Genomic DNA, 115,343 nt, shown 5'->3' with positions numbered 1-115,343 from the left:
TGGCGGGCGCGGAACCGGTGGTGCCCTCCAACTGGACGATGTTCACCGGGTCCGTGCTGTCCTTGTACTCCTCGACCAGCCACTGGCCGGCCTTGCGGCCCTCCTCCACGAAGTCGGAGCCGAGGAACGTCTTGTAGAGGCTGGTGTCCTGCGAGTCCACCGCGCGGTCGGTGAGGATGACCGGGATGTTCGCGTTCTTGGCCTCCTTCAGCACCGTGTCCCAGCCGGACTCGACGACCGGGGAGAACGCGATGACGTCGACCTTCTGCTGGATGTAGGAGCGGATCGCCTTGATCTGGTTCTCCTGCTTCTGCTGCGCGTCGGAGAACTTCAGCTCGATGCCCGCCTCCTGGGCGGACTCCTGGACCGACTTGGTGTTGGCCGTACGCCAGCCGCTCTCCGCGCCGACCTGGGAGAAGCCCATTACGATCTTGCCGTCGCTCGAGCCGCCCGAGCCACCTGAACCGCTCGAGCCGGCGGAGCCGTCGCTACTACCGCAGCCGGCCATGGTGAACGCGACCGCTCCGGCCAGTACCAGCGCCGAGATGCTCTTCAACGCTCTGATTCTTCGCAACACCGGGGTTTCCTTCCTGCTGTTAGCGTTAACCCGGAAGGCCGGGTGACGCCTCTTCCTCATGCGTTATTCATGTGTTCCGTACGGCTAGACGCCGAGCCCATCGACGGGCCCTGCGATAGGCCCCGCGATGGGCCCTGTGATGGGCTTGGTGCTCGCTCTGGCGACGAACCGAGGCGGCACGACGTGCCGCTCCCGCTCGTACGAATCGGCCGCGTCGCCCGCGTCGATCTGCCGGAGCAGCACCTCTATGCAGCGCCTGCCGACGGCCCCGAAGTCCTGTCTGATCGTGGTGAGCGGAGGGGAGAAGAACTCGGATTCCGGGATGTCGTCGAAGCCGACGACGCTGATCCGGCCCGGGATCTTCACCCCCTCCTCGGTGAAGGCGCGCAGTGCGCCGAGCGCCATCTGGTCGTTGGCCACGAAGATCGCGGTGACGTTCGTACCCGCTTCGACCATCGCGGCCAGGCGCTTACCGGCCTCGTAGCCCGATCGGGGGCTCCAGTCACCGGTCAGCACCTCGGGCACCGGCCGGCCGGCGGCGGTCAGGACCTCCCGCCAGCCTTCGACGCGCCCCTCGGCCTCCAGCCAGTCGGCGGGGCCGCTGATGTGCCAGACGGTCTCGTGTCCCAGGTCGAGCAGGTGCCGGGTCGCCAGGCGGGCGCCCTCGACCTGGTCGACGCAGACCACGGAGACATCGCCGGCGTGTCCGCCCTCGACGGCCACGGCGGGCATGCCGGTCGGCAGATCCTCCAGGGCCTGGGCGGCGGAGCGCTGGGGCGCGACCACCACGATGCCGTCCACGCCCTGCTCGGACAGGTAGCCGATCGCCTCGTGCACACCGGTCCTGTCGATGGTGCGCAGGCTCACGATGCTGACGAAGTAGCCCGCCTCCCTGGCGGCCTGCTCGATCCCGTAGACCGTGCTGGCCGGGCCGTACAACGTGGTGTCGAAGCTGACCACGCCGAGGGTGCGTGAATGCTTGGTCACCAGGGCGCGGGCGGTGAGGTTTCGGCGGTAGCCCAACTGGTCGATGGCCTGCAGGACCCGGATGCGGGTCTCGGCACGGACGTTGGGGTGGTCGTTGAGCACCCGCGAGACCGTCTGGTGCGACACACCCGCCACCTTGGCCACGTCGGCCATGACGGGTGGACGATGCCCGGGGTTCGGTCCCACCGACGGCTCCTCTCATATGGCTTGGCAAGACTGTGAGCGTTAACAATAGGTGCCGTCAAGCGGTTGGCCGGTCACGTTCCGATCACATCGAAAAGTTTCAGGGCCGGTATTGACGTCCGCGCCACGGGGCCCTTAACTGGTGCACGTTTCTCGAAAAACCGCCAGACCAGCCGTGCCGCCTCCGCGTGTTAGCGATAACAACCCCCTCGCCGAGGAGCCACCGATGAGACGAAAGACGTGGTCGTTCGCCCTGGCGACGGCCCTGGGCGCGAGCCTGCTCGCCGGCACGCCGCCCGCCCGGGCCACCGGCACTGCGACGGCCGTCGCCGCCGAAGTGCGTGAACGCAAGATTCGCCCCGGTCCGCGTAGGTGAGTCTTAAGTTGATCGAAGCCGGTTTCGGCCTCCCACCGCGCGTGGTAGCAGCGGGCCAGCTGCTCAGCGGTGGCATCGTCAGGGTCGAGGATGCTGGTGATCAACCGGATGGTTTCACCGCGCCGGTCGGGAACGGTGTAGTCCACGACGACTCGTACCACGACCGCCTCCTCCGGATCGAGGTCGTGTCCCGCCTGGGCGGCGGCGCGCAGGCGTGTCTTACATTCCTGACGTAATCGGGGTTTAGTAATGACGGCCAGCCAGGAGCCGTCTGCAAGATCGCTTGACCAGTCGAGGCGTACGCCCGCCTGCAGACGCCACAGCAGGTGAGCGGCGCTGCCTCGGGCCTGTCCCCAGGCTGCGAAGCTGTAAAAGCCACGATCGGCGGTCAGCAGCATGTCCTCGTTCAGGTGCTCATACAGGGAGAACGCGAGGGTCTGCTCCCCGGCCCAGCAGTCCGCGACGTCGGCGGCCACGATCGCATGACTGGCGCATTCGCTGATGGCGACCACTCTGGCCTGGGGGAAGGCGGTCTCATACCCGCCCGAGCTGTCCTTGCCGAACTCGGCGACGTTCGTTTCGGTGTCGGGGAGATCCAGGACGAAGCCGTCGATCGCCATCTCTCGCCATCGACCCAGCCATGCGCCGTGGTCGGTGTGGCCGCAGCCGGCCGGGCCACCCGCTGGAACACGTCCCGGACCACCTCAAACCCCAGGCGCTGACGCGCCTGCGTGATCGCCCCGCGGGTGGGAGCCTCCCCGCGTGCCCCCGGGACGGTGGCCAGCATGCCCGTCAGCTTTTCGGCGACTTCCTCGTAGTCGTCATCCGGGAACAGGCATAACGCCATCAGCAGGTAGATCATCACGTGCGCGGGGAGCTTACGCACGCTCTGTTCCCGGCATCCCTGTGCGGCGATCGCCTCATCCAGTACCTCGCGGGGCACCAGCGGTGTCAGAGCGCCCAACGTCACCAAGTCCGTCAAGCGTGATGAGCCGTCGATCTCGCCTCGCTGCGCCGTCGACCGAAAGTACCAGCAAGATCCCTATCTAAACGGCATTGGGGTCGGGAGAACTCCTGAATGGACACTCCAGACCGATCTCACACTCGAACCGCCACAGCCGGAAACCGCAGCCTTCAACCTCGATAAAAGGTGCCAGAAACCGCCGCCACTTCTATCAAAGATCGCCACGTAGCGAAACCTGCTAAAATTTCCTCGTCAGTAGATTCAGTAAAATCAGGAGGCGGCAGATCGCCACCTTCAATATTCCCTACCAGATAACGGGCAGCCCTCCCCTTGATGGCAAGTTCACCACCGATTTCAAATCCTGAAGTCAACGTCCATCCTTCACTTGAAATACAGGGCTCCCAACGTCCAACCATCCACGCCCATCGATGCCACGCAGGAACTCCCGACCATGCGATTTTCGCAACACGTTCGACTTGAATAAGCGCAGTGTTCCCCTCTGGGACGTCTATAGCCCCCCGCAAATCAAAGAGGAGCCACAGAAATGATCTAATCATATCCATCCGCACCTCTATTAACTGCGCTCCCGCTAAAGCCCCACGCACAGACAAGGCGTCTACCACAGGCGCAGGAGCCCTTACCTGCCAGCCATCACCTCGAACCAAATCTTCCATCAACATAAGATCACCCTATGATGCATCTAACTATTTCCAGTGCCATAAAGGATGGCTCTTTCCGATGGTTTTCCCCGTAAACGGATCCACCGTCTGGCCGCTCCTGTTCTGATAGTTAACGTACCCTTCAGGATATTGATGGCCTCCCGGAGTTGTTGTGGGATCCATTATTCGAACTCCACTGGTCTTATTACTCAGGCCATGACCACCATTTCCTCCCGTGAACCGGAACCCCTTCCCATTATCTACAGGCGCTGGACCCGTAGCCCCCTTCGGGACAATTATAGCCTCTCCGTTCGGCCTTACAACAAAGCTTGGACCACGAGATGATGGCCCCTTGACTCCGCCGACCAACGCTAATGCAGTATCGGGCCCCTCCGTCAAACCTTTAGCATGAGCGGCGGAATCTAGATCACAACCACACTGCCATCCACGACTTTTCTTTAAGGCTGCAATCTCACTCTGGCTGGCACCGGGATAAATAATCGAGTCGAGAATCCCAGAAAATTCAGCAAAGAATCGATCGATCGCAGCATCTCGCGAAGCTTTCGCTGCGGCGGCCGCTTCCCTCTTGCGCTTTGCCTCTGCTTCTGCCTTCGCCTTCGCGTTTGCAGCTTTTCGCTCGGCGATCATCTTGTCAAGCTTACGGCTCTTGACGTCCTTTTTGCATTTGGCATTGCAGTAACCGTGCTCGCGGCCTCTGGCGGACGGGGCGTAAGTTGGGTAGCGCTTTGCTTTTCGGTGTTGCTTGGCGGCGGCTTTCTCTTCTTCCCAGCCCTTGTTACCGCCATGTTGGCCCCAAGCGTAATCAAGAGGGATGAGCCCTGTGGGGTCGGATGCGCCGATGGGGTTGTTGCCGGCGTAGCCGTAGGGGTTGGCCCATTGGGGTTTGCGCAGGTCGAGAAGGGGATCGGTGGAGATGAATTTGGCGATGGCGGGGTCGTAGTAACGCGCGGACAGGTAGGTCAAACCGGTGGAGTCGTCTTCGGTCTTGCCGAGGAAGCCCAGGTCGGTGAAGGGCAGGTCGTCGGTGCCGCGGCGCTGGCCGAAGGGCAGGTAGCGTTCGCGGGAGACGGCGCCGGTGTTGTCGTTGACGGCGAGCTGGGTGGAGCCGTGCAGGCCGGAGGCGAGCCAGGTGACGCCGTCTCCGCCGATGCGCATGGCGATCGTGGCGCCGTCGGGGGTGGTGTAGTAGCGCTTGCCGGTGATGGCATCGCCGTTGACCTCGATCTCCATCGAGCCCAAGGACAGGGTGGTTTTGCCGCCGGGGTCGCGGCGGATGAGGCGTTCGCCGTCGGCGTCGTAGACCATCGTGGTGTCCTGGCCGTCGATGGTCGCCTTCTCCAGCTGGCCGAGCTCGTTCCAGGTGAAGGTGCCGTTCTTGCCAGCGACGGTGCGGGCGGTCAGATGGCCGGTTTTGTCGTAGGTGTAGGTGTCAGTGCCGCCCTGGCGGGTGATGGAGGTGACCGCGTTCGGCCGTACCGCGTTGGCGCCACCTTGGGGGTAGGTGTAGGTGGCGGTCTGTCCGCCGTCGGTGATACTGGTGATGTTGCCGACGCCGTCGTAGGCGTAGGACTGGGCGTAGGGGTCGATGCCCTGGTTGTCGGCCGAGCCGGTGCCCGGCCCGCACTGGGGTGTGGTGGTGGTCCAGGCCTGGGTCAGCCGGTGCAGGCCGTCGTAGGTGAAGCACTCCGACTGTCCCGGGCTGGTGCCGGCGGCGGTGGCGGCGTCCAGGATGCGGGTGATCTGGCCGGAGACGTCGTAGGTGTAGTGGTCGTCCTGGGTGGTCACCGGGTTGAGGGTGTCGGCCTTGGTCGTGGTGGTGACCGACTTCAGCCAGCCGGTCGAGTTGTCCCAGGCCAGGGTGCGTTTCATCTTTCCGCCCGCGCCGTAGGAGCGTTCGTTCAGCCGTGCGGTGGATGAGTAGGTGGTGGAGTGAACGTAAGTGAAGCCGCCACCGAAGCCGGAGGTCATGGCATGCGGCAGCCCGAGGTCGGTGTAGGTGGAGGTGACCGTCTCCGCCGGCAGATCGCCGGCGGCGGGCATGGTGTAGGTCGCGATATCTCCGGCGGTGTTGTAGGTCGTGGCGAAGGTGTAGGTCCCGGCCAGCAGCCCCTCAGAGGAGGGGACCGTCAGGGCGGAGCCGGTGGGGCGGCCCATGCTGTCGTAGCCGGTCACCGCGTCGACGTAGGCGTTGCCGCCGGCGTAGCGGGTGGCGGAGGTCAGCTGTCCCTTGCCTCCGGCGAGGGTGTCGTACGTCCATTCGGCGAGTTTGGTCCCGGCTCCGGGCTCGCCGGACCAGACGGCGGTTTTGCGGCCGAGGTCGTCATAGGTGTGGGAGACCTTCTGGCCCTTGCCGTTGGTGGACCACAGCATGCGCCCGGCGGCGTCATAGGCCTGCTCGGAGTCGCCTGCGTCGGGGTCATGGGCGGCGGTGCGGCGTCCGAGCAGATCGTAGGTGAAGGTGCGGACGTTGCCGTTCGCGTCGGTCTGCTTGATGAGCTGACCCTTGCGGTCGTATTCGTAGGCGGTGTCGTAATGGTCGGGCACGTCCACGGTCAGCTGCTGCCACGTGGTCCATTCGGAGGTGAAGCCGGCGTTGACCGCGCGGACCCGCCAGCGGATCTTCCACCCGTCCTGTAGTTTCCCAGCCGGGACGGCGGCGACGGCGTCGTTACCGGAGGCCACCCCGGTGACGGTGGTGGTCCAGATCTGACCGGTGCCTTGGCCGGCGGGCGCGGAGGGAGCATGCTCCAGCTCGAACTCCGCGCCGAGTTGCCCGCCCTGCGATGAGGTGACCGTGGCGAGCAGGGCAGGGGTCAGCGTGGGTGTGGTGGTGGTGCCGGAGGCGGGCTGCACCCGGGGGTTGGCGATCTCCGGGATCGGTGAGCCTTCGGTGACGCGCAGTTGCTGCCAAGCCGACCAGGCGGAGGTGCCGCCGCCGGTGATCGCGCGGGCGCGCCAGCGGACCTTCCACCCATCGGAAAGCTTCCCCTCAGGCACGGTGACCGCCGCCTGGGTCCCGGAGTCGACGTCATCGACAGCATCGGACCAGATCGAGCCCGTCCCGTGCTCAGTGTCGGCGGGGTCATGCTCAAGCTCGAATTCGGCCCGTACCTTGCCGCCTGCGGGGTCAGTGACCTGCGCCAGCAACTGCGGCATCAAGGTGGAGGCGACGGTGGCGCCGCCGATCACCTCCGACGGGACGACCTGCAGGGAGCCGAGGACGGGGTCGGGTTGATCCACGCGGAAGGTTTGCCACTCTGACCAGGCCGAGGCGGCCTCGCCGGCGATGGCGCGGGCCCGCCAGCGCACCAGCCAGCCCTCACTCAGCGTCTGCTCGGGGATGGTCACCGATGCCTGGGTCCCGGCGGGGATGTTGTCGGCGGCGCCGGTCCAGATCTGACCGGTTCCCTGTCCTGCCGGGGCGGCGGGGTCGTGTTCGAGTTCGAATTCGGCCCGCAGTGTGCCGCCGGCGGGGTCGGTGACCTGCGCCAGCAATTGCGGGGTCAGCGAACCGGTGACCGTGGTGCCGTCCACTGCCTGGGCGGGGGTGACCTGAAGTGCGGTCACCCCGGGGTTGGAGGGGATGGTGCCGGTGTTGACGGTGGCCACCTGCCAGTCCGACCATGGCGAGGCGACCTGTGTGGTGGTGTTGACCGCCCGGACGCGCCAGCGTACGCCCCAGCCGTCGGCGAGTTTCCCGGACGGAATGGTCACGGCGGCCTGGGCTCCGGACGCCACGTCATCGACGGCGCCGGTCCAGATTGGCCCGGTGCCGTGTGCGGTGTCGGCCGGGTCGTGTTCCAGTTCGAACTCCGCCCGCAGCGCCGCCCCGTAGGAGTCGGTCACGGTCGCCAGGAGTTGCGGGGTCAGCGAGGTGATCACCGTGGTGCCGTCGGCGGTCTGGGACGGGGTGACCTGCCGCTGGCCGACCGTGGCGGCTGGGACCTTCACCGTCAGGGCCTGCCACCCGCTCCAGGCCGAGGTGTTGGACCCGCCACCGACCGCGCGGGCGCGCCAGCGGACCTTCCACCCGTCGCCCAGTGCGCCGGATGGGACGGTGACCGTCGCTTGGGCGCCGGAGGCGACATCATCCACCCCTGTGACCCAGATCTGGCCAGTGCCGTGCGCGGTGTCGGCCGGGTCGTGCTCCAGTTCGAACTCCACCCGGGCGGTGGCGCCGTCGGGTGTGGTGACCCGGGCGGCGAAGGCCGGGGTGAGCGTGGAGGTGACCTGCACCCCCGACTCGTCCTGCGATGGGGTGGTCTGCAGCTGGTCCACCACCGGATCGGTCACGGTGACCGTGGCGGTCTGCCAGGCCGACCAGGCCGAGGAGGTGGAGGTTGCGGTGTTGGTGGCCCGGGCCCGCCAGCGGATGTGCCATCCGTCGGTCAGATTCCCGCCTGGTACGGCGGCCGGCGCGTTGCTGGCGGAGGCGACCGCAGCCGAACTGCCTGCCCAGATCACACCCGTGCCCTCGGCGGGGTAGGCCGGGTCGTGCTCGATCTCGTAGTCGGCCCGCAGGCTTCCCCCGGCCGGGTCGGCGACGGTCGCGTGCAGGGTCGGCGTCACCGAGGTGACCGTGGTGCCGGTCGACGGGGTGATCGAAAGATCGGCGGCCGAGGGCGAGGAGGCGACGGTGTAGGTGACTACAAGCTGCGGCGGGTGCGCCCCTCCGGTCTTCTCCGCGGAGTGGAACTCCATGTTGACGAAATCGAGAGTCTCATTGGCGGCGCGAACCTCCACACCGTAGTTCGCGGTGCCGGACGCCCATGCCTGCACGATCGACGTAACTGTCCAGGACAAGGCTTCGGCAACACCGTTATGGACGGCTGAAGCCGGGATTGAGGCTTGGCCGGACGTCGTGATGGAAGGCCGGCCTGCCCATGTCAACGTCGACTGGTTCCAGTCGCTGGTGATCCGCTGAACCTTAGGCCCACTCCCGTCGAATACGTTGTCTTCCTCCACGCCGGTTTTGTACAGCCGCAAGATGGCATCGCTGACCTGGACACCCGCGAGTGCGGAGGTGTCGAACTTGAGGTAAGCACGGGCGGCCACCCACCCAGCGGTAAGCAATAGGCTGGAGTCGGTGTAGAAGGAGTTCTCCATGCCGCAGCAGCTGCCGACCCATGTGTCCGCCTGCGGCGACAAAGTGATCGTCGGATCCACAACCACGGGGAACCTCACCGTGGGATCGGCGAGGAACGACGCGTCCGGAGTCAACTCCAGCACCTGGTTTCCACCGTCTCCGGTCAACCGGCTGACGATCCGGCCGATCCGCCTGCCCTTCCCGGTAGCCGCGCCGGAGGCACTATCCTTGCCGTCCTTCGTCGAGGAGCCGGACGCGGCGAACATAACAGGTTCCGCGACAGGCGTGACCAGCTTGCCGGCACCATCGGTAAGCCGCAGATGGCCCCTGGCGTCCTGCTCCAGCCGCCACCCCGCGGTCTTGATTCCGATCTTGAAATGCGGCTGTCCGGTAGGACGCTGACGAAGCACCACATCATGCCGCACTCCGCCGGGCAGCACGGTGACCACCAGGTCCGCGCCCGTGCCAGCGGCGTCGGCGTACCTCGCGACATTCCCGTCCACCATAGGGCGTGGCAACGACGTGGGCCAGGTCAGCTCGATCGAGTTGCCCGCCCCATCGGCCATCGTGGCGAACGGCCCGTCGCCTCCCATTGACACCTCGACCTCAGGACCGGCCTTCGGAACGAGGGAGCCGTTCTTCTCCACCAACGTGACATCGATAGACGTCCACTTACCGGCACGCTTGACCCTGGTCGGCTGCGTACTGATCGTCGTGGTGAACGATCCGTCCGGGTTGGCCACTGTGGAACTGACAGCCGAAGTCAACGCCGCTACATTGACCGGCCTGTCGGATCGCTTCGCCTCTGCCGAGGCCTGGGTGCGGGCGGTCTCCGTCTGGATGGTCAACTCCTCAGGGGTGACCCCTGCCTGTCCGGCGGCGCCACGCGGGGTGCTAGACGGAAGGGCGGGCGGCATCGGCCCCGCAGCAGTTGCCCGCTGTTGCCCGCTGTTGCCCGCTGAGGTTAACCATTCCTCGATCTTGGTGACCTGGTCGGCCGCATCGGTGTAGTAGACCGTCTTACCGCCCGTCGGTGGCGTCACCTCATACTTGTCCGCGCCCAGGTAGTTCGTCGTGGTACGGCGAAGCTCGCTTGATCCGGTCATGTCGAGCTGCGCCGTCGCGCGTCCCAAACCGTCATAAATCGGCTTGGACCATTGCGGCAGCGACGTCAGCACCGGGTTGAGCAGCCCCGAGCCCGGATCGGCGGTGTTATGGACCGGGGCGGAGGCCGCGGCGGTCAAGCCTCGTGCATCGTAGGTGGTGACCTGGACGATCCGACCGCCCGTCGGGGAGGCCGTCTGGGTCTCCCGGGCACGGCCCAGCCCGTCGATGTAGGTGTGTGTGGACACCCACTTGGCTGAGCTGCCGCTGCCCGACTGTAGCCGCGAAACGGTGGTCTTGGCCGGGCCGGTCACCGTGCCGTTGGCATCGGCCGGGATGGTGTAGGCGACCTTAGCTGCTGGCGTCCCTCCCGACTTGGGCGCCACCGGGGTCCACAACTGCAATGTCCGGCCGAGCACGTCGTAGTCGATGTTCACATCGTTGTTGTTCGCATCCCGCAGTCCGACAGGCAGGCCGTTGTACGGCGAGGACCAGGTGGTCACCGTATGCCCTAACGGGTTGGTCACCGTGACCCCGCCTGAGGGCCAGCCCACCGCCGGACTGTAGGCCGTGGTCGTCGTCTTGCCCAGCGGGTCGGTCGCAGTCAGCGGGCGGCCGTAGTCGTCGAACGTGCTCTTGGTCGCCGTGTAGTCGGCGGCCGTGGAGTAAGCGCGAGTTTCGGTCACGTTGCCCCTCGTCGGGGTGTTCGCGCTCGGGCTGGTCGCCCCGTCATACAGGGTGATCGTGCGGCCCAGCAGTGTCCCGGTCTCGCAGTCGTCCCCGGCGCGCCGCTCCTGGCTGGCCGGGTAGGAGATCATCCAGGCCCCGCCGGAGGTGTTGCGGGCGTAGGTGGTCGCGGTGCAGGTGTTGTCGGCGCCGTCGCCGCGCTCGCCGTAGTCGTTGACCGTGACCGGCAGCCCGTCGGCGTTGTAGGCGGTCTTGGTCTCGGTGTATCGCCAGCCGGAGGTGGTCTTCTCCCGGTTGACCTCGCGGGTCTGGTTGACCCGATGGGGGTCGTAGTCGATCGGTCCGCTGCCGGTGACCACGTTGGCGTACTCGTACCGGGTCGAGGCCTCCTCGCTGAAGGCATCGGGAACCGGCGTGGTGCCGGACACGCCGGTGACGCGCAGGGTCTGCTCCTGCAATGTCATGCCCGTTAGGGCACGGAGGTCGTCGTGGGTGGTGCCGTCGAAGTCGGTCACCGTGGTGTGCCGGGCGCTGCCGTCGGCGAGGGTGTCCTCGTACAACCCCCGGTAGAAGGTGGTGGAGGTGACGCTGTAGGCGGCCAGGTCCCCGCTCCCGCTGGGTGTTCCCTTGATCACCCGGACCGTCGGATAGCCGCGGAACTCCGTCCAGTTGCCCGCCCAGTCATAGCAGGTGGGCAGCCACGGGTAATACTCCTCCAGAATGGAGGAATCGCCCACGCACTCCCGGAAAATGGGCTCGGTATCCAGCAGCGGCACCGGCTTGGCCCACCCCGGACTGCCCAGGTACTCATACCGGGTCACCTGGTCGGGAGAGCCGGCCACCAGATCCCGCTCCATGGTCGTCATGACCAGCCACTTGTTGTAGATCGCGCCATGGCGATACAGCGACGACTCCCCCAGGGTGTAGTTGTACAGCTCCCAGCCGTAACAGTCCTGGCCGCTGTCGTCCCATCCCGTCATCCCGTGGTCATCACACGGGCTGGCCTGCCCATAGGTGATCTCGGTCACGCCACCCAGGCCGGTGGTCACCGCCGACATCCGCGGCAGCTGAAACCGTGGATGGTCGTCGCTGTAGTCGACATAATCAGCCCGGTTGTCCAGCAGCGTGGCGGTGAAGTCGATCGGCGGTGCGGCGATCTCCGGCCCACCCCCCGCCATGCCCACGGCCCGGATCCGGTCCAGCCACAGCACCGATGTGCCCATGCAGAAGGGAGTCCCATCAGGGCAGTCGGTCTCGATCCACCGATAGGTCAAATCCAGCCGCGTCACATCCTCCCAATCAGAGGAGGCGGCATTCCACGACTGGGAGGTGATCGCATCCAACCGCTTGCTCGTGAAGAACGTCGGCGTGCCGTTGTCGCAGTCCGAACCGCTGCTCAAACACAGCAGGTCGGTCGGCGTGTCATCGGACCAGTTACCGATCCCCGGCGGCGGCGTGCCCCGATCGGCGACGGTGAAGGTGATCCTGGCCGTCGGCGTCGACCCCGCCACGTTCAGGTTGTGGCCGTAACCGATCTCGGTCAGGTACCCGCCGCGGTCGTAATCCAGGGCGTATTCGGGGAGCCAGCCGCACTCATACCCACCCGCCCGGCAGTAGAAGTTGGTCTCCCGAGCCCAGGTGTAATCGATCACATTGCCCCTGGGGTCGACCTCCCGGTCCAGCTGCCACCGCCACGTCGCATCGCAGAACGCCGACGTCGTCGGATACGAGGTGCCCGACCCCAGGAACGCCGCGTGGCACGGCTCGTCCTCGTTATCGCCCAGCACCGGCACCTGCCAGGAGGAATTTCGGTGGTATCCGAACCGGTAGACCGTCCCATCCTGGGTGGTCACCTGCCAGTACGGCTGCCCGCTCTGGCTGCCCGAGGCGACATAGTCGATCTTCCAGCCGAAATCATCGACCGTCTTGTACTCCCCTGACAGATCGTCCTTCACGATCTTCGAGGAGCGGCCCCCAACCGACAGCGTCAACGCCGAACTTTCCGGATCGGAATCGGGAGACTCCCAGCACAGGTGCCCCTGCAGCCGGTCCTCCCACAACCCGCACGGCTGGAACTGCCGCTCGATGAACCCCGCGTTCAGCTCCCAGCCCATCCCCACCAGCGGCGCCTGGTTGTTGGTGTAGGAGGTCAGCGAGTCCACCGACGACGAGGAATACTCCAACGCCAGCGTGGGAGCCGACCCTGCCGGTGGCGGCACCGCCGGGACCGGGTAACTGTAGGAGAAGGCGCCGCCCGACAGCCCCACCTGCCAGGTCCCCGACGGCTTGAGATCGGTCGCCGCGAACGACCCGGCCGCATCCGAGCCCGTCGAAGCCGCCGAACTCGCCGGCACGTACACGAACGCATCCGCCGACGCCGGCGCCCCAGTTGGCGCCGTCCCATTCGCGGACGCCGGAGCGGCCTCCATGACCGCGGTCAGCCTGCCATGCACCACGTCGTTGACCACCGGCAGCGCCCGCGTCTCGGCCTTGGCCTGCTCCAGGCAGTCCCGCGACGGCTTTGCCTCCAGCATGCACACCGGCACCTTCAGCACCGTCAACCGGGACGCGAAACCCCCCGGATGGGCGTTACCGAAAGAGGAGTAATCCACCGTCACCTTCGCCGGCGCCACCTCCGCACCACCGTCATCGCGCGTCAGCCGTACCGCCAACCCGACCCCGCCCAACCGCCGGGCCACCGTGGTGTCGAACGTCTCCACCCGCACCGAAGACGGCGACCGCTGCGACAACGGAGGTGTGGAGGCCGCCGATCGTGACCGCGACGCCCTCGTGTCCCTGGCCTTGCCGCTCGGCGAGGCCGACGGCTTCACAGTGGGAGACGGTTTCGCGGTCGGTGACGGCGTGGCAGTAGGGGACGGCTTCGTAGTCGGAAGCACCACCGGAGCCACCGACACCGGCAACCCCGCAACCGCCACCGCTCCTGAACCCTTGGAAAGATCGGCATGGCCCGAACCCGCCTTCGGCCACCGAGGCGCCGCACGCCTGGCCGGCACAAGTTCGTCCTCAGCCCCCTTGGGTACCGGCTTCGCCGCGACCGCGCGGCCCTCGACGCTGCGCTCACCACCCGATGAAGACGAATCCGCAGCGGCATTCCGCACCAGCCCATCCGGAACGCCGATCCCGGCGACGAACACCGCCAAACCAACGACCGCGCCGGTCAAGGCATGCGCGAGCCTGCGACGTGACCACCCGAATCGTTCCACCCGAGCACGTGAAACCGGCACGCCGCACCCTCCCGCATCATCAGCGGGCGCACGGCCACGCTCTCAGACCGCCCGCCTCACAAGACCCGCATAAAGCCCAGATAAAGGAACGAAACGGATCATGCGCCGCTGACAGCGACCAGTCAAGATCAGAACTGCGGCGAAAACATTACTCTACGTAACTAGAATGGGCATATCTCACAGCTCACGCACCACCCTAATCCATATGTGTGACCTCCATCACACATACTGGTTCTGTATGGCGAAAGATTCTTACGAGGATTGGCGTGACCGCGGCTGGACGACGGACACGTCATTCGGGGCCCAGCAGGTGGCGGATGACGTCGGCGGCGCCGTACTCGCCGGAGGGGAAACCGTCCAGGAAGCCCTTCAGGAAGCTCACGTCCTGGCCGAGGGTCAGCAGCGGCGGCTCGGCGTAGCCGTCGCGGCGGTGCTGCCCGAGGCCGATGTCGGCGGTGAGCGCGTTGCACAGGCAGCGGCGGCCGACCGTTTCCTCCACGGTTCCGCCCTTGCGCACGTAGTCGTCGACCGGTTCGGCCGGGCAGCGGTAGCCCACCGCGCCGTCGGCCTTCAGGTACGGCGTGCGCAGATAGCCCAGGTCGCACAGGCGAGGCCGCTCAGCGTAGACCTCCTCCTCCGAGAGCGTCTCGGGCACCTTGGCGACCTTGAAAGGAAACCCCGTCGGGGACGCGTACGGGTCGTTGCGCACCTCCAGGCTGCCCTCGACCGCGTCGTCGAGCAGCTTTCGCCGCAGCTCGGGCGCCATGCCGGACTCGCGGCACAGTGCGAAAGCCGTACCGACCTGGATCCCGGCGGCCCCGACGGCACGGGCCGCCGCCAGCGCCTCCGGCGTCGCCTGGCCGCCGGCGAGCCAGAACGGCAGGCCGAGGGCGGCGACCTTGGCCGGGTCGGCGTGGTCGCGGGGGCCGTATACGGGTTCGCCGGCGTCGTCGAGACGTAGCCGCCCGCGCGGCGGGGCGCTGTGTCCCCCGGCCGACGGGGCCTCCACCACGAACCCGTCCGGCCGGGTGACCGGAGACCGGTTCAGGTAGAGGGCGAGCACGTCGGAGGAGACGATGGCGAGGAAGCGCGGCCTGCGCGGCGGGTCGGCGGCCGGATCGGCGACCAGCCCGGCCGGATCGAACTCGATGGCGTGCCGGTCCCCGGCCTCGGCCCCGGCGACCGTTATCGACAGCTCCACAGCGGCGGGTACGGCGAGCGCGTCCAGCAGCGCGGGGATCTCGCTGGGGATGCCGGCCCCCATCAGCACGTAGTCGACCCCGGCGAGCATCGCGCCGTACACGGCGGCCGGGGTGGCGAGCTGGATCTTCTCCAGGTAGTTGATGCCCACCAGGCCGTCGTGGCCCTCCTTGGCCAGCCACACCTCGACGAAGTTGCCCGCCACGGTCAGCTCGTCGCGCCACCGGTTCTGACGCAGGCCCAACCGCGGGACCGGCCGGAACGGGGTCCCCGGGGCTATCCCGCCGGGGACGAAGAACTTCTGCAGGATCCGTTCGACGATCTCCTGGTTCGGGAAATTCGCCAGTGCCCGGCGCACGTGCCCGTCGAGGTCGCCCAGTTGCAGACGGCGGGCCATCAGGGCGTCCTGGGCGACGCCGGACACGACCCCGAGCTGGCCGGTCATCGCCACCGTGCGCGCCAGCCGCCACCCCGAGATCCCGACGCCCATGCCGCCCTGGATGACGACCGGAAGGGCCGGCTCACGCTCAACCACGGCGACGTCCGTCCCCGGACGTCCCGGTGAATCCACGAACCATGAAGCGCCTCCCCGTCGGAACCGGTCCCGGCTTCAGAGCATGCCCGGCAGCCCGAACGAAAGGGTGGGGACTTTGGTCCCCAAAACCAGGCTCATAGTCCCTTCTGATCACGCAGCCGACCGGCCGGCGGCCGGACATCCGGGGTCACCCGTCCCGAATCGCCGGGACCATGGCCCCTAAACTGGACGTTCGAGTCGGGAGACACTCGACGCCGCCCGTTCGCCGTCATGCCGTGGAGCACTCCTTGGCCGACCAGATCATTCAGGTGCGTCGCGTCAGCCGACCGACCCGCGAGAAGCGCTTCGGCGCGCTGCGCCGGCTCTATCCCGGCTATTTCGCGCTCGTGATGGCGACGGGGATCGTGTCGTCGGGGCTGCGCGACATCGGCTGGTCGGCCATGTCGGCGCTGCTGCTGGTCATCGGCGCGATCTGCCTCGTCGTGCTGGCCGCGGCGACGGCGATCCGCGCCACGGTCTTCCCGCGCGAGGTGGCCGCGGACCTGTCGGCGCCCGATCGGGCGTACGCGTTCTTCACCTTCGTCGCCGCGTGCAACGTGATCGGCGCCCGGTCGGCCGGCGCGGCCTGGCCCTCCGTCGCCTGCGTGCTGGGCGTGATCGCCTTCCTGGCCTGGGCGGGCCTGAGTTACGGCATCCCGGTGCGGCTCATCCTCGGCCCGCGACCCCGACCGGTGCTCGCCGGCGTGAACGGCACCTGGTTCATCTGGGTCGTCGGCACCCAGTCGCTGGCCGTGACCGCCTCCGTGATCGGTACGGCGTACCGCGGGCATGCCGCGATCGTGGAGACCGCCGGGCTCGCCGCCGTGCTGATGTGGTCGGTCGGCGTGGTGCTGTACCTGATGGTCGCCACGCTCGTGCTGACCCGCCTGCTGCTGCTCGAGGTGCGTCCGGAGGACCTGACCCCGCCGTACTGGGTCACCATGGGCGCCACGGCGATCACCGTGCTGGCCGCGGCCGGGATCCTCGGCATGCCCTCGACCCCGGCGACCGACGCGGCCCGGCCCGTGCTCGCCGGTCTCGGCATCGTGCTGTGGGCGTTCGGGACCTGGCTGATCCCGATGCTCGTCCTGTTCGGCCTGTGGCGGCACGTGCTGCGCCGTACCCGGCTCGAATATCTGCCGCAGCTGTGGAGCATCGTGTTCCCGCTCGGCATGTACGCCACGGCGGGCATGGAACTCGGCCGGGTCGTCGGGCTGCCGATCATCGAGGAGATCGGGCGGGCGTGGGTCTGGGTGGCCTTCCCCGCCTGGGCGGTCACCTTCGTGGCGATGCTCGTCACGCTGCTCGTCCGGATCACCCCCCGGCTCACCCCCTGGCTGACTCGGCGGACGAAACCTCTCAGCTGATCAGGCCCACCGCCTTGAGGTCCTGCTCGTAGGGGAAGCTCCCGGGGGTGTAGGCGCACCAGGGATCGTCCGCCATGGGATCGCCCGTGAGGGCGTATGCCCGGGACCGCGAGCCCCCGCATACCGTACGGAACTCGCAGGCCCCGCATCTGCCGCCCAGGAGGTCCGGGTCGCGCAGCCGCTTGAACACCGACGAGGACCGGTAGATCTCGGTCAGCGGGTGATCGCGTACGTTGCCCGCCAGGAGGGGCAGGAAGCCCGAGGGGTAAACGTCGCCGGTGTGCGACACGAACACGAAACCCCTGGCCGCGTTGACGTCCAGCGGCGGGCGGCGTACCCGGGTGTCGCGCATGAGGCCGAAGCGCACCGCCTGCTTGCGCAGCGAACGGTAGAGACGGCCCAGCCCGAGCACCCGCGCGTGGTCGGCCCCGTGGCGCTCCAGGATCTTCCGCTGGATCATGACCCGGCGGAAGTGGTGCGCCTCGGTCGTCTTGACGGGGATCGCCGATCCGAGGTCGTAGGCGAAGTGCAGGACGTCCTCCGCCTCGCGCGCGGTCAGCCCGTCGAGGGTGCGCGCCCGGCCGGTCGGGACGAGGAAGAACAGGCTCCACAGGGACGCGCCGTGGTCGCGGACGAGCCGCGCCACCTGCGGCAGCTCGTCCAGGTTGTGCTTGGTGACGGTGGTGTTGATCTGCACCTTGAGGCCCGCCTGCTTGGCCGCCTGCCAGGCGTGGAAGGTCTGCCGGAACACCCCGTCGATGCCGCGGAATCCGTCGTGGGTCCGGGCGCTCGCCCCGTCCAGGCTGAGCGAGACGGCCCGCGCGCCCACCTCGTGCAGACGGCCGAGTGCCGCCGGAGTGACGGTGGGCGTGACCGACGGGGACACGGCGGGGGCCAGGCCGAGCCGTACGGCCTGCCGTACGAGATCGAACAGGTCGGGCCGCTGGAAGGGGTCGCCGCCGGTGATGACGAACAGCGGGGCGGGCCGGCCGAAGGCCACGACCTGGCGCATCAGCGCGTCGGCCTCCGCCGTGGTCAGCTCGGCGGGATTGCGGTGCGGCCTCGCCTCGGCCCGGCAGTGCAGGCAGGCCAGCGGGCAGGCCCGGGTCGCCTCCCAGATCACGATGAAGGGGGCGAGCGCGGCGTCGTGGCGGACCCGGCGCAGGGGAGGACGTGTGCGTACGGCGGCAGGCGCCGGTTCGTCGTTCATCACTGTTCCCGGCGATCAGGCGGACAACGGCCAGATGGAACGGGGACGGACGGTGCCGGCCGTGTCCCCCGCCTCGAAATCGCGGATCAGCGACAGGAGCCGGTCGCGGACCTCGCGGTGCCTGAAGATGTCGGTGAACTGCTCGGCGATCGGCACGGAAGACCTCCTGCGTCGGAGTCGGGAACCCGTCACCGATCCAAGCCGACGCAGGATGCCGCCTGTAGTGACCAAAGCCCCCCGAAGGCGGGCCACCGGTCACACTCTCGACAGATGGCGAGCCCCGCCGCGCGCGGGGCCGGGCTCACCCTTCGACCGATGCCTCCGCCAGAACCGGTGCGGGCGCCTCGGCCTGCCTTCCCCGGCGACTGAGCACCGCGTCCAGCGACCACGGACCCGCCCCGAGTATGAAGATCAGGAAGAATGACCAGCAGAACAGCACGGGAAGCTCCCCCCCGTTCTGCAGCGGCAGCAGTTCCCGCGGCTGGTGGACGACGAAATACGCGTACGCCATGGATCCGGAGGAGAGGAAGGCGCCGGCGCGGGCGAAGAGCCCGATGGCGATGAGCCCCCCGCAGACCACCTGGATGAGCGCCGCCCACCACCCGGGCCAGGTGCCGATCGGGATCGCCTGTCCCGACCCCTGGTTGCCGCCGAACACGTTGAAGATCGACGACAGTCCGTGGCAGAAGAACAGCAGTCCCGTCACGATGCGGAACAGCGAGAGCACGGGCCCGGAGTACCGGTCGAACTTCATGCAATCACCTCTTGATTCTCGCGGTGGCCGCCGTACCGGTTTCACGCATAGGAGCGAAGGCCACGGCGGCATTTTGGAAAATGCCCCAGTCAGGCGTCGGCTGAAAAACGTCGAACCGGCGCCCGTGGTGAAATCGGATATCAATCAACGTGGGAAAACGTGGAAGAGAACTGATCCACGACGATGTCACAACCGGTGCATGGTCCTCCCTCTGACCACCGATCCCGCCGTACCTCGACGAGATCCGAAACCGTGCGGGCGTACCACCACCGCCCGCACAGGCGCGAAAGGAGCGCAACCTGGTGACATTTTCGCTGGATACGATCGTTGTTACGATCGCGAACCGCGAGGATCGCCCGGGACGAATTCACCATCGAACAAGTCCCGAACGGCAACCACGAGAATACTTTCGGGGGTACCCATAGTCAACATTTCAACCGTGACCACGGTAAGCCCGCTTATGCGACCCCCCGCTCTTACCCGCCCCGCCCTTCTTTACCTGCCGCTTTCCGCGTAACCGGCATGCGACGGCGCCGCGCACCGACGAATATTCCGGTGAAAGTTTCTTTGTCAGACGGAAGGTGCCGGTGGACCGCTACACCACCCTGGAAGCACCCGCGACGGCACGGGCATCAAGATCATTCGGTGTGCGGCCGTGTGCGTAAACTGGGGCGGTGACTGCGAGCGATCAGCGCCAGGACGGGGAAGGACTCCATCGGCAGGGGCTGACCATTGCCAAGATCGCAAACCTCGCCGGCGTTTCAGCGCCGACCGTGTCCAGGGTGCTCAACGGCCAGGCGGGCGTGGCGCTCAGCACGCGCCAGCGGGTGGAGGACGTCCTGCGGGAGTACGGATACCGGCGGCGGGAGAGCGGTTCTGCCGCGATCTTGGAGCTGGTCTTCCACGCGCTGGAGAGCCTCTGGGCCCTTGAGATCATCCGGGGTGTCGAGCAGGTCGCGCGGAAACACGAACTCGCCGTGGTGCTCACCGAGATGCAGGGCCGGCTGACGCCCGGGAAGGCCTGGACGGAGCAGGTGCTGGCCCGGCGTCCGACCGGCGTCATCGCGGTCTTCTCCGAACTCACCGTCCAGCAGCAGTCGCAACTCGCCACCCGTTCGATCCCGCTCGTCGTGCTGGATCCGACCGGTGAACCGCTCCACGAGACGCCCTCGGTGGGGGCCACCAACTGGACCGGCGGGGTGACGGCCACCCGGCACCTGCTCGATCTTGGGCATCGGCGGATCGCCATGCTGAGCGGCCCGGTGCAGTGGCCGTGCTGCCGCGCCCGGCTCGACGGTTACCGGGCCGCGATGGACGCGGCAGGCGCCCCGGTGGACCCGGACCTCGTCCGGATAAGCACGCTCTATGTCGAGGGCGGGCTGCGTGACGGCGCCGAGTTGCTGCGGCTGCCCGATCCCCCGACCGCGATCTTCACGGCCAACGACCTGCAGGCCCTGGGCGTCTACGAGGCGGCCAGACAGGCCGGCCTGCGCATCCCCGAGGACCTCAGCGTCGTCGGGTTCGACGATCTGCCGTTCACCCAGTGGGCCGGCCCCGCCCTCACGACCGTACGGCAGCCGCTGGTCCAGATGGGCGCCGCAGCGGCGAAGATGGTCGTGGCGCTGGCCAACGGCGAGGAGCTCGAACAGCACCGCGTCGAGCTCGCCACGACGCTCACCCTCCGGCAGAGCACGGCCCCGCCACGCCGTTCCTGAACACACGGTCCCTGAACACACGGTCCCTGAACACACGGGTCCCGAACACACGGGTCCCGAACACGGTTTGCGAACGGGGCGCCCGGGTAGCTGCCCTGACCCCGGATCTCGCCATCCTCGGCTCACGCCATCCCTTCGGCGCCATCCCCGTTGGCACTATCCATAATCCCGATTGGTTAGGTAGGGTTATGAGGTGCATTTCGACTACAGCATGGCGATCGGCTCGTTCCTGGTCGCCGTCGTCGTCGGATTGACCGGCATGGGCGGTGGCGCACTCATGACGCCCATGCTCGTCACGTTCTTCGGCGTTCCCCCGCTCACCGCCGTCTCCAGCGACCTCGTGGCCGCCGCCGTGATGAAACCGGTCGGCGGCCTCGTTCATCTCCGGCACGGCACCGTCAACCTCAGACTCGTCGGCTGGCTGTGCGCCGGTTCGGTCCCGGCGGCGTTCTGCGGCGTCCTGATCGCGCGTGCGCTGGGAGACGGAGCCGACATTCAGCGCGTGATCCAGATCGGCATGGGCGTCGCGCTCCTGCTCGCGACCGGCGGGCTGGTCATGCGGGGCTGGCTCTCGCTGAAGGACCGGGCGCGGAGTCGTACGGCGAACGCCGACCCAGCCAACCCGGTCAAGCCTGCCGATCTGACCGGCCCTGCCGATCTGGCCGGATCGGCCGATGCGGCGGGTCCGGCCGAGCCCGCCGTTCAGGTGCGGCCGCTCCCGACCGCGTTGGTCGGCGCGGTCGGCGGGCTCGTGGTCGGCATCACCTCGGTCGGCTCCGGCTCGTTGATCATCGTGGCCCTGCTGGCCCTCTATCCCGTGCTCAAGGCCAACCAGCTCGTCGGCACGGACCTGGTGCAGGCCGTGCCGCTCGTCATCTCGGCCGCGCTCGGCCACCTGCTGTTCGGCGACTTCCGCCTCGAGGTCACCGTCGCGCTGCTGGCCGGCTCGATCCCCGGCGTCTATCTCGGCTCACGGATCTCCGCCCGGGCCCCCGGCGGACTGATCCGCCGGGCTCTGGCGTTCGTGCTGCTGGCGTCGGCGCTGAAGATGTTCGACGTCGGCAACGCCGCCACCGTGTGGGTCCTCATCGGCGTGGCGGTCGCCGCGCCGATCCTCTGGATGGCCCTGCGCGTGCGGTACGGCCTCCCGGCGCTGCCGTGGACCCGGACGCGGTGGGCCGGAGGTCATCCGCGGTGGGCCGTCGCCACGCCGGAGAATCCGACGAGCTCCCCGGACGTCGCGGCTTGACCGGACAGCGTCCGAGGTCAGAGCCGCCGGAGCGCGGGCAGCAGTTCCTTCTCCGACCAGTCGAAGAACTCCCGCTGGTGCTCGTGCCCGATCTGGACCAAGGCGACGTGGGTGAATCCCGCGTCGGTGAACCGCCGCACCGCCTCGACGACGGCGTCGGCGTCCGGACCGCACGGCACCTTCCCGGCGACGTCCTCGGGACGCACCGTTTCCGTGCCGGCGGCGAAGTTGACCGGCGCGGGCAGCTCCGACATCACCTTCCAGCCGGGCAGCGACCAGCGCCACAGCCGATGCGCCCGCTCCACGGCGGCTTCGCGATCCTGGTCGTAGCAGATCGCGAGCTGACCGTAGACCGGCTTGCCCTCACCTCCCGAGGCGGCGAACCCCTCGACCAGCCGGCCGTCCGGGTCGGTCGCCACGAGGGCGTCGCCGTACTCCGCAGCGATCCCCAGGGACTGGGCGCCCGAGGCCGCGACCGCCACGGGCACCGGCCGCTCCGGCAGGTCGTACAGCTTGGCCGAGTCGAGGTCGAAGAACTCACCCCGGAAGTTCCGGTAGTCGCCTTCGAACAGCATCTTGATGATCTCGATGGCCTCCCGGAACATCTCGTGCCGGATGTTGACGGGCGGCCAGCCCTGCCCGACCACGTGCTCGTTGAGGTTCTCCCCCGCCCCCAGGCCGAGCGTGAACCGGCCCTCGCTCAGCACGCCCATCGTGGCCGCCTTCTGCGCCACCACGGCGGGGTGATAGCGCATGATCGGGCAGGTCACATAGGTCATCAGCGGCAGCCGCTCGGTGGCCTGCGCCGTCGCGCCCAGCACCGACCACGCGTACGGCGAATGCCCCAGCTCCTCCAGCCACGGGAAGTAGTGGTCGGAGACGACCGCGTAGTCGAACCCGACCCGTTCCGCCGTGACCGCGTCGTCGACCAACTGCCTGGCCGGCGTCTGTTCGCACAGCATCGTGTAGCCGATCTCTGCCATGAATCGGCCCCTACCCACCGGTGCGGGATTCTCGCCGGTGCAAAGGCCTCTTTGCCGATGATCGGCCCACCTGCTCGGGGGCGTACTCGTGAGCGCACGGGCACACCGCGGGTAGGACCCCATGCTCTGGAGACACCGGTTCCCCAAGACCCGGAGAAGACCCGGAGACAAGACCCGGAGAGACGAGAGACGCCCGGAGGAAACCGCGATGGAAGATCGACTACGACACGGAGCCGCATCCGGAACCCCGCGTACGGCTGCGGCTCCGCCGGCGACGCGGCAGGTCGTGAAGCCGACGCCCGCCGACCTGATGGAGGACACCGGCACCGGTCTCAACTACGAGACGCGCCCCGACCGCATTCCCGGCTTCCTCACCCCCGTCGACCGCTTCTTCGTACGCAACCACGCGCCCACCCCCCGCATCGACCCGGCGGCCTGGTCGCTGCTGATCGAGGGCGACGGCGTGCGACGGTCCGTGTCCTACACCTATGACGACCTGTGGCGGCGCTTCCCGTTGGTCTCCGTGGTGCGCACGATAGAGTGCGCGGGGAACCGGCGACGCCTGTTCGGCGCGGAGCACGGCTGTGGTTTCGAGGGCGTCTCGTGGGAGCGCGGCGCGATCGGCACGGCCGAGTGGACCGGGGTTCGGCTGCGCGACCTGCTGGAGGCGGCCGGCGTCACCGACGACGCGTGCGAGGTCATGCCGGAGGGCCTCGACGAGGTGCGCGCCCGCCGCCCGATGCCGCTCGCCAAGGCGCTGGCGCCCGACACCCTGCTCGCGCTCGCCATGAACGGCGAGGTGCTGCCGGCCGATCACGGCCATCCGGCCCGCGTCGTGGTCTCCGGTTGGCTCGGTGCCGCGAGCATCAAGTGGGTGGGCCGGATCGAGGTGTCCACGAGGCGGCTCCGGGTCCCGTGGAACACCGACGACTACGTCCTCATCGCGGGCGACCCTCTCACCGGCCGTCCGGCGCCGGGCGTCCCGATCACCGGCATCCCGGTCGCGAGCCTGGTGGAGCTGCCCTGGCCCGCCCAGCTGTTCCCGGGGCGGAACATCGTGCGGGGGCGGGCGTTCGCCGGCGAGCACCTCGTCGACGCGGTGCACTACCGCGTCGACGACGGCCCCTGGCACGCCGCCGACGTCGACACCCGACGGGAGCCGGGTGTCTGGGTGCGCTGGCAGTTCCGCTGGGACGCCCAACCCGGTGATCACGTGATCCGGGTCCGGGCCACCGACGACCAGGGGCGCACCCAGCCGGAGCAGACCCCCTGGAACGCCCTCGGCTACTGCCATCACTCGGTGCTGGCCCATCCCGTACACGTGGCCGAGCCGCGTCCTCGGTCGTCGGCACGGGCCGGAACGGGAGCGAGAACGACTCATTCGGTCTGAAATCTCTTGATTGGCTGTCATCGGCCCATATGCTCGCGGTAGGAGGATCTCTCGATTCAGTGAGAGGAGACGGCGCTTGGCCGAGGACGCAGCGGTGCCCACGGGCATCGACTCGCACATCCCGAACGCCGCCCGCATGTACAACTACTTCCTTGGGGGCAAGGACAACTTTCCAACCGATCGGGAGGCCGCCGAGCGCGTTCTGACCATCGCACCCGAGGCCCGCGAGCTGGCGAGGCAGAACCGCGCGTTCCTGCGCAGAGCCGTCCGCTATCTGGTCGCCGAGGCCGGCATCCGGCAGTTCGTCGACATCGGCGCGGGCCTGCCCACCCAGGGCAACGTCCACGAGGTCGCGGCGGAGGTGGACCCCGGAACCCAGGTCGCCTACGTGGACAACGATCCCGTGGTGCTCAGCCACGCCAGGGCCCTGCTGTCCAGCACGACCAACACCATCGCCGTGCAGGGCGATCTGCGGGATCCGGAGGCCATCCTCGACGACCCCGAACTGAACTCACTGATCGACTTCACCGAGCCCGTCGCGATCCTGCTGGTCGCCGTGCTGCACTTCATCTCCGACAGCGACAAACCCGACGATCTCATCGGCAGGCTGCGCGATGCCGTACCACGCGGGAGCTATCTGGTGCTGTCGCACGTGACCGCGGAGGAGCGGCCCGACACCGCGCATCAGGCGGCCGAGGTCTACCGCGACGCCAACATGAGCGTGACGCTCAGAAGCCGGGAGCGGATCCTGGGGATGTTCGACGGGTTCGAGCTCGTCGAACCGGGTCTCGTACGGGAGGACGAGTGGCGCCCCGACCAGGAGCCCCTGGCCGGGTCCGCCGGACGGGCCACGCCGACCTGGTTCCTCTGCGGAGTCGGCCGCTCGATGTGAGCCGGCGCCGGTCCGTCAACGCCGCGCGCCGGCGCGATCGTCGGCCGCCCGGGAGCCGTCTGCTCGGGAACCGTCCGCCACCAGGCGGTCGGCGGTCGCGGGGCTCTCGGAAGCAGGGCGCGGCGCGTCCTCGGGGGCCGTCCTGATGTTCCGCAGCCGGCGTTCCAGATCGCGCTTCTCGGACTCCAGCCGGTTCAGCCGTTCGCGTTCCGATCGCCGTTCCTCACGCCGGCGGCGATGCCGAGCAGTGGTACGGCGCAAACCCGCGCCGACGAGGCCGAGACCGATCATGAAGACGATCCCCGCCGCCGCGCCCGCGGCGAACAGCTCGAACGGGGTCAGGTTGAACGTCCGGTCCAGGACGGTGATCGGGGTGGTGCCCCCGGTGCCGTCCATCCACACTCCGGCCATGGCCGCGACGGCGGCCAGGATGAGAAGAACGCCCAGGATGACCATTTCACCCCTCCTCCACGCTGTGATTGCGGTTCGTTGACACGGTCCGCCTGCCCACGGCAGAGCCGATCATGTCGGAGGGAAGAAGACCCTCACCTCCCCAACCACCCCCTCCCCGTGATCTTGCGTTTTCTCGCACACCCGCCCCGCCACCTCGGCGAACCCGGTTCGTGATCTTGCACTTTCTCGCACAACACCCGCTTGACCTGCGAGAACATCTTTAACGATCTTGCGATTTCGTCCGTACGGCCGGCCGTGCCGCGCGGCCGAGGACATCGGAGTGCATTTGACAATCATTTTCATTTGCGTCACGATTCGGCGGTAGCTTCCCTCAACTACACAAACTTCCTGAGGAGCCCGAGGTGTTATCGCTACTGTCCCGATCGTCGTCAGCGGTGCTCGCCATGCTCGCAGTGCTCCTCGTGACCGCCTGCGGCGGCTCCGAGAACTCCTCGGGGGCCACCGCCACGGGGAAGCTGAAGGTCGTGGCGACGACCACCGAGGTGGCCGACTTCGCCCGCAACGTCGGCGGTGACAGCGTGGAGCTCCACCAGATCCTCAAGCCGAACGTCGACCCGCACGACTACGAGCCGTCCCCGCTGGACATCCAGGCCATCGCCGAGGCCGACGTCATCGTGAAGAACGGCGTGGGCCTGGAGAAGTGGCTGGACCCGGTCATCGACGCGGCGGGGTTCAAAGGCACCGTGGTGGACGCCAGCCGGGACGTACGGATCCGCAAGGGAGACGACTCCGAGCACGCGGACGGCGACCCCCACATCTGGCACGACCCGCGGAACGCCGAGATCATGGCGGCCAACATCATGACGGGGTTCGCCGAGGCCGATCCCACCGACAGGCCGACCTACCAGCGCAATCTGTCCATCTACGCGGCCAAGCTCAAGGAGCTGGACGCGGAGATCGCCGAGAAGATCGAGTCGATCCCCGCCGATCGGCGCAAGCTGGTGACCAACCACGACGCCTTCGGCTACTACATCGATCGGTACAACCTGACCTTCGTCGGGTCGATCATCCCCAGCTTCGACACCTCCGCCGAGCTGTCCGCCAGGCAGATCTCCGACCTGGCCGCCAAGATCAAGGCCGCCGGCGTGACCGCCGTGTTCTCCGAGGCGTCGCTGCCGCCGAAGACGGCCGAGGCCATCGGACGGGAGACCGGGGTGAAGGTCGTGGCCGGAGAGGACTCGCTCTACGTCGACACGCTCGGCCCCGAGGGATCGGCCGGGGCCACCTACCTGCAGATGGAAAGGCACAACACCGACACCATCGTCAACGCCCTGAAGGAACCGGTGGAATGACCGAGGAAACCACTACCGGCCAGGTCACGTTGGAACAGCCGGGCCGTACGGCGGCGCTCGTGCTCGACCGGGCCTGCGTGGCCTACGGGGACGTCCCGGCGCTGGAGGAGCTGGACGGCGTCGTCCACCCGGGCGAGGCGGTCGCGCTGATCGGCCCGAACGGCGCGGGCAAGTCCACACTGATCAAGGCGATCCTCGGCCTCGTGCCCGTCGTGCGCGGCAGGATCGAGGTGCTCGGCACGACCCCCGCACGGGCGCGGCGCGAGGTGGCCTACGTGCCGCAGGCGGACACGCTCGACCCGGACTTCCCGGTGTCGGTCGAGCAGGTCGTGATGATGGGCCGGTATCGGAAGATCGGCTGGCTGCGCCGTCCCTCCGCCGGTGACCGGGCCGAGGTCGCCGCCGCCCTGGAACGGGTCGGGCTGGCCGGCCGGGCCCGCGACAGGTTCGGCACGTTGTCCGGCGGCCAGCGCCAGCGCGTGCTGCTCGCCCGGGCGATCGCCGCCCGCCCCCGGCTGCTGCTGCTCGACGAGCCGTTCAACGGCGTCGACGCGGTCAGCCAGCACGCCCTGCTGGAGGCGATGGCGGCGCTCAAGGAGCAGGGCACCGCCGTCGTCATCAGCACGCACGATCTGGCGATCGCGCACCTGGCCTGCGAAGAGGTGTGCCTGCTCAACCGGCATCAGTACGGCTTCGGCCCGACCGAGTCCGTGCTCACCCCCGAACGGCTGCGTGCGGCGTACGGCGGGCAGGCGCTGGAGCTGCGCGGCGACCGAGTGATCGTGACGCGTACATGAACATTCTGTTCGAGCCGTTCCAGCTGCCGTTCATGGCCCGGGCGCTGACCCAGCTGGTGATCCTCGGCGCGCTCGCCGGCACGGTCGGGGTGCTGGTCCTGCTCCGCCGCCTCGCGTTCGTCACCGACACCCTCACCCACACCGTGTTCCCCGGCGTGGTGATCGGCTACATCCTGGCCGGGGACGACGGCATCTTCTGGGGCGCGCTGGTCGCGGGGGCCGTCACGGCGGCCCTGCTCACGCTGTTCGCCCGCCGGGTGAGCGAGGACGCCGCGCTCGCCATGCTGCTCACCACGCTGTTCGCCGTCGGGGTGGCGCTGGTGTCACGGCGCAGCGGCTACGCCGCCGACCTCACCGCGTTCCTGTTCGGCCGGGTGCTCACCGTCACCGAGGAGCAGCTCGTACAGACCAGTGTGGTGACCGTGCTCGTCGTGGCCCTGCTGGCCGTGCTGCGGCGGCCGCTGATGCTGCGCATGTTCGACCCCGAGGGCGCCCGGGCGGCGGGCGTCCGCGTCGGCCTGCTCGACCTGGTCCTGAACGCCGCCATCGCGCTCGTGGTCGTGGCCTCGGTGCGCGCGGTCGGCACGGTCCTGGTGATCGCACTGCTGATCGTGCCGGCCGCCGCCGCCCGCGCCCTGTCCGATCGGCTGGCGGTCATCGTGCCGCTCGCCTGCCTCATCGGCGCGGCGGGCGGCTGGCTCGGGCTCGCCGTGAGCTACGAGGCCGCCGTCAGCCATGGCCTGCGGCTCGCCTCCGGCGGCACGGTCGTGCTGGTCCTCGTCGCGATGTACGTCCTGGCGTTCGCGGCCGGGATCCTGCGGCGCAGACTGGCCAGGAGCCGAGTGTCGAGAGCGGTCTCCGGGGAGGTCGAGCCCGCGTGATCTTGACTGATATGAGCTGGTTCGACTCGACGGTGCACCGGGCCATGACCGAGGCGGCGCTGGTCGGCGCGCTGGGCGGCCTGGTCGGGGTCCTCGTGATCGTACGGCGACTGCCGTTCTTCACCATGGCGCTGACCCACGCGACCTTCCCCGGGGTCGTCATCGCCACCCTGCTCGGCATCGACCTCTACCTCGGCGGCGGCCTGTTCGGCCTGCTGATCGTCCTCGCGATCGTCGCGTTCTCCCGGGCACGCGGGCAGGACCTCACCGCGGCGACCGGCATCGCGCTGTCCGGCGGATTCGCTCTCGGCGTCGTGCTCGTGTCCGCCCAGGACGGGTTCTCCAAGGATCTGACGCACTACACGGTCGGTGACATCCTGGCGGTGAGCACGGCCGACCTCACCTCGACGCTGGTCGTCGCCGTGGCGGTCGTGATCGTGCTGGCCGCGCTCGGGAAGGAGCTGCTGTTCTCCGCGTTCGACCCTGTCGGGGCGTCGGCCGCCGGGCTGCCCACGCTGGTGCTCGACTTCATCCTGCTCGCCGTCATCGAGGTGACGGTCGTGGTGACCGTGCCCGCTCTCGGCGCGATCCTGGCCGTGGCCCTGCTCGTCGGGCCGGCCGCCACCGCGCGGCTGCTCACCGACCGGCTGGCGCTGCTCTTCCCGATCTCGGCCGTGATCGGCGTCGGCTGCGGCCTGGCCGGGGTCTGGCTCTCCACGCGGTGGGACATCGCGGCCGGGGCCTCCATCGCGCTGTTCGTCGGATTCGTGTTCGGGCTGGCCTTCCTCGGCTCGGCCGTACGCGGCCGGCTGAGGTCCCCGGCCGAGACCACCCGCCGCCCGGTCGCCCTCGAAGCCGTCAACGACGCCGGCTCGTCCTGATCACGGCGCCGTCACGACTGTCACGACCTGTCACGGCAGCATCACGGCAGCATCACGGCAGCGGGCCCGCCCGGGCCACCGGTCGTCCGGCGGCGCGGGCCAGGTCGGCGAACGCGATCGCGTTCCGTACGGCCGCGCCGCCGGGATCGTTGTTGAAGTACACGTAGGCGTCCGGGACGTCGCCCAGCCGGTCGAGCCAGCTCCGCAGCGCGCGTGCCCCGTAGCTCGGCCACGGCCGGGCAGCCCCCTCGTGGAACCGCAGGTACGCCCAGTCGGCGGTGCGCCACAGTGGGCCGTCCGGCCGCCCGAGGTGATCGGCCCAGCACAGCGCGGCTCCGGCAGAGGCGAGCACATCGCGTACCTCATCGGTCCACCACGAGGCGTGCCGCGGCTCCACCGCGATCCGCACCCCGGCAGGGAAGCGGGCCAGGCAGCGCCCGAGGCGTTCCGCGTCGGCGTGCATCGTCGGCGGCAGCTGCAGCAGGACCGGGCCGAGCTTGCCGCCGAGCCCGGCGGCGACGCCCATCAGGCGCTCGACCGGCTCCTCCGGGTCCGCCAGCCGCTTGATGTGGGTGAGGAACCGACTGGCCTTGACCGCCATCACGAAGTCGTCGGGGGTGCGGTCGCGCCATGCCTCGAACGTCTCCTGCTTCGGCAACCGGTAGAACGCGTTGTTGTTCTCGACGGTCGCGAACACCTCGCCGTACCGCTCCAGCCAGCGCCGCTGCGCCACCCCGGGATAGAGCACGTCACGCCAGTCGGCGTACTGCCATCCGGAGGTCCCGACGAACAGCGGCATGCCGGTCCCCTACCCAGCGTGCCGCGGCGGAAAGTCGCCTCGGCTCAGGAGGCCTCGAACGCGTCGGCGACCGCGGTCCTGGTCTCGTCCATCGACGCCCCGCCGACCTCCCGGACGATCGAGGTCATCTCGACATCCGGCATTCCGCACGGGATCGCGAGGTCCCACGGGGTCAGGTCGCCGTCGACGTTGAGGGCGAAACCATGGCTGGTGACCGATCGGCTGGAGCGCATGCCGATGGAGACGATCTTCCGTCCGGTGCTCCGGGTCCAGACCCCGGTGAGCAGCTCCGATCCGGGCGGCGTGTCGCGGCGCTCGGCCGGCACGCCGAGCTTGCCCAGCGCCTCGACCAGGCGCGTCTCCACCTCGCGGATGTAGTCCACGACACCCTCGCCGACCCGCAGCTTCACGATCAGGTAGCCGACCAGCTGGCCGGGACCGTGATAGGTGAGCTGCCCGCCCCTGCCGGTGGACACGACGGGGATGCCGTGCGTCGGGTCGGGCAGATGCTCCGCCGGTGTGCGCTTGCCGATCGTGAAGACCGCCGGATGGCTGAGCAGCCACAGTGTGTCGGGCCGCTCGTCATCCTGCCGTTCCCGGACCAGCGTGGCCATGCGTTCCATGGCCTTTTCGTAGTCGACCAGGTCGTCCTGGATCAGCGCCAGGGGCCGTTCCCGCATAATCACGTCACCTCTCCGATGCGAGCATATGCCGCCCGCCGGGAGGCGTTCACCGATGGTCGTCAGTAGTAGCCGGGCCGCTCCGGCTCCTTCGGCACCAGGACCCACATGATGAGGTAGATCACGCACTGTGGTCCCGGCAGGATGCACGAGAGCAGGAAGAGCAGCCGCACCGTCGTCGGCCGCATGCCGAACCGCTCCGCGATGCCGCCGCACACGCCGGCGATCATCTTGTGCCGTCTCGATCGGTACATCACCGAACTCCCTTCGTCACCCGGTCAAACGGATTGCCGTGAGTTCCCGGTTCCACCGGAGACCCTGACGTAACCCCGAGAAAACCCTGAGTCCGCGCGACGAAATCCGCCGGTGATCTCCCGGTCGATTAGGGCATATAGGGGGAGACCGATCCGTCGATGGAGATTCACGTGGATATCTCGGCACTGCAGGGGCAGACCAGGCTGCTGCTGCGACAGAAGATCACCATGATGGTGAACCGGTACGTCGTCCATGTGGCCGGGCCCGGCGGCTCGGAAGGGCCGGTCGTGGCCTTCGCGGAACAGAAACGGATCGCGCTCAAAGAGCAGGTGACGCTCTACACCGACGAGTCCCGCGAGCGGGTGCTCGCCGGCTTCAAGGCCCGCAAGGTGATCGACCTGGCCAGCGGGTACGACGTGGTCGACGAGACCGGCACGCCCATCGGCATGTTCCGCAAGGATTTCGGCCGGTCGCTGCTGCGCTCCACCTGGCACCTCCAGCAGCCCGGCCTGCCCACGTACGTGGGGCACGAGCGCAACCTGCCGGTCGCGCTGCTGCGCCGGTTCACCGACTCGCTGTCGTGGCTGCCGTACCACTTCGACTTCAGCATCGGCGCCTCGATCGCGTTCTCCGTGGACCGCCGGTGGGGCCTGCGCGACCGCTACGCGATCGAGATCCACGATCCCCGGCTCGACCGTCGGCTGGTCATCGCCATGGCCGTGGCCCTGGACGCGCTGCAGGCCCGCTGACGGGAGCCGTCAGGTGCCGATCGGGTGCCAGACGGTCTTGGTCTCCAGGAAGGCGGCCATCCGCTCGATGCCCGGCTCTGCCATCCAGTCGATCGGGGCGGTCGGCGGACGCAGCACCCGCTTGAGGTTCTCGGCGGCCAGCTCCTCACAGGTCACCGCGAGCTCCGGGCCGGCGCCGGTGAGATCGATCGCGTTGACGTCCATGTGACCCGCCAGCCACGGGGCGATCTCCGCCTGGAACCCGGTCAGCACGTTGACCACGCCGCCCGGCAGGTCGGAGGTGGCCAGCACCTCGGCCAGCGTGATCGCGGGCAGCGGGGCGCGCTCGGAGGCCACCACCACGCACGTGTTGCCCGTCACGATCACCGGAGCGATCACGCTCACCAGCCCGAGCAGGGGCGCCGCCGGCGGCGCCAGGACCGCGACCACCCCGGTCGGCTCCGGGCTCGACAGGTTGAAGTACGGCCCGGCGACCGGGTTGGCCGAGCCGAGGACCGCGCCGATCTTGTCGGACCAGCCCGCGTACCACACCAGCCGGTCGACCGCGGCGTCCACCAGTTCGCCGGCCTTCTTCGCCGCGACCCCGTCGGCCTGCACGACCTCGGCGACGAACTGCGCGCGGCGCCCCTCCAGCATCTCGGCGACGCGGTAGAGGATCTGCCCCCGGTTGTAGGCGGTGGCGCCGGACCATCCGGGGAACGCCTTGCGCGCAGCGGCCACCGCGTCCCTGGCGTCCTTGCGCGAGGCCCGGGCCGCGTTCGCCAGGAAATCGCCCTTGGCCGAGGTCACGACATACGACCTTCCGCTCTCAGAACGCGGGAACGCACCGCCGACGAACAGCTTGTACGTCTTGCGCACGGCCAGCCGCTCACTCATGCCAGCTTCCAATCCAGGTAGGCCGCCAGCCCGTGACGGCCTCCCTCGCGGCCATAACCGGACTCCTTGTAGCCGCCGAACGGCGAGGCGGGGTCGAATCGGTTGAACGTGTTGGACCACACGACGCCGGCCCGGAGCCGGGAGGCCGTCCACAGCATGAGCGACCCCTTCTCCGTCCAGACGCCGGCGGACAGTCCGTACGGCGTGTTGTTGGCCTTCTCGACGGCCTCGGCCGGGGTACGGAACGTCAGCACCGACAGCACCGGGCCGAAGATCTCCTCCCTGGCGATGCGGTGCGACTGGGCCACGCCCGTGAAGACGGTCGGCGGGAACCAGAACCCGCGGTCCGGGAGCGGGCACGGCGGCGACCACCGCTCGGCGCCCTCTGACTCCCCTGCCGCCGACAGCTCCCGGATCTTGGCGAGCTGGGCCGCCGAGTTGATCGCGCCGATGTCGGTGTTCTTGTCGAGCGGGTCGCCGAGCCTGAGCGTGGCGAGCCGCCGCTTCAGCGCGTCCAGCAGCTCGCCCGCGATCGACTCCTGGACGAGCAGCCGCGACCCGGCGCAGCAGACGTGGCCCTGGTTGAAGAAGATGCCGTTGACGATGCCCTCGACCGCCTGGTCCAGCGCCGCGTCCTCGAACACGATGTTGGCGGCCTTGCCGCCCAGCTCCAGGGTCAGCTTCTTGCGCGTCCCGGCCAGGTTCCTGGCGATCTGCCGACCGACCTCGGTCGAGCCGGTGAAGGCCACCTTGTCGACGCCGGGGTGTGCGACCAGCGCGGCTCCCGTGGCGCCCGCACCGGTCACGATGTTGACCACGCCGGGCGGCAGATCCGCCTGCCGGCAGATCTCCGCGAACGCGAGCGCGGTCAGCGGGGTGGTCTCTGCGGGTTTGAGCACCACCGTGTTCCCGCAGGCCAGCGCAGGTGCGATCTTCCAGGCCAGCATGAGCAGCGGGAAGTTCCACGGGATGACCTGCCCGGCCACGCCGAGCGGCCTCGGGTCCGCCCCACTCTGCCCATTTGCCGGCCTCGGGCCGAACCCCGCGTACGCGAGCTTGTCGGCCCATCCGGCGTAGTAGAAGAAGTGCGCCGCGACCAGCGGCAGGTCCACATCACGCGATTCCCGGATCGGCTTGCCGTTGTCCAGCGACTCCAGCACGGCCAGTTCCCGCGCCCGTTCCTGGATGATCCTGGCGATCCGGAAGATGTACTTGGCCCGCTCGGCGCCCGGCAGCGCGGACCAGGTGGTGAACGCCTTGCGTGCGGCCTGGACGGCCCGGTCGACGTCGGCCTCGCTCGCCCAGCTGATCTCCGCGAGGGCCTCCTCGGTCGCCGGGTTGATCGTCTTGTGGCGCTCATCCCCCTGCGACTCGACCCATTCGCCGTTGATGAACAGGCCGTACGACGGCCTGATGTCGACGATGTCCCGCGACTCCGGTGCGGGTGCGTACTCGAACATCACGTCAGCCTCTAGTCGAGTGTGAAGTAGTCGGGGCCGGCGTATCGGCCGGTGGCCATCTTCTGGCGCTGCATCAGCAGATCGTTGAGCAGCGACGAAGCGCCGAGCCTGAACAGGTCGGGGGTGAGCCAGTCGGGGCCTGCCGTCTCGTTGACCAGCACCAGATATTTGATCGCGTCCTTCGTGGTGCGGATGCCGCCGGCGGGCTTGACGCCGATCTTCCGTCCGGTCCGCCGGGCGAAGTCGCGTACGGCCTCCAGCATGATCAACGTCACGGGCAGCGTCGCGGCCGGGGACACCTTGCCGGTCGAGGTCTTGATGAAGTCCCCACCCGCGATCATCGCGAGCCAGGACGCGCGCCGCACGTTGTCGTACGTCGCGAGTTCGCCGGTCTCCAGGATCACCTTCAGGTGGGCGCCGCCTTCGCCGTTCTCCCCCGCGCCTCCGCAGGCGGCCTTGACGGCGGCGATCTCCTCGAAGACCTTGAGGTAGTCACCGGCCAGGAAAGCACCGCGGTCGATCACCATGTCGACCTCGGCGGCCCCGGTCGCGACCGCGAGCCGGGTCTCGGCCACCTTCACCTCGAGCGACGAACGTCCGCTGGGGAACGCCGTCGCGACCGACGCCACCTTCACGTCGGTGCCCCGGAGGGCCTGTACGGCCGTCGCGACGAGATCGGGGTAGACGCAGACGGCGGCGGCGGACGGCACGGAGGGGTCGGCCGGGTCGGGTCGCACGGCCTTGGCGCACATCGCCCTGACCTTGCCCGGGGTGTCCGCGCCTTCGAGCGTGGTGAGGTCGACCATGCGGACGGCCAGATCGATGGCCTGCCGCTTGGCCGTGGTCTTGATCGATCGCGTGCCCAGCATCGCGGCCCGGGCATCCGCGCCCACCCGGTCGACCCCGGGCAATCCGTGCAGGAACGCACGCAACGACGCGTTGGAGGTCGCGACCTCCGCGAGCGGAGTAGTCATAGTCGGCACGCTCCCAGCATCCCCGACGGGTCCGACAGAGTCCAAACCCACCCGAGCCGAGATCCCACCGGGGATTTTGGCAGGTCTGGCCGTCCGGCATCACGTCGGCAGAAGTCGACCTTGATTCTCGGTCCGATGGCAGGCGGTCTCGGATCGACTTCGACGTCGTTGCGGGGGAGGGCGACGGCGCGTGGTTCGATGGGCCGCCTGCGGGTGATCTCCGAGCGGCCAGCGCGGTGAGCCGGCCGACCGGCGCGTCGACCCCGGAGGGCGGCTAGGCGACTTGCGGGGGACCGGCTACACTCGGGGGCACCCGAAGGGGAGTAGTCCGAAATCCACTGATCGACATACTGGCCCGGGCGTTCGCGCCCGTCGTGCCCGGTCGTGGAGCCCGTGTGGCGGACGAGACCTTCGGCCCGACAGTCATGTCCATCATGCTGCCGGGCCGAAGAACTGTCCCCTACTCCCATGGGTACGGAACAACGGCCCGGCCGCACCTTACGGAAAGGCGGCCGGTGCAAGCCTTCTGGATCTCCCTCGTGGTCATCTTCGTGGCCGAGCTCGGCGACAAGAGCCAGCTCATGGCCTTGACCTTCGCGACCAGGTTCAAACCGCTGCCGGTGCTGGCCGGCATCACGCTCGCGACGGCGGCCGTGCATCTCGCCAGCGTGGCCCTCGGCCGGGTGGTCGGCGACGCACTGCCGACCACGGCCATCTCGATCGTCGGCGGCCTGGCGTTCCTCGGCTTCGCCGCCTGGACGCTGCGCGGCGACGAGCTCACCGAGGAGGAGTCGGCCAAGGCGGCCAGAACCAGGCGGAACGCGTTCTTCGCCGTCACCGCCGCGTTCTTCCTCAGCGAGCTCGGCGACAAGACCATGCTCGCGACGATCACGCTGGCCACCCAGCACGGTTGGCTCGGCACGTGGATCGGCTCGACGATCGGCATGGTCGCCGCCGACGCGCTGGCCATCCTCGTCGGCCGCTGGCTCGGCGCCCATCTCCCCGAAAAGTGGATCAGGTACGGCGCGGCCGCGGCCTTCGCCGCCTTCGGCGTCCTTCTGCTGGCGGAACCCCTGCTCAGGTAGTTCAGCTCAGGAGGGACAGGCGGTGGGCGGCTGCCGCCGCCTCGGCCCGGGTGGAGACGCCCAGCTTCGGGAGGATGTTCGACACGTGGACGCTGACGGTCTTGGCGGAGATGAACAGCTCGGCCGCGATGTCGCGGTTGCTCCGCCCGGCCGCCACCAGCCGGAGCACCTCCAACTCGCGCCGCGTCAGCGCCGCCGGGGTGGCCGTCTGCGCGGCGGGGGCGGCCTGCCGTACGGGAGCTTCGCACAGAGGCGCGCCGACGCGGCGGGCGAGGGTCTCGATCCGGGTCACCAGCGGGGTGGCCCGCAGGGCCAGGGCGAGCGGATGCGCCTCGCGCAGCCGGGCCGCGGCCCCTTCGCGATCACCTGATGTGGCGGCTACGACCGCCGCCTGCAGCAGCGCCTCGGCCCGGACATACGGCCGCCCCATCCGCTGCCACGCCTGGGCGGCCGCGTCGAAGTCACCGTGGTAGACCAGACGGAAGGCCTCGCTCACCGGGCCGTTGCCTCCCATGACGGCCGCCAGCTCGTCGGTCCTGGCGCGCAGCGCCCCGGCCCGGCCGGCGTCGACGGGTTCGGCGGCATCGCAGACGAGCCGGATCAGGGCGAGCAGCCGCCAGCCCAGCATGGCCTTGCTCGACGGCGGCGGATCGGCCAGCGTGCTCACCGCGGCCTCCAGCGCGTTCAGCGGCTCACCGCGCATCAGGTGCCAGGCCAGCAGCAGGCGGGCGTTGTTCGTCCGCTCCTGGGCCCATTCGTCCCTCTGCGGGGTGAAGGCGCCGACCTCGGTGAGGAACTCCCGCGCGAGATCCCCCTCACCTCGGGCGATGGCGATCTCCGCGTGCACCCGCAGCAGATGCCAGCGATTACGCGGCGCCGAGCCCATCGTGACCGCGCCTTCGACGACCTGGATGGCCTCATCCCAGCGGCCGAGCGAGGCCAGCGCCTCCGCCCGGTTGTTGGCGATGAACACCCCCTGATGGCGGTAACGACCGTACCGCCGGGCGAGCTTCTCCCCTTCGACGGCGAGCGCGACCGCCTCCTCCGACCGGCCGAGGTTGTCGAGCGCGTCCACGTTGTTGGCCAGCGCGCGCAGCACGATGCGGGGGGCGTCCAGCCGCTTCCCGATGGCCAGGGCACGTTCGTTGAGCGTGAACGTCGTCTCCATGTCTCCGGCCATGGAGTGACCGAGCGCCAGGTTGATCAGCAGATCGGCCTCCTGGCATTCGTCGCCCATCTGTCGGGCGATGCGCAGCGCCTCGTGGGTGACGGCGGCCCCCTCGACTCGCTCGTCGGCCGCCATGAGCACCGTGCCCAGCCGGGTCAGCACGTTGACCCGCGCCTCGGTCGGCAGCGGGACCAGGCGCTCGGCATGGCGGAGGTCGTCGAGCGAGCCGGGCTTGCCCTTCTGGCTCTTGACGTTGGCCCGGCGCACCAGCAGCTCGGCCACCCGCTCGGGCGCCGTGTTCTCGTCGAGCTCGTGCAGCGCCGCCCGGACGAACTTCAGGGCACGGTCCATGTCGCCGCTGACGTGCGCCGCCTCGGAGGCACGTTCCAGGATCGTCACATGGTCGACGTGGATGCGCTCGGCGGCGTCCGGCACCTTGTCCCACAGGGTCAGCACGCGTTCGAGCAGCTGGATCTGCTCGGTGTACGCGAACGATCTGGCGGCCTCTCCCGCCGCCTCCCAGGCCGACATCAACGCCCACAGGTCGTTGCGCGCCGAGTACCAGTGATGGGCGATCTCGATGACGGCCCGGCCGGGCGGAACGAGCGACCGGTCCCGCTCGATCTCCTCGGCGTACCGCGCGTGCATCCGGGCATGCTCGCCCGGCAGCAGCTCGTCGTGCACGGCCTCACGGATGAGCGCGTGCCGGAACGCGTACGCTCCCCCGTCGGCCACCTGCAGGACGTTGGCCGCGATCGCGGGCCGCAGCGCGTCCTCGAGCTCGGTGTCGGACAGCACACTGACCGCGGCGAGCAGCGCGTGCCCCACCCGGACGCCCCCGGCGGCGGCCGTACGGAGCACCCGCTGGGTCTCCTCGGGCAGCCGCTCGATGGAGCCGAGGATCAGGTCGTGGAGCGAGTCAGGGACCGAGCAGTCGTCACCGGAGTCGAGCAGGGCCTCCACGAACAGCGGGATGCCGCCGCTGCGCTCGAACACCGTGTCCACCCGGGCGAGTTCCGGGGTGACGCCGAGGATTCCCGCCATCTGCGCGGCGACCTCGTCCTGGGTGAAGCGTGGCAGCTCGACGCGGATGACGCCGTCGACCCGGCCCAGCTCGGCGAGCACCGGTCTGAGGGGATGGGTGCGGTGCAGCTCGTCGGACCGGTAGGTCATGACCATGAGGACCGGCGAGGTCCTGAGGTTGCGGCTGAGGAACGCGATCAGGTCGCGGCTCGACCGGTCGGCCCAGTGGATGTCCTCGATGACGAGCACCACGGGCCGCCGCTCAGCGAGCCGTTCCAGCAGCATGAGGATCAGCTCGAAGAGCCTGGCGCGGGCCGTCTCCGTCTCGCCGTCCCCACTGGGCTCGCCGAACTCCGGCAGCAGCCGGGCCAGGTCGCGGCCCGCACCCTCCGGGAGGAGCGCGGCCACCTCGGCCGCACTCGTCTCCCTGACGAGCTGGCGCAGCGCCGCGGTGAACGGGGCGTAGGCGAGGCCCTCGGCGGACAGTTCCACGCAGCCCCCGACCAGCACGTGGGCGTCCGCCTGACCCGCCTGCTCGACGAAACGGCCGATCAGCCGGGTCTTCCCGACACCGGCCTCGCCACCGAGGAGCACCGCCGCCATGGCCTGCTTGCGTGCTTGGTCGAAGGCCTCCCTCAAGGCCTCCAGTTCCACTTCCCGGCCGACGAAAACGGGGCTCACTGCGCGGGACGTCATGGCTTCCAGCATGTCACGCCCTTCACGGCATTTCGCCCGTTTTTTTGGGGGTTCGCCCCGCGCTTAACGGCATGTCAGAGCCTATTCGAGCCCATTCAGGGGGCCGCCAAGCCCGGCCGGGAGGGAGGGTCCGGCCGGGCCTACGAACGCGGGTCATGACGTGGAGAGCTTGCCGAAGTCGGCACGCGAACGCCGCCGCGCGCCGCCCGACCGCTCGTCCTTCTTCTTCGCGGCCAGCGCCCGGCGCGCGAGACGCTGCCTGGCGGCCTCCTCCCTCAGCTCGGCGGAACGGCTCTTGATGAGCTCGTAGTGCAGTTCCGGACCCATCGTGGTCTCTCCTTGCGTGCGTATTCGTTTACACACTCAAGGTTCGGCCTAAGGCCCCTCCCGCCACATCGGGCGGACGCCTTATCTATCGGCCGTCTATCGCCCCTTCTTCGGGCGTAGGACTCCTAAGACACCGTCACGCCGACTTATCAGGTCTTATCCGGGCCTCTCGGGACCTCGGCTCCTCAGAGGGAGACCCCCACGAACACGGGTTCGTTCACGAGCAGCACCCCGAACTTCTCGTGCACGCCGTCACGGACCTCCCTGGCCAGGGCCAGCAGGTCGCGGGTGGACGCCGTGCCCGTGGGGTTGGTGAGGGCCAGCGTGTGCTTGGTCGAGATGCGCACCGCGCCCTTTTCGTACCCCTTGGGGAACCCCGCGTTCTCGATCAGCCAGGCGGCCGGCACCTTGACCGCGCCCGAGCCGTCCGGCATCTCCCATCGGGGATGGCCGGGGGCGCGCCGCCCCAGGTCGGCGGCCTGCGCCGCGGTGAGGATGGGGTTGGTGAAGAACGATCCGGCGCTGCGGGTGTCCGGATCGCCGGAATCGAGCACCATGCCCTTGCCCCGGCGCAGGTCGAGCACGGCGGCGCGGGCCTGCGCCAGCGGCACCCGGTCGCCCAGCTTCACGCCGAGCCGTACCGCCAGTTCCTTGTACGCGATCGGCCCCGACAGCTCCGACCGGTGCAGGGCATAGGTGACCGCCAGTACGACGTGCCGTCCCGGGTCGTCCTTGAACGCGCTGTGCCGGTAGGCGAAGCCGCACTCGGCGGGCGTCAGGTCACGTGTCCGCCCGGTCGTCCGGTCGTAGACGCGGACGCCGACGATCGTCTGAGCGACCTCCTGGCCGTACGCGCCGACGTTCTGGATCGGCGTGGAGCCCACCCGGCCCGGGATCCCCGACAGGCACTCGACCCCCGACCATCCCTCGTCGACGCATCGGGCGACCAGGGCGTCCCAGTCCTCCCCCGCCTGCACTGTGATCACGACCCGCTCGCCGTCCCCGGCGACGTCGATCCCCTCGCTGGACACGTGTACGGCGAGGCCGTCGAATCCGTCATCGGACACGACGAGGTTGCTGCCGCCGCCGAGGATCAGTACGGCCTCACCCTCGCGGTCGGCACCGGCCACGATGCCGACGATCTCATCCGGTGAACGGGCCTCCACGAAGGCCCGGGCGGGGCCGCCCAATCGCAACGTCGTGTACGGCGCGAGCCGTACCTCTGCCAACCGGTCGGCCATGCGTCCTCTCAGCGGCTCCTCATCGGGTTCTCTGGCACCGGCCGCACCGGCCGGACCCGCGTGACCAGGATATTGGCATCCTTCCCGGGAGCCGTACGCAACCTCAGCCCGAGCCGGATCCCGCGTCCGAGGCCGTGCCCCTGTCCGTGCCCCTGTCCGTGCCCCTGTCCGTGCCCCTGTCGAGGTCCGTAGCGGGGTCCGTGGCGGGGTCCGTGGCGGGGTCCACGTCCGGGTCCGCCGCCGCTTCCGCGATCGATCTGTCGATCCTCGACGTGGCCGAGCCGCCGTCCCAGAGGAGTTGCGAGGCGACCATCGACTCCGTCCCCGACGGCGTCAGCGCGGTCTCGATCGTGCCGCCGGGGGCGATGTCGCGTTTGGTCTCCGTGACCTCCCCCGGGCCGACGGCGTCCGTGGCAGCGCGGGCGGCCTCGGCCCGGGGCCGCGGCATCGCTCCGCCGATCGCGTCCCCGGTCCGGCCGGGCACCTGCTCCTCCTCGGCGACACCGGCGACGTCCGCGCTTTCCCGCTGCGAGACGACCGGATCGTCGATGCGCGTCCCCGCGTCATCCCGTCCGGGCCGACCGGGTGCAGGCCGGTCGTATTCGGGCCGGTCGTATTCGGGCCGATCGTGCTCGGGCCGGTCGGGGGTGCTGTTTCGCTCGTTCACGTCCCGACCGCTACCCACCATCACCCCACCCAATCGGGGGCATACGGGATGAATCAGGCGAGTTGTACGACGGCGCGTGCCCTGGACAGGACCCGGGAGCCGCCGGATCTCGCGGTGAGGACCACGATCACCCGGTTGTCCTCGAGCTTCTCCTCGATCCGGCCACTGACCGTGATGGTGGCGCCCTCGTCGTCGTCGGGGACCACGACCATCGACGAGAAACGGACGCCGTAGTCCACCACGGCGCCCGGGTCGCCCGTCCAGTCGGTGATGAAACGCCCGCCCTGGGCCATGGTGTACATGCCGTGGGCGATGACGTCGGGCAGTCCGACCGCCTTGGCGTGGCGCTCGTTCCAGTGGATGGGGTTGAAGTCGCCGGAGGCCCCCGCGTACCGCACGAGGTCCACCCGGCGCACCGGGTAGTCGGCGGCCGGGATCTCCTGGCCGACCTCCACCTCGTCGTACCTGACCTTCGCCGTCCCCGGCCTGGCCGTCGTGGTCATGCCGCTCCCCCTCGCTCGACGATGGTGTTGTAGGCCCGGCACACCAGGTCGCCCCCGCCCGTGGTGACCTCGCTGCACAGGGTCAGGAACTCGTTGCGGCCCACGCTGCGGATCTCGGTGATCGTGGTGGTGCAGTGCAGCTCGTCTCCCGCGTAGACGGGGCGCTCGTATTCGAACCGCTGCTCACCGTGGACGACCATGGTGAAGTCGAGCCCGAGGTCCGGGTCGCCGAACGCCTCGCCCGCCGCCGACATGGTGAACACGATGGGGAAGGTCGGCGGTGCGACCACGTCGGGGTGACCGGCCGCGACGGCGGCGTCCCTGTGGTGATAGATCGGATTCTGGTCACCGATCGCGGCGGCGAACTCCGCGATCTTCACCCGGGATACCTCGTAGGGGGAGGACGCCTTGTACGCCCGCCCGACGAACTCACGGTTCAACGCCATCAGGCCCGTGCTCCTTCACGCCGAAGAGCTGTCGAGGCGACGGTAGCAGCCGATCGGCGCCCGTCCCGCGTAAGGACCCACCGGCCGACGGTCACCGCTCGCCGGCGGAATCCACCCGAACCGTGAGGTGTGCGGGCACGCCGGCAGGCACCGGCCGTACGGCTCACAGTGGGACAGCGTGGCCGACCGCCCGCTCCGACCGGATGCGGAGCCGAACGAATGCGGACACGAAAACCGGCGTCCCGCACGGGAACGCCGGTTACGTCGGTCTGACTGGGCCGGAGCTGTCGGCGCTACCGGGTCTCGCGGTGCGCCTGGTGCGTCTTGCAGTTCGGGCAGTACTTCTTCAGCTCAAGCCGATCCGGGTCGTTGCGCCGGTTCTTCCGCGTGATGTAGTTGCGGTGCTTGCACTCCTGGCAGGCCAGCGTGATCTTCGGCCTAACGTCTGTGGCAGCCACGTGGGAGTGCCTTTCTGCGTCTGGGACTACTGGACAACCCGAGCCGGAGCCGCATTGTGCGCGAAACCGGCGAGGGTAGTAGCGGAGGCCGGACTTGAACCGGCGACACAGCGATTATGAGCCGCTTGCTCTGCCTGACTGAGCTACTCCGCCTGGACCGGCGAACTTGAACCGGCCACGCAAGGATACCCGACCAGCACGTTAATTCGCGCACATGGACCGGACCCCGCCAAGCCGAAAGCCCCATCCGAGAACGCCCGGACAGGACTTTTCAGCCAGAGCCCCCAAACGGAATCGAACCGTTGACCTTCTCCTTACCATGGAGACGCTCTGCCGACTGAGCTATAGGGGCAGGCCGCCTGCGCTCTCGGCTGGCGGACAGGTGTAACTGTACACGCCCGCGACCGGTGATGCGAATTCGATCTCAGGCTCGCCGTACGGCCGCGGCAGGCATCAGCCGACGGTGCTCTCCGGCGTGGGGATGACCCCCCTGAGATCGGCCTGTTCCCGCAGGTCAGGGGGCACATCGGCGGTGATCTCATATCGGGTGAAGTAGCCCTTGCCGCGCACCGGAACCACGCCGCTGAGCGTCACCGTCGCGTCGTACGGCGTGTCGGCGCACCCGGGCAGGCACCACGACCCGCTGAGCCTGCCCTCCCCGGCGGCCCTTGTGGGCCCCCAGCTGTGCCAGGTCACCCCGTTCAACGCGGTGAACTCGGAGACCACCAGGTCCCTCGGCCGCCGATCGGCCCTGCCCTGCTCGGCGTCGTGGAGATTCAGCACGTAGACCGGAGTTTCGGAGACGGCGTCGGAGCCGCCCGAGCCGGTCGAACCGCAGGCGGCCACTCCAAGAAGGGCCGCGCTCACGAGGACCACACCGAGACGGATGTCCGCGGGAAGGACGCGACGCGGCTCCCGCACGGGCAGGTGCGCCGAGGGCGCGTCGATCAGGTGCATGGAGTCCCCCTCGCTGGTCTGGTGCCCAGACGCTGGAAGGGATGCTCCGGCTATCGGGCGGCGGTCCGCACGTCTGCGTCCCGTCCGGGAAACGAGATCAGCTCGCACAGGTCGGCGAGGTCGACGTGGCGGGCGACCTCCTCGACGGACAGGCAGTCGGCGACGAGCCGGCCGTGGCGGCGGACGCGCAGGACCTGCCGGCCGCCTACGTGCGCCGGCACGATCTCGTACCCGTCGGGTCCCACCCATCGGCTGCTCACGGCAGAACAAGCTATCGTGTTTTCCCACCCTTATCCGGCAATGACACAGGTCTCAGCGATGTCTCCGCCGAGCGGTCGTCAATCCCTGTAGTGGTAGTAGCCGAGCAGGTCGGCCAGCGCGGTGACGTCGTCCACGCGGATCCTCGTGCCGGTCGCGAACGCGTTGATCATCTTTCCGCCCCCCACATATACGCCGACATGGTGGGTCTTGTTCTGTCTGCCGTAGAAGACGAGATCACCGGGCCGTGGCGAGCGGACGCGGTGCAGCCTGCGGATGTGGTCGTCGGTGTTGCCCGGCCCCAGGACGTCGGCGCCGAAGGCGAGCCGATAGACCCAGCGGGTGAATCCCGAGCAGTCGAACCCTCGCGTTCTGTCGGCGGGGCATGGTTTCGTAGCGCCGTGATAGCCATGACAGGTCCCCAGGGACGGTCCGGGCAGCGCCGCGTGCCCCCCGCCCCAAGAGTACGGGAAGCGCCCACGGCTCTCGTACGCGATCCCGACCGCCCTGGTCAGCTCGTGATCGAGGGGTGCGGAACCCGCGGCCAGCCCGAGCACGATCACCGCCACGACACCCCATGTTCGTACAGACAAGATAAATCCCACAAATCCCGACATTAGGGTTTTAAAGTAATTCACGCATGAGTTCGACGAGGGCCTTTACCTTCCAGAATCGACGCTGCGGGGGAAAGGCGTTACTCTCAGTAAGACAGAGCTTGTCCCGCGCTTGTCGCAGCGACGATGGCGCGTGGCCGAGAGTGCTTGACAAATGCTGCCCATCGTGAGCGCGGTCTCGACTGGAAGTCTCGCGTACCGCAGGGCATGCTTTGTCGGGCACGACCTACTTCGTCGGTGCCTTGTTTGACGATGACAGCGCGTTCGACGCGTCCACGGCAAGGAGAACGAAAGGAACCACCGTGGAGACGTGGACGGTAAACACACCTGATCACACCCGCTGGGCGGTGATGGGGCTGCGCGGGGAGCTGGATCTGCATGCGGCGGGCGAGCTCCGCGAGCCGCTGCTCGAACTGGTCACTGCCCGCGGTCCCTGGCTCGCCCTCGACGTGAGCGAGCTTTATTTCATCGATACCACCGGCGTGGGGCTGCTCGTGCGGCTCATGCACAACCTGCGTGAGAAGCAGGGCGACCTCGCGCTCATCGGGCCGCGCGGACAGGTTCTGCGCATCCTGCGCTGGACCAACCTCACCCGGCTGTTCCCCGTGTTCGACTCGGTCGCCGACGTGCTGGCCGACGCCTCCGCCCGATGACGCCCACCCAACAATCGGAAAATCGGATAAATCGGAAAACATGTAATTTTCACTCCCTGTCACGGCATTGTCGCTGGCTGACGATTAGTTTTGACGCTTTACTAACTCGCCCTGTGTCGTCGGAAGACATGCCCTGCCTATCGTCCCGAACATGAAGATGCGAGTGATCACGGCGAGCCTGGCAATGCTCGGCTCGGTCGCGGCGTCGCTCGTGATCGGCCAGGCGGCACGGGCCGACACGACGATCTGCGAAAAGTACGGCTCGACCACCATCCAGGGCGGCAAGTACGTCGTCATGAACAACAACTGGGGCGATGACACCCAGCAGTGCATCAACGTCACGAGCACCGGATTCCAGGTGACGCAGGCGTCGCACAACAAGCCGCAGAACGGCGCCCCCGGCTCCTATCCCGCGGTCTACGCGGGTTGCCATTACGCCAACTGCTCCAGCGGCAGCGGCCTGCCGATGGCGGTGACCGACAGCCGCTTCAACAGCGTGCAGACGAGCGTCAGCATGACGTACTCGGGTTCGGGCGTCTATGACGCGGCCTACGACATCTGGTTCGACCCGACCCCGCGCAGAGACGGCCAGAACACCGGCGCCGAGCTCATGGTCTGGCTGAACCACACCGGCTCGATCCAGCCCGTCGGCTCGAAGGTCGGCACGGTCAACCTCGCCGGCGGCACGTGGGACGTCTGGTACGGAAACTCCGGCTGGAACGTCGTCTCCTACGTCCGCACCTCCCCGGTCAACTCCATCAACTTCGCCGTACGGACCTTCTTCGACGACATGGTGAGCCGGGGTTACGGCCAGCGGTCGTGGTACCTGACCAGCGTGCAGGCCGGATTCGAGCCCTGGGTCGGCGGTGCCGGGCTGGCCGTGAACAACTTCTCCTACAGCGTGGGTGGCACCGTGCCGCCGGACCCGACGCCGACGCCGACGGCCACGCCCACTCGCACCCCGACCCCGACACCCACCGCGACCGGCGGCACCGGCGCCTGCCGGGTGGCCTACAGCAAGAACGAGTGGCCGGGCGGCTTCACGGCCAACATCACGGTCAACAACACCGGATCGGGCACGATCAACGGCTGGACCCTCGGCTTCACCTTCCCCAACGGTCAGAAGGTGACCTCCGCCTGGAACGCCGACGTCACCCAGAGCGGATCGTCCGTGACCGCGCGGAACCTGTCGTACAACGGTTCGATCCCGCCGGGCGGCAACACGTCGTTCGGCTTCCAGGGCAGCTGGAGCGGCTCGAACGGCAACCCGACCGGCTTCACGCTCAACGGCACGCCCTGCTCCACCGCCTGATGAACCCGGCCCGATGAACCCGGTCTGATGAGCACTGCCTGATGAACCCGGTCTGATGAGCACCACCTGACGGCACGGAAGACGCCGTAATCCCGAAGGACCGGTCCCGATCGCCACGGGGCCGGTCCTTACGCTTTTCCTCGCCGGAGGACCCACCGGCTCCCACGAAGTCCCTGACCTGGCCGCGTGGAAGCCGGGGGGTGGCCCAGAAAGTTTCTGCCTGCCTACGAAATCTTTCGATCAGCCAGGATGGATCGTAGTAAGCCCGGAAGGAACGGTCAACGGACGAGACGGACGCGAGAGCCGTACGGCAGGCCGGCACGGCCCGCCGTACGAGCGAGCGGTCAGGCACGCGTGGTGAGACGGGCGACCTCGGCGCGGACCGGCCCGCTGAGACCGTCGAGCAGGCGATCGGCGCGGCCGTCCAGGGACTCACGCAGCAGGGCGGCGATGAGGGCGGGCGGCACATACTCGAGGACCCGGCATGCCCGCTGCAGCGTCATCGCCTCGACCAGCCGGACCGTCACCGAGACGACGCCGAGCGTACGGAGGACCTCGGCGGCGACCCGCTCGTCGGCGTGCGCCAGGATGCCCGCCCCCCGGCCCGGCGGCATCGCACGGAACAGCTCGGCCGCGCCCTCGGCCGTCATGTGGTCGACCATCCGCCCCGCGGCGGCGTTCGACAGCAGCGCGATCACCTCGACCACCTGGGACGGCCGGGCGGCGGCCATGCCGTCCAGCAGCGGACCGGCGACCCTCGGCCCGGCGGCGTCGAGCAGCGCGGCGGCCTCCCGCCGGGGCCTCGAGAGCAGCCGTCGGCCGCCCTCCGCCGGGTCCATCGCGCGCACCGACTCCGGCGTGAGCCGTACGCCCTCAGACGGAAGCCGTACGTCCTCAGACGAGAGCCGTAGGTCATCAGGCGGAAGCCGCACCTCGCGAGCGGCGTCCCTCCGCCCGGCCGGCTCCGGCGGTCGCGATGAACGGCGCGGCGGCGGCGCATCCGAACGGCGGCGTACGGGCGTCAGGATCGCCGTCAGCCTCCGGTCGAGCTCGGCCGCCCCCGTCCGCCGGTCGGGATCCTTTCTGAGCAGGCCGGCGATCGCGTCGAACAGCGGTCCTGGCCGCCGGGGAGGTGGCGGGTCCTCCTCGGTGATGGCCCTCATGGTGGCCAGCAGGGTGTCGCGTCCGAACGGCGAGCGGCCCTCCAGGGCGATGAACAGCGTGACCCCGAGGGACCACAGGTCCGCGGCCGGATAGGCCGGCAGGCCGTTGACCCGCTCGGGGGCCAGGAACTCCGCCGTCCCCAGCAGGAGACTCCGCGAGGTGAGGCCGCTCTCCCCGTCGATCTGCGCGATGCCGAAGTCGACCAGGAAGACCTTGTCCGCCCGGCCGATGAGGATGTTGGCGGGCTTGACGTCCCGGTGCAGCACCCGCTTCGCGTGCGCTGCCGTCAGCGCGGCGAGCACGTCCCGCCCGATGCCGGCGATCTCCCGCTCGTCGAGGGACCCGGCCTCGATCCGATCCTGCAGCGATTCGCCCTCGATGTGCGCCATGACGATCCAGGGCGTGTCGTTCTCCTCGAACACGTCGTAGATCGGGACGATCGAGGGGTGTCTGACCCGTACGGCGGCCCGCGCCTCCCGCAGCGCACGCTCCCGCTGGACGGCGACGGACTCCCGCCCGGAGGGCGACAGAGTGATCTCCTTCAGGGCGACCCTGCGCCGCAGCAGCCGGTCCCATGCCAGCCAGACCGTGCCCATGCCGCCCCGGCCGAGCCTGGACAGCAGCTCATAGCGGCCCCCGATCAACTGTGCGGTCACGCCCGGCGGCCTCAGTCGTCATCCGGGAGCAGCTCGACGCCGCCGGAGTGTTCGGCGGCACGGCCCGGCAGACGCGTGGTGCGGGTGTCCGACATCCGGCGCAGCGCCTCGTCGTCAGGAGACCCGTATCCGTAGTCGGGCCCGTACTCGAACCCATGCTCCGGCTCGGGCCCCCGGTGAAAGCCGGGCACCTTTTCCGCGCGGGTGCCCGTCGGTCCCCGGTACGGCTGGTCGGTCTCCGGCAGGACGACGGTGGGCTGGGGGCCGGTGTCACCCGGGCGGGACTGCCCCCAGATGTCCCAGAGTCCGGCGGAGCCGTTGGCGGGCTCCGCCGCCATCGGTGCCGCGGCGGCCGGCCCCGGCGTGAAGGCGGGCGTGAAGCCGGGCGTGAAGCTGCCGCGCGCGTTGCGGAACTCATGCTGCTCGGCGAGCGCGAGCACCTTCTCGTAGTTTCCCGGCCGCTGCATCAGCTTGACGGTGACCGGCAGACACTCGATGACCAGGAACAGCAGGAACAGCAGCAGCCGGGTGATCCCGAGCGTCGTGTCCGTCCCGGTCACCTCGTTGAGCGCCTGAAGCCGGATCAGCACCCCGTTGGTGGACAGGTTCTCCGCGTCGAAGGACGCCTGCAGGTCGGCCTGCCGCTTGAGGGCGGCGTCGAGTTCCGCCCGCGCCTTGGGCAGCGCCTCCTGCGCGTCGGCCAGCCGGGTCTGCTTGGCCGCCTCGTCGTTCTGGGCGAGCTCTTTCCTGCGCTGCTCGATCTGCCGGTTGAGCAGGGCGATGCGCTGCTTGTTCTTCTCGTACGCGCGTTTGCTGTCCTGGGCGAGCGGACCGTTGCCCTTCTTCGGGCAGGAGGGCCCCCCGTAAAGCTGGCACTGCCATTCCTTGTAGTGCTTGTCGGACTGCTTCTGCTCGTTCGCCCGATCCTGGGTAAGGGCCTTGATCTTCGGGTCCTGCGCGGGATCGATGGGGACCTCTCCCCCGGAGGCGGTGACCTTCTCCAGGTCCGCCACCTCTTCGCGGAGCCGGGCGACGTCCGCACCCACATCACCCTGCTTCTGCTGCGCGGCGAACGAGTCGGCACGCCGCTGCTTGATCTCCACAATCTGCGCGTCGATTTCGCCCTTGAAAATCTGGAGCACCAACGGAGTGGAGATCACAAAACCGAGCAGCAGCGCCATGAGAAACCGCGGCAGGGCCGTGAACAGGCGGTGGCGGAGTGACGCGTCCGCGCGCAGTGTGCTGACCAGCCATCGGTCGAGGCTCAGGATCGCCAGACCCCACAGGAGGCTCGCCACGATGGCCAGGAAGAGGTTGACCCCGAGCGCGCTGTTCAGGGCGAACGTCATGGAGACGACCGCGAGGACGCTCGTGGTGAGGACGGCGCCTCCGATGCCCTCGAATTTTCCGTACTCGGTCGGACAGCGCTCCAGAACCTCGGGCCGCGCCCCGGACAGGGCGATCAGAAAACGCCTCACGCTTCTCCTCGTGAATGGAGTTCCGCCTTCAGGCCGTGCTACGCAACGTCGCAAACCCCCCTAACTCGGGTTATCGTAGTTGCCCCCGCGGCTATGGCACGACAGGAAGTTTCCGTACATGAGGAAACTCATCGGGTTCTAGCAGCGGCCAGTGCCGCGACCGCCGAAGTCTGCCCGGACGGCGCGGTGTCCAGGGGGTGCATCGCAAGGCGGAGGAGGAGCTGAGTAGCGGAGGCTACGGGTGACGATCCCGGGCCCCGTGGAAATTCCGAGCCTGCGAGGAATTTCCACGGGTGGGGCGACAACGCAGCGAGGTGCCGCACTGGGCGACGCGACGGGGTAAAGATTGGCGGGAGGGGCGCTAGCGTGGAATCAGGGGACGTGGCATAACGAATTCGACACAACGACGGAGGATCCCCCTGTGTCGGAGCCCGACAAGGACCTACTCCGCAAGGCCCTCTCCCGGGCCGTGGCACTGCTCACCGGCACCGACCGTCTCATCGTGGCGGAGGTCGCCGCCGACGGCATCACCACGTTCGAGATCCATCATGACGAGCACGGCACTCCGCGCGCCCGCCGCCGGTTCGACTCCTGGGAGGATCTGGCCATGGCGCCCGTGCCGGATCACACGGCCGGGCGGGACGCCGTGCTTCGGACCGTCGCGGCGATGGCGTCCTCGGGAGATCTCGCCGAGGTCGTGCTCGTGCGCTCGACCACGGAAAGCCTTCCCGCCGGGCAGGCGCTCTCATGGCTGGGCGAGGCCTACTCCGCGGTCGTCTACTCGGCCGGAGCGCCGGTGGCCGCGCTCGTCAAGGAGGCCATCCGCAACGATCCGCTGACCAGGTCGTACGACCTGGTCGTCCTGCGGCCCGATCCCGCGAGCGGCCGGCTGGAACTGGCGGGCAAGCAGCTCTTCCCCGTCGGCACACGCCCGGGCACGCGCTCCGACGTCGTGATCCGGTGTGCGCCCGGCGACGCGTACGGCACCGCGTTCGCCGTGGTCACCCGCCGGGGCCGGGAGCCGCATCTGCTTTCTGTCTCGTCGGCCCGGCTCACCCCCGGGACCTATACGGTGACCGCCGAACTGGTGCATGCCGGAAAGGTCCGGTTCATCGGCCTGCCGGGGCTCGTCGAGGACCCGCGCGGCTGGGCCGAGCTGATCGGCTCGGTGCCGTCCCGGCTGCCGCCCAGGACCGGACCGGCGCATCTGATCTGCGCGGTCGAGGTCTGCGGCCCGGAAGAGAAGGTGGCCGAGCGGCTGGGCCGGGCCCACCAGGTGATCGCCTTCCTGTCCGCCGAGTTCGGCGACCGGCTCCAGGTCTCCCTCATCGCGTACGGAGCGCATTCCTTCGATCACTCCGCCCCCGAGCATCCGGTCGAGGTGACCACCTGGCGCGGCACGCCTGATCACGCCCTCGACGGTCTGCGCCTGCTGGAGGAGCGCGGGGCGATCACGCGGGGTTTCCCGTACCATCCGCACGCCGCGCAGCTCGAGGACATGCTGGCCACGGTGGTCCGGCGACTCCATCGGGACGGCCCCACCCTGGATGGTCTCGATCGGCACCGCCCGGCGCCGACGGTCCTGCTCACCGTGGGCGACCGGCAGCCGCATCCCGCCCGAGCCGATCGGTCGGGCGTCCTGCCGTGCCCCCGGCGGCACGACTGGCAGACGCTGCTCGGGCAGCTCGGGAGCCGACCGGGGGCCGTGTTCGGGGCGATCTGGGATCAGCCGCAGCATCGGGCGCGCGAGGCCCACCCGATCTGGCGCTACCTGGGGACGAGCGCGCTCGCGCACCTCGACGCCCTCGACGTCCGGGAGCTGACCGTCGACCTGGGGCTGGCCGCACCCGTCGTCAGCCGCATCCCGTTCCCCCTCATCGACGATACGGAGTGAGACCACGCATGCCCGTTGAGGTCACGCCGGGGCAGGGCTCCCACGGCATCTCCATGTGGGGTGCCCCCGGCAGCGGCAAGACGACCTTCCTGGCCGCCCTGTCCGTCGCCCTTTCGCGCCGGAACGACGACTGGAAGATCATCGGCTCCGACCCCGCCTCCACCGATTACCTCCTCGACAAGACGAAGGAGCTGTCACGTGGCCGGCTCTTCCCCGAGGCGAGCAAGGTGGTGGAGCGATATCACTGGACGCTGATGGGCCCCACCACGAAGAAGACCAGGTGGTGGCGGCGCAAACCCAAGATCGGTGACCAGACCCGGATCCGCATCAACATGATCGACGCGCCCGGGGGTCTTTACGCCCAGGGCGGGCGGGCCGCCGAAGACCTGGTCGATCTGCGCCAGCGGGAGCTGCTGGACAGCCTTGCGCAGGGCCGGGGCATCGTCTTCCTCTTCGATCCGATCCGGGAGTTCAAGGTCGGAGACGCCTTCGATCACCTGCACGCGCCGCTCACCCGGCTCGCCGAACGAATGCTCGCCGCCGACGAGATGGAGGACGGGAAGCTCCCCCATCACGTCGCCGTCTGCATCACCAAGTTCGACGACCGCCGGGTGCTGGAGACGGCGATGGGCCGGCACCTGGTCGGTGTCGAGCCCGACGATCCGTACGGCTTCCCCCGGGTGAGCGACGAGGACGCCCGGACGCTGTTCCGCGAGCTGTGCCGGATTTCGCGGAGCGGCGACGCCGAGCTGGTCCTCAACGACCTCGGCAAGTTCTTCCACCCCGAGCGCATCCAGTTCTTCGTCACGTCGTCCATCGGGTTCTTCATGGACCGGCGCAGGAACGTCTTCGACTGGGACGACTCGGAGAACCTGCTGCCCGTGGAGAGCGGCCAGGGCCTGCGCGTACGCGGCCAGGTCCGCCCGATCAACGTGGTCGAGCCCATGCTCTGGCTCGGCCGGCGCCTCGCCGCGGCCGACCCGGCCGGGGTGATCCCCAGATGACCGCCGGTGCCGTACGGAAGATCGGCTTCGAGTGGGCGCTCGAGGGAAAGCATCCCGGCAGTTTCGACGACTACGAACTGCTGGACCACAGCAGAAGACGGCTCGACACGCGGATATTCCAGGAGATCAGAAGCCGCTATGTCACCGGCATCTCCCCCCAACTGCCCCAGGTGACCATCGCGAGGGCGAAGACCGGGCAGGACGAGCAGGTCGTCCGCTATGTCGTGCTGGCCGTACAGAACTGGTCGGAGCACCGGGACGGCACCAATCGGAGGATCGCGCACACCCGCTGGTTCTATGTGCCGTACGAGCAGCTCATCGAGCATCCGGTGACGTACGAGGCGCTCTACGGCGCATTCGCCGCCCTTCCGACGGAGCTGGATCCGGCCGCACCGCCCACGGTGGACGTGCCCGCCCTCGATCCGCTGACGCTGTCACCGGGAGGGGACGCGCTGTCGACCGCGGCGCTGCTCATGACCGGCCGCCCGGTGTGCGTGGTGGGCGCCGAACGGGTCGAGATGCTCGAACGCCTGCGGTTTCTCGACACCGTCGCCGCGCTGCTGCCGTACGGCATGCGGGCGAACCTGACCGCCACCACGTGGATCAGCAGCACCGCCGAGCACAGGATCAGGCTGTCCTTCGCCAGACACGCCCCCGAGGGAACCCACACCGTCGCCTGGGGAGACGGAGCGGAGATCCCGATCGGTGCGGGGCAGGCGGAGTTCTACCTCGACACGCTTGCGACGTCCGAGATCCCCCTGCTCGACATCATGGGATCGCTGTCCCGGCAGACGGAGCCGCTCTCGTTCGCCAAGCAGGATCGGATGGTCGCGATGGAGCTGCTGCACCGCGCCGCCCATCCGCGATACGAGCTGGAACCCGAGCCCGAACCCGAACCCGAGGAACCCGATCGCTCGCCCTCATACCTCCATGGCGAGTCCAACCGGATAGATCTGCTCAGCTCACTGACAGCGGAGGAGCCGGCGCGTGGGAAAGGCCGGTGGAGCAGATGGAGGAGAGACCGCCGAGGGGGTGGCCCTCGGCGTTCGGCCGCTTTGGGAAACCGGAGAGAAGCGGCGCCGAGTCTGCCCGCTTCGATGCGGGAATTCGCCTACGACCAGGACGAACCGGAGCAGCTGACCCCATATCGGCACGACTGGAAGTGGTGGAGCACGCTGGCGCTGTGGGTGGTGCTCGTCGTAGCGCTGGCCGGTTTCGCCTTTATCGTGATCTTCAATCCGAAATGGGACACGTTTCCGGCGCTTGACACCATCCTTCTCGTCTCGGATCTGGCCCTGCTCGTGGCCGCGGGACTGGCGCTGTTGTTCAAATACGTGCGACTGCCGTCACGGGTGCCCGACTGGACGAGACCACGGAGGGACCAGGTCAAGAGGGGCGGATGAGACCGGCCTTGGTGGCGGCGGCGACGGCCGCGGTGCGGGAGTCGACGCCGAGTTTGGCGTAGATGTGCACCAGGTGGGTCTTGACGGTGGTCTCACTCAGGAACATCCGCTTGCTGATCTGCCGGTTCGACAGCCCGGCGGCGACGTGGCCGAGGACCTCCAGCTCTCGGGGGCTCAGCGTGGCACGCGGCGTGCGTACGCGGCCCAGCAGGCGGGAGGCGACGCTCGGCGCCAGCGCGCTGGCGCCGGTCGCGGCCGAGCGGATCGCGGCGTGCAGGTCGTCCGAGGGCGCGTCCTTGAGCAGGTAGCCGGTGGCTCCCGCCTCGATCGCGGCCACGATGTCGGCGTCGGTGTCGAAGGTGGTGAGCACGAGCACCCTGGGGCCGCTCACGGGGGTGCCCATGGCGACGATGTGCCTGGTCGCCTCACTTCCGTGCATGCCCGGGCCGAGCTGGAGATCCATCAGGACGACGTCGGGACGGAGCCTGCGCGCCGCCGCGACGCCCTCCTCACCCGTGGCGGCCTCCCCGACCAGCTCGAAGTCGGGCTGCCCGGCGAGCATCGCACGCAGGCCGGAACGCACCACCGGGTGATCGTCCACGAGAAGGATGCGGATCGGCGGCGTCATCGGTCCTCTTCTCCCTCTCCCGCCTGATGCGGCAGCGGCAGGGTGGCGACCACGGCGGTGCCCTCTCCGGGCACGGACTCGACCGTGAGCGCGCCGCCCAGCAGGGTCACCCGGTCGCGCATGGCACGCAGCCCGAAGCCGGTGCCCGCCGTTTCGGCGCCCACCGTTTCGGGTCTCGGTATTTCCGGGCTCGGTGTTTCGGGGGCCGGTGTTTCGGGGGCCGGCTGCGCCGCCGGGTCGAAGCCGCGGCCGTCGTCGTAGATGTCCAGCACGACCATGTCGTCCAGATAGGTGAGGGTCACCCGGGCGTTATCGGCCCCGGAGTGACGGCCGACGTTGCCGAGCGCCCCCTGGGCGATGCGCAGCAGCGCGACGTCATACTCGGCGGGCAGCCGTACGGGAGTCCCGGACACCTCGAACCGCACCCGCGTGGTGGTGCCGGCCGCGGCCGAGTCGCTGACCCTGCGCAGCGCCGCGATCAGGGAGGACTGCTGCAGGGCCGGGGGCGCCAGCGCCCGGACGAAGTTGCGCGCCTCCTGCAGGTTCTCCTGCGCGGCGCGCTCGGCCTCGGCGATGCGCTGCTCGGCGTCGTCGGGCCGGACCCGCAGGTCCCTGCGCGCGGCGCGGAGCAGCAGGATGATGCTGGACATGCCCTGGGCGAGGGTGTCGTGGATCTCCCTGGCCAGGCGCTCCCGCTCGGCCAGGCGGGCCGCGTCGCTCTCTGCCTTGACCAGCATGCCCCGGGTGCGGACCAGGTCGTCGATCAGCAGGCGGCGCTGCTCGCTCTCGGAGTAGAGCGCCTTGTAGACCAGCGCCATGAGCGTGGCGACCGCCGCGCCGAGGGACGGCCCGATCACCTGCGGGGCGTGCACGCCGCCCTCGTGCCAGCCCGCCGCCGCGATCGCGGCCGCCGTCAGTACGGCCACACCGGGCAAAGCGACCGCCAGGGGCAGCAGATGCAGGTAGGCGAAGAACAGCGGAAAGGCCAACCAGACGAACTTCGGCGCGTGCAGTGCCAGCACGGCCCAGCCCAACGTGATCGCGACCAGCCAGATCCGTCCCAGGGTCAGGTGCGTACGTCCGCCGAAATGGGGCAGCCGCCCCTCGATGACGATCCCCCCGCCGTAGAGCACGCCGAGCAGGACGCCGCCGACCGCCAGAGCCGTACCACCCGAGCGCACTACCCCGGCGATCGCGATCACCAGCAGGACGGCGAAGGTGCCGTGGATCGCCCACCGCAGCAGCCTGAGCGCGGGCGGGAACGGAAAGTCCATCATTTTCCCTCAAGCTAAGCGCCCCAGGTCATCCGGCACATCATCCGAAAGATGGATGTCCGGATGACCGAAGAGACGAACCCGGCCCGATCGACTTCACGATGTGCGAGCGAAGCCGCCGGAACAGGCTAGGGAGTGTCCACATCAGTCCAGTCAAAACCGGGGGGACGCACGTGTTCGTGGCGCTCAGAGACCTGCGTTTCGCCAAGGGGCGGTTCGCCCTCATGGGCGCGGTCGTCCTGCTCATCACGCTCCTGGTGACCATGCTGTCCGGCCTGACCGCCGGGCTGGCCCAGGAGAACATCTCCGCGATCGAAGGGCTGCCGGCCGACCGCATCGTCTTCTCCCGCACCGACAAGCCGTCGTTCTCCGACAGCCGGATCACCGACACGACCTGGCAGGAATGGCGGAAGGTCGCCGGAGTCTCCAGGGCAGAACGGCTCGGCATCACCATGGGCCGGATCAGCTTCGGTGACGACGGCGCGGCGACGGCCGTGTTCGGGGTCGAACCAGGCGGCACACTGGCCGAGGAACCTGGCGACTCGCTGGATGCCGGAAAAGTCGTGCTGTCCGCCAAGCTGGCCTCCGGAACCGGGCTCGCGGTGGGCGACAGGGTGCAGATCTCCGGGCACGACTTCACGGTCGGCGGCATCGGCGGCGAGTCCTCCTACAGCCACGCCCCGGTCGCGTGGATCACCATCGGCGACTGGGAACGGATGGGACGCCGGGGCGGCGCCGACGCGGTCGCCACCGTGCTGACGCTGCACGCCAGCGGAGACCCGGACCTGTCCGCCGTCGACGCGCGCCTCGGCACGACCACGATCGCGCTGGCCGACGCCCCCGCCGCCATCGGCTCCTTCTCCTCGGAGAACGGCTCGCTGCAGCTCATGCGCGGCTTCCTGTTCGCGATCTCGGCCCTGGTCATCGGGGCGTTCTTCACCGTGTGGACGATCCAGCGGCGCGACGACGTCGCGGTGCTGAAGGCCCTCGGCGCGAGCACCGGCTATCTGCTGCGCGACGCGCTCGCCCAGGCGGTCGTCGTGCTGCTGCTCGGCGCGGGGCTCGGCGGGGTGATCGCCGCCGGGCTCGGGGCCCTTGCCGAGGGTGCCGTCCCGTTCGTCCTTTCGGTCTCGACCACCGTCGCCCCGGTCGCCGTGATGATCCTGCTCGGCGCGCTGGGCGCCGCGCTGGCCATCCGCAAGATCACTTCCGTCGACCCGCTGACCGCGCTGGGAGCCTCCCGATGAGCCTCGTCCTCGCCGACATCACGCTGACCTACCCCGACGGCGACCGTACCCTCACCGCACTCGATCACGTCGGTCTCTCCGTCGCACCCGGCGAGTTCACCGCCGTGGTCGGACCGTCCGGGTCGGGCAAGTCCAGCCTGCTCGCCGTCGCCGCCACCCTGATCGCCCCCGACTCGGGGACCGTACGGGTGGCCGGGCACGACGTCTCCCGGGCCGGACAGGCGGCCAGGACCCGCATGCGCCGCGACCACATCGGCATCGTGTTCCAGCAGTCCAACCTGCTCCCCGCGCTGACCGCCCTCGACCAACTGCTCGTGATGGCCCACCTGGCCGGGCAGCCGACGGGTGCGGCGGCGACACGGGCCGCCGAACTGATCGAGGCCGTGGAGTTGGTCGGCAAGGAGCACAAGCGGCCCCATCAGCTCTCCGGCGGCGAACGCCAGCGCGTCAACATCGCCCGGGCGCTGATGAACCGCCCGGAGGTGCTGCTGGTGGACGAGCCGACCAGTGCCCTCGATCACCACCGCGGCGAGCGGATCGTCTCCCTGCTCGCCAGCCTGACCAGGCGGAACGGCCTGGCCACCGTGATGGTCACCCACGATCTCGCCACGCTCTCGATGGTGGACACCGTACTGACCATGACCGATGGCAGGCTCACCGCCGGTGACGGTACCGGAGCCGTCGCGACGGCCGGCGGTGGCCGTTCCGCACCCTGAGACGCCCCCTCCGGTGCCAGGCCCGGCAGGCCGCGACCACCATCCGGTTCCGAACCACAGGACGGTCACCTGCGTTTCCCTCGGGGGCAGGGTAATACGCACAGACCAGTCATCTGGCTAATTCCGTCCTAAAGACCCCAGAAGTACGATGCACTATTGCCCGGGATTACGGATTTGCAACGATCCAAACCGGGGTATCCGGAGATTTCCGTTAATTAGCTTCAATTGGCCGCATGGGGAACACTGGAGGCGGCCGGGCTTCGATCGCGCAGGAGATCAGGGCATTGCTCGACAGGCGGCGTGCCCGACTGCCCGAAGTCCAGGCGGTGATCACAAACTGGCGAAATGTCGACCAGCAGTTGATCAGTCTCTCGAGCGCACTCGACCTCCTTCGCAACCATCCTTCGGTTCTTCCCGACGCAACGGCGGGCCTGGCGATCCCGCAGCTCTCGGAGGTGCGAGCCCAGGTCGCACAGGTGATCGAGCAGTACACGGCCGTCGAAGCGCGCTTCTCGCGCGACACGGTCAACATCGGGGTCAGCGGGAGCGCCCGCATGGGCAAGAGCACGCTCCTGCAGTCGATCTCGGGACTCGGCGACGAGCAGATCCCGACCGGCCGAGACCTTCCGGTAACAGCCATTCGGAGCCGTATATACAATTCGCCGGATTTGCGACGAGCCGTCCTCCGGCTGCATTCTCCCGAGTCGTTTCTCGACGAAGTCATCAAGGCGTACCACCTGGAGCTGGGGTTCGATCAGTGGCCGACGACACTCGACGAGTTCCGGACCTGGAACTATCCGGCGGAATTGAGCGACCCGAAACCGGACAAGGTCTCGCTGCTCGCACGTCTCCGGGACATCCACGCCGCGCTGTGGTCGTACGAGCAGGATCTCTGTCGCGCGGAGAGGGAGATGGTGGTCGGCCTCGACCACCTCCGGCAGTTCGTCGCGTACCCGACCCACGAGTCGCAGCACTCCACCGACCCGGTCCCGCGGCGCTACCTCGCGGTCAGGGACGCGCGCATCGACTGCGCGTTCCCCCACGCCGAGGTCGACCGACTGGGGATCATCGACCTGCCGGGTCTCGGAGAGATCGCGGCGGGCGCCGAGAGCCACCACGTCACCGGACTGCGGCACGAGGTCGACGTCGTGCTGCTCATCAAGAAGGCGAGCGAGACGTCGGCGTTCTGGACCGCCGCGGACGCGCAGGCTCTCAAGTTGCTCGACCTCGCACGCGGGTCGATCCGGAACCGGGGCGACTTCGTCTATCTCGTCGTCAACACTCCGAAGGGCGCCGAGTCGCTGGCCGATCCGCTGCGGGCGCACATCACGCATCAGGTCAACGACGGACAGCCGGGCAAGTACTTCACCGTACTGGACACCGACGCCGCCGAACCGGAATCGGTACGCGGCGGAGTGCTGTCACCACTGCTGACCGCGCTGGCGGCCCGGCTGCCCGTGATGGACGAGGAATGTCTCACGGGGGCACGGGAGGCGGCCGCCGGCACGGCGGCCGGGATCGAGCTCATGCTCGCCGATCTGACCACGGCCATGCGGTCGGTGCGGGCGGCGTCGGGAGACGTCACCGAGACCATCGCCGACCAGGCGCGCAAGCTCCGCGAAGACCTCGCGATCGAGCTCAACGCCCTGGTCGCGGAGCTGCGGGCACGGGTGATGGCCGACGAGGACGACCCGGAGTACGTCGCGGCGATCAAGGCCGTGTACGGCGACGTCGTGGCCTGGATCGAGGGCGGCTTCGGCATCGGTGCGGAGACCTGGCAGGCCGCCGCGTTCCGCGCCTTCGGCACCGACGGCTCCGGCCGATACGCCGATGAGCAGATCAACCGGATCCGCGTGGAGATCGGCAACCGGTTCGCCGCACTCGACACCTTCTACTCCGGGCAGATCGAGCGGACTCGGCGCGATGTCGGCCTGATCCTTCGACGGCACTGCGGCGACCTCCTGACCGGCGCCGGTGAAGGCACGGCGCTGCTCACCGAGCTCGCCGATCTGCTGGACAACCCCCGCAACCCGTGCCCGGCACTCCACCAGGCCGTCACGGGGCTGCTGGCCCTGCGCATGGAGTACCGCAGTCACCTGCACCCCCTACTGCGCCCGCAGCTCGACGGCCTGCGCATGCAGTACGAGGATCCCCGCACCGGCCGGCCGGTCGCCGTGATCGTGCCCGAGCTGACCGAGAAGGGCGCACGGGACCTCTACGTCAACTTCACTCACCTCGCCGAGAACGCCGCGCACGAGGTGCGCAAAGCCCTGATGGCCGGCGAGATGACGCCCGTCATGGTGACGTACGCCGCCGTCGAGCACTTCGTGGACGCCTTCATCCGGTCCGGCGCGTCGAACGAGCTCGGCTCGCCCGGCTCGGAGCGGGAGTTCGAGCGGTTCGCGCGTGCCTACCGCGACGAGCTCTGGCCTGGCGCCTACCAGGGCATCGCCGAGGGCAACGTCCGCTATGACCGGGTGATGACGCTCATCGACACGCTGTACGGCACACTCGCCGAGGCCAGGAGGGCCGCATGACGACGGATCAGGTCGCATTCAAGATCGGACTGCTCGGCCCGTCTCGAGTCGGCAAGACCTCCCTGGTCACCGCGATGCTGTCCGAGGCGCAGCGGATGCTCGCGGGGAGCGGGGTGGCCATGGTGGCCGCCGACACGGCCACCGAGGTCGTGATCGACGGTAACCGTGAGGCACTCCAGGGCGACCTTCTCTCCGGCGAGTTCCTGCACGGGAGTCTTCTGGGCACCGTGGAACCGACGTATTTCAAGCTCGCCCTCGACCCCGGCGTGCCCGATGCGCGCATCGACATCGAACTGCTCGACTTCCCCGGTGGCTGGATCAAGCCCAAGGATCGCGTGGGCGTTGAGGACCAGTGGGAGAAGTGCCGGAAGTTCATCGCCGACAGCACGATCCTGCTCGTTCCGGTCGACGCCTCGCTGCTGATGGAGACCACGGAGAAGGAACACCTGCGGCTTCTGCCACAGTTCCTCACCACGGTCCAGGTCGAGCAGGTGGCGAGGGATTGGGCGATCGAGCGCAACCGCCGCCCCGAGGAACCCGCACTTGTGGCGTTCTGCCCGGTGAAGGGCGAGGCGTACTTCAACGACAACGGCGGCATCAAGAACCGTTCGGTCCTGCTGCGGCAACGCTTCGACACCGTCTACGCGGGCGTCGTCCAGGCCGTACGCGCCGAGGCGCCGAAGGCGACGATTCTCTACGCGCCGGTGGACACCATCGGCTGCGTCGAACTGGTGCGGGCCGACTGGACGAAGTCGTCGACCGGGATATGGGGCTTCGACGCGAAGTACCGGGTGCGCGGCAAGGCCGAGATCTCCCGCATGGGCGTGGACGACCTGATGACCGCGATCGCCCAGCAGCTCATCTACGGCAAGCGCCTGGCCGGTGCCCAGGAGAGTGACGACCTGCGCGCCCTCGCGAACCGGGCAGCGGAGTACGCGGAGCGCAGCGAGGGCTTCTTCCGCGACATCTGGTTGTGGGTCAACCGGGAGCGCCAGGCACGACGCACGGCCGCCGCACAGCACGACAGGGAGGCGCGAGAGGCGCTGCATCGGGTGCTGGCACTGGACGCGGTTCTGGAGAAGATCGCAGCCCAGCGCTTCGGCCCGCGGGTGAGCAGACTCTGAGAGGAGCGCCCCATGCATGTCCATCTCCGCACGCGCGGCACCGACATCGACTACCGCTTCATCGGCGACACCCCGAAAACGTTCTGGTGGAGCGAGTACAAGCGGCGCGGCCTGACCGACCACGAAAAACCGGTGATCGTCGTCGAGTCCGACGGCGCCGGCTGGCGTGTCTACCTTCACGGTGCCGAGTCGCGCCGCAGGGACAATCGCACCACCCCGATCACCTTCAGCATCGTCCTGGCTTCCGGCGCCCCGGAACACGGGGACCGTGACGACGCGGCGGATCGGGAATTCGCGTTCAGGCTGATCAACCTGTGGCTGGAGGCCGTGAGCGAGCCGTCCAGCCGGTCAACGGTCGCCGAACGGCTGGACGAGGTGCTGCCCGCCACCACCGTCGACCACTGGTTGGCATCCGGGGTCGACCCGGAGTCCGCCCGCGCCGCCGAGAAGGCGGTACGGATGGCCTTCTCGTCCGGTCTTTCCGAACCGGAGCCTCCGATCGCGGTCTCCACATCGGAACCTCCTCATCGGCGATGGCTGGGCGATCTCTCGGACGACAAGAGCCGTGAGACGTTCGTGGCCCACGTGCGGGAGCTCCTCGACGGGCGGCAGGGCAAGGCGCTGATCCTGACGTTCGTCCAGGCCCCGGATGATCCAGTGGTGGCGGACCTGGCGGCAGCGGAAACCGGCGATCTGGCTCTGTTGGCCGCCCGACGTGGCCGGACCCCGGTGGAGGGGATGCACCCCCTGGGAAAAGCCGAACCGGTCCTTCCCGCAGACGGGAAGGACCTTCGAAGCAGAAGACCACGGCCCATGGGCAGGAAACGGCTCCCACTGGTGGCCCTGGCGGTGGTGATCCTGCTGGTGGGTCTGATCGCGTGGCTGATGCTGACCGGGACGGGAAACGCCACACCACTACCGGCGCTCAGCGCCGCGGCCACGACGATCACCTCATGCCCGACGAGCAAGATCTTTCCAGATATGACGCCGGGCGAACAGCCGGAGCGACCGACCTCGGACCCGAGAGCGCATCGACCGTGGTCTTGCTCAGCATCGACCGCGGCCGCCCGATGAACCTGCGCGCGGCATGGGCGACCACGGACGGGGTCAACCTGAGTGCGGATATCACGCAGACCACGCCAGGTCTCGATGCGAGCCCCTGGACAGGAACTCTGTCCGTCGAATGGCGATATATCGTCCCCGGCGAGGATGTCGGCAGACCCCTGGGCCGATTGACGCCGGACATCGTCAAACGCACTTTGAAAGATAAGTTCGGTTCATATGAGGTCGTCTCAGTCGATCTCGAATTAGGACGAGACGATGGTGCTCGGTTGCGCACCCTCCATCAACACCCGAGGGCCAGAAAGGCGCGTTATGGTCGGCCACCGGTTTCGCATGAGATGCTGGAGATTGATTGCCTTCTGGGCGGTCGTGTGGTTTACGTCCTGATCGAGCAGGCGTCGATCCCTCACCCGTCGGAGTTCCGAGCACGGCACAATGGTCTCGCCGAACCGTGAATCGGCACTCCAGGCGATTGTTCCTCCAGATCGGCGGGGTCGCCGCGGCCGGTGCGGCCGGGGTGCTGATCCCGGCGGCATACGCCGTACGGGCCGGATGTGGGGAGAGCCGGGCGAGGGACGACTCCTTCGCGGGTTCCTTCGCGCTGCTGCGCCGCAACTGGCGGGACGTCACGGCGGGTGCTCGAGTCGACGCGACGGCCGAGCCGTACAAGACCCGCCTTGCGACGCTGGGTCGGACGGCCGCCCGGCACCGGGACGCCATGACCCCGACCGGCACGTCACTCTGGCCCGACCTGGCGTTTCCCTCCTTCACCCGGACTCCGGCACGGCTGCTGGCCATGGCCCGCGCGTACGTCCTGCCGGGGAGCGGGGTGACCGGCGACGCGACGCTGGGCGCCGCCGTGGCGGCCGGCATCGATCACTACCGGCGGCACGTGTACGCCGCCGGTGCGGACCCGGACGGCAACTGGTGGGACTGGGAGATCGGCGTCCCGAAGAGACTGCTCGACGCGGCCATGCTGATCGGTTCACACCTGACGGACGAGCAGAGCGGGGCACTGGCCGAGGCGGTGGACCACTTCGTACCGGAATGCCGCCTTGATGACTACAGCGGCACCAGCACCGGAGCCAACCGCGTCGATCTGTGCATGGTGACGCTGCTGCGTGCCGTCCTCGGGGCGGACCCGGACAAGGCCGCGCTCGCCGTCTCTGCGCTGTCCCCCGTCTTCTCGTACGTCGACGAGGGGGACGGGTTCCACCGGGACGGCTCGTTCCTGCAGCACACCACGATCCCCTATCAGGGCGGGTACGGCGCTGTGCTGCTGACCGGCGTCGCGACGATGCTCGCGGTGCTGCGCGGCTCACCGTGGCAGATCGACCTCGGGGTTCGGCGGACCGTTTTCGACCTCGTCGAGAAGTCGTTCGCGCCGTTCGTCCACGACGGTTTCTGCATGGATCTCGTCAGGGGCCGCGGGATCGGGCGGGAGCCGTACGGCGACCACCGGCGGGGGCGCGAGATCGCCGCCGCGATCCTGCTGCTGGGCGAGGCGGCGCCGGCTCCCGAGCGGATCCGCTGGCAGGGCATGGTGAAGGGCTGGGCGGTGCGGGACCGCGGAAAGCCCATGCTCGAGGCGGCCCTGAACGGTGATCTGGGCTTTCATGCCCGCCTCGCCGCGATCATGGACGATGACACGATCACGGCGGCGAGCGAACCGGTCGGGCATCGGCTGTTTGCGAGCAGCGCCCGTGCCGTACACCGCGGACCGGGCTGGTGCGCGGCGCTCAGCATGGCCTCCAGCCGGGTCGCGCACTACGAGTACGGCAACGGTGAGAACCGACGAGGCTGGCACACCGGGTCGGGAATGCTCTACTGGTGGGCCGGCGAGGGCCACGGCGATCAGTATTCGGACGGTTTCTGGCAGACGGTCGATCCGTACCGGCTGCCGGGCACGACCGTGTCCACGAGGCGTCTGCCCGACGGCGCCGGCGAGGAGTGGGGCGGCACCTGTCCGCCCGCCCGCTGGGTCGGGGGCGCCACCGATGGCACGTACGCGATGGTCGGACAGCATCTGTACGGCTTCGAGAGCAGCCTGGAGGCGTTCAAGTCGTGGCTTTTCGTCGATGACGCGGTGATCTGTCTGGGCGCCGGGATCACCTGTGCCGACGGTGTCCCGGTCGAGACCGTCGTGGACAACCGCAGGACCGACGCGACGTTGACGGTGGACCAGGCCGCCGGTTGGGCCCATCTGGACGGACACGGCGGCTATGTCCTGCCCGCGCGGTCGGGCAGCGGCCCACTGCGCAGGCTGCGCGAGCAGCGTGGCGGCGAGGGCTCGGTGGCTCAGGAGTACGTGACGCTCTGGCTCGACCATGGCGTCGACCCGGCCTCGGCCGCCTATGTCTACCTGCTGCTGCCGGGGGCGAGCCTGGCGCGGACCCGGGCCAGGGCCGCCGAGAGCGGTTGGCTGCGGGTGCTCGCCAACACGGACCGTCGGCAGGCCGTACGGGTGCCGTCGCTCGGCATCACCGCGGTCAACTTCTGGAACGCCGGAGCCGTGGGCGGCCTGACCGCCGACGGGCCGTGCGCGGTTCTCGTCCGGGAGATCGGCGACGGTACGGCCACGCTGACCGTGTCGGACCCGCGGCGCGACCTGAGCGAGTTGACCGTCACCTGGGCCCGGCCGGTTGCCGAGGTTCGCCCGTCACCGGTTGTTGGAAAGCTCCTGACGAGCGCCACGACCGGGGAGACACTCACGTTGTCCTTCGGCCGTCTCTCGGACCTGACGGGATCGTCGGTGACGGTGACGGTGACGGTGACGATGCGAATGCCGTAATCATGATGGAATTCCGTCATGGTCCGGCCGCTCATCCGCCGCCGCTCTCGCCGGACCCGCGGCCGGAATCAGTCGTCATCGAATTCGATTCGAAGGCTGCTCGAATAGCCCGGACCGGAATTCTCGGGCTCCCGGCCCCAGGACGGAGCCTCCCCCTCGATGAAGACCTCGATCGCGCTGAACGCGTATCCGTCCTGGGGGCGGGCCTCCCAGGTGAAGTGCACCTGCCGTCCGGGAGACAGCGACCGATAGCCTCGCCCGATCTGGGCGATCACGGAGAAGTGGGCGAAGACATCGGATGGAAGGTCAGGCGACCTCAGGACTCCCCAGCCCTCCTCGTCGTACCAGGCGACGACCACCCCGCGCGTCACAAGTCCATGATCTCATCCGCCCCGGCCGGGAGTCCCATGTCGAGTATGAACACCACCGCCCATGTCGTGCTGCTCGTCATCTACACCGAGCGGATGGAGGAGTGCCGAGAGTTCTATGACGCGCTCGGCATCCGCTTCGAGCGGGAGCAGCACGGCCACGGCCCGCAGCACCATACCGCTGTACTGCCAGACGGCACCGTCTTCGAGCTGTATCCGGCCACGGCCGGACGTCCCATCGACAGGCGTTCGATCAGCCGCTGCACCGCCACTCGGAGATCGTCTACGGGACAGTTCACAGTGAGAGCAACGAGCGATCACCCGTGATCTCATCCGAACCACAGGACTGAATCAACGCGGTCTGGGGCGCTGGCGCGCAGGAGGGCGAAGAGCAGCCCGCCGGTTCCGGTGAACAGCGACGAGGTGAGAGTCGACAGGTGTGAAGCGGCTGTCCGGCGGGCGAGCATGGTCACGATGCTGTTCAACCGGTCCTCCTGCCCGGTATCAGGTGCCCGTCGGCAGATCTCCGTGAACGCGTCCACCGCACCAGAGGTGCCACAGCACAGCCCGGGCGACACGGTGCCTGTGAGGTCGTCGTTCGATGCGGCGAGCGCCGGGACCGTCAGGCCGTCCGGGTACGGGTCGCCCAAATCCTCGGCCACGGAGAAACGGCTCAGCAGTGCGCCCGTCCGGCCGTTGCACCATGACCAGGTCACGTATTCCTGGTCCTCGGGAAAACGGCCGTCCCGCCATCCCTTCTGGTTCGGGCGCCATGACTGGTCATCGAACCGCATGGCCTCCGCGGCCAGGTCCAGTGCCTTGGAGTTTTCCCTGAGCCGGCCCCACCTGGCGAGCGCCATCGCGATCCCGGACGTGCCGTGGCTGACATGCGGCAGCGCCTTGGCCGGATCCTGGCTCCAGCAGACACCGTTGGGACCCTGTGCGGCCCGCTGGATGAGTTGATCTGCAGTCTGGTCGATCACTGGGGTCAATTCATCGGCGCCGGTTCGCTGATGCAGTGACAGAAAGCCAAGGAGCAGGCCCGCGCGCCCGTAAAGGAGTTCGTCCTTGGGGTCGGACAGTGCCAGCTCCGGTCCCCAGGTGACGGCGATACGGCAGGCCGCCCTGAGGATGTCGTCGCGGCCCGCAGCCGCTCCTACCCTGCCCATGGCGAAGATGAGGCCACCGATCCCCCTGGCCATGCCACCCGTCCGCTGACGGCTGATGGGCGGCGTCCCTGCCACGAGTGGCGTGAAGATATCGGCTGCGAGCTCACGCCAGCGGTCCCGGCCGAGGAGGCGGCCCGCTTCTGCGAGCGCGACGGCCGTTCCCGCCGACCCGTCGTACAGCGCCTCGGGGTCCACATGGCTCATGATGGCGCCAAGCGCCGGTACGTATTGGGCATACGCCCACGACCCCAGGTCTGCGCAGTTTTCCAGGGTGTCGGCGAACGCATCGGCGATGATCTCGATCTGCCGGAGCATCGCGGCGTTCGCGTCGGGCTCGGCGTCCGTCGCGACGATTCGGCCGACCAGCCGTTTGTGTGCGAGCTGCTCGCGGATGGCCACCACCTGCAGGGAAAGGTCGGTCCGGTCCATCGACGCGACGCGGGCGATCCCGTCCTCCACCGGCGCGCGGTGCAGGCTCGAGGCCCGGGTGCCGGCTTCCAGCTCGAAGCGTGGGATGTCGCCCCGCATGAGCTGCCGTACTTCGGCGTCCGTCCAGTCGGTGATCATGTCCCGGCGCATCTCGCCGAGCGCTGCCAGGCTGTCGCCGATCACCTGTTCCCGGCGCTGGGATGAGAGGAAGGGAACAGAGCTGAAGCTCTGGGACAGGAGTGTCGCGTATTCCATCGTCGGTCGCAGGATGGCACGGACGCGCACCCCCTCCACGAGTTCGCGAAGCGCGGCAGGAGAAAGGATGCCTGTCCCGGTTCGCTGGGCTGACAGGTACTCGTACGCTGCCTGGAACCCTTCGACGATGGTCTCGGTGTAACCGAGTGGCGGACCGGGATACCGGCCTCCAGCACGTCGGGGTCGGTGTCGGCCAGCACCTGCCCCGTGCTGGACAGCTGTAGCCGAGTACGCAGCAGCGGCTCCGCATCGATCACCAGCGGATACTCAGAGCTGACGATGACATTCTCATGATGCAGATCGAAGGTGCCGATCGCGTGCGCGAGCGCGAGCAGAGCGCCGTAGCGCAGGTAGCAGCGGTGCACGGCTGCCTCGTCCGGGCAGGGATCGTTGGCGACCAGCTCCATAAACCCGTAGTCCTCGCCCGAAATAGTGCGGCAAGTCCGCATGGGAATGCCGAGTGCACCGGGCACCACCTGCGCCGCCAGCTTCGACCAGGCGATTTCGCAGGTCAGGGTCCTGGGCTTGTAGACCACTCGATGCGGGCCCAGAGCCAGGATGGCGGCGGACCGGCCGCCCTGGTGGGGATCGGAGATCCCGAACTCCGCTCCGGACAGCGGGTCAGGACTGTCCGGGTTCATGCCGGCCAAATCCGCGACTTCGGCCTGGTGGGCGGCCAGCCGCGCGACCAGCTCGGTGACCGCGTCCAGCCAGTCGTTTTTGACCGTGTCGACGAGCCGCCCCAGTTCAGGCAGCGGACCGTCCGGTTCCATCAGGCGCCCGGCCTTCTCGTAGGCCACGTATTGGTCTAGCCAGTCCCGCCCGGCGCCCTCGGGGGCGATGCCCGGGGACGCCGGGCGGGGACGCCACAGTCCATCAAGCGCGAGATGGAAGCTGGTGTACCTCTGCACCACGATGAGATTCGTCAGATCCGCGAGACGACCGGCGAACCACGAAACGAAGTCCGTCAGTGCCCCTTCCGTGACCGGATACGGGCTGTCCGCGAGTCGGTGCCGCAAGCTGGACGTGGCTTCCCGAATGTGTTCGTCGAGCAGTTCGGGAAGAACCGGCGCGATGCGATATCGCGCGCTTCCGACGCGGCGATGGTCTCCTCGTGGCTGTTCTGCATGGGTGCCTACCCCCAACCGTCTGTGCGCTATGGAGCGTTGAACTGTCAGACGCAGGCCAGAGAGGCGAGCGACCCTGCGGCGATCGGAGTGGTGGGCGTACAGGTGGTGCACTCCCACGTCGACGGGCCGCTGCCGGGCTGGGAGCTCGGTCCCTGCGGCGCGGGGTCGGTGCCGACGAAGGGCGGAAGGGTGATGTGGTGAGTCGTCTCGTCGTCCTCGATGACCTGGATGTTCACGGAATCCGAAAGCGCGAACCCGGCCTCGCGGAGGACTCCGGCAGGGTCGTTCAGGAAGCGATCCCGCAGTTCCCTGTTGTTCGAGGACTCCATCCTGAGTCGGTCGAGCTTGGTGAGCGGCAGCATGTCAAGATTGGACACATGACCTCCTGTTGCGACGTTCCGTGTTGGATCTGTTACTTACAGTTACCAGAGGAAGAGAGGCGCGTCCAGTGGAGATTCCTTTAAGAAACGTTTCACGCGGGAGCTGCAACATTTGGGCGCGGCTCCCCCAGGTGTTACAGCCCCCATCCGCTTGCCCCCGGGGACACAGCGCGGGCGACCGGCCCGCCTGTCCCCTTGACCACCCAAGTTTTCCCAGCTCGCCCGCCATCCGGGGACAGGGGGACACAGGGGACGCTTCCGATGGGACTCAGGGACGATGTAGATGACACCGTAAAAAAGAGCCCCGGACCCGCATCGCTGCTGATCAGGGGCTCTTTTCCTGCTGGTGGCAGGTCCAGGGTTCGAACCTGGGTAGGCTGAGCCGACGGTTTTACAGACCGCTCCCTTTGGCCGCTCGGGCAACCTGCCTCGTCATCCGCTCGTTCGCGGCGACAGGTAGAAGAATAGCGGACTTCCAGGGTGCACGTGACACGCATTGTCCCTGGATGCGACTCGGGCGACCGCTGAGCCCACATCGGCGCACGTGACCGCGTCCGCAGGCCATAGTGGCATGGTGATCAGATGGGCGCGGGAAGAGGATCTCGCAGGGCTGGCGGACCTTGAGCGTGCGGCGGACACGATGTTCGCCGACGTCGGCATCGTCTTCCCGCCCGATACGACAATGATCGAGGAATGCGACGACCCGGGACGGGTGATCGTCGCGGGCCGGCCGCCGGTGGGGTTCGCCCTCCTCGGCCAGGTGGACGGCCTGACCCATCTCGACCAGCTCGCCGTACATCCGGACCACCAGGGCCAGGGCGTCGGGACGCGGCTGATCGAGGCCGTCTGCGACGCGGCCGGGGCCACGAGCGACGCGATCACTCTCACGACCTTCCGCGATGTGCCGTGGAACGCCCCGTGGTACGCCCGGCGCGGCTTCGAGGTGCTGCCGCCGGAGAGCTGGGGGCCCGAACTGCGGGCTCTGGTGGAGCACGAGCGGGCGCTCGGCCTGGAAATCGCCCCCCGCGTCGTCATGCGCAAGACCCTGTCAGCTTCTCGGCCGTAAACGACCGAGCTTGCAGCTCCTCGCCGTCGATGGCCTCGACGGTTCAGGCCGCGTCGTCGGCAGCGTGACTCACTGCCCAGCCCGCGACACCGCGTGCGGCGATGTTGCGGGCTGCGTTGACGTCGGCGTGCTCAGCGAAGCCGCACGACGTACAGCAGAAGGTGGCCTGGCCGGGCCGGTTCTTCTTGTCCACATGCCCACATGCCGAGCAGGCCTGCGAGGTGTAGGCCGGATCGACATAGATCACGGCCACGCCTGCGCGGGCCGCCTTGTAGGCGATGAACGACCCGAGCTGGTGGAAGCTCCAGGAATGCAGCGTGACCCGCTGGGGCTTGCGGAGCCGTACCCGGTCGCGGATCCCGCCCAGGTCTTCCAGGGCGATGCCGCGTCCGGTGCGTTCTGCCTCGGTCACGATCTGCTTGGCGATGGTGTGGTTGGTGTCGGCGGCGAACCGCGCCTCCTTACGGCGGCGGCGTTTCAGCAGCCGTTTGGCGGACTTGGTGGCCTTGGCCTGCAACCGGGCTCGCAGCTGTCGCTGCCGGTGACGGACCGCGTTCAGTCCCCTGCCCGAGTGGCGCTTGCCGTCACTGGTGGTCGCGATGTTGGCGATCCCCAGATCCACGCCCATAAACCCCTCCGGGGTGGCGACCGGAGGGTCGGGAACCTGACAGGTGGCGCACAGGAACCACATGCCGTCCCGGCACACCAGATCCGATTCGCCCTTACGGTAGACGGCCAGCATCGTGAGCTGCTCGGCGGATGCGGTGAAGGCGATATCGCGCATCCTGCCCGCCGTCGTCCAGATCGACACCGTGCGCGTGTCGATCTGCCAGGACAGGCATCGGTCGTCGAAGGGCTGGCCGGCCTGGGCGCGGAAGGCGATCGGCTTGCCTTCGATCGCCGTGCGCCGCGCTGATCCGGGCGGCCCGTAGTTGCCGTTGCGGAGGTTGGCTTTCAGCGTGGTGTAGGCGTCGGCGACTTTCTTGATCACATGCTGGGCGGTCTGCGCGCCCAGCCCTCGGGCCTTCAATTCGCGGTAGACGTGCTTACGTAAGCCGTACTCACGCCGTGCTCCGGTGGTGAACGCCGTTGCCGAGGCGAAGTTCGCGGCGGTGTTGCACGCGCTCAAGGTCGCCGCCAGTGCCGCCGCCTGCTCAGGCGTCGGTAGCAGTCTCACCTGCACCACCAGCTTCACAATCGAACACACTACCCTTTGGTCCATGTCTCCCCGGGTGGGAACCGAACCCCGATATCCGCAGGGGGCGCAGCGTGGTCTACAGCCTGCACGCCCACGTGGTCTTCACACCCAGGTATCGGCGTGGGGTGTTCACCGGCGAACTGCTGTCACGCTGCGAGGAGATCATGATCGAGGTGTGCGACAGCTTCGGCGCCGAACCGGCCGGGTTCAACGGCGGGCACGGCCACGTCCACCTGCTGGTGCACTATCCACCCAAGGTCGCCCTGTCCACCTTGGTCAACTCCCTCAAGGGCGTCTCGGCCCGCCTCCTGCGCAAGGAGTATCCCGCTCACATCAGCAGGTACCTGTGGGGCGGCCATTTCTGGTCACCGTCCTACTTCGCCGCCTCCTGCGGAGGCGCCCCCTTGAGCGTCATCAAGGAGTACATCGAAACCAGAAACGCCCGGACTAGCCGTCCGGGCGGAAAGCGTGGGAGGGAAGCGATTCCTCCCGGGCGTGAACGCCCGGGGTTCCTCGCTAAATGGTGCTGAATCCGCGTACCGCCAAGACCGCCGACATCGCCAAGTGGCCAAGGTAGGAGCGGGCCGACAGCGGCTTGAGGACTGCTCCCCGACGCCTCACGCGCGTCCGTCTCCCAGCGCTTTCAGCTTCCACGGCTCGGGGCACTGCGTCACTCCAGGGACGGATCTCCGCGATGTCGCCTCGTAGCCGACGGCAAGCCGGTGGGACAGCTCAAGCCGGTTCCGCCTCCGCCTCTGATCGCCGGTGCGTACGTCCGTGGGGCTGTCCGGGCCGGTCTCGGTGGGTCTCAGTCCGAGCCAAGCCCCTGGACGAGCGTCGGGATGAACTCGCGGACCCGCTCATTGAGGCGGAGTACGAACCCGGTGATCAGTTCGAGCTCGTCGTCGTCGTATGCGTCCGTCACCGACGCGAATGCGGCCGCGACCCGCCCGAAGATGTCCTCGAGCGCCGCCTCGTGCCGGCCCGTCGAGCGCACGAGGACCTTGCGGCGATCGGCCGTGTCCCTGTGCCGCTCGATGAAGCCGCCGCGTTCCAGCCGGTCGAGGAGCGCGGTCACGGCGGAGGTGCTGAGGCCGGTCAGCTCGGCCAGCCGTCCCGCCGTGAGTTCCTTTTCGTGTCTGGCCAGATTGAGGCACTTCAGGTCGGTGGGTCCGAGACCGAAGTGGGTGGCGATGGCCTGGTGCATGATCACGCTGTGCGCGGCGTTGTCCTGTGTCGCCTCGGTGAGCGCCCGAAGAATCTCGGCTCGATGACCCGTTGACATCCATACTCCAACGCGTACTATCTCAAATTGTCTCGATGCATCGAAATTTCCTACCCTTCGAATGAAGATAGCAGAGGGAGACGAACATGAGAGACGAGACCCCAGTACTGATCGTGGGTGCGGGCCTCGCGGGGCTGTCCACGGCCGTGTTCCTCGGCGTCCACGGTGTGCCGTCGGTCGTGGTGGAGCGGCATCCGGGGCTGTCCACCCAGCCCAAGGCCAGGGGTCAGATGCCGACGACCATGGAGGCTCTGGCGACCGCCGGGATCGCCGAACGGTTCGCCCACGCCGCTCCGCCGGGCGGGGACAGGAGCATCATGGTCATCGCGGAGACCGTCACCGGGCCCATCCTGAAGGACTTCGTACTCGAGATGCCCGACTTCTCCAGACTGTCTCCCGCGCCGTTCGCCGCCGCGAGCCAGGAACGGGCCGAACGAATCCTCGCCGACCGGGCGGCCGAGCTGGGCGCCGACATCAGGCTCTCGACCGAGCTGGTGTCGTTCCGCCAGGACGACGAGGCGGTGATCGCCGATCTTCGCGACACCGCGACGGGGAAGCGGCGGACGATCAGCGCGCGGTACCTGGTCGGCGCCGACGGCCACAAAGGCATGATCCGCGATATGGCCGCCATACCGGTCCACGGGCGCCGGTCGTCACAGCCGCGGCCAACGATGTTCCTGCAGTTCGAGGCCGACCTCGACGTGGCGCTGCGAGGCGAGGCGTTCGGACTCTTCTACCTGCAGAATCCGGCGCTGCCTGCCCGGGCGGCGACGGTCGTGACCACCGACTACCCGGGCCGCTACGTCCTGGCCGCCCCGTTCGAACCCGGTGACGATCCGGACGCCGAGCGACTGGTGGACGTCGTCCGCACCGCCTGCGGCGTTCCGGACCTGGACGTGAAGATCCTGGAGACCGCCTGGTCGTCCTCCGGAGAGCACGTCACCCGAGTCGCGAACGCCTTCCAGGCCGGGCGGGTCCTGCTGGCCGGCGACGCTGCGCACCTCATGCCCCCGACCGGAGGACAGGGCGGGAACGCCGCCGTGATGGACGGCTACCACCTCGCCTGGAAACTCGCCGCCGTGCTGTCCGGCACCGCGGGGCCCGGCCTGCTCGCGAGCCACGACGCCGAGCGACGGCCGTACGCCGACGCGCTGGCCGAGCAGCAATACGCCAACCTGATCCAGCGTCAATCCCCCCACCTGCGCGACGGAACGGAGGCCGCGATCCTGAATCCGGCGGTGGAGCTGTTCGGCTACATCTGCCCATCCGGCGCCTTCGTGCCCGAGGACGGTGGCCAACCCCCACTGTTCGAAGATCCGGTCACACCGTCGGGCCGTCCCGGATCGCGTGCCCCGCATGTACGGCTGGCCCGCAGTGGGACTCCGGTTTCGACACGTGACCTCTTCGGGAGCGCGTTCGTCCTCCTGACCGCCGGAGGACGGCACTGGATCAGCGCCGTTGAGCAGGCCGTACGCCGGCTCGGTGTGGCCCTGGACCGCCATGTGATCGGAGACTGCGGCGGCCTGGCCGACGTGGACGGGCTGTTCCTCGCGGCGTACGGCATCACGGAGGCGGGCGCCGTCCTCGTCCGGCCGGACGGGGTCATCGCGTGGCGATCGCGCGGCGCAGGCGAACCCGGCAACCTCGAGCGTGCACTGCGACACGTCCTGTGCCGCCCCTGAAGCCACCTCCGAGATCTTGCATCGGACGCTGCTGCTCGACGCCGTGTGCGACGCCGCGGCCGTTCTCGCGCCGGCCGTGACGCTGACGACCTTCCGGGACGTGCCGTGGAACGCGCCCTGGTATGCCCGCCGCGGCTTCGCCGTACTGCCTCCGGAGCGGTGGGGACCCGAGCCGGCGGCGCTGGTCGAGCATGAGCGGGCGCTCGGGATCGGGCAGGCGCCCCGTGTTGTGATGCGCAAAGACCTCTCGCCACGCGAAGACCACTAATGTCGGAGGCAACGAAGAGAGGACACTGACACCGATGGCCGACAGCAGTTTCGACGTGGTCAGCAAGATCGACCGGCAGGAGGTCGACAACGCTCTGAATCAGACGGTCAAGGAGGTTGGGCACCGCTTCGACTTCAGGGGCACCGGCGCGAGCATCTCCTGGTCCGGACAGAAGGATATTGAGATCAAGGCGAACAGCGAGGAGCGGGCGAACGCCGTACTCGACGTCTTCAAGGAAAAGATCATCAAGCGCGGGCTGTCGCTCAAGACCCTCGACGCGGGTGAGCCGAAGCTCTCCGGCAAGGAGTACCGCCTGATGGTCGCCCTCAAGGAGGGCATCGACCAGGACAACGCCAAGAAGATCTCGAAGATCATCCGGGACGAGGGGCCCAAGGGTGTGAAGGCTCAGATCCAGGGCGAGGAGCTCAGGGTCAGCTCCAAGAAGAAGGACGATCTCCAGGAGGTGATCGCCCTGCTCAAGGGCAAGGACCTCGACATCGCCCTTCAGTTCACCAACTACCGCTGACGTTCCGGTCGCGAAGGCCCTGACCTCTGGGTCAGGGCCTTTTCTCTGCCCCGGATTCGATCACTCCGGCTACGTTGGTGATGTCTGTCGGAGCCGACGGGAGGAGGCGACGGAGATGCCGGAGCCACCGGATCTGGCGACGGCCGAGGAGTACGCGGCGTTCTTCGAGGTCGAGCACGAGTTGGGCGTCCTCTTCCGGCGCGCGCACGCGCTCTCCGCTCATATAGGGCGCAGGGTGCACCCCGAGCTGGAGCCCGGGGCGTACGGACTGCTCGTCCGCATCGACCGGGTGGCACCCGTACGGCCCAGCGATCTCGCGGCCTACGTGGGCGTCGGCAAGGCGACCATCAGCCGGCAGGTGAAGGTGCTCGATGAGCTGGGCCTGGTCGGCCGCGAACCCGACCCGCTCGACCGGCGTGCCCATCTGCTGGTCCTCACCGAGGAGGGCCGGCAGCGGCTCGGACGCGCCCGGAGCGCCCGCCGACGGCAGCTCCACGCGCTGCTCGCCGCCTGGCCGGAGGAGGACGTACGGCTACTCGCCCGGATGCTGCGGCGGTTCAACGCCCTCACGGAAACGATGCCGACGGCGTCCCGCCAGGCCTGACCGCCACGTAAAGAACAGACCGGTGAAAAGACAACGGACAAGCCCCGTTAGGCGTGTGTTACCACATCCTCCCCAACCAGGAGCCAAGCTGTCATCTCGGGTCCTCTACACTGCGCCTACTACGCAGTACAGCTCGCATCAAAAACTGAGGAGGCCGCGTGGCTCCCTGGTCCACTCATCGGAAAACGGCGGGAATCGGCGCGGTCGCGCTGGCGACCGCTCTCCTGATCTCCTCCTGTGGCGGAGAGAGCGACACGACCACGGCGGCCCCGGCCCCGGCCCCCAGTGCGGAAAGCTCGCTGGCGAAGCTCGTGCCGGAGAACATCGCGGCGGACGGCAAGATCCTCATCGGTAGTGACGCCTCCTATCCGCCCAACGAGTCCGTCGACCCGGCCAGCCAGAAGATCGTCGGCTGGGAGGTCGAACTGGGCGAGGCGCTCGCGGCCAAGCTCGGTCTCCAGGCGGACTTCCAGAACGCCGGCTTCGACACGATCATCCCTGGCATCCAGTCCGGGAAGTACGAGCTGGGCATCTCGTCGTTCACCGACAACGTCGAGCGCGAGAAGGTCGTCGACTTCGTGACGTACTACTCGGCCGGCACCTCCTGGGCCGCGCTGAAGGGCAACCCCAAGGGCGTCAGCCCCGACGACGCCTGCGGCAAGAAGATCGGCGTTCAGCAGGGCACGGTCCAGATCGACGACATCAAGGCCCGCAACGACAAGTGCGTCCAGGACGGCAAGCCCGCGATCGAGCAGGTCGTACGCAAGGGCCAGACCGAGGTCAACGCCGACCTGGTCTCCGGAAAGATCGACGGCATGCTGGCCGACTCCCCGATCGTCGGCTACGCCGTCAAGCAGACCGGTGACAAGCTCGAGACCATCGGGCAGCTGTACGACTCGGCTCCCTACGGCTTCGCGATCGGGAAGAACTCCGGCACGTTCAAGGATGCCGTGCTCGCCGCGACCAAGGAACTCATCGCCGACGGCACCTACATGAAGATCTTGGAGAAGTGGGGCGTCCAGGATGGTGCCATCACCGATCCAGTGATCAACGGCGCTGGCAGCTGATCCATGTCCGTCGGGGAAACGGAGCAACGCACCGGGATGATCAAGGCCGTTCCGGTGCGTCATCCCGGCCGCTGGGTGGCGGCCGCGGCGGTCGCGGTGCTGGCCGCGATGCTGGTCAACAACCTTGTCACCAACGAGGCGTACAACTGGGCTGAGCAGCTCAAATACCTGTTCTCTCCCCCCGTGCTCGAAGGCGTGCGCAACACCATCTGGCTGACCGTGGCCGCGATGGCGGGTGGCATCGCCCTGGGCATCGTGCTCGCGCTGATGCGGCTCTCGGCCAACCCGCTGCTGCGCGGCGCGGCCTGGATCTACATCTGGGTCTTCCGCGGCACGCCTCTGCTCACCCAGTTGCTGATCTGGGGCAATATCGGCGCGCTGTTCCCTACCCTCGGCCTGGGCATCCCGTTCGGACCCGAGTTCGTCAGCGCGCAGGCGAGCGCGCTCTACAGCGCGGCCGCGGCGGCGGCACTCGGACTGATCTTCAACGAGGCGGCCTACATGGCCGAGATCGTGCGCGGCGGCATCCAGTCGGTGGACTCGGGTCAGCAGGAGGCCGCCAGCGCGCTGGGGCTCACCAAAGCCCAGACGCTGCGTCGGATCATCCTGCCCCAGGCGATGCGGGTCATCGCACCGCCCACCGGCAACGAGGCGATCTCGATGCTGAAGAACACCTCGCTGGTCATGGCCGTGCCGTACCTCGAGTTGACCTTCGCGGTGCAGAACATCTACGCGCACACGTACCAGATCATCCCCATGCTGATCATGGCCTGTCTCTGGTACCTGTTCCTGTCATCGCTCATGATGATCGGTCAGCACTACCTTGAGCGGCACTACGGCAAGGGGTACGCGCGATGAGCGAGACCACGCCAACCGTGGACGGCACGGCCGATGGCCTGATGGTGAAGGCCGAGCAGGTCTGCAAGAAGTTCGGCAACGTCGAGGTCCTCAAGGGCATCGATCTGCAGGTACGGCAGGGCGAGGTGATGTGCGTCGTCGGCCCGTCCGGCTCGGGGAAGTCGACCTTCCTGCGCTGCATCAACCACCTGGAGAAGATCGACGCGGGCCGACTGTGGGTGGACGGCCAACTCGTCGGCTACCACCAGCGCGGCCACAAGCTGTACGAACTGCGCGAGAAAGAGGTCGCAGCTCAGCGCAGGGACATCGGCATGGTGTTTCAGCGGTTCAACCTCTTCCCTCACATGACGGCCCTGCAGAACGTCATGGAGGCGCCGATGCTCGTCAAGGGTGAGGCCAAGGACGCAGCCAGGGCCCGAGCCGAGCAACTGCTCGGACGAGTCGGCCTGTCCGACCGGATGGGCAACTACCCGTCCCAGCTCTCCGGCGGCCAGCAGCAGCGCGTCGCCATCGCGCGGGCACTCGCGATGCAGCCCAAGCTCATGCTGTTCGATGAACCCACCTCCGCCCTCGATCCCGAACTCGTCGGCGAGGTCTTGGACGTGATGCGCGACCTGGCCCGCGAAGGCATGACCATGGTCGTCGTGACCCATGAGATGGGCTTCGCCCGGGAGGTCGGCGACTCGCTGGTCTTCATGGACGAGGGCGTGGTCGTCGAGCAGGGTGTCCCGCGCGAGGTGCTGGCCAACCCCCAGCACGCCCGCACGCAGGCGTTCCTGTCCAAAGTCCTCTGAGGGCCGCTGGTCAAGTAGGCATCAGCGATGGCGAAACAGGTCATCGGCGATCCACGGCACGAGCGGACCCGCGAGTTCCTGCGTCGCGTCCTCCACCCGGGAGACTGAGCTACCGGCGCCGGGTGCCGGCCGATGCATGGAACAATGCGTACGATCCGGACGACCCGGCAGGTGAGGTCGTGTCGATCAGGCAAGCCGTACGGGAGCGGTGATGTGCAGGTGGGTGGCGGCCTGTCGGACCAGGTGCGGGCGGCGATAGCGGGCAACGTGCGGCACGCCCGCCGCACCCGCGGGATGAGCATCCGGGACCTCGCGGACCGGGCCGGGTGCAGCAAGGCGCTGATGTCCCAGCTCGAACGCGGCCTGGCGAACCCGACGATCGAGGTGTTGTCGGGCATCGCCGAGGCCCTGGGGATGTCCTTCGCCGACATCACCCGCGCTCCCCTGTACGAGCCGCAGGTGATGCGGCGGGCCGATGCCGACATGACGGCCCGCACCCTGCTCAGCTCGGACGACCGCCGCCGCTTCGACGTCTACGAGTCGCTGCTGCCGCCCGAGCACATCCACGAGAGCGCACCGCACGGCCGGGGGTCGGAGGAGTTCGCCTACGTGCTGTCGGGTGCGGTGACGTTGGAGATCGCCACGTGGACGGTCCGGCTGCGCTCCGGCGAGGCGGTCCGGTTCTCCGCCGAGGCGGAGCACAGCTATCGGACGGCGGCCCGGCCGAGCCGCCTGCTGACGCTGGTGTCGATGCCGACCGAGTGACCCGTCACCGGCTGCTCACGACCCCGTCAGGCGCGTTCATCGGCCACCACGCAACACGATCATGCCGCGATAGCTGGGCGTGCCGTACCATGCGAGCCGGTCCAGGGTGGCGGCGGGCAGCGGCAGGTCCAAGGCGTCGACCCAGGTCTCCCCCAGGTCCGCGTCCGTCCACGGATCGTTGACGTAGAAGACGTCCCCGTCCCCGCTCACGCCGTGCACCGTGATCCAGTGCGGACAGCTCTCGGCGTGCATCCCGAACTGCTCGATCAGCACCAGCGCGACACCGCCGCCGTCGAGCGCCCCACGCAGCCGGTCGAGGTCGAAAGCGGCGGTCTCCACGTCGATGCCCCGTGCGGCCGTCTCGGCCCGGAAGCCCGCCTGGATGAAGGCGCGCAGATCGCGTTCCTCGTCGGTACGGCACAGCTCCAGCAGGATCGGCTCCTCGGTGGACAGCACGACCTCCGGCACCGCCCCCCGATCGGCGGCGGCGAGCGCGAGCCCCAGCGGCTCGCAGCCCCCCACCGTCGTGGCCTCCCGCCACAGTCGCATCTCCTGTTCCCGGCCGGGCCGGTCCTGCAGTCCCAGCCCGCAGAGCCCCATCTGCAGCGCGACCGGCCCGCACGTGAAGTCGGTCGTCTGTCGCATGTACGGCACGGCCCGCCGGGGGCCGCCGTCCCGCCATCGCACCTGTCCGTGACCGGTGTCCTCGGGGCGCGCCGTCACCGGGCCCGCCCATGTCGGGGTCGTCAGCTCCCGATAACCGCGGGCGAGCGACCGCTCCCACAAGGACCCCGACGCCCTCTCGGACCCCGACGCCGCCTCGGACCCCGGCTCCGTCTCCCGCTCGGGGAACCAGCGCTTGACTGCGACCGCCCCCTCCCTCCAGGCACGCTCCTCCACCGCCGTCACCAGCGCGTCGGCCACCTGCCCATCGTGATCGTCGCGCGTCCACACGTCCACGATCTTCCGGTAGGCGGTCAACGGACGGTGCACCTCGAAGGCCGCGCCGACGAGGGTCCGGCCGGATCTGGCGGTGAAAAGGGTGCGGACCTGGACCCCACCGGCGAGCCGCCAGCGGCGCAGCAGGTCGGCTGGCAGGTCGGCTACCCCGTCGGCGACGGCACCGACGTCTCCGATCACAGGCAGCACATCGATGTGAAGTTCGGACATGACGGAAAACCTCTTCTACGGGGGATCTTCACTACTGCGGGATCGACGCGAGCAACCGCCGGGTGTACTCGTGTTCCGGCGCACCCAGCACGTCGTCGACCGGCCCCGACTCGACGACACGACCGCCGCGCATCACATAGACGCGGTCGGCGATCTGCCGGGCCACGGCCAGATCATGGGTGATGAACAGCATGGTCAGCCCCAGCTCGCGGCGCAGGTCCGACAGGAGGTTCAGCACCTGGGCCTGTACGGACACGTCGAGCGCGGAGACGGACTCGTCGCACACCAGCAGCTCCGGGCGGGGGGCCAGGGCCCTGGCGATCGCCACCCGCTGGCGTTCGCCGCCCGACAGCGCCCGGGGCCTGCGCCGGGCGTACCCTTCCGGCAGCCCGACGAGTGTCAGCAGCCCGGCCACCTCCGACTTCGGGCGGCCCGCGGCGGCGAGGGCCTCCGCCAGGCAGGTGCCGACCGTCAGGCCGGGGTTGAGCGCCGAGTAGGGGTCCTGGAACACGATCTGGACCCGCCTCGCCAGAGCGGCGCCGCGCGCACCGGAGCCGGCGTGGAAGTCGACGTCTCCGGCGTCCGGCCGCTCCAGCCCGACGACACACCGCGCGAGCGTGGTCTTGCCCGAGCCCGACTCGCCCACCACGGCGACGGACTCACCGGCCGTCACCTCCAGGTCCACCCCGTCAAGGGCCGGTACGGCGGAGCCGTGGAACCGCTTGGTCAATCCCCTGACCGTGAGCAGCGGCGAAGCCGCCGCCTCCGCCGGGATGCCCGCCGCGGCGGGCTCGGCGGCGGACTCCCCGACGTGCTCGATCGTCCGTACGACCTCTGAGCGCAGACAGGCCGTCCGGCGGCCGCCGGTCGCCTCGGCCAGGGCCGGGTCCGCCGGGGCCACCTCGATCAGGGGCGGCTCAGCCGTACGGCAGGCCGGGATCGCGAACTCGCACCGCGCGGCGAAGGCGCACTCGGCGACCACGGACGACGGCGCGGGCACAGAACCCGGGATGGTCGGCAGCACGGCGAGCCGGTGGGTGAGCGGCGGGTCACAGGCCGCGAGGCGTGCGGTGTAGGGGTGCGCGGGGTCGCCCAGCACCTCGTCGGCCGTTCCCTCCTCGACCAGTCGGCCGGCGTACATGACCAGCACCCGGTCCGCCCTGCTCCGGGCCAGCCGCAGGTCATGGGTGATGAGGATCAGCCCCATGTCGCGGCTGCGCTGCAGGCCCGCGACCAGTTCCAGGACCTCGTGCTGGGTGGTGACGTCGAGCGCGGTGGTCGGTTCGTCCGCGATCAGCAGGTCGGGCCCGGCGGCGAGCGCCGCGGCGATCGCCACCCGCTGCCGCATGCCGCCGGAAAGCTGGAACGGGTACTTTCCGGCCACATCGGCGGGCAGTCCGACCTCGCCCAACAGGCGCGTCACGTGCTCGCGGGTCCCGTGCCGGTCTCCCGCCCGGGCCGTACGGCCGCCCGGCCGCGGGATCCCCCAGGCGATCTGCTCGCCGCACCGGTGCACCGGGGAGAGCGAGGTGAACGGGTCCTGTAGCAGCAGCGCGATCCGAGAACCGCGAACGCGCTTCCACGAGGTCCCGGGGTCGGCCAGGTCGACGACGAGGTCACCGGCCCCGCCTGCCAGCTCCAGCCGGCCGCTCGCCCGGACGCCGGGCGGCAGCAGGCCGAGCAGTGCCTTCACGGTCATCGACTTGCCGGAGCCGGACTCGCCGACGATGGCGACGGTCTCCCCGGGCGAGACGGCGAGGTCGAGGCCGGTGACGATGGGGCCGGCGTCCGAGACGACCCGCAGATCACTGGCGACCAGCATGCCCGTGCGTGTGGGAGCCGTCATGCCGCCACCGCCCGCCGGTCGAGCGTTTCGGAGAGCCAGTCGCCGAGCAGGTTGACCGCCGTGGCGGTCACAATGATCAGGATGCCCGGGATCACTGCGGCCAGGGGGTTGTCACCGAGCAACTCCCGGCCGTCCGCGAGCTGACGCCCCCAGTCCGGTGCCCCCGGCGGCACGCCGAGCCCGAGGTAGGACAGGGACGAGAGCGCGACCAGCGCGAACGCGACGTTGAGCAGAAGGTTGGCGACCACGATCGGCACGATGTTGGGGGCGATGTGCCGGAACATGATCCGGGACGGCCGGATGCCGAGCACCCGCGCCGACTCGATGTACGGCCGCGGCATCTGCTCGATCACGGCGCCCCGCACCAGCCGTACGTCCGACGGGGAGAACAGCACGATCAGCACCCCGACCGTGACCCAGTAGCCTCGGCCGACCATGCCGGCCACGACGATGGCCAGCAGCACGGCCGGGAGCGCGAGCAGCAGATCGGCGTACCGGCCCGCCAGCATGTCGACGATCCCGCCGCGATATCCCGCCACCATGCCGAGCAGCACGCCGATCACCATGGAGCCGACGGCCACCACGATCGGGCCGACGAGCGCCGAGCGCGCCCCGGCCAGCGAGAGCTGCAGGATGTCCCGGCCGAGCTGGTCGGTGCCGAACGGGTGGCCCTCCACGCCGCCGCCGACCACGCCGAGGTAGATGTCCTGGTCCAGGGCGTGCGGGACCACGACCTCCCAGGCCGCCGCGCAGAATCCGACGAAGCCCAGCAGCACGACCGACACGATCATCACGACCGGCGTACGCCTCCGGGGCAGACGGGGGGCCGTCCGGCGGAAGGCCATTCGGCGGAGGCTCATCCGAGGAGGGGTCATCCGCGCACCGCCCTGGTCCGCACGGTCCTGGCCCGCACTCTGGGGTCGATCAGCAGGTACGACAGGTCGACGACGAGCGCGGTCACCGAGACCACGAACGCCACGACGAGGGTCAGCGCCTGCACCACGGGAACGTCCTTGAACAGCACGGACTCCTCCATCAGCGCCCCGAGACCGGGCAGGGCGAAGGTGACCTCGATGAGGACGGTGCCGCCGAACAGGTACGCCACCATGAGACCGAGGCTCGTCACGATCGGGATGGCCGCGTTGCGCAGCACGATGCGCAGCACCGCGGACTCCGGCAGCCCCCTGCCCCGCGCGAACGTCACATAGTCCTGGTCCAGCTCCCGGACCACCGCCGCCCTGGTCAGCTTGACCACGAACGCGCCGAGGCCGAGCGCGAGCGCAACGGCCGGGAGGACGAGATGCCAGAGGCCGTCGAGGAAGCCGTCCCCGGTCCCGTAGATCGGGAACCACCCCAGGCCGAGCGCGAAGACGTACAACAGGAGCAGGCCGACCGCGAAGCCGGGCGCGCTGACGCCGACGACGGACACGCCGACCAGCAGCCGGTCGAGCGGGCGGCCGCGCCGTACCGCCGCGACGATGCCGACCGGGATGCCCACCAGCGCCGACAGCAGGAAGGCGAGTCCCGCGGTGGCCGCGGTGATCCCCGTACGGCTCAGCATCAGCGGGCCGACCGGGCCGCCGGTGCGGATGGAGGTGCCGAAGTCACCGGTGACCGCCTGCGACACCCACAGCCAATACTGGGTGAGGAACGGCTCGTCGAGGTGATAGCGGGCCCGGATCTCGGCCAGTGCCTCCGGTGTGACGTTGCGGGTGCCGAGCATGTTGCGCGCGACGTCACCCGGGGACAGGTACATGAGCGCGAAGACGAGCAGGGACAGCGCGAGCAGCAACAGCAGCGTGGCGCCCAGCCGCCGCAGGGCGAAGGCGAGAACCGGCCTGTTCACGGGGTCACGTCACTTGGCCGCGTACAGCAGGGCGGGCCAGTTCGCCAGCAGGGTGTAGGAGGTGAAGTCGCGCATCCCGACGGCATCGCCGAACGCGGTCGCGGCCTGCCCCCACCACAGCGGGAGATAGGCCAGGTCGGCGGCCTGCGCGGTCTGCGCCTCGATGAGCAGTGCGGCCCGCTTCGCCGGATCCGACTCGGTCGACACCTTGCCCATCGCCGCCTTGACCTCGGCGTTGTCGTACTTTGCCGGGTTGCCCTCGCCGAGGAACCAGCTCGGGAGCTCGCCCGGGTCGCCGGTGGTGTTGAAGTACCACATGAAGCTCAGCGGCGGGAACTCGTTCAGCTCGGCGAGCCACTGCTCGATCGGCAGTTCCTTGACGTCGAGGGTGATCCCGATCTTCTTGAGGTCGGCGGCGAAGGCCAGCGCCGCCGTGCCGAGCTGCGGACCGGTGTTCGGGTAGGACAGGGCGGCGGTGAAGCCCCCGGGCACCGAGGACCGGGCCAGTTCCTGCTTCGCCTTCTCCAGGTCGTATTCATACTGCGGCACCGCGGCGAGCCGTCCGGTCGCCTCCTCCGGCGTCCACAGCCCGCCGAACTGCTCCGGCGTCGACAGCGCGGTGGCGACCTGGCCCCGGCCGCGCAGGATGTTCTTGACGATGGCGTCGCGGTTCACCGCGTGCGCGATCGCCTTGCGCACATGGACGTCGTCGAACGGCTTGGCGGTCAGGTTGAAGGTGAGCCCCGCGTAGGAGCGGTCGGGGGCGTAGACGACGCGCGTCGCGGCGGCCGACTCCCACTGATGGGCCTGGGCCGGCGGAACGTTGAGCGACATGTCGGCCTTGCCGGCCCGCCAGGCGAGCAGCCGGGTGTTGTCGTCGGCGATGAACTCGAACCGGATCTTGGCGACCTTGGGCCGGCCGCCCCACCAGGTGTCCACCCGGGTGAACTCGACGTGCGAGTCGGGGGCGAAATCGGTCACCCGATAGGGCCCGGACCCGGTGATCGGCGACTGGGCCGTGCCGAGCCCGCCCTTCGACCGCTCCCAGGCGGCCTTGGGCGCGATCCACAGCGCGTCGGCGTTCGACGGCAGCCACGCGAACGCCTCGTCCACGGTCTTGGTCGTCAGGGTGATCTCGTTGTCACCTGACTTGACCGCCTTGTCGAGGTCGGCCCAGTAGCTTGCCGTACTCGGCGAGACCTTCGCGTCCCTGGCCATCTCGATCGAGTGGAGGACGTCGTCGGCGGTGACCGGGCTGCCGTCGTGGAACCTGGCGTCGCTCCTCAGGGTGTAGACGTAGGTCTTCGGGGACGGGCGGTCGAAGCTCTCGGCCAGGGCGGGCACGATCCTCCCGGAGGTGTCGACACCGACCAGGCCCTCCATGCAGATGCCGGCGACGTAGTAGTTCAGGATGCCGGACTCCTGGCCGGGATAGAGGTTCGACAGCGAACCTGGCAGCGACACCCGCAGGACGTCGATCTCCTTGCCGGTGTCCGTACCGACGTCGGCGCTCGACGTCCCCGCGGAGCCGGAGGACCCGGAGGAGCCCGATGACCTGTCCGGCCGGGTCGACGGCGCTGCGCCGCACGCCTCGAGCAGCGCGGAGACCGACAGGATCGTCACGCCCGTGGCCGCGGCCCGAAACAGGCCTCGGCGGCTGTATGCGCCCCGGTGATCGGGCCGGTGACCCCCGGACCCCTGTGCCGCTGCGTCCATCCCAGCCATACGTACACCCTCCCCACGATCTGGGCATGTCCAGTGGCATGCCCCATGTGGACAGGAACAGTAAACACCATGACTATCCGGATCTTCCATAATCGGACGGCCCCAAATGGTGGTTCTTGAAAGGGGGGCGCAATCATGTTTCGGGGCCCATAGATCACCGGTCCGTGATCATCGCGGTGTCCATCGACGCGCCCTGGTGCGGGGGGCGCGTCGGCGGCCTACTCCCGACGCGCCCTCTTGAGCGGATCCACCGAGCATGGAGGCCACTCGGCGACCCACTCCCGCCCTTCAGCCGTGTCCGTCGAGTGCGGAGACCGCCTCAGCGACGGTAGCCCGCCATCCGTTCGAGGCGGGCGACCCGCTCGGCCGTCGACGGATGGGTCGAGAACATCCGTCCGAGCCCGGCACCCCGGAACGGATTGGCGATCATCAAGTGACCGGCCGAGGCGAGTCGCGGGTTCTCCGGCAGCGGCAACTGACGGACACTCAGCTCGATCTTGCGCAGCGCGGAGGCGAGCGCGAGCGGGTCGCCGGTCAGCCGGGCGCCCGACTCGTCCGCGACGAACTCGCGGGACCGGGAGACGGCCATTTGGATCATGGTCGCGGCCACGGGACCGAGGATCATCACGAGCAGCGCGCCCAGGAAACCCGGCCCCTCGTCGTCGTCGGAGCCGAAGAAGATCCCGAGGTAGCCGAAGTAAGTGATCATCGTGGCCAGCGCGCCGGCGATCGACGAGATCAGGATGTCCCGGTTGTAGACGTGCGACAGCTCGTGTCCGATGACCCCCCTGAGCTCGCGCTCGTTCAGGATGCCGAGCATGCCGTGCGTGACGCACACCGCCGCGTTGCGCGGGTTGCGTCCGGTCGCGAACGCGTTGGGCTGCATCGTGGGAGACAGATAGAGCCTCGGCATCGGCTGGCGGGCGTCATAGGACAGTTCCCGGACGATCCGATAGAGCACCGGCTGTTCCACCTCGGAGACCGGTCGCGCCCGCATGGCGGAAAGCGCGATCCGGTCGGAGAAGAAGTAGGCGATGCCGTTGGTCGCGAGTGCGACCACCAGGGCGAACCGTATTCCTGTGCCACCCCCGAGCCAGGCCCCCACCGCCAGCATCAATGCGGACAAAACCCCCAGAAGGACCGCGGTGCGCAGACGCTGCACGCCCCCTCCTTCCGACGTGGTGCGTTCCGCCCTATCAACGTGCATGGCCTGGGCGAACGTTCCCACGGTCCGCGGAGACGCGCTCAGCCCACCGCGGACAGCACCACCTGCGGGGCGATCGAGAAGACGACGGTGACGAGCACCGCGGCCCCGGCCGCGACGACCGCGGGGATGACCGGGACGGCGAAACCGGGTTCACGGACTCCACGGACTTCGGGGGCGCCGGGGACCACCGGGGCACCGGCACCTGCTGGGACGGCGGGGACGGTACGGCTCTCACCCGTGGTTTTCGCAGCGAAGAGCCGGGCCGTCCAGGCGATGTAGTAGTAGAGCCCGATCACGGTGTTGACCGCCATCACGACCGCGAGCCAGCCGAGTCCGGCGCCGACGACCTCCCGGAACACCACGATTTTCGCGAACAGACCGGCGAGCCCGGGTGGCAGCCCGGCCAGGCAGACGAGCGAGAACGCGAGCGCCAGACCCGCCGCCGGGCTCCGGCGGACCAATCCCCGATAGTCGTCGATCTCGTTGCGTCCATGACGCCGCGAAACGATCATGACGATCGCGAAGGCGGTCAGGTTCATCGCCGCGTAGAACACCAGATAGGCGATGGACGCGGCCGCCGCCCCACCGATCCCGTCCTCGCCCGGCGTCCCAATACCGGGCAGCACGGTATCGGACAGCGCGGTTCCGGACAGCGCGGTTCCAGGCGGCAAAGTGCCGGATAACGCGGCACCGGGCAGTGCGGCACCGGACGACCCGGCATCGGATGCTCCGGCTCTCATGGAGGCGGCCGCGGCCAGCGGCGTGAGGATATATCCGGACTGGGCGACCGACGACCAGGCGAGCAGTCGTACGGCATGGCGCTGCCGGATGGCGAGGACGTTCCCCGCGGTCATGGTCAGGGCGGCGACGACCGCGACGATCGGGGCCCACACCCCGGCCCGGCCCGGCAGCGCGGTCGTGAGAACGAGGATGAGCCCGGCGAACCCCGCCGCCTTCGAGACGACCGACAGCAGCGCCGCCACCGGAACCGGCGACCCCTGGTACACGTCCCCCGCCCAGGTATGGAACGGCACTGCCGCGATCTTGAAGGCGAAGCCGGCCACCACCAGCACTATCGCCACCGTGGTGACGGCCGGCTCGGGCCCGGCGGCGACCACGGCACCGGCCCCGATGGCGGGTCCGGCTTCATACGCCCGCGCCAGGCGGTCGAGATGCACCGATCCGGTCATCCCGTACAGCAACGACACACCGAACAGCATGATCGCGGTGGAAACCACGGACACCAGGAACAGCTTCAGGGCGGCCTCGGCGGCACGACCGTCATAGCGCCGCAGCCCGATCAGCGCGAAGACCGGCAGCGACACCAGCTCGAGCGAGACCACCAGCATGATCAGATCACGGGAGGCGGGCAGCAGCACCGCGCCGGTGAGCGCGGCGAGAAGCAGGAAGTGCCACTCCCCGACCGGAATCCGTCCGCCGACCAACTCGGTCATCGACAGCAGCACGATCACCGCCCCGGCGGCGAGCACCAGCCCGGCGAAGACCAGCGCGAACCGGTCGGCCACGAACGAGCACGAGCCCGCGTCCGCCGTCGCTCCCAGCGAGGACGGCACACAGAACGTGCGCCGCGCTCCGTTCGGAAGATGCGTACCCGCGACCGTCTGGACCACCACGACGGCGAGGGCGGCCAGGACGCCGCCGAGCGCGACCAGCCCGAGCGTCCTCCCCATGCCCGGCCGGTGCGGCAGGAAGGCGTCGAGAACCAGCACCAGACCGGCCGCGATAACGAGGGTCAGCGGCGCCGCGATGGCGACGTAGTCGATCGACTGGATCACCGGAGGCGCTCCGTTGCCGAGGACGCTGCTCATGGCACCACCATCCCCGGGCCGAAGACCGCCTGAACGGCAGGTGTGGTGACGGCCAGAAGCGTCTTGGGCCACAGCCCGAGCAGCACGATCAGCACGACCAGCGGCACCCAGGCCGCCCACTCACGCGCCGTGACGTCGACCGCTCCCCCGGTTCCGCCGACCTGCCCGGCTTCTCCAGTCCCTCCGATTTCCCCGGCATCCCCGGTTCTCTCGTCGCCCTCGGTTCCCTCGACTTCCCCGCTTCCCGCGGCTTCCCCGGTGGTTCTCGCCGGGACGCCCTGCTCCACGGCACGGGCTCCCACCACGCCGTGCCCCGCCGCCGCTTCCGGTTCACCCGGAGCCGCCCGATGGACCCCGTGGGTGACCCGGGACAGCAGGCGGAGGAAATAGGCGGCAGTCAGCACCGCTCCGGCTCCCCCGACGGCCATGAACACCAGGAACAGCGGCCGGGGCAGCCCGGCGGCCGGCCGGAACGCCCCCAGGAGCGCGAGCATCTCACCCCAGAACCCGGCGAGGCCGGGCAGCCCGAGCGAGGCGATGCACGCGAACGTCAACAGCGACCCCAGGTGCGGCATCCGGCCGAGCATCCCGCCACCGAGCCGGGCCATGTCGGCCGTGCCGTACCGCTCCTTGACCGCACCGACGAGGAAGAACAGCAGACCCGTGATCAGCCCGTGTGCGACGTTGCCGAACAGGGCGGCGTTCATGCCGACCGGGGTCAGCGTCGCGAACCCGAGCAGCACGAAGCCCATGTGGCCGACGGACGAATACGCGATCATCCGCTTGATGTCCCGCTGGGCGAGGCAGGCCAGCGAACCGTAGATGATGCCGACCACCGCCAGTGCGCCCAGCCAGGGGGCGAGGGCCGCCGCACCCTCCGGAAGCATCGGGATGGCGACTCGGGCGAAGCCGTACGATCCCATTTTCAGCAGCACACCGGCCAGCAGCACCGAGCCGACGGTTGGAGCCTCGGTGTGCGCGTCGGGCAGCCATGTGTGCAGCGGCCACATGGGCGTCTTCACCGCGAGCCCCGCCCCGATGGCGAGGAACGCCAGGATCTGCGCCGAACGGGGCATCCCGGCACCACGCCGTTCGGCCAGGGCGACCATGTCGAGCGTCCCCGCCTGTGCCCAGACCACGAGCAGGCCGATCAGCAGCACGGCCGAGCCGAGCAGCGTGTAGAGGATGAACTTCACCGCCGCCGCCCGCCGTTCCGTGCCGCCCCAGAGGGCGATCACGAAATACATGGGGACCAGCACGACCTCGAAGAACACGAAGAACAGCAGCAGATCGAGGGCGAGGAACGTGCCGATCATGCCGACTTCGAGCACGAGCAGCGTGCAGACCAGCGCCCTCTGCCGCCCGCCCGCCGGGGGATGGCGGGTCAGGTGGACGAAGCACAGGAACGTGAGCAACGCGGTCAGCACGACGAGCGGCAGTGAGATCCCGTCTACGCCGAGATGGAACCGCAGGTCGAGACCGGGAATCCAGGGCAGGTCGGTCTGGAGCCGCATCCCCCCGTCAGGGCCGCCCCCCGTGGGACCGTCCTGTCCGTACGGCAGGGCGAACGCCGCCACGGCCGCCAGGGTGAGGGCGAGGACCAGCCCGGAGACGGCGGTCCCGAACGCGACGGCCCTGCCACGAGTTCGGAAGGCGGGCATGGTCAGGGCGGCGGCCCCCAGCAGGGGCACGGCGACGAGGGCGATCAGCAGCCGGCCCATGCGACCTCCCCCGTCCCCCTGAGCGCGCCTCCCGGAAGGCCTCGGCCGTCGCCCGGCCCCGAGATCTCGCCGCATGCCGCCCAGGCCCGACCCGGATCGGCCCGGACCGCACGGGCCTCGGCGGGGAACGAGACCGCGTGGAGATCCAACGTGCGTGTCATGCCAGCACCACCGCCGCCGCCACCGCGATCAGCAGCAGCCCGGCCACCAGACCGGTGACGTAGAGTTGCGCGTTGCCGTTCTGGACCAGCCGCACCACACCGGACAGGCCGATCGCGGCCCGGCCCGACCCGCGGACCGCACCGTCGATCACCCGCTCGTCGGCGCGTACGACCCCCCTGGCCAGCCGCAGCATCGGACGGGCGACCAGCGCCGCGTACACCGTGTCGACGTAGAACGCCCGCTCGCACGGCACCCGGAACGGCCCGAGCAGTCGCGCCGGATCCCGGACGGGGTCGCCACGCCACAGCGCGTAGACGATCCCGGCGCCCAGCAGCGCCACGACGAGGTCGATCATCGCCGATCCCCAGCCGACTCCCGAGCCCATGACGCCCCGTCCCGCGACCCACGGCCAGGTGAAGCCGAGCAGCAGGGCGGGCACGGCCAGCACGCCGATCGGCCAGAGCATCGACCTCGGCGCCTCCCGGCCGTCGGACACGTGGGCGGCGGTGCCCGGCAGCACCTCGGTCAGCGGCTCTTCCCGCGGCTCCTCCGGCAGAGGTTCCGGCTGCGGCTCTCCCCGCGGCTGGGCCGGCCCGAAGAAGGTGCGCAGCCAGGCGCGGGTGGCGTAGGCACCGGTGACACCGACGGTCAGCAGCGCCGAGCCGTACAGGAACGGCTGGACGACGCCGTCCGAGTCCTCGATGACCGAGATCACCGCGTTCTTGCTGAAGAAGCCACTGGCCGGAGGAAGCCCCATCAGCGCGGCGAACCCGATCGTCATCGTCCAGAACGTGACGGGCAGCGCCGTACGCAGGCCGCCCATGCGGCTCATCAGGTTCGACCCCGCGTGGTGGATCACCGCACCCGCGCACAGGAACAGCAGCGCCTTGAACGCGCCGTGCGACAGCAGATGGAAGATCGCCGCCTCGTCGCCGCCGACCTCACCCAGGCCATGGACGCCCGGAGGGCCGATGCCGCCGAATACGACGTCGCCCTCCGAAAGGTCCGGGCCGTACGGAACGTCAGGGCCACTCAGTCCGCTCAGGCCGCTCAGGCCGCTCAGGCCGCTCAGGCCGCTCAGGCCGCTCAGGCCGCTCGAGCCGGCCAGACCGGCGGCGCCGCGCACACCGGCCGCGAGCGCCCCGGCCATGTAGGCGAGCTGACTGATCGTGGAGTAGGCGAGCACCCGCTTGAGGTCGTCCTGAGCCAGTGCGGCGAGGGCCGCCCCGAGCATGCCGATCGCCGCGATCACGGCCAGCACGTCGAGCGTGGGCCGCGCCCCCAGGAACAGCGGATAGAGCCTGGCCACGACGAAGACACCCGCCGCGACCATGGTGGCGGCGTGGATCAGCGCGCTGATCGGAGTCGGACCGGCCATCGCGTCCGGCAGCCAGGTCTGCAGCGGCACCTGGGCGCTCTTGCCGGCGACCCCCATGAGCAGCAGCAGCGTCGCGGCGATCAGCGTGCCGGTGGGGATGTCGGCCCGGAGCACGTCGTCGATCCGGAAGCTCCCCGCCGCCATGCCCAGCGTGAAGATCCCGAACAGGAATCCGACATCGCCGAGCCGGGTGACCAGGAACGCCTTGACGGCGGCCCGCGAGTTGGCCCGGTCCTCCCACCAGTGCCCGATGAGCAGGTAGGAGCAGATGCCCATGATCTCCCAGCCGACGTACAGGACGATCAGGTCGCCCGCGTAGACCACGAGCAGCATGGCGCTGGTGAAAAGGCCGATGAACGCGCTGTACGACGGGTAGCGGGGTTCACCCCGCATGTACCCCACCGAGTAGACCTGCACGGCCAGCGCCACCATGACCACAAGGATGCCGGTCAGCACTGACAATCCGTCACCGCGCAGTGACACGGAGATCGGAAGCGACCCCGTCTCTATGAGCGTCAGCGCGCCCTCCACCCGGCCCGGAAGGAAGGAATCCCAGAACCCGGCCCCTCCCGGCCGGGAGGCCGCGCCTGTGGGCAGGTCGAGGGCCGGCCGGAGCGCGAGCCACAGAGTGAGCACGGCCGACGCCGCCGCCGCCGTGATCGCGAACCACGCCGCCCTGCGGCCGGCGGCCGCGCCGGAAGATTCCGTACGGCTCCCGCCGCCGCGCCGTCCGGTCCCGACCTTGGCGCCCAGCAGGCCCGCGACGGCCGCGGCGAACGGCAGCAGGATGATCAGGGCCACGATCGCGATCACGTCGCCGCCTCCCCGCCGCCGCTCGCCACCGTGCCCCTGCTCCCGCCCCCGTTCCTGTCACCCTCCCTGTCACCGCCCCCGTCACCGTCGCCGCTCTCGTCGTCGGTCCCGGCGGCGTTCTCCGACAGGGCACGCAGCCGGTCCACGTCGATAGTCCGTCTGGTGCGGAAAACGGCCAGCACGATCGCCAGCCCCAGACCCACCTCGGCGGCGGCGATCACGATGACGAACAGCGTGAGCACCTGCCCGGAGTGCAGCCGGTCACGCAGCCATACGTCGAACGCGACCAGGTTGAGGTTGACCGCGTTGAGCATGAGTTCGACCGACATCAGCACGAGGATGGCGTTGCGCCGGGCCAGCACACCGTACACACCGATCGAGAACAGCAGTGCGGACACGACGACCGGATAGACGATGTGCACCCCGGCTCACCCCCCGGGGCCGCGCGGCGGACCCGCGGACACCGGCCCCCGGCGCGGGCCGGTGGCGACCGCCCGGCTGCGCGGCCTCATTCACGCCCCCCGATATCGGTGCGGGACAGGGCGATGGCGCCGATCAGGGCGGAGAGCAGCAGTACGGACAGGACCTCGAACGGCAGCACCCAGGTGCGGAACACGCTCGAACCGAGCGTCCCGGCCGCCCCCTGGCCCGGTTCGAGAGGGGTGTAGGCCGTGTGGAATCCGGACACCACGACGCTCACGAGCACCCCGGCGGTCGCGACCCCCACCACTGCGGCGGCCCAGCGGTTGCCGGAGTCGAGGTCCGCCGACCGTCCGATGGGCGCACGGGTCAGCATGATGCCGAACAGCAGCAGCACCACGATCGCACCCACGTAGATCAATACCTGCACCCAGGCGACGAACTCGGCGGTGAGCACGAGATAACAGCCGGCCAGCGCGCCGAAGCAGACCACCAGCCACAGCGCGGCGTGGACGAGTCGCCGCGTCGTGACGACCAGCAGGGCGGAACCGAGCGCGACCACCCCAAGCAGCAGGAACACGATTTCCGGCCCGGACGGCGGCCAGAGTCCCGGCTGCGCCTGGGATGTCACGACTCCTCCTCTGACCCGTCCTTCTCCGTCGTCGGCGGTCCCTGCGAGTCCGGTGAGCCGATCGGTCCCGGTGAGTCCGGCGAGCCCGTTGAGTCCTGGCCGTCCCGTGCATCCGGCGGCTCAGGCCGGGCGGGCCGGGGCGGCTTCGGCAGCGCTCCCGGCGGCCGGATCGAGCGGATGTCCCGCATCGCCCTCGGCGGTTCCCGGCGCGGCGGCGCACTCGGAGCGGGGGCACTCTCCGCCGGCGCCGCGGTCGTCTTCGTCTCCTTCTCCGTCTCGGCCGTACGGCCGGGCGGTGCCGTACGGCCGGGCCGGGACGGCGGGCGGGCGGCGGGGCGGGCGGCTGCGGCGATCTCCTTGGGCGGCTCGGCGCCCACCTCGTGCGGCGGTGGGGGAGGAACGGTCTGGGCCCATTCGCCCAACCGGTCCTTCTCATGGATCAGATCGCGGATGTCGTACTCCGCGTACTCGAACTCCGGCGACCAGAACAGCGCGTCGAAGGGACAGACCTCGACGCAGATCCCGCAGTACATGCACAGCGAGAAGTCGATCGCGAACCTGTCGAGCACGTTGCGCGCCCGTGGGCGTCCACCCTCCGGGGCCGGGAGGGTCTCCTTGTGGGAGTCGATGTAGATGCACCAGTCGGGACACTCGCGGGCACAGAGCATGCACACGGTGCAGTTCTCCTCGACCAGGGCGATCACGCCCCGGCTGCGGGGAGGAAGCTCCGGATGCTCCTCCGGATACTGCTGCGTCACCGATTTGCGCAGCATGTGCCGGAAGGTCACGGCCAGGCCCTTGGCCAGCCCTTCTCCTGGTATGCGCGCCACATGCAACATCATGGCGCACTATCCGCCCCAGGTGAATGCGCGACCGTTCACGGGGGTGTCAGTTAACTTCGCTGATTCACCCATTGCCGGGCGATGGTCCCCCTCTGATCAGTGCGGGGGACCTCCCCCACGCTAGGCGGCCGCTCCTTCCCCGGATGGCCGGGGCCTGACGAACCACAGGCCCGTGCCGTACATCGCGAGCCCGAGCAGGATGAAGGCGGCGGCCACCGGATAACGCAGCCCGGGCGGCATGTAGGTGGCCAGGAACCAGCTGTGGCGCAGCATGTCGTTGGCCACGAAGACGGTGGCGATGATGCCCTGCGGGACCAGCGGGATGGCGCCGAACCCGAAGCACCACCAGACGATCGACTTCTGCGTCTTGGACAGCTGGTCGAGGCGGAACTTCACCGTCGTCTCCGGCTTGCGGCCGGTCCGCATCACATCGAGCAGCTCCGGGCCGTGCGAGCACAGCCGCCGCTCGGCCAGCAGGCCGAAGCCCCAGTAGCACAGCACTCCGGTCAGGACGCCCACGGCCACGCCGGCCCAGCCGTACCGCACCGCCACGAACGCCGCGGGCACGCCTGTGACGATCACCAGCACGAGCATCAGATAGGCCAGGCCGGTCAGACCGCCATCGTCCTCGCTGGTGCGCAGCGGGTTGCCCGCGCGGCGATGCGGGTCGGTGCCGGGCACCAGCGCGAACACCGAGATCAGCGGCACCAGTCCGGCAGCGCCGCCCAGCAGGGCGGACAGCAGCGCCAGCATCAGCGGCCACGGGCCGCCGGTGATCGCGGTGAACACCACGGTCAGCACGATCGCCACCGGCGCCTGCGCCGACAGCCACGCCAGCTGCCTGCCGCGCACGTCGCTCACGCCCGGCGTCATCAGCGTCAGCCACAGTGCGGTGCCGTCGGTCCCGTACACGTTGGAGGCCATGGCCGCGGCCATCACGACGAAGATCGGGCCGGCATAGGGCAGCATGCCGTCCCAGTCGAGGATCAGCGGGCTGGCCGCGAAGCAGACGCCGTACGACAGCGCGAACGTCAACTGGTGGTTGCGCACCAGGTCGCGCGACCAGGTGCGGAGCTCCTTGGCGACGATCGCGCCGTTGGCGGTGGCCGCCGTCATCGGGCGTCTGCCCCGGGCGGACGGCCGCGTCGCGCCCGCCCGCCTGCCGAGCAGCGCCGCCCACGCGCCGAGGAGCAGCACCACGAGTACGGCCAGCGCGGCCAGCGCCCACCAGTCGCCCTGGACGGCCAGCAGGCCCCAGCCGGAGGGCAGGTACCACACCGCGGCGGGCACACCCGTCTGGCCGAAGGCCACGAAGAAGACCCAGATCTGCCCGAGCGCGGCCAGGATCGCGCCGTTGAGCACGCCGGAGGCGATCGCGCCGAGTCGTGAACGCAGCGCCAGCCCGATCACCGCCACCGAGACCTTCGACAGCAGGACGAACACGGCCAGTTGCAGTGCCATCGCGGGCACCGCCACCACGGCGTTCGCGACGCCGAGCCGTACGCCCACGACCAGCAGGCCCAGCAGGGCGGTCAGGCTGACCAACGGCGCGACCCCGACGAAGGCCGCCACCAGCAGGCCCGCAGCCAGCCGTCGCGGCGGCAGGCCGAGCAGCGAGAAGTACTCCGGCCGCAGCGTCTCGTCGCCGCCGCCCATGAAGACGGGGCCGAGCATCCAGCCCAGCAGCCAGACCGCGTAGCCGGCCGCCAGCAGGTCCGGATCGACGAAGGCCAGATAGATCGTTCCGGCGGCGAACAGCGCGCCCAGTGCGGCGCCGGTGCCGGCGGTCTGCGCTCGTCGGCCGTGGAAGGCGTGGCGCAGCACCGCCACCTTCATCTGGGCCATCGTCAGTGCGACAGCCACGACAGCTCCTTGACTCCGGTGTCCTGGTCGCCCACGAGTTCGACGAAGGTGTCCTCCAGTGAGCGTGCGCCGCGTACCTCGTCCAGCGTGCCGGCCGCGGCCACCCTGCCCTTGTCGATCACCGCCACGTGGTCGCAGAGCTGCTCGACCAGCGCCATCACGTGGCTGGAGAGCACGATCGAGCCGCCGCCCGCGACGAAGCCGCGCAGAATCGTCTTGATCGTGGCGGCCGACACCGGGTCCACCGCTTCGAACGGCTCGTCCAGCACCAGCAGCCGCGGCGCGTGCAGCAGTGCGGTGGCCAGCCCGATCTTCTTGCGCATGCCGGTCGAGTACTCGATCACCAGCGTCTTCTCTGCGCCGTCCAACTCCAGCACGGCCAGCAGTTCCTCGGCCCGCTGCCGCACCACGTCCTTGTCCAGCCCGCGCAGCAGACCCAGGTAGGTGAGCACCTCTCGTCCGGTCAGCCGCTCGGGCATGGCCAGCCCGTCGGGCAGCACCCCGACCATGGCCTTGGCCCGCTCAGGAGCCGACCAGACGTCCGTACCGAAGATGCGGGCGCTGCCGCCGTCGGGCCGCAGCAGGCCGACGGCCATGGACAGCGTGGTGGTCTTGCCGGCGCCGTTCTGGCCGACGAGGCCGAAGAAGGAGCCTTGGGGGACACCGAGGTCAATGTGATCTACGGCGAGATTGTCGCCGAATCTCTTGGTCAGCCCGCTGATCTCCAGCGCTGGCGTCATCGTGTTCTCCGGATGGCGGGGAAAGGCGGTGGACAGTTCCGCGGACAGGTCGCCGAGATCATGGCCGGAGTAGCCACGAGGACCTCAACAGGGATCGGTCATCTGCGCTCGCACGGCTTCCTGATGGCACATTCAGGAGGCCAAACATGCGTTCAAAGATCCGCAAGGTGCTCAGGGGCCGGATCGTCACTCACTCCGGGGACAGGCCGAAGGGGGAACACGATCCGGGGTGGTTGTCGTCCACACCGTCCGCAGCCCGTCCCCGTGGTTGTCCACAGGATGTTCATAATGTTGCCGGAAGGATTGAGCAAAGTGTGCGACAAATACGTAGGGTCAGCACATGAGCGGCTTTGGAGGACAAGGACCGTACGAGTCCTATAAGAGGCAGGGACCGTACCCATCCGGGCAGCAGGGCTCATCGCCGAATCCTTACCAGGCCTACCCGGTGCCCCCACCGCCTCAAGCGGCACCGCCGGTGCCGCCGCCAGTGCCACCGGTGCCACCGGTGCAGCCGGTGCACCCCCCGCGGCCGGTGCACCCCCCGCGGCCGCCCTTCATCCCTCCCCCGCCGCCGCAGCCCCAGCCGCAGGGCGGCCCGGGCGCCGGTAGCGTCTTCTGGGCGCTGACGCCGCTGCTCACCTGCGGTCTCGGCACGCCGTTCACGATGCTGTTCGCGGCGGTGAAGCGACGGAGCGCCTGGCTCGGACTGGCCTCCGCCGCCTACGCCCTGGCCGTCTTCCTGTGGATCGTCATCTTCGACGACTACTACCCCGGCGAGCTGCCGCCGGGCCCCGGCATCCTCATGTTCGGCGGCATGTTCGGTAGTTGGCTCGGCGGCACCGTGCACTCCTTCATCATCAGACAGCGGGTCTTCGAGACCCCCGGGATGACCGCGAACGACCGGGCGATCGCCCTCGCCCAACACCGGCGCGCGCTGCGGGAGCAGGCGAGAGAACTCGCGGAACGCGATCCGTCGATGGCACGCGAACTGCGGATCGGACGGCCCGACCTGCCCCGGCAGTACGACGACGGCGGTCTGGTCGACGTCAACCACGCCCCGGCTCAGGTGATCGCCGCGCTGCCCGGGATGACCCCCGCCCTGGCCGAGCAGGTGGTGAAGGCCCGGGAAACGGTCGGCTCATTCGTATCGGCCGAGGACCTCTCCGCCGCGGCGTCTCTCCCGCCCAATCTGACCTCGGAACTGGCCGAATACACCATATATCTACCCTAGTAATCCGGTAATCCTGATTGCCGGGCCGCATATCCCTGGCCCATCCTCCGACGCTTCCCTACGCTTGACAAAGCGTCAGCCGTCTCGCTGGAGGAATCCGTGCCGTCACCCGAGATAGCCGAGTGCCAAGCGGACATGGCCGCCGCGGCCGCCGCCGTACACGAGGTCCTCGACGCGCTCGGCGCCGTACCCGGGATGTTCGGCGACGCCACCTGGAAGGGGCCGGCCGCCGATCGTTGGGCCGCCGACTGGAACGCTCGAAAGTCCCAGCTCACCGCGCTGCTCCAGGCCGTGTTGAGCGAGCAACCGCGTCTGGTCGCCCGATTGGAGGAGGCGACGCGCAGAAGGGCCGTTTTATAGGTACGTCGCGCCGAAAAGGGGACGTAGTGGGGGAATTCGTCGGGGTCAATCCGGTCAACCTCGCGGAGTTGGCCAAGCGCCTGCAACGGCTGCACGAGGTGTTGGCCCGAAATGGGCCGATAATTCAGCAGAAGATGCGGCAGTGGGACAGCGAGGTGAGCTTCACTCAGTTGCCACGCCTGACCGACTCGGCGCTGAACGACACCCGCGACATGAACGCCCGCACCACCAAGGCGTACGGCCTGGCGAGCGAGAACGGATGGAACCCCGCCATTCTTTCGGGCCTGCCGCTCCCGGTCCGCCGTCCACTTCCGACGGACGGGCCGGGCCCCATCGGCCCGCGTTCGCCGTACGTCCAACTCGACTGGGACGCCGTAGGCCAGAGCGGATATCAGGCCGAGCAGGACGTCCAGGCGCTGAAGGACGCCCTCGCCGGCAAGGATCCGGAGGCGGTCCGGGTCGGCCTGTCGGGAGTACGGGAACACCTCACCCAACATCTCGACGACAAGCCATATCTCGCCGCGTTCTGGGCGCAGGCCGGGCCGCTGGCGCTCCAGGCCGCGCGAGCGCTCTACAACCGGACGGGAGCCTCGCTGTTCAGCGCGGAGAGCATGAGCATCCTGCGGGCACTCGGCTCGTCGCTGGCGGCCGCCAGCCAGATGCGCGTCGGCACGGGCAAGGACGGCCGTCCGCTGCTGTCCCCCGAAACCAGGGCCGCGATCACCAAGAGCTCCGACCCCTGGTCGGTCGGCATGCTCTTCAAGTACGGCCCCGACGGCAAATCCTGGGATTCGCGTTTCCTCGCCGAGGTCACCCGATCGATGCTCGACGCCCGTGCCGCCGGCAAGGTCCAGGTGCCGACCCCGTCGGGTCACGGCGGCATTCTCGACCAGGATCGCGCCCTTTACCAGAAACGTCTCGCCGACTTCGACCCGGTCCTCGCGGTGATGGATCGGGCGACCCAGAACGGCCAGGCAGCCCGCCATGTCCTCGGTGACCCGGACAGCGGCCTGAAGTACGCGAAGATGCTCGTCGGCGACGACTGGCGAACGCCGGGCGTCAAAGTCGGCCCGTACGGCAAGGCGAGCGGCGCCGACCCGTCGCTCACGGTGGACCGAATCGATCTGACCTCCCATGCCGCCGAATTCCTCAAGGCGGCCGTGTCCGCTCCGCGCGGCGCCTCCGACGACGCCAAGGAATCGGCCTGGTCCGTCGTCCATATCGTCCAGGCCACCTCCGAGTTCACCAAGCTCCACCCGGACAGGGTCCTCCCCCACGAGATCCGCCGATCCCTCATCTACACCGCCGACCGCTACCTCCCCGACCTCGCCGCATCCGCTGATCACAGCGTCAGCAACGGCGTGAAGCTTCGGAGCGGCGACCCGAGCGGCCCATATCTTGCCTGGGTCGCGCGCTCCGATTTGAAGAGCTTCTTCAGGCAGGCACTCCATGACCCCAAGGACTTCGGCAGGTTCCAGGGAGGCATGGATGCCCGCATCAGCACCAGCGTCACTTCGACGATCAAGGACAAGAAGCAGAACTATCTTGTGGAGATGTCGTCCATGTACGGTCTGCTTTCCTCTGTCCACGCGGACCTCAAGTTCGAAGACGGCGCGGAGAAGGATGCCAGAGCGCAGCGCATACAGACCGCCCTCTCACTGATCTTCGAAGGCTTCGGCGCTTTCAACTTCCCGAACTCCGACCGACTCGATACGAGCGCCCAGATATTCCTGGCGGCCGCACAACCGGCCCTCAGCGAAAAGTTGAAAACCGATAACGCAGCGAACGCCATGAAGGAGAGCAAAGAAGAGTTCAGAGAGCAGCTCCTCGACGTTAAAGTTTCGGTCACCCTAGGTCTCATCAATGCGGGCGCCGTCAGGGTCCCCCCGGAAACATCCTGGTTCAGGAACGGCACCGTGGTTCCCGACACGAATTTCAACGACTGGTACAGTCTCCACGAGAGCCAGGAGTTCCACGGCCAAACCCTCGTACAGTGGGTGCAGGCAGCGGAGCACGCCATGAATGTGCAGGGGCCCCGATGACCGGATCTTTCACCCGAGGCGTCCGATCCACCACAGTCATGGCAATCACAGCTCTGACATTGGTCGCATGCACAGGAAAGTCCCCCGACCCGCCCCAGGATGTCGCGCAGGATCACATGTCGGCAATTTATAAGGTCATCGAATGTCTGGCGAGAAATGACGCGATCGACCGACAGGAGCTAGCCGAGGCCACCTGGCTAAAAAACGGCAGAGTTTCCCCGAATGTCGACTTCAACGATTGGTACAGCACTCACGAGCAAGCCGTATTCGCAGGAAAGACGTTGGTGGACTGGACCGCCGAGGCCGAGAACCAGGGAAGTAAATGGAAGTGTCCCTTGTGACATACGCTGTCGACCGCTGTCAGGCTTCATGGCGGCGGGCGGGTTCGGTCAGGACATGAGGACCTTGACGACGCCGGTGAGGGCGAGTTGGAGGAGGGCCAGGGGGACAAGGCCGATCCAGGCGAGCTTCTGCAACTGGTCCTCGCGGAGGCGGGGATAGCTGACCCTGATCCAGATCACCACGAACGCCAGGGCGAAGACCTTGATGAGCGTCCAGACCGGCCCCGGAAGCAGCGGGCCATGCCAGCCGCCGAGGAAGAGGACGGTGGTCAGCGCCGACAGCACCACGATCCCGACGTACTCCGCGAGCATGAACAGGGCGAACCGCAGGCCGGTGTACTCGGTCATCGGGCCCATGATGAGCTCCGACTCGGCGACCGGCATGTCGAACGGAGGCCGGCGCAGCTCCGCCAGCCCGGCGACGAAGAAGACCACCGCACCGATCGCCTGCCAGGGCAGCCACCACCACCGCCACTGCTCGACGATCCCCTGCAGCGACAGCGTGCCCGCCGCCATCGCCACGCCGGAGGCCGCGAGCACGAGCGGCAGCTCGTACGACATGAGCTGGGCGGCGGCCCGGATGCCGCCCAGCATGCTGTACTTGTTGGCCGACGCCCACCCCGCCATGATCACGCCGAGCACGCCGATGCCCATCACGGCCAGCACGAAGAACAGCCCGGCGTCGAGGTCCACCCCGGCCAGCCCGGGGCCGATCGGGATCACGACCATCACCACGAGGTACGGCACGAGCGCCACGGCCGGCGCGATGGCGAACACCCGCCGGTCGGCCGCGGCCGGGATCACGTCCTCCTTCTGGGCGAACTTGACCCCGTCGGCGATGAGCTGCGCCCATCCGTGGAAGCCACCGGCGTACATCGGCCCGAGCCGGGACTGCATGTGGGCCATGGCCTTGTGCTCCATCTGCCCGACGATCAGCGGTAGCAGCAGGAATGCCGCCACGATGGCGGCCAGCCGTACCGCGATGTCGAGCAGATCAGCCATCGCCCACCCGCCCGTCCCTGCGTACGGGCTCCGGTACGGCTCTCGCGGCGCCCTCGCCCCAGTCGGCGGGAACGCCCGGGGGCAGCATCTTGCGGCGGCTGGGTGAGCCGTGGCCGGATTCGCCCGGCTCCTTGGCTCCCGGCCAGGCCTTGGCGACCCGGGCGGCGAGCACGAAGTCCTTGCGCAGCGGATGGCCTTCGAATCCGTCGGGCAGCAGCAGCGGCCGCAGGTCGGGGTGGCCGTCGAAGACGACGCCGAACATCTCGAACGTCTCCCGCTCGTGCCAGTCGGCCCCGCGGAAGACGCCGGTCACGGTGGGCAGGCGAGGATCGGTCCGCGGCACCCGGGTTCTGACCAGCAGGTGCGCCATCGCGACCGGATCGAAGACGTGGGCGACGACCTGGAAGTCGTCCGGTGGGTCGTCCACACCGGTCAGCCAGTCGAAGAACTCGAAGCCCCGGGACCTGGCGAAGGACAGTGTCTCCACCCAGGCGTCCGGTGGCACGTCCACCACCAGCTCGCCGAACGAGTCGGAGACCTGGACTTGCGAGCCCGAGTCGTACCGCTCCCTGACCGCGTCGGCGAAGGCCGCGGCCGCGGCCGGCACGGCGCTCACGATTGCCCACCCGAAGGCGGTAGGTAGCGGTCGCCCAGCGTCTCGCCGGCGATCTTCTCCTGGAGCTTCATGATGCCGTGGAGCAGCGCCTCGGGCCGGGGCGGGCAGCCGGGGACGTACACGTCGACCGGGATGATCTGGTCGACGCCCTTGGTCACGCAGTAGGAGTCCCAGTACGGCCCGCCGGTGTTCGAGCAGGCCCCGAACGAGATGACGTACTTGGGATCGGGCATCTGCTCGTAGAGCCGCTTGACGGCCGGGGCCATCTTGTCGGTCACCGTCCCCGAAACGATCATAAGGTCGGCCTGCCTGGGGCCGTTCGCGAACGGAATGACCCCGAACCGGATGAAGTCGTGTCTGCTCATCGACGTCGCGATGAACTCGATGGCGCAGCAGGCCAGCCCGAAGTTGAAGACCCACAGCGAATAGCGCCGTCCCCAGTTCAGCACGAACTTCATCGGTTTGGGCGCCAGCCGGGCCCCGGGCCCGACGGTCGGCATCGGGAGGTCGCTCACCGCCATGACGTCATTCTCCTCTTCAGAGAGCCTCCCGGCGAACGGCCGGGTCCGGTACGGATTGTCACGTCCAGGTGAGCACCCCCTTCCGCCAGGCGTACAGGATGCCGAGGGCGATGAGGCCCAGGAAGGCGAACATCTCCACGAGGGTGGTCAGGCCGTATCCGGGCGTGGCGAAGACCATGGCCCAGGGGAAGAGGAAGACCGCGTCCACCGCGAAGACCACGTAGAGATACGTGAAGACGTAGTACCGGATCTGCGACTGCGCCCATCCCTCGCCGACGGGATCGATCCCGCACTCATAGGTGAGCAGTTTCTCCGGTGTCGGCCGGTTCGGCCGGAGCGCGCGGTTGGCCAGCAGGCCGCCGGCGAAGATCGCCACGCCGATGAGAAGCAGGACCGCGACTACGACATATGACCCGAAATATCCGTTCATGTCGCCTCCCGGCCGTAGGATGTACGACCTCCGGACCTCATGCCGAGCATACGCCGACGCCCGTCTACCACCCCGATAACCCGATCACGCAGCGGAACAGCGCGGACACCCAGCGGAGGCGACGATCTCAAAGGGTGGGCAATGACGGACGGAAGCCCACCTCCCGCATATAGTTGAGGATCGTGACCCGGAAGATGCTCTTCGCTCGCCTGCACGTCGACCTGTGTCGGCTCGCGGCGGGACTGTGTTGCCCGGATGGTCCGTGAGCGTGATTTGTCCTGCCGACCTCGGTCCAGCTACCGACCAGGGCCAGTGGACGCGGGATACCGGTCCCCGCCTTCCCCTAAGCGGCAAGCCCCGATAGTACGCACGTCAATGTTCGCACGACGGAAAACAAGGCGTGGCCCCGATGGATCTAGGGAGTGCCCCATGGATCTCTGCCGACCATAGTAGGCAAGAAGATCTACGGGAGACGACCTAGCATGGATATAGGAACGCGTTTCGGGCAGGGTGGCCCGGGCGTGTTGAGGAGGATTGAGGAGCTGTGACCAAGCAGGTTCAGCAACTCGACCGCGTGATCATCCGGTTCGCGGGTGACTCGGGCGACGGCATGCAGCTCACAGGCGATCGGTTCACGGCGGAGACGGCCCAGTTCGGCAACGACCTGTCGACGCTTCCCAACTTCCCGGCGGAGATCCGGGCGCCTGCGGGCACGCTGCCCGGGGTGTCGAGTTTCCAGTTGCACTTCGCCGACCACGACATTCTGACCCCCGGGGACGCGCCGAACGTCCTGGTCGCGATGAACCCCGCCGCGTTGAAGGCCAACCTGGCCGATCTGCCGCGTGGTGCGGACATCATCGCCAACACCGATGAGTTCACCAAGCGCAACCTGTCCAAGGTCGGCTATGCGGGCAATCCGCTGGAGGACGACTCCCTCAAGGAGTGGCGCCTGCACGCGGTCCCGCTGACCTCGCTCACGGTCAAGGCGCTCGAGGGCTTCGACGTGTCCAAGAAGGACGCCGAGCGGGCCAAGAACATGTTCGCGCTCGGGTTGCTGTCGTGGCTGTACAACCGGCCGACCGAGGGAACGACCGCGTTCCTCGAGGCGAAGTTCGCCGCCAAGCCCGAGATCGCCAAGGCGAACATCGCGGCGTTCCAGGCCGGGTGGAACTACGGTGAGACCACCGAGTCGTTCTCGGTGTCGTACGAGGTGAAACCGGCCGCCCTGGCCCCGGGCGTCTACCGCAACATCTCCGGGAACATGGCGCTGGCCTACGGGCTGGTCGCGGCCTCGGTGCAGGCGAAGCTGCCGCTGTTCCTCGGGTCGTACCCGATCACCCCGGCCTCCGACATCCTGCACGAGTTGTCCAAGCACAAGGCGTTCGGGGTACGGACCTTCCAGGCCGAAGACGAGATCGCCGGCGTCGGCGCCGCCCTTGGCGCGTCGTTCGGCGGGTCGCTGGGGGTGACCACCACCTCCGGTCCCGGTGTGGCGCTCAAGGCCGAGACGGTCGGTCTCGCGGTGGCGACCGAACTGCCGCTGGTCATCGTGGACGTGCAGCGGGCCGGACCGTCCACGGGGATGCCGACCAAGACCGAGCAGACCGACCTGTTGATGGCGATGTTCGGCCGCAACGGCGAGTCGCCGGTGCCGGTGCTGGCCCCGGCCACCCCGGCCGACTGCTTCGACATGGCGATCGAGGCCGCCCGGATCGCCCTTGCGTACCGCACGCCGGTGATGCTGCTGTCGGACGGCTATCTGGCCAACGGATCCGAGCCGTGGCGCATCCCCGACATCGCCGAACTGCCCGACATCTCCGTGGAGTTCGCGACCACGCCCAACGGCGAAGACGGCACCACGTTCCTGCCGTTCCAGCGGGATGCGGACACGCTGGCCCGGCCGTGGGCCGTACCGGGCACGCCGGGGCTGGAGCACCGGATCGGCGGCATCGAGAAGGCCGACGGCAGTGGGAACATCTCCTACGATCCGGACAACCACGACCGGATGGTCCACCTGCGCCAGGCCAAGATCGACGGCATTGACGTGCCCGACCTGTCCGTGGACGACCCGACCGGGGACGCGAGGGTGCTCGTGCTCGGCTGGGGGTCGACCTACGGGCCGATCGCTGCGGGAGTACGGCGTGCGCGTGCGGCCGGACACAAGGTCGCCCAGGCCCATCTGCGGCATCTGAACCCGCTGCCGGCCAACACCGGCCAGGTGCTGCGCGCCTACGACAAGGTGCTGCTGCCGGAGATCAACCTCGGCCAGCTGGCCATGCTGCTGCGGGCCCGGTTCCTGGTCGACGTGATCGGCTACAACCGGGTGCGCGGGCTTCCGTTCAAGGCCGCCGAACTCGCCACGGTGATTCAGGAAGTGATTGAAAGTGACTGAGATCCGCAACGGCAACGGCGCCGCCGGTAACGGCAGCGGCAACGGGAGCCTGAACGGCAGGGGGCTGGCGCTGGTCCCCCGGACCGAGGTCAAGCAGACGCTGAAGGACTTCAAGTCCGACCAGGAGGTCCGCTGGTGCCCCGGCTGCGGCGACTACGCCATCCTGGCGGCGGTGCAGTCGTTCCTGCCCGAGCTCGGCCTCAAGCGCGAGAACATCGTGTTCGTCTCCGGGATCGGCTGCTCCTCGCGTTTCCCGTACTACCTGAACACCTACGGCATCCACTCCATCCACGGCCGGGCCCCGGCGATCGCCACCGGGCTGGCCGCCTCCAGGCCCGACCTGAGCGTGTGGGTGATCACCGGTGACGGTGACGCGCTGTCGATCGGCGGCAACCACCTGATCCACGCGCTGCGCCGCAACGTCAACCTCAACATCCTGCTGTTCAACAACCGGATCTACGGGCTGACCAAGGGGCAGTACTCCCCCACCAGCGAGATCGGGAAGATCACCAAGTCGACACCGATGGGGTCGCTGGACAAGCCGTTCAACCCGATCTCCCTCGCGCTGGGCGCCGAGGCCGGTTTCGTGGCCCGGACCATCGACAGCGACCGTAAGCACCTGCAGGGGGTGCTGCGCGAGGCGGCCGCCCACCGCGGCGCCTCACTGGTGGAGATCTACCAGAACTGCAACATCTTCAACGACAACGCCTTCGAGGCGTTGAAGGACCCCGCCACCCGGGACGAGATCACCGTCAAGCTCGAGCACGGACAGCCGATCGTCTTCGGCACCGGCGACAACGAGAAGGCAGTACGGCTGTCGCCGACCGGTGGGGTCGAGGTCGTACGCCGCGCCGACGTCGCCGACAGCGAGATCCTCGTCCACGACGTGCACAACCCCGACCCGTCGCTGGCGTTCGCGCTGTCCCGGCTGGACGACCCCGCCTTCGAGCACGTGCCGATCGGGATCTTCCGTTCGGTCGACCGCCCGTCGTACGACCAGCTGCTGAACGAGCAGCTCGACACCGCCATCGCCGCCAAGGGCCCCGGCAGCCTCGCCGGTCTGCTCAACTCCGGCGACACCTGGCAGATCAACTGATCAGACCGATGTGACGAAGGGACTCCCATCGTGGGAGTCCCTTCGCGCATCTCCGCGTACCGCATTCGGCGACAACGCGATCTGGCGGAAGCCCGTCCCGCCGGGCGGGGAAACTGCGACAATTCGATTCTCTGCCCTGCGGAAACCCTCGGGAGCCCAGATGATCCGTGCGTATCCCCCCGGCGATCTCACCGCGATCCCGGCCGGTCACGGTCAGAGAACGGTCGCGCGGCCGTGACCGCCGCCGGCAGCGGGGAAGGCTGGGCGGGAAGGCGTACGGTCGTCACGGGCGCGACCGGTTTCATCGGCGCCCACCTCGTCCGGCGGCTCGAGTCGCTCGGCGCCGAGGTCCATGCGGTGAGCCGCACGCGGCGCGCGTCGGGCGGCGCGATCTGGCACGCGGTGGATCTGCGCGACGGTGCGGCGACCGGGGACCTGATCCGCGCCACCCGCCCTGACGTGGTGTTCCACCTGGCCAGCGAGGTCACCGGCACCAGGGACGTCCACGCCGTCCGCCCCACGCTCGAGGCCAACCTGTCCAGCGTGATCAACCTCCTTACCGCGGTCATGGACGGCACCGCGGCGGCCAGGGTCGTGCTCGCCGGCTCCATCGAGGAGCCCCGTCCGGAGAAGGGCGAGATCACATCCTCGTCGCCCTACGCCGTGGCGAAATGGGCCGCGACGGGCTATGCCCGCCTGTTCCATCAACTGTGGCGCGTGCCGGTCACGGTCCTGCGGGTGGCCATGGTCTACGGCCCCGGCGATCCGAACACGCGTCGGCTGGTGCCGTACGTGACCCGGTCGCTGCTGGAGGGTCGCCCGCCGGAGATCTCCAGCGGCACCCGGCTCGTCGACTGGGTCTACGTCGACGACGTGGTCGATGCCTTCATCGCCGCCGCCGAGACCGAGGCGGCGGCCGGCGGCGTCTTCGACATCGGCACGGGAACGGGGACCTCCATCAGGCAGGTCGTCGAGCGGCTCGTCGAAATCGCCGATGTCCCCGTAGCACCGCGGTACGGAGCACTCGCGGATCGCCCGCTGGACGCGGCCCGGATCGCCGACGTCGCACCCGCCGCCGAGACCCTGGGCTGGCATCCCGCCGTCGGTCTCGAAGAGGGCCTCCGGCGTACTTTCACCTGGTACGCCCGGTCGACGCCCGAGGAACGGCCGTCGCGATGACCTCGCGCAGCCGATCGAGGACGGCGAGACCGTGGCCGCTTGGCCACGGTGCGCCGGAGACCGGTCACCCGGAACTCGAACGGGGCTCGGTCAGGAAGCTCACCCGTCGGACCCGTGCGGCGGCGACTCGGAGGACGACGTCGCCGGAGCCGGGTCACGGTCACGGTCGTACGGCCTGTTCGTTTCGCGTTCTGGGCCGGTGGCCCTCCGGCGGCCGCTCAGCCGCTTTTCCAGCGGCCGTTCGACCAGGTGGTAGAGCGACCACGCCAGCCCGACCGCGAGCAGCAACATGCCCGCCGCGACGGCGACCAGCATCGGGACGGACGGAGTCGCTCCTCGCAGGAGTCGAGCGCCAAACCTGATCACCGGATGGTGGCACAGGTAGAACGCGAACGACAGTTCGCCGAGCCGGATGAGCACAGGAGTCCGGAGCAGCGAACGACGCCCCTCGACGTCGGCCGACGCCGCGGCGGCCACCAGCAGCGCGAGCGGACCCGACATCCACGCCACCCACGCCCACCGCTCCCACATGTACGGCTGTGCCAGGTAGGCCGCTGCCACCAGAGCCGCCGACGGCACCAGGCCGGGACCACGCCAGCGGCCTTCCCTTATGAGCAGGGCCAACGACATGCCCAGCAGAAACTCGAAGACCCGGGCGGCCGGGAAAACCCAGACGAACCAGTACGCGATGTCACGGGGCATCGCCAGTGACACGACCGGGACCAGCCAAATGGCGGCGAACGCACCAGCCGCGACCAGGCTGAGCCGATTCGCCGGTACGCGACGCAGCAGCGGCAGCATGAGCGGGAAGGCGGCATAGAACGCCATTTCGCAGGAGAGAGACCACGCGGGGGTGTTGACCCCGAAGTAGTAGGCCTGATCCGGGATCCACGCCTGGATCAGCACGAGTCCGGTCAACGCCGGGCCGGGCTCGGCGATCCGTCGCACCGCGAGAACGGTGAAGACTCCCGTCCACATCACCACATGGACGGGCAGGATGCGCGCGGCCCTCCGTCGCCAGAACGCCCCCGGTCGGTCACCTGGCCGGGCCGACCAGGTGAGGACCAGACCGGAGAGGATGAAGAAGAACGGCACACCGGCCGCTCCAGGACCGAACAGCACATCGAGCACGGAGGCGAGACCCGGGTCGGCGCTCAACTCCGGGGCGTACCGAATATGAAAACCAAAAACGGCAAAAGCGGCAAACCACCGCAACCCGGTCAGCGAAGGCAGTCGCACCGGGGCATCGGTCCCGGCCGATGATCGAGACGCGCGGGTCACCCGCCTCCGGCATCTCATTTACGTACCACCGCCGCCCTTCCCACTGCGCGGGACCGCGCTGTCGAACTCCCGTACGGAAATGCCCGCCGATGTCCTCGGACGGCCGGCGTTATGGAGTGATCCGGTAAATGTGGTAGGTGTACTCATCGTCGAAGGCATCGGTGAACCGCCCGTTCTCTATGGGAATCTTCCGGTTCTCGAAAAGCACCTCGACCTCCTTGGCCGAAGCGAGTTCCGGGGGAAGGGCCAGCGTGTGCCTACCGGTGGCCGCTCCGCGCTTGATCATGGAGAACACGTAGCAGGAGCCGTCGTGGAGCTTCAGCATGGTGTCCAGGCCGGGAGCGAAGGTGTGGCGATACGACTGGGTGTTCAGCACCGGGGCCAGCTCCGTGATTCGCCGGTTGACCTCGGTGATCATGCTGCGCATTCCGGCATAGCAGTCCTCCCTCAGCAGATGCTGGGTCGGACAGGGCCCTCCGAAGCTGTGGTTGAAATAGACGATCCCCCGTGCCTCGTGGATCAGCGAGTTCATCACCGCCCCGGCCGCCTCCTCCGGCCGGATCAGTCGCTTCCCGTTCGTCCCCGGCCAGCCGAGCTCGACGTAGGCGTATATCGGCTGCCGTCGCCTGTCCAGTGCGTCGAGTTGGCGCATCCTGTCGATGACCTGACCGTAATCAGCGGCGAGCGGACATTCCTTGGGGGACCACTTGAGGAAATTCTGCGACTCGGAACAGATGCCGACGTCCGTGTACCAGTACATATCCGCCGAGGTGACGTCGGTGTAGGAGTTGACGAATTCGGCCGCCTCCTGCGTCGACTCCCATATCTGTACGCCCTTGCCGTAGTTGGCGTAGAAGAACCGGCCGTCGCCCTTGGGCAACCTGTCCTTCAGGGTCCGCATCACGGTGTAGCCACAGGGAACGTCCTGCCGTTCGCAGATCTGCCCTTCGCCGGGAAACCGGCCGGTCCAAACGCCGTCGCCGGGCCCGCCCCACATGTCGGCCTCATCGGTGATGAGCCATCCGACGGTCTCGGCGCCCACGCCCTTCAGCGGTTTGCTGGGCAGCGCGTACAGCCCATGTGCCCGGACCAGCCTGATGTCGCTGTTGTCGGTCAGCTCGACATACGTATTGATGCCGGCGGCCTTGTCCGTGACCACGTCCTCGTCCGTGCCCACGGACTCGAACCAGACACCGATCGGGAAGAAGGACGGGTTCCCCCATCCCGCCTCCTTGGCCGCCCTGAACTTCTCGTAGTACGCGGGTCCCCCCTCCCAGTCGATCCGGGGAAGCCGCAGCTCGTCCAGGTCACGCATCGCGTTCACGGCGTACCACCCGGACGAGGCCACCACGAGCATGACCGCGACAATCGACAGGCGTATTTTTCCTCGCCTCGAAGCCATTCCACTCCCCGCCGTCGAAGTTCGTCCCGGATGAATCGGATGAATGTGTCAGTGTCCGCGCACCTCGACCAACGTCATCAGTTCGGCGGCGCGTGCCGCCCAGTCCGCATCGGACACCGAAGCGCGCAGTTTCTCCGAATTCATCGGACCGCCATCGGAAAGGGTGGCGCGGATCGCCTCGACGAAGCTCTCACCGTTCTTCGCCACCCGCACCCGGTCGGCGTAACCTTCCAGCTGGGCGAAGTCCGTACTCACGACGGGGAGGCCGAGGGCGAGATATTCCTTGAGCTTGATCGGATTGGCGTGCCTGATCCACGAGTTGTCCAGCCACGGCATGATCGCGACATCGAACCCCGATCCGTACGCGGGAATCCGCTCATAAGAGCGGAACCCGAGCCAGTGCACGTTCGGATGGCGGGTGAGCCGGTCCATCGGCCCGGTGGCGTCACCGATCAGCACGAGGGAGACCTCGGGAAGGTCCCTGGCGACACGCTCCAGCAGATCGAAATCGACCACGAAGTCGTCCAGCGCCCCGAAGAAACCCACCCGAGGCCCGGGAATCGCCCGCAGATCGGCGGGTTGCCTCTCGGCGGGCACGCGCCGGAAGTGGTCCAGATCCACCCCGTGATCGAGGAAGTGGGCCCGGTCGCCGGTGAACTCGCGTTCCTCGGCCAGCAGAGCACTGCTCACGTACAACACGTGATCGGCGCTCTCCAGCAGCCCTCGCTCCATCGTCTCCATCACGGCCCGGTCCGACTCGGGAAAGGCGGAGTGCCGATCGGAACGGTTGTACACCAGGGCGCGCCTGCGTAACGGCCGCACGACATCCCATGCCGTGGGTATGGTCACCATGATCACTGGCGTACGCAGACCGAGCGCCCGGCACACCACCCGCACCTGCGTCCGGACCAGCACGGCACTCGCCCACCTGCCGAACCGCGAGCCGTACAACGGCAGCGGCAGCGGCGACATCACGTAGAAGCCCGGCAGCGGTCGCCGGACGAACTTCGCCACGCTGCGGAGCTTGCGCACCACCCGCCGGAGCGGATGAGTCGACCTGCCGGGCAGCGGCATCCGCATGCCGATGCTGTTGACGATCAGCACACGCCGCTGCGCGGCCACCCGGCGCATGAGCTGAAAGTCGGAGTGTGCCCTGTTGTGATACCACCAGTCCTGGGCGGAAAAGCACACATAACCGGAGGGTGGTGGCGGACGGTCCGGCCGGGCCGGCCACTGCGGCATCGTCAGCAGCGCGCGTGCCCCGGCCCGGTGCAACCGCCCTGAGGCACCCCTGCGCACGACACCGCGTATCACCTCGTTGAGCACGGCGGCCAGCCACATCATGCGGCCCCTGAGAGGGCCGAACCGTTCACGGTGCAGCCGGACACGATTCGTCGTGGCCAGCGACGCGAGGGGGATCGAGGAGGCCTGCTCGCCGCCGAGGTGGACGGCGATCGCGGACGGCTCGTAGCGGATGGCGAATCCTCGCTCACCCGCGCGCAACATGTACTCGGTCTCCTCCGAGTAGAGGAAGTACCTCTCGTCCAGCGGGCCGAGCTCGTCCAGGCAGTCCCTGGAGATCAACCAGGCGGCGCCGGTCGCCCAGGCGACCGTGCACGGGTGCCGGTAGACGTCCGTCTTCGTCACAAGCTCACCCAGCGGGGCGTACCGGCCGGCCCGGTGCCCGCCGAGGACCGCCTCGCCGAACGTCCTGAGCACACTCGGCCGTCGGCGCAGCGAGAAATGCAGCACTCCCTCGGCGTCGACCAGACGTGGAACGGCGATCCCGGTGCCTTCCACGTCGAGCGCCCGGCGCAACTTCACCACGGAACCCGGGCTCATCCGTATGTCGGCGTTCAACACCAGTACGTCACAGCCGGCGGCCGCGGCCACCCCGGCGTTCACCCCCGCGGCGAAACCTCCGTTGCTTCCCGTCTCGATCAGCTCGACCCCCGCACCCCATTGCCGTACGCGGTCGACGGTGTCATCGGCTGAGGCGTTGTCCACCACGATGATCCGTGCCGGTCCGGCGTCCGCCAGTGCCGGGCCGAGCGAACGCAGGCAGTCCTCGATGACCTGACCCGCGGCGTACGTGACGATCACCACGGCGAGCGGCGTACGAGCCGAAGGGGACATATGGCGGCCGTTGTCCGTGCTCAGGGGTGACGGTTGAGCGACAGTCGCCGCCAGGCGGCGCCGGAGAGCAGCTTGATCGCGAATGGCAGATCCTTTCTCAGATAGCGACCCGCCAGTCGGCGTGGCTCCAGCCAGAGCCGATACAGCCACTCGCCGCCGACCCGCTGCAGCCAATCGGGAGCGCGGTGGAACTGCTGGGCCGCCATCGGGATGCCCGCGCCGCAGCCGAGACACCAGGCACGCGGCAGCCGGCTACGAATTTCCGCGATGGTACGTTCCTGCTTGGGAAAACCGAGCCCGACCAAGACGAGGTCGGGCGCCGCTGCCACCACCCGGTCCACGGCCTCCCGCATGCCTTCAGGTGTGGTGTCGAAGCCGTACGGCGGGGCGTGGGAGCCGGCCACCCGCAACGACGGGAACCGCTCGGCGAGCATCCTTGCCGCGGTCTCCGGAACGCCGGAATCACCGCCGAGCAGGAAGATGGAACGGCCGTCGCGGGCGGCACGCGCACTGAGGCTGAACACCAGTGACGCCCCCGTCACCCTGCCGCGGACCGGGCGGCCCGCCAATCCCGCGGCCCAGACCACCGGCATGCCGTCCGCGACCACGAGCTCGGCGTCGGCGACCAGTGCCGCGAGATCGGGATCGCGGGTGGCGGCACGGACGATGTCGACATTGGCGGTGATGATCGAGCCGCCCGAATTCCGTTTCCACGCGTCCGAAACATGGTCGACGACTTCGGACTCGCTGACCGCCATGATCTCGACCGCGCCGAGCCGTACCCGCGGAATCGCGGGCCCCGGCGTCGAGCCGAAACCGTTCGGATAGCGGTCCACCGGAATATCCCCGTCCCTAAATTCAAATATCGACCGTCTCTTATCTCTATCGAGCCCAGCCGTACACTCATTTGATCGAAGGTCGACTTACTCTCGTTACAGGGATTGTCCTGGTTAACTTTCCGGACATCTGGGATGATAAACATATGAAAGTCGAAACCGGAACACTCAATGGTGTCCTTATCTTCATACCAACCCCATATCGGGACGAACGCGGGCTATTCACACGAACCTTCGACGCCTCAATCGCCGCCGCCCACGGGCTGAACCCCGCGTCGTTCGTACAGGACAGCCAATCCCGCACGATCCGGGGCGGAATCCGCGCCTTACACGGACGTGCCGGACAGGGCGAGGCCAAGCTCGTGCGTTGCGCCCGCGGCGCGATCCACGACGTGCTCGTCGACGCCAGGCCGGACTCCCCCACCTACGGTGCGCAGATGTCGGTGCTGCTCGACGACGAGAGCTTCGCCCACCTGTACGTCCCGCCCGGCCTGCTGCACGGCTACCAGGCGCTCACCGAGGCGGACGTCTGCTACCGCATCGACCGGGAGCACGACCCCGCCGAGGACATCTCCGTCCGATACGACGACCCCGACCTCGCGATCGACTGGCCGCTCCCGGTGACCGCGATCAGTCGGCGCGACCTCGCGGCCGGCTCCTGGCGGCGGGTGCGGTCGGTCCTTGAGGCCGCGGCTCCTGCTTCCCCTGAGGTGT

Annotated in this window: 102 protein-coding genes, 3 tRNA genes and 3 pseudogenes (3 of these 108 running past the window's edge); 43 read left to right on the top strand and 65 right to left on the bottom strand. The window is 68.8% G+C overall.

Annotation, left to right across the window (positions count from 1 at the left end):
* The 7 genes and pseudogenes from AP234_RS09480 to AP234_RS09460 all read right to left on the bottom strand — a co-directional run.
* Positions 1-577, bottom strand: the 5' portion of a protein-coding gene (locus tag AP234_RS09480; RefSeq protein WP_235558058.1) for an ABC transporter substrate-binding protein. The gene continues 443 nt to the left of window position 1, outside the view; only the first 577 of its 1,020 coding nucleotides appear in the window; its start codon is at positions 575-577; its stop codon lies beyond the left edge, outside the window.
* A gap of 84 nt (positions 578-661) precedes the next feature.
* Positions 662-1,717, bottom strand: a complete 1,056-nt coding sequence (locus tag AP234_RS09475; protein ID WP_055479187.1) for a LacI family DNA-binding transcriptional regulator — start codon at positions 1,715-1,717, stop codon at positions 662-664.
* Between the two features lie 165 nt (positions 1,718-1,882).
* Positions 1,883-2,761 (bottom strand): IS4 family transposase, encoded by an 879-nt coding sequence (locus AP234_RS09470; RefSeq protein ID WP_268778036.1) that lies wholly within the window; start codon positions 2,759-2,761, stop codon positions 1,883-1,885.
* Between the two features lie 56 nt (positions 2,762-2,817).
* Positions 2,818-3,093, bottom strand: a pseudogene (locus tag AP234_RS39440) (transposase domain-containing protein); the annotation flags it as partial.
* A 164-nt stretch (positions 3,094-3,257) separates the two neighbouring features.
* Positions 3,258-3,767, bottom strand: coding sequence for a hypothetical protein (locus tag AP234_RS36050; protein WP_152990327.1), 510 nt, complete (start codon positions 3,765-3,767; stop codon positions 3,258-3,260).
* Between the two features lie 24 nt (positions 3,768-3,791).
* Complete coding sequence (locus AP234_RS09465; protein WP_152990326.1) at positions 3,792-13,394, bottom strand: DNRLRE domain-containing protein; 9,603 nt, start codon at positions 13,392-13,394, stop codon at positions 3,792-3,794.
* A gap of 787 nt (positions 13,395-14,181) precedes the next feature.
* Positions 14,182-15,624 carry a nitronate monooxygenase gene (locus AP234_RS09460; RefSeq protein ID WP_235558057.1) on the bottom strand — a complete coding sequence of 481 codons (1,443 nt, stop codon included), beginning with the start codon at positions 15,622-15,624 and terminating at the stop codon, positions 14,182-14,184.
* Between the two features lie 287 nt (positions 15,625-15,911).
* Between AP234_RS09460 and AP234_RS09455 the strand changes: the two genes are divergently transcribed.
* Complete coding sequence (locus AP234_RS09455) at positions 15,912-17,030, top strand: tellurite resistance/C4-dicarboxylate transporter family protein (protein WP_160330401.1); 1,119 nt, start codon at positions 15,912-15,914, stop codon at positions 17,028-17,030.
* Here AP234_RS09455 and AP234_RS09450 read toward each other — a convergent pair.
* The 3 genes from AP234_RS09450 to AP234_RS09445 form a co-directional block, all read right to left on the bottom strand.
* On the bottom strand, positions 17,023-18,240 hold the full coding sequence (locus tag AP234_RS09450; RefSeq protein ID WP_055479183.1) for a TIGR04053 family radical SAM/SPASM domain-containing protein: 1,218 nt from the start codon (positions 18,238-18,240) through the stop codon (positions 17,023-17,025). The two genes, AP234_RS09455 and AP234_RS09450, sit on opposite strands and share 8 nt — an antisense overlap.
* 15 nt (positions 18,241-18,255) lie before the next feature.
* On the bottom strand, positions 18,256-18,396 hold the full coding sequence (locus AP234_RS37120; protein WP_160330400.1) for a hypothetical protein: 141 nt from the start codon (positions 18,394-18,396) through the stop codon (positions 18,256-18,258).
* Positions 18,397-18,541: 145 nt separating this feature from the next.
* Positions 18,542-18,994 carry a DoxX family protein gene (locus tag AP234_RS09445; RefSeq protein ID WP_055479182.1) on the bottom strand — a complete coding sequence of 151 codons (453 nt, stop codon included), beginning with the start codon at positions 18,992-18,994 and terminating at the stop codon, positions 18,542-18,544.
* Positions 18,995-19,668: 674 nt separating this feature from the next.
* On the opposite strand from AP234_RS09445, the gene AP234_RS09440 reads away from it, so the two are divergent.
* Together AP234_RS09440 and AP234_RS34800 are read left to right on the top strand one after the other, a co-directional pair.
* Positions 19,669-20,709 (top strand): LacI family DNA-binding transcriptional regulator, encoded by a 1,041-nt coding sequence (locus AP234_RS09440; RefSeq protein ID WP_152990325.1) that lies wholly within the window; start codon positions 19,669-19,671, stop codon positions 20,707-20,709.
* 193 nt (positions 20,710-20,902) lie between these two features.
* Complete coding sequence (locus AP234_RS34800) at positions 20,903-21,958, top strand: sulfite exporter TauE/SafE family protein (protein WP_235558056.1); 1,056 nt, start codon at positions 20,903-20,905, stop codon at positions 21,956-21,958.
* A gap of 17 nt (positions 21,959-21,975) precedes the next feature.
* Here the strand turns inward: AP234_RS34800 and AP234_RS09430 are convergent, their stop codons facing one another.
* Entirely contained in the window at positions 21,976-22,941 is a 966-nt protein-coding gene (locus AP234_RS09430) for a TIGR03557 family F420-dependent LLM class oxidoreductase (protein ID WP_055479181.1), read from the bottom strand.
* Between the two features lie 208 nt (positions 22,942-23,149).
* Here AP234_RS09430 and AP234_RS09425 point away from each other — a divergent pair, with 208 nt between their 5' ends.
* Together AP234_RS09425 and AP234_RS09420 are read left to right on the top strand one after the other, a co-directional pair.
* The gene (locus AP234_RS09425) at positions 23,150-24,331 is read left to right on the top strand and encodes a sulfite oxidase (RefSeq protein ID WP_083501931.1); all 1,182 of its coding nucleotides are present in this window, start codon (positions 23,150-23,152) and stop codon (positions 24,329-24,331) included.
* Positions 24,332-24,407: 76 nt separating this feature from the next.
* On the top strand, positions 24,408-25,223 hold the full coding sequence (locus AP234_RS09420) for an SAM-dependent methyltransferase (protein ID WP_235558055.1): 816 nt from the start codon (positions 24,408-24,410) through the stop codon (positions 25,221-25,223).
* A 15-nt stretch (positions 25,224-25,238) separates the two neighbouring features.
* On the opposite strand, the gene AP234_RS09415 is transcribed toward AP234_RS09420, so the two are convergent.
* On the bottom strand, positions 25,239-25,679 hold the full coding sequence (locus AP234_RS09415) for a hypothetical protein (RefSeq protein WP_055479179.1): 441 nt from the start codon (positions 25,677-25,679) through the stop codon (positions 25,239-25,241).
* A 401-nt stretch (positions 25,680-26,080) separates the two neighbouring features.
* On the opposite strand from AP234_RS09415, the gene AP234_RS09410 reads away from it, so the two are divergent.
* The 4 genes from AP234_RS09410 to AP234_RS09395 are packed head-to-tail and all read left to right on the top strand — an operon-like array spanning position 26,081 to position 29,548.
* Positions 26,081-26,989, top strand: a complete 909-nt coding sequence (locus tag AP234_RS09410; RefSeq protein WP_055479338.1) for a metal ABC transporter substrate-binding protein — start codon at positions 26,081-26,083, stop codon at positions 26,987-26,989.
* On the top strand, positions 26,986-27,786 hold the full coding sequence (locus tag AP234_RS09405; protein ID WP_055479178.1) for a metal ABC transporter ATP-binding protein: 801 nt from the start codon (positions 26,986-26,988) through the stop codon (positions 27,784-27,786). The genes AP234_RS09410 and AP234_RS09405 overlap by 4 nt, the downstream gene beginning before the upstream one ends.
* Positions 27,783-28,667, top strand: a complete 885-nt coding sequence (locus AP234_RS09400; RefSeq protein ID WP_200926310.1) for a metal ABC transporter permease — start codon at positions 27,783-27,785, stop codon at positions 28,665-28,667. Before AP234_RS09405 ends, AP234_RS09400 begins: the two co-directional genes overlap by 4 nt.
* A complete protein-coding gene (locus tag AP234_RS09395; RefSeq protein WP_200926308.1) occupies positions 28,664-29,548 on the top strand; it encodes a metal ABC transporter permease in 885 nt (294 codons plus the stop codon). Before AP234_RS09400 ends, AP234_RS09395 begins: the two co-directional genes overlap by 4 nt.
* Before the next feature lie 52 nt (positions 29,549-29,600).
* On the opposite strand, the gene AP234_RS09390 is transcribed toward AP234_RS09395, so the two are convergent.
* The 3 genes from AP234_RS09390 to AP234_RS09380 form a co-directional block, all read right to left on the bottom strand.
* Complete coding sequence (locus tag AP234_RS09390) at positions 29,601-30,347, bottom strand: DUF72 domain-containing protein (protein WP_055479176.1); 747 nt, start codon at positions 30,345-30,347, stop codon at positions 29,601-29,603.
* A 44-nt stretch (positions 30,348-30,391) separates the two neighbouring features.
* Positions 30,392-31,027, bottom strand: coding sequence for a lipoyl(octanoyl) transferase LipB (gene lipB / locus AP234_RS09385; protein WP_055479175.1), 636 nt, complete (start codon positions 31,025-31,027; stop codon positions 30,392-30,394).
* Between the two features lie 62 nt (positions 31,028-31,089).
* Positions 31,090-31,281, bottom strand: a complete 192-nt coding sequence (locus AP234_RS09380) for a PspC domain-containing protein (protein ID WP_055479174.1) — start codon at positions 31,279-31,281, stop codon at positions 31,090-31,092.
* Positions 31,282-31,452: 171 nt separating this feature from the next.
* Here AP234_RS09380 and AP234_RS09375 point away from each other — a divergent pair, with 171 nt between their 5' ends.
* Positions 31,453-32,031, top strand: coding sequence for a hypothetical protein (locus AP234_RS09375; protein ID WP_235558054.1), 579 nt, complete (start codon positions 31,453-31,455; stop codon positions 32,029-32,031).
* A 9-nt stretch (positions 32,032-32,040) separates the two neighbouring features.
* Here AP234_RS09375 and AP234_RS09370 read toward each other — a convergent pair whose 3' ends face one another.
* From AP234_RS09370 to deoC, 3 genes are read right to left on the bottom strand one after another with little or no spacing between them, the layout of a single operon-like run.
* A complete protein-coding gene (locus tag AP234_RS09370) occupies positions 32,041-32,907 on the bottom strand; it encodes an aldehyde dehydrogenase family protein (RefSeq protein ID WP_055479172.1) in 867 nt (288 codons plus the stop codon).
* Complete coding sequence (locus tag AP234_RS09365; RefSeq protein WP_200926306.1) at positions 32,904-34,370, bottom strand: aldehyde dehydrogenase family protein; 1,467 nt, start codon at positions 34,368-34,370, stop codon at positions 32,904-32,906. Before AP234_RS09365 ends, AP234_RS09370 begins: the two co-directional genes overlap by 4 nt.
* A gap of 8 nt (positions 34,371-34,378) precedes the next feature.
* Positions 34,379-35,341, bottom strand: a complete 963-nt coding sequence (gene deoC, locus AP234_RS09360) for a deoxyribose-phosphate aldolase (RefSeq protein ID WP_055479170.1) — start codon at positions 35,339-35,341, stop codon at positions 34,379-34,381.
* Positions 35,342-35,856: 515 nt separating this feature from the next.
* Between deoC and AP234_RS09355 the strand changes: the two genes are divergently transcribed.
* Entirely contained in the window at positions 35,857-36,426 is a 570-nt protein-coding gene (locus AP234_RS09355; RefSeq protein ID WP_055479169.1) for a TMEM165/GDT1 family protein, read from the top strand.
* Between the two features lies 1 nt (position 36,427).
* Here the strand turns inward: AP234_RS09355 and AP234_RS39435 are convergent, their stop codons facing one another.
* The 12 genes from AP234_RS39435 to AP234_RS09300 form a co-directional block, all read right to left on the bottom strand.
* Complete coding sequence (locus tag AP234_RS39435) at positions 36,428-39,313, bottom strand: helix-turn-helix transcriptional regulator (RefSeq protein ID WP_431998337.1); 2,886 nt, start codon at positions 39,311-39,313, stop codon at positions 36,428-36,430.
* Between the two features lie 153 nt (positions 39,314-39,466).
* Positions 39,467-39,640, bottom strand: a complete 174-nt coding sequence (locus tag AP234_RS37115; RefSeq protein ID WP_160330399.1) for a hypothetical protein — start codon at positions 39,638-39,640, stop codon at positions 39,467-39,469.
* A gap of 185 nt (positions 39,641-39,825) precedes the next feature.
* Positions 39,826-40,881: a UDP-N-acetylmuramate dehydrogenase gene (locus AP234_RS09345; protein ID WP_055479167.1), complete on the bottom strand. Its 1,056-nt coding sequence runs from the start codon at positions 40,879-40,881 to the stop codon at positions 39,826-39,828.
* Positions 40,882-40,984: 103 nt separating this feature from the next.
* Entirely contained in the window at positions 40,985-41,548 is a 564-nt protein-coding gene (locus AP234_RS09340; protein WP_055479166.1) for a hypothetical protein, read from the bottom strand.
* A 53-nt stretch (positions 41,549-41,601) separates the two neighbouring features.
* The gene (locus AP234_RS09335; RefSeq protein ID WP_055479165.1) at positions 41,602-42,051 is read right to left on the bottom strand and encodes a MaoC family dehydratase; all 450 of its coding nucleotides are present in this window, start codon (positions 42,049-42,051) and stop codon (positions 41,602-41,604) included.
* Positions 42,048-42,497 (bottom strand): FAS1-like dehydratase domain-containing protein, encoded by a 450-nt coding sequence (locus AP234_RS09330; protein WP_055479164.1) that lies wholly within the window; start codon positions 42,495-42,497, stop codon positions 42,048-42,050. Before AP234_RS09330 ends, AP234_RS09335 begins: the two co-directional genes overlap by 4 nt.
* A gap of 293 nt (positions 42,498-42,790) precedes the next feature.
* Entirely contained in the window at positions 42,791-42,955 is a 165-nt protein-coding gene (gene rpmG / locus AP234_RS09325) for a 50S ribosomal protein L33 (RefSeq protein WP_030921771.1), read from the bottom strand.
* A gap of 79 nt (positions 42,956-43,034) precedes the next feature.
* Positions 43,035-43,108 (bottom strand) — tRNA-Met (locus tag AP234_RS09320).
* Positions 43,109-43,234: 126 nt separating this feature from the next.
* A tRNA-Thr gene (locus tag AP234_RS09315) sits at positions 43,235-43,307 on the bottom strand.
* 101 nt (positions 43,308-43,408) lie between these two features.
* Complete coding sequence (locus AP234_RS09310) at positions 43,409-43,912, bottom strand: hypothetical protein (protein WP_055479163.1); 504 nt, start codon at positions 43,910-43,912, stop codon at positions 43,409-43,411.
* Between the two features lie 50 nt (positions 43,913-43,962).
* Entirely contained in the window at positions 43,963-44,172 is a 210-nt protein-coding gene (locus AP234_RS09305) for a hypothetical protein (protein WP_055479162.1), read from the bottom strand.
* A gap of 78 nt (positions 44,173-44,250) precedes the next feature.
* Positions 44,251-44,763 (bottom strand): NlpC/P60 family protein, encoded by a 513-nt coding sequence (locus tag AP234_RS09300; protein WP_235558053.1) that lies wholly within the window; start codon positions 44,761-44,763, stop codon positions 44,251-44,253.
* Between the two features lie 323 nt (positions 44,764-45,086).
* Here AP234_RS09300 and AP234_RS09295 point away from each other — a divergent pair, with 323 nt between their 5' ends.
* Together AP234_RS09295 and AP234_RS09290 are read left to right on the top strand one after the other, a co-directional pair.
* Positions 45,087-45,437, top strand: coding sequence for an STAS domain-containing protein (locus AP234_RS09295; protein ID WP_055479160.1), 351 nt, complete (start codon positions 45,087-45,089; stop codon positions 45,435-45,437).
* A gap of 151 nt (positions 45,438-45,588) precedes the next feature.
* Positions 45,589-46,749, top strand: coding sequence for a GH12 family glycosyl hydrolase domain-containing protein (locus AP234_RS09290; RefSeq protein WP_055479159.1), 1,161 nt, complete (start codon positions 45,589-45,591; stop codon positions 46,747-46,749).
* Positions 46,750-47,093: 344 nt separating this feature from the next.
* Here the strand turns inward: AP234_RS09290 and AP234_RS09285 are convergent, their stop codons facing one another.
* Positions 47,094-48,569, bottom strand: a complete 1,476-nt coding sequence (locus AP234_RS09285; RefSeq protein ID WP_055479158.1) for a protein kinase domain-containing protein — start codon at positions 48,567-48,569, stop codon at positions 47,094-47,096.
* 11 nt (positions 48,570-48,580) lie between these two features.
* Complete coding sequence (locus AP234_RS09280; RefSeq protein ID WP_055479157.1) at positions 48,581-50,047, bottom strand: DUF4407 domain-containing protein; 1,467 nt, start codon at positions 50,045-50,047, stop codon at positions 48,581-48,583.
* Positions 50,048-50,468: 421 nt separating this feature from the next.
* Here AP234_RS09280 and AP234_RS09275 point away from each other — a divergent pair, with 421 nt between their 5' ends.
* The 3 genes from AP234_RS09275 to AP234_RS09265 are packed head-to-tail and all read left to right on the top strand — an operon-like array spanning position 50,469 to position 54,348.
* Positions 50,469-51,941: a hypothetical protein gene (locus AP234_RS09275; protein WP_055479156.1), complete on the top strand. Its 1,473-nt coding sequence runs from the start codon at positions 50,469-50,471 to the stop codon at positions 51,939-51,941.
* Between the two features lie 8 nt (positions 51,942-51,949).
* Positions 51,950-52,945 carry a hypothetical protein gene (locus AP234_RS09270; protein ID WP_055479155.1) on the top strand — a complete coding sequence of 332 codons (996 nt, stop codon included), beginning with the start codon at positions 51,950-51,952 and terminating at the stop codon, positions 52,943-52,945.
* The gene (locus AP234_RS09265) at positions 52,942-54,348 is read left to right on the top strand and encodes a hypothetical protein (RefSeq protein WP_055479154.1); all 1,407 of its coding nucleotides are present in this window, start codon (positions 52,942-52,944) and stop codon (positions 54,346-54,348) included. The genes AP234_RS09270 and AP234_RS09265 overlap by 4 nt, the downstream gene beginning before the upstream one ends.
* Here the strand turns inward: AP234_RS09265 and AP234_RS09260 are convergent.
* Together AP234_RS09260 and AP234_RS38490 are read right to left on the bottom strand one after the other, a co-directional pair.
* A complete protein-coding gene (locus AP234_RS09260; protein ID WP_055479153.1) occupies positions 54,332-54,976 on the bottom strand; it encodes a response regulator in 645 nt (214 codons plus the stop codon). The genes AP234_RS09265 and AP234_RS09260 overlap by 17 nt on opposite strands.
* Positions 54,973-56,253: a histidine kinase gene (locus AP234_RS38490; protein ID WP_055479152.1), complete on the bottom strand. Its 1,281-nt coding sequence runs from the start codon at positions 56,251-56,253 to the stop codon at positions 54,973-54,975. Before AP234_RS38490 ends, AP234_RS09260 begins: the two co-directional genes overlap by 4 nt.
* A gap of 170 nt (positions 56,254-56,423) precedes the next feature.
* Between AP234_RS38490 and AP234_RS09250 the strand changes: the two genes are divergently transcribed.
* From AP234_RS09250 to AP234_RS09225, 7 genes are all read left to right on the top strand, one after another.
* Positions 56,424-57,497: an ABC transporter permease gene (locus AP234_RS09250; protein WP_055479151.1), complete on the top strand. Its 1,074-nt coding sequence runs from the start codon at positions 56,424-56,426 to the stop codon at positions 57,495-57,497.
* Entirely contained in the window at positions 57,494-58,213 is a 720-nt protein-coding gene (locus tag AP234_RS09245) for an ABC transporter ATP-binding protein (RefSeq protein WP_055479150.1), read from the top strand. Before AP234_RS09250 ends, AP234_RS09245 begins: the two co-directional genes overlap by 4 nt.
* A 233-nt stretch (positions 58,214-58,446) precedes the next feature.
* Entirely contained in the window at positions 58,447-60,750 is a 2,304-nt protein-coding gene (locus AP234_RS09240; protein ID WP_152990323.1) for a hypothetical protein, read from the top strand.
* Complete coding sequence (locus AP234_RS09235; protein WP_055479148.1) at positions 60,747-61,874, top strand: GTPase; 1,128 nt, start codon at positions 60,747-60,749, stop codon at positions 61,872-61,874. Before AP234_RS09240 ends, AP234_RS09235 begins: the two co-directional genes overlap by 4 nt.
* Before the next feature lie 12 nt (positions 61,875-61,886).
* A complete protein-coding gene (locus AP234_RS09230) occupies positions 61,887-62,948 on the top strand; it encodes a hypothetical protein (RefSeq protein WP_055479147.1) in 1,062 nt (353 codons plus the stop codon).
* Positions 62,918-63,391, top strand: coding sequence for a hypothetical protein (locus tag AP234_RS36045; protein WP_152990322.1), 474 nt, complete (start codon positions 62,918-62,920; stop codon positions 63,389-63,391). The genes AP234_RS09230 and AP234_RS36045 overlap by 31 nt, the downstream gene beginning before the upstream one ends.
* Before the next feature lie 17 nt (positions 63,392-63,408).
* Entirely contained in the window at positions 63,409-65,727 is a 2,319-nt protein-coding gene (locus AP234_RS09225; RefSeq protein WP_235558052.1) for a polysaccharide lyase 8 family protein, read from the top strand.
* A 68-nt stretch (positions 65,728-65,795) separates the two neighbouring features.
* On the opposite strand, the gene AP234_RS39145 is transcribed toward AP234_RS09225, so the two are convergent.
* The gene (locus AP234_RS39145) at positions 65,796-66,098 is read right to left on the bottom strand and encodes a cold shock domain-containing protein (RefSeq protein ID WP_063842828.1); all 303 of its coding nucleotides are present in this window, start codon (positions 66,096-66,098) and stop codon (positions 65,796-65,798) included.
* A gap of 45 nt (positions 66,099-66,143) precedes the next feature.
* On the opposite strand from AP234_RS39145, the gene AP234_RS38480 reads away from it, so the two are divergent.
* Positions 66,144-66,422 (top strand): hypothetical protein, encoded by a 279-nt coding sequence (locus tag AP234_RS38480; protein WP_055479145.1) that lies wholly within the window; start codon positions 66,144-66,146, stop codon positions 66,420-66,422.
* 2 nt (positions 66,423-66,424) lie between these two features.
* On the opposite strand, the gene AP234_RS09210 is transcribed toward AP234_RS38480, so the two are convergent.
* The 4 genes and pseudogenes from AP234_RS09210 to AP234_RS09195 form a co-directional block, all read right to left on the bottom strand.
* Positions 66,425-68,044, bottom strand: a complete 1,620-nt coding sequence (locus AP234_RS09210) for a lanthionine synthetase LanC family protein (RefSeq protein ID WP_235558080.1) — start codon at positions 68,042-68,044, stop codon at positions 66,425-66,427.
* 116 nt (positions 68,045-68,160) lie between these two features.
* Positions 68,161-68,721, bottom strand: a pseudogene (locus AP234_RS38475) (DUF4135 domain-containing protein); the annotation flags it as partial.
* 401 nt (positions 68,722-69,122) lie between these two features.
* The gene (locus AP234_RS09200) at positions 69,123-69,455 is read right to left on the bottom strand and encodes a hypothetical protein (protein WP_152990319.1); all 333 of its coding nucleotides are present in this window, start codon (positions 69,453-69,455) and stop codon (positions 69,123-69,125) included.
* A 347-nt stretch (positions 69,456-69,802) separates the two neighbouring features.
* Positions 69,803-69,887: transfer RNA gene (locus tag AP234_RS09195), tRNA-Tyr, on the bottom strand.
* 142 nt (positions 69,888-70,029) lie between these two features.
* Between AP234_RS09195 and AP234_RS09190 the strand changes: the two genes are divergently transcribed.
* Positions 70,030-70,524, top strand: a complete 495-nt coding sequence (locus tag AP234_RS09190; RefSeq protein WP_055479141.1) for a GNAT family N-acetyltransferase — start codon at positions 70,030-70,032, stop codon at positions 70,522-70,524.
* A gap of 43 nt (positions 70,525-70,567) precedes the next feature.
* Here AP234_RS09190 and AP234_RS09185 read toward each other — a convergent pair whose 3' ends face one another.
* Complete coding sequence (locus AP234_RS09185; RefSeq protein ID WP_083501929.1) at positions 70,568-71,746, bottom strand: RNA-guided endonuclease InsQ/TnpB family protein; 1,179 nt, start codon at positions 71,744-71,746, stop codon at positions 70,568-70,570.
* A gap of 29 nt (positions 71,747-71,775) precedes the next feature.
* Here AP234_RS09185 and tnpA point away from each other — a divergent pair, with 29 nt between their 5' ends.
* Entirely contained in the window at positions 71,776-72,252 is a 477-nt protein-coding gene (gene tnpA, locus AP234_RS09180; RefSeq protein WP_152990341.1) for an IS200/IS605 family transposase, read from the top strand.
* A 278-nt stretch (positions 72,253-72,530) separates the two neighbouring features.
* On the opposite strand, the gene AP234_RS09175 is transcribed toward tnpA, so the two are convergent.
* Positions 72,531-73,007: a MarR family transcriptional regulator gene (locus AP234_RS09175; RefSeq protein WP_055479139.1), complete on the bottom strand. Its 477-nt coding sequence runs from the start codon at positions 73,005-73,007 to the stop codon at positions 72,531-72,533.
* Positions 73,008-73,093: 86 nt separating this feature from the next.
* On the opposite strand from AP234_RS09175, the gene AP234_RS09170 reads away from it, so the two are divergent.
* The 8 genes from AP234_RS09170 to AP234_RS09135 all read left to right on the top strand — a co-directional run bounded on the left by AP234_RS09170 (position 73,094) and on the right by AP234_RS09135 (position 79,571).
* The gene (locus AP234_RS09170) at positions 73,094-74,689 is read left to right on the top strand and encodes an FAD-dependent monooxygenase (protein WP_055479138.1); all 1,596 of its coding nucleotides are present in this window, start codon (positions 73,094-73,096) and stop codon (positions 74,687-74,689) included.
* A gap of 16 nt (positions 74,690-74,705) precedes the next feature.
* Entirely contained in the window at positions 74,706-74,957 is a 252-nt protein-coding gene (locus tag AP234_RS09165) for a hypothetical protein (protein ID WP_431998328.1), read from the top strand.
* Positions 74,958-74,991: 34 nt separating this feature from the next.
* Positions 74,992-75,483: a YajQ family cyclic di-GMP-binding protein gene (locus tag AP234_RS09160; protein ID WP_055479137.1), complete on the top strand. Its 492-nt coding sequence runs from the start codon at positions 74,992-74,994 to the stop codon at positions 75,481-75,483.
* 115 nt (positions 75,484-75,598) lie between these two features.
* Positions 75,599-76,087, top strand: a complete 489-nt coding sequence (locus AP234_RS09155) for a MarR family winged helix-turn-helix transcriptional regulator (protein ID WP_055479136.1) — start codon at positions 75,599-75,601, stop codon at positions 76,085-76,087.
* A 158-nt stretch (positions 76,088-76,245) separates the two neighbouring features.
* The gene (locus AP234_RS09150) at positions 76,246-77,154 is read left to right on the top strand and encodes an ABC transporter substrate-binding protein (RefSeq protein ID WP_055479135.1); all 909 of its coding nucleotides are present in this window, start codon (positions 76,246-76,248) and stop codon (positions 77,152-77,154) included.
* 36 nt (positions 77,155-77,190) lie between these two features.
* Positions 77,191-78,012: an amino acid ABC transporter permease gene (locus AP234_RS09145; protein WP_235558051.1), complete on the top strand. Its 822-nt coding sequence runs from the start codon at positions 77,191-77,193 to the stop codon at positions 78,010-78,012.
* A complete protein-coding gene (locus tag AP234_RS09140) occupies positions 78,009-78,806 on the top strand; it encodes an amino acid ABC transporter ATP-binding protein (RefSeq protein ID WP_055479133.1) in 798 nt (265 codons plus the stop codon). The genes AP234_RS09145 and AP234_RS09140 overlap by 4 nt, the downstream gene beginning before the upstream one ends.
* Positions 78,807-79,019: 213 nt before the next feature.
* A complete protein-coding gene (locus tag AP234_RS09135; RefSeq protein ID WP_055479132.1) occupies positions 79,020-79,571 on the top strand; it encodes a helix-turn-helix domain-containing protein in 552 nt (183 codons plus the stop codon).
* Between the two features lie 36 nt (positions 79,572-79,607).
* On the opposite strand, the gene AP234_RS09130 is transcribed toward AP234_RS09135, so the two are convergent.
* From AP234_RS09130 to AP234_RS09065, 15 genes and pseudogenes are all read right to left on the bottom strand, one after another.
* A complete protein-coding gene (locus tag AP234_RS09130) occupies positions 79,608-80,741 on the bottom strand; it encodes a peptidase C39 family protein (RefSeq protein ID WP_055479131.1) in 1,134 nt (377 codons plus the stop codon).
* A gap of 31 nt (positions 80,742-80,772) precedes the next feature.
* On the bottom strand, positions 80,773-82,587 hold the full coding sequence (locus tag AP234_RS09125) for an ABC transporter ATP-binding protein (protein WP_235558050.1): 1,815 nt from the start codon (positions 82,585-82,587) through the stop codon (positions 80,773-80,775).
* Entirely contained in the window at positions 82,584-83,378 is a 795-nt protein-coding gene (locus tag AP234_RS09120; RefSeq protein ID WP_200926299.1) for an ABC transporter permease, read from the bottom strand. The genes AP234_RS09125 and AP234_RS09120 overlap by 4 nt, the downstream gene beginning before the upstream one ends.
* 80 nt (positions 83,379-83,458) lie before the next feature.
* Positions 83,459-84,433 carry an ABC transporter permease gene (locus AP234_RS09115; RefSeq protein WP_055479128.1) on the bottom strand — a complete coding sequence of 325 codons (975 nt, stop codon included), beginning with the start codon at positions 84,431-84,433 and terminating at the stop codon, positions 83,459-83,461.
* A 9-nt stretch (positions 84,434-84,442) separates the two neighbouring features.
* On the bottom strand, positions 84,443-86,056 hold the full coding sequence (locus tag AP234_RS09110; RefSeq protein WP_055479127.1) for an ABC transporter substrate-binding protein: 1,614 nt from the start codon (positions 86,054-86,056) through the stop codon (positions 84,443-84,445).
* A gap of 421 nt (positions 86,057-86,477) precedes the next feature.
* Positions 86,478-87,365: a zinc metalloprotease HtpX gene (gene htpX / locus AP234_RS09105; RefSeq protein ID WP_055479126.1), complete on the bottom strand. Its 888-nt coding sequence runs from the start codon at positions 87,363-87,365 to the stop codon at positions 86,478-86,480.
* Between the two features lie 38 nt (positions 87,366-87,403).
* Positions 87,404-89,194 carry an NADH-quinone oxidoreductase subunit N gene (locus AP234_RS38470; RefSeq protein WP_063842827.1) on the bottom strand — a complete coding sequence of 597 codons (1,791 nt, stop codon included), beginning with the start codon at positions 89,192-89,194 and terminating at the stop codon, positions 87,404-87,406.
* Positions 89,191-90,915 carry a complex I subunit 4 family protein gene (locus tag AP234_RS09095; RefSeq protein ID WP_055479125.1) on the bottom strand — a complete coding sequence of 575 codons (1,725 nt, stop codon included), beginning with the start codon at positions 90,913-90,915 and terminating at the stop codon, positions 89,191-89,193. Before AP234_RS09095 ends, AP234_RS38470 begins: the two co-directional genes overlap by 4 nt.
* Positions 90,900-91,076: a hypothetical protein gene (locus AP234_RS37110; protein ID WP_160330398.1), complete on the bottom strand. Its 177-nt coding sequence runs from the start codon at positions 91,074-91,076 to the stop codon at positions 90,900-90,902. The genes AP234_RS09095 and AP234_RS37110 overlap by 16 nt, the downstream gene beginning before the upstream one ends.
* Complete coding sequence (locus tag AP234_RS09090; RefSeq protein WP_055479124.1) at positions 91,073-93,268, bottom strand: proton-conducting transporter membrane subunit; 2,196 nt, start codon at positions 93,266-93,268, stop codon at positions 91,073-91,075. The genes AP234_RS37110 and AP234_RS09090 overlap by 4 nt, the downstream gene beginning before the upstream one ends.
* A 119-nt stretch (positions 93,269-93,387) precedes the next feature.
* Positions 93,388-93,690 (bottom strand): annotated as a pseudogene (gene nuoK / locus AP234_RS09085) (NADH-quinone oxidoreductase subunit NuoK); the annotation flags it as partial.
* An 86-nt stretch (positions 93,691-93,776) separates the two neighbouring features.
* Positions 93,777-94,319 (bottom strand): NADH-quinone oxidoreductase subunit J, encoded by a 543-nt coding sequence (locus tag AP234_RS09080; protein ID WP_055479122.1) that lies wholly within the window; start codon positions 94,317-94,319, stop codon positions 93,777-93,779.
* The gene (locus AP234_RS38465; RefSeq protein ID WP_235558049.1) at positions 94,316-95,149 is read right to left on the bottom strand and encodes a NuoI/complex I 23 kDa subunit family protein; all 834 of its coding nucleotides are present in this window, start codon (positions 95,147-95,149) and stop codon (positions 94,316-94,318) included. The genes AP234_RS09080 and AP234_RS38465 overlap by 4 nt, the downstream gene beginning before the upstream one ends.
* A gap of 132 nt (positions 95,150-95,281) precedes the next feature.
* A complete protein-coding gene (locus tag AP234_RS09070) occupies positions 95,282-97,024 on the bottom strand; it encodes a hypothetical protein (protein ID WP_152990318.1) in 1,743 nt (580 codons plus the stop codon).
* Positions 97,009-97,764, bottom strand: a complete 756-nt coding sequence (locus AP234_RS09065; RefSeq protein ID WP_055479120.1) for an ABC transporter ATP-binding protein — start codon at positions 97,762-97,764, stop codon at positions 97,009-97,011. Before AP234_RS09065 ends, AP234_RS09070 begins: the two co-directional genes overlap by 16 nt.
* Before the next feature lie 514 nt (positions 97,765-98,278).
* On the opposite strand from AP234_RS09065, the gene AP234_RS09060 reads away from it, so the two are divergent.
* The 4 genes from AP234_RS09060 (at position 98,279) to AP234_RS36040 (ending at position 101,738) form a co-directional block, all read left to right on the top strand.
* Entirely contained in the window at positions 98,279-98,995 is a 717-nt protein-coding gene (locus tag AP234_RS09060; RefSeq protein ID WP_160330397.1) for a ComEA family DNA-binding protein, read from the top strand.
* Positions 98,996-99,094: 99 nt separating this feature from the next.
* The gene (locus AP234_RS09055; RefSeq protein ID WP_055479118.1) at positions 99,095-99,355 is read left to right on the top strand and encodes a hypothetical protein; all 261 of its coding nucleotides are present in this window, start codon (positions 99,095-99,097) and stop codon (positions 99,353-99,355) included.
* 26 nt (positions 99,356-99,381) lie between these two features.
* Complete coding sequence (locus tag AP234_RS09050) at positions 99,382-101,397, top strand: hypothetical protein (protein WP_055479117.1); 2,016 nt, start codon at positions 99,382-99,384, stop codon at positions 101,395-101,397.
* Positions 101,398-101,435: 38 nt separating this feature from the next.
* Positions 101,436-101,738: a hypothetical protein gene (locus AP234_RS36040; protein ID WP_152990316.1), complete on the top strand. Its 303-nt coding sequence runs from the start codon at positions 101,436-101,438 to the stop codon at positions 101,736-101,738.
* 48 nt (positions 101,739-101,786) lie between these two features.
* Here the strand turns inward: AP234_RS36040 and nuoH are convergent, their stop codons facing one another.
* From nuoH to AP234_RS09030, 4 genes are read right to left on the bottom strand one after another with little or no spacing between them, the layout of a single operon-like run.
* Complete coding sequence (gene nuoH / locus AP234_RS09045) at positions 101,787-102,740, bottom strand: NADH-quinone oxidoreductase subunit NuoH (RefSeq protein ID WP_055479116.1); 954 nt, start codon at positions 102,738-102,740, stop codon at positions 101,787-101,789.
* Positions 102,733-103,356 (bottom strand): NADH-quinone oxidoreductase subunit C, encoded by a 624-nt coding sequence (locus AP234_RS09040; protein ID WP_235558048.1) that lies wholly within the window; start codon positions 103,354-103,356, stop codon positions 102,733-102,735. The genes nuoH and AP234_RS09040 overlap by 8 nt, the downstream gene beginning before the upstream one ends.
* Positions 103,353-103,877 (bottom strand): NuoB/complex I 20 kDa subunit family protein, encoded by a 525-nt coding sequence (locus AP234_RS09035; protein ID WP_055479115.1) that lies wholly within the window; start codon positions 103,875-103,877, stop codon positions 103,353-103,355. The genes AP234_RS09040 and AP234_RS09035 overlap by 4 nt, the downstream gene beginning before the upstream one ends.
* A gap of 58 nt (positions 103,878-103,935) precedes the next feature.
* A complete protein-coding gene (locus AP234_RS09030; protein WP_055479114.1) occupies positions 103,936-104,307 on the bottom strand; it encodes an NADH-quinone oxidoreductase subunit A in 372 nt (123 codons plus the stop codon).
* 194 nt (positions 104,308-104,501) lie between these two features.
* Here AP234_RS09030 and AP234_RS39430 point away from each other — a divergent pair, with 194 nt between their 5' ends.
* The 4 genes from AP234_RS39430 to AP234_RS09015 all read left to right on the top strand — a co-directional run bounded on the left by AP234_RS39430 (position 104,502) and on the right by AP234_RS09015 (position 108,974).
* Complete coding sequence (locus AP234_RS39430) at positions 104,502-104,573, top strand: putative leader peptide (RefSeq protein WP_431998376.1); 72 nt, start codon at positions 104,502-104,504, stop codon at positions 104,571-104,573.
* Positions 104,574-104,851: 278 nt separating this feature from the next.
* On the top strand, positions 104,852-106,699 hold the full coding sequence (locus AP234_RS09025; RefSeq protein WP_055479113.1) for a 2-oxoacid:acceptor oxidoreductase subunit alpha: 1,848 nt from the start codon (positions 104,852-104,854) through the stop codon (positions 106,697-106,699).
* Positions 106,692-107,795: a 2-oxoacid:ferredoxin oxidoreductase subunit beta gene (locus tag AP234_RS09020; RefSeq protein ID WP_055479112.1), complete on the top strand. Its 1,104-nt coding sequence runs from the start codon at positions 106,692-106,694 to the stop codon at positions 107,793-107,795. Before AP234_RS09025 ends, AP234_RS09020 begins: the two co-directional genes overlap by 8 nt.
* A 234-nt stretch (positions 107,796-108,029) precedes the next feature.
* Positions 108,030-108,974, top strand: a complete 945-nt coding sequence (locus AP234_RS09015) for an NAD-dependent epimerase/dehydratase family protein (protein WP_055479111.1) — start codon at positions 108,030-108,032, stop codon at positions 108,972-108,974.
* A gap of 99 nt (positions 108,975-109,073) precedes the next feature.
* Here AP234_RS09015 and AP234_RS09010 read toward each other — a convergent pair whose 3' ends face one another.
* The 4 genes from AP234_RS09010 to AP234_RS08995 form a co-directional block, all read right to left on the bottom strand.
* Entirely contained in the window at positions 109,074-110,273 is a 1,200-nt protein-coding gene (locus AP234_RS09010) for an acyltransferase family protein (RefSeq protein ID WP_083501922.1), read from the bottom strand.
* 91 nt (positions 110,274-110,364) lie between these two features.
* The gene (locus tag AP234_RS09005; RefSeq protein ID WP_055479109.1) at positions 110,365-111,612 is read right to left on the bottom strand and encodes a hypothetical protein; all 1,248 of its coding nucleotides are present in this window, start codon (positions 111,610-111,612) and stop codon (positions 110,365-110,367) included.
* 93 nt (positions 111,613-111,705) lie between these two features.
* Positions 111,706-113,793, bottom strand: a complete 2,088-nt coding sequence (locus tag AP234_RS09000; RefSeq protein ID WP_055479108.1) for a glycosyltransferase — start codon at positions 113,791-113,793, stop codon at positions 111,706-111,708.
* Between the two features lie 20 nt (positions 113,794-113,813).
* Positions 113,814-114,629: a WecB/TagA/CpsF family glycosyltransferase gene (locus AP234_RS08995; protein ID WP_235558047.1), complete on the bottom strand. Its 816-nt coding sequence runs from the start codon at positions 114,627-114,629 to the stop codon at positions 113,814-113,816.
* 146 nt (positions 114,630-114,775) lie between these two features.
* Between AP234_RS08995 and AP234_RS08990 the strand changes: the two genes are divergently transcribed.
* Positions 114,776-115,343 carry the 5' portion of a dTDP-4-dehydrorhamnose 3,5-epimerase family protein gene (locus tag AP234_RS08990; RefSeq protein WP_055479107.1) on the top strand. It continues 2 nt past the right edge of the window, so 568 of the gene's 570 nt are visible here — the first part of the coding sequence; it begins with the start codon at positions 114,776-114,778; its stop codon straddles the right edge of the window (only 1 of its three bases is visible, at position 115,343).
* A protein-coding gene (locus tag AP234_RS08985; protein ID WP_055479106.1) for an O-antigen ligase family protein crosses the window boundary here: on the bottom strand, positions 115,260-115,343 show its 3' portion. It continues 1,329 nt past the right edge of the window; 84 of the gene's 1,413 nt are visible here — the last part of the coding sequence; its start codon lies off the right edge, out of view — the gene reads right to left on this strand; it ends in the stop codon at positions 115,260-115,262. The two genes, AP234_RS08990 and AP234_RS08985, sit on opposite strands and share 86 nt — an antisense overlap.

Origin of the sequence: Sphaerimonospora mesophila, from assembly GCF_001417795.1 — a bacterium.
GTDB lineage: Bacteria > Actinomycetota > Actinomycetes > Streptosporangiales > Streptosporangiaceae > Sphaerimonospora > Sphaerimonospora mesophila.
This window is presented reverse-complemented; position numbering and strand designations above follow the sequence as displayed.

Coding starts and splice junctions, on each gene's coding strand:
- AP234_RS09400 (WP_200926310.1), top strand. CDS start 27,783: ATGAACATTCTGTTCGAGCCGTTCCAGCTGCCGTTCATGGCCCGGGCG.
- AP234_RS09370 (WP_055479172.1), bottom strand. CDS start 32,907: ATGAGTGAGCGGCTGGCCGTGCGCAAGACGTACAAGCTGTTCGTCGGC.
- AP234_RS09065 (WP_055479120.1), bottom strand. CDS start 97,764: ATGACGCCAGCGCTGGAGATCAGCGGGCTGACCAAGAGATTCGGCGAC.
- AP234_RS09095 (WP_055479125.1), bottom strand. CDS start 90,915: ATGGGCCGGCTGCTGATCGCCCTCGTCGCCGTGCCCCTGCTGGGGGCC.
- AP234_RS09265 (WP_055479154.1), top strand. CDS start 52,942: ATGACCGCCGGTGCCGTACGGAAGATCGGCTTCGAGTGGGCGCTCGAG.
- AP234_RS37115 (WP_160330399.1), bottom strand. CDS start 39,640: ATGGGTCCGGAACTGCACTACGAGCTCATCAAGAGCCGTTCCGCCGAG.
- AP234_RS09010 (WP_083501922.1), bottom strand. CDS start 110,273: ATGAGATGCCGGAGGCGGGTGACCCGCGCGTCTCGATCATCGGCCGGG.
- AP234_RS09230 (WP_055479147.1), top strand. CDS start 61,887: ATGCATGTCCATCTCCGCACGCGCGGCACCGACATCGACTACCGCTTC.
- AP234_RS09410 (WP_055479338.1), top strand. CDS start 26,081: ATGCTCGCAGTGCTCCTCGTGACCGCCTGCGGCGGCTCCGAGAACTCC.
- AP234_RS09130 (WP_055479131.1), bottom strand. CDS start 80,741: ATGTCCGAACTTCACATCGATGTGCTGCCTGTGATCGGAGACGTCGGT.
- AP234_RS09000 (WP_055479108.1), bottom strand. CDS start 113,793: ATGTCCCCTTCGGCTCGTACGCCGCTCGCCGTGGTGATCGTCACGTAC.
- AP234_RS09345 (WP_055479167.1), bottom strand. CDS start 40,881: ATGGCCGACCGGTTGGCAGAGGTACGGCTCGCGCCGTACACGACGTTG.
- AP234_RS09160 (WP_055479137.1), top strand. CDS start 74,992: ATGGCCGACAGCAGTTTCGACGTGGTCAGCAAGATCGACCGGCAGGAG.
- AP234_RS09190 (WP_055479141.1), top strand. CDS start 70,030: ATGGTGATCAGATGGGCGCGGGAAGAGGATCTCGCAGGGCTGGCGGAC.
- AP234_RS09235 (WP_055479148.1), top strand. CDS start 60,747: ATGACGACGGATCAGGTCGCATTCAAGATCGGACTGCTCGGCCCGTCT.
- AP234_RS38490 (WP_055479152.1), bottom strand. CDS start 56,253: ATGATGGACTTTCCGTTCCCGCCCGCGCTCAGGCTGCTGCGGTGGGCG.
- AP234_RS09475 (WP_055479187.1), bottom strand. CDS start 1,717: ATGGCCGACGTGGCCAAGGTGGCGGGTGTGTCGCACCAGACGGTCTCG.
- AP234_RS09170 (WP_055479138.1), top strand. CDS start 73,094: ATGAGAGACGAGACCCCAGTACTGATCGTGGGTGCGGGCCTCGCGGGG.
- htpX (WP_055479126.1), bottom strand. CDS start 87,365: ATGCACGTTGATAGGGCGGAACGCACCACGTCGGAAGGAGGGGGCGTG.
- AP234_RS09185 (WP_083501929.1), bottom strand. CDS start 71,746: ATGGACCAAAGGGTAGTGTGTTCGATTGTGAAGCTGGTGGTGCAGGTG.
- AP234_RS09140 (WP_055479133.1), top strand. CDS start 78,009: ATGAGCGAGACCACGCCAACCGTGGACGGCACGGCCGATGGCCTGATG.
- AP234_RS37110 (WP_160330398.1), bottom strand. CDS start 91,076: ATGACACGCACGTTGGATCTCCACGCGGTCTCGTTCCCCGCCGAGGCC.
- lipB (WP_055479175.1), bottom strand. CDS start 31,027: ATGCGGGAACGGCCCCTGGCGCTGATCCAGGACGACCTGGTCGACTAC.
- AP234_RS09120 (WP_200926299.1), bottom strand. CDS start 83,378: ATGATCGTGTCGGTCGTGCTGCTGGGCTTCGTCGGATTCTGCGCGGCG.
- AP234_RS09425 (WP_083501931.1), top strand. CDS start 23,150: ATGGAAGATCGACTACGACACGGAGCCGCATCCGGAACCCCGCGTACG.
- nuoH (WP_055479116.1), bottom strand. CDS start 102,740: ATGGCTGATCTGCTCGACATCGCGGTACGGCTGGCCGCCATCGTGGCG.
- AP234_RS36050 (WP_152990327.1), bottom strand. CDS start 3,767: ATGTTGATGGAAGATTTGGTTCGAGGTGATGGCTGGCAGGTAAGGGCT.
- AP234_RS09450 (WP_055479183.1), bottom strand. CDS start 18,240: ATGAACGACGAACCGGCGCCTGCCGCCGTACGCACACGTCCTCCCCTG.
- AP234_RS09240 (WP_152990323.1), top strand. CDS start 58,447: ATGGGGAACACTGGAGGCGGCCGGGCTTCGATCGCGCAGGAGATCAGG.
- AP234_RS09260 (WP_055479153.1), bottom strand. CDS start 54,976: ATGACGCCGCCGATCCGCATCCTTCTCGTGGACGATCACCCGGTGGTG.
- AP234_RS38480 (WP_055479145.1), top strand. CDS start 66,144: ATGAACACCACCGCCCATGTCGTGCTGCTCGTCATCTACACCGAGCGG.
- AP234_RS09330 (WP_055479164.1), bottom strand. CDS start 42,497: ATGGCGTTGAACCGTGAGTTCGTCGGGCGGGCGTACAAGGCGTCCTCC.
- AP234_RS36040 (WP_152990316.1), top strand. CDS start 101,436: ATGGCAATCACAGCTCTGACATTGGTCGCATGCACAGGAAAGTCCCCC.
- AP234_RS09445 (WP_055479182.1), bottom strand. CDS start 18,994: ATGAAGTTCGACCGGTACTCCGGGCCCGTGCTCTCGCTGTTCCGCATC.
- AP234_RS09415 (WP_055479179.1), bottom strand. CDS start 25,679: ATGGTCATCCTGGGCGTTCTTCTCATCCTGGCCGCCGTCGCGGCCATG.
- AP234_RS09335 (WP_055479165.1), bottom strand. CDS start 42,051: ATGACCACGACGGCCAGGCCGGGGACGGCGAAGGTCAGGTACGACGAG.
- AP234_RS09290 (WP_055479159.1), top strand. CDS start 45,589: ATGAAGATGCGAGTGATCACGGCGAGCCTGGCAATGCTCGGCTCGGTC.
- AP234_RS39435 (WP_431998337.1), bottom strand. CDS start 39,313: ATGACGTCCCGCGCAGTGAGCCCCGTTTTCGTCGGCCGGGAAGTGGAA.
- AP234_RS09390 (WP_055479176.1), bottom strand. CDS start 30,347: ATGCCGCTGTTCGTCGGGACCTCCGGATGGCAGTACGCCGACTGGCGT.
- AP234_RS38470 (WP_063842827.1), bottom strand. CDS start 89,194: ATGAGCAGCGTCCTCGGCAACGGAGCGCCTCCGGTGATCCAGTCGATC.
- AP234_RS09035 (WP_055479115.1), bottom strand. CDS start 103,877: ATGGCGGTGAGCGACCTCCCGATGCCGACCGTCGGGCCCGGGGCCCGG.
- AP234_RS09405 (WP_055479178.1), top strand. CDS start 26,986: ATGACCGAGGAAACCACTACCGGCCAGGTCACGTTGGAACAGCCGGGC.
- AP234_RS09270 (WP_055479155.1), top strand. CDS start 51,950: ATGCCCGTTGAGGTCACGCCGGGGCAGGGCTCCCACGGCATCTCCATG.
- AP234_RS09245 (WP_055479150.1), top strand. CDS start 57,494: ATGAGCCTCGTCCTCGCCGACATCACGCTGACCTACCCCGACGGCGAC.
- AP234_RS09430 (WP_055479181.1), bottom strand. CDS start 22,941: ATGGCAGAGATCGGCTACACGATGCTGTGCGAACAGACGCCGGCCAGG.
- deoC (WP_055479170.1), bottom strand. CDS start 35,341: ATGACTACTCCGCTCGCGGAGGTCGCGACCTCCAACGCGTCGTTGCGT.
- AP234_RS09125 (WP_235558050.1), bottom strand. CDS start 82,587: ATGACGGCTCCCACACGCACGGGCATGCTGGTCGCCAGTGATCTGCGG.
- AP234_RS09145 (WP_235558051.1), top strand. CDS start 77,191: ATGATCAAGGCCGTTCCGGTGCGTCATCCCGGCCGCTGGGTGGCGGCC.
- AP234_RS09155 (WP_055479136.1), top strand. CDS start 75,599: ATGCCGGAGCCACCGGATCTGGCGACGGCCGAGGAGTACGCGGCGTTC.
- AP234_RS09310 (WP_055479163.1), bottom strand. CDS start 43,912: ATGCACCTGATCGACGCGCCCTCGGCGCACCTGCCCGTGCGGGAGCCG.
- AP234_RS09175 (WP_055479139.1), bottom strand. CDS start 73,007: ATGTCAACGGGTCATCGAGCCGAGATTCTTCGGGCGCTCACCGAGGCG.
- AP234_RS09030 (WP_055479114.1), bottom strand. CDS start 104,307: ATGAACGGATATTTCGGGTCATATGTCGTAGTCGCGGTCCTGCTTCTC.
- AP234_RS09380 (WP_055479174.1), bottom strand. CDS start 31,281: ATGTACCGATCGAGACGGCACAAGATGATCGCCGGCGTGTGCGGCGGC.
- AP234_RS09005 (WP_055479109.1), bottom strand. CDS start 111,612: ATGCTCGTGGTGGCCTCGTCCGGGTGGTACGCCGTGAACGCGATGCGT.